At 70.6% G+C, this 88519-nt stretch carries 80 protein-coding genes, 1 tRNA gene and 1 riboswitch; of the genes, 47 read left to right on the top strand and 34 right to left on the bottom strand.

All coding sequences use genetic code 11. The features are described from left to right. Nucleotides 1-57: 57 nt before the first annotated feature. The 7 genes from radC to TSO352_RS23835 all read right to left on the bottom strand — a co-directional run bounded on the left by radC (nucleotide 58) and on the right by TSO352_RS23835 (nucleotide 5978). Nucleotides 58-864: a DNA repair protein RadC gene (gene radC / locus TSO352_RS23805; protein ID WP_247872358.1), complete on the bottom strand. Its 807-nt coding sequence runs from the start codon at nucleotides 862-864 to the stop codon at nucleotides 58-60. A 180-nt stretch (nucleotides 865-1044) separates the two neighbouring features. After that, nucleotides 1045-1611, bottom strand: a complete 567-nt coding sequence (locus tag TSO352_RS23810) for a cytochrome b (RefSeq protein WP_109109643.1) — start codon at nucleotides 1609-1611, stop codon at nucleotides 1045-1047. A gap of 128 nt (nucleotides 1612-1739) precedes the next feature. After that, nucleotides 1740-1961 carry a hypothetical protein gene (locus TSO352_RS23815; protein WP_109109644.1) on the bottom strand — a complete coding sequence of 74 codons (222 nt, stop codon included), beginning with the start codon at nucleotides 1959-1961 and terminating at the stop codon, nucleotides 1740-1742. A gap of 69 nt (nucleotides 1962-2030) precedes the next feature. Beyond that, nucleotides 2031-3461: an ATP-binding protein gene (locus TSO352_RS23820; RefSeq protein ID WP_109109645.1), complete on the bottom strand. Its 1431-nt coding sequence runs from the start codon at nucleotides 3459-3461 to the stop codon at nucleotides 2031-2033. Continuing rightward, entirely contained in the window at nucleotides 3458-4159 is a 702-nt protein-coding gene (locus TSO352_RS23825) for a response regulator transcription factor (protein ID WP_109109646.1), read from the bottom strand. The genes TSO352_RS23820 and TSO352_RS23825 overlap by 4 nt, the downstream gene beginning before the upstream one ends. Before the next feature lie 149 nt (nucleotides 4160-4308). Continuing rightward, a complete protein-coding gene (locus tag TSO352_RS23830; RefSeq protein ID WP_109109647.1) occupies nucleotides 4309-5262 on the bottom strand; it encodes a hydroxyacid dehydrogenase in 954 nt (317 codons plus the stop codon). A gap of 47 nt (nucleotides 5263-5309) precedes the next feature. Then, nucleotides 5310-5978, bottom strand: a complete 669-nt coding sequence (locus TSO352_RS23835) for a 4-carboxy-4-hydroxy-2-oxoadipate aldolase/oxaloacetate decarboxylase (RefSeq protein ID WP_109109648.1) — start codon at nucleotides 5976-5978, stop codon at nucleotides 5310-5312. Between the two features lie 384 nt (nucleotides 5979-6362). On the opposite strand from TSO352_RS23835, the gene TSO352_RS23840 reads away from it, so the two are divergent. Further along, nucleotides 6363-7367 (top strand): tripartite tricarboxylate transporter substrate binding protein, encoded by a 1005-nt coding sequence (locus tag TSO352_RS23840; protein ID WP_348770662.1) that lies wholly within the window; start codon nucleotides 6363-6365, stop codon nucleotides 7365-7367. 141 nt (nucleotides 7368-7508) lie between these two features. Here TSO352_RS23840 and TSO352_RS23845 read toward each other — a convergent pair whose 3' ends face one another. Further along, entirely contained in the window at nucleotides 7509-8426 is a 918-nt protein-coding gene (locus tag TSO352_RS23845; protein ID WP_348770663.1) for a tripartite tricarboxylate transporter substrate binding protein, read from the bottom strand. Nucleotides 8427-9159: 733 nt separating this feature from the next. Between TSO352_RS23845 and ykgO the strand changes: the two genes are divergently transcribed. From ykgO to TSO352_RS23890, 9 genes are all read left to right on the top strand, one after another. After that, on the top strand, nucleotides 9160-9285 hold the full coding sequence (gene ykgO, locus TSO352_RS23850; protein ID WP_012973122.1) for a type B 50S ribosomal protein L36: 126 nt from the start codon (nucleotides 9160-9162) through the stop codon (nucleotides 9283-9285). Between the two features lie 258 nt (nucleotides 9286-9543). Continuing rightward, a complete protein-coding gene (locus TSO352_RS23855) occupies nucleotides 9544-11031 on the top strand; it encodes an FAD-linked oxidase C-terminal domain-containing protein (RefSeq protein WP_109109651.1) in 1488 nt (495 codons plus the stop codon). Between the two features lie 17 nt (nucleotides 11032-11048). Next, on the top strand, nucleotides 11049-12266 hold the full coding sequence (glcE, locus tag TSO352_RS23860) for a glycolate oxidase subunit GlcE (RefSeq protein WP_109109652.1): 1218 nt from the start codon (nucleotides 11049-11051) through the stop codon (nucleotides 12264-12266). 13 nt (nucleotides 12267-12279) lie between these two features. Next, a complete protein-coding gene (gene glcF, locus TSO352_RS23865) occupies nucleotides 12280-13605 on the top strand; it encodes a glycolate oxidase subunit GlcF (RefSeq protein WP_109109653.1) in 1326 nt (441 codons plus the stop codon). A 239-nt stretch (nucleotides 13606-13844) separates the two neighbouring features. Beyond that, nucleotides 13845-14552 (top strand): phosphatidylcholine synthase, encoded by a 708-nt coding sequence (gene pcsA, locus TSO352_RS23870; RefSeq protein WP_109109654.1) that lies wholly within the window; start codon nucleotides 13845-13847, stop codon nucleotides 14550-14552. A 67-nt stretch (nucleotides 14553-14619) separates the two neighbouring features. Further along, nucleotides 14620-15585: a cation diffusion facilitator family transporter gene (locus tag TSO352_RS23875; protein ID WP_109109655.1), complete on the top strand. Its 966-nt coding sequence runs from the start codon at nucleotides 14620-14622 to the stop codon at nucleotides 15583-15585. Nucleotides 15586-15607: 22 nt separating this feature from the next. Continuing rightward, nucleotides 15608-16360, top strand: coding sequence for a DUF72 domain-containing protein (locus tag TSO352_RS23880; protein ID WP_109109656.1), 753 nt, complete (start codon nucleotides 15608-15610; stop codon nucleotides 16358-16360). A gap of 94 nt (nucleotides 16361-16454) precedes the next feature. After that, nucleotides 16455-19298 (top strand): DUF2339 domain-containing protein, encoded by a 2844-nt coding sequence (locus tag TSO352_RS23885; protein ID WP_109109657.1) that lies wholly within the window; start codon nucleotides 16455-16457, stop codon nucleotides 19296-19298. Between the two features lie 90 nt (nucleotides 19299-19388). Further along, on the top strand, nucleotides 19389-20723 hold the full coding sequence (locus TSO352_RS23890; protein WP_109109658.1) for a hydroxyacid-oxoacid transhydrogenase: 1335 nt from the start codon (nucleotides 19389-19391) through the stop codon (nucleotides 20721-20723). Nucleotides 20724-20760: 37 nt separating this feature from the next. On the opposite strand, the gene TSO352_RS23895 is transcribed toward TSO352_RS23890, so the two are convergent. Together TSO352_RS23895 and TSO352_RS23900 are read right to left on the bottom strand one after the other, a co-directional pair. Next, a complete protein-coding gene (locus TSO352_RS23895; protein WP_247872363.1) occupies nucleotides 20761-21252 on the bottom strand; it encodes a GFA family protein in 492 nt (163 codons plus the stop codon). A gap of 377 nt (nucleotides 21253-21629) precedes the next feature. Then, nucleotides 21630-23426 (bottom strand): acyl-CoA dehydrogenase, encoded by a 1797-nt coding sequence (locus TSO352_RS23900; RefSeq protein WP_109109660.1) that lies wholly within the window; start codon nucleotides 23424-23426, stop codon nucleotides 21630-21632. A 209-nt stretch (nucleotides 23427-23635) separates the two neighbouring features. Here TSO352_RS23900 and TSO352_RS23905 point away from each other — a divergent pair, with 209 nt between their 5' ends. Both TSO352_RS23905 and cobT read left to right on the top strand, forming a co-directional pair. Beyond that, entirely contained in the window at nucleotides 23636-24682 is a 1047-nt protein-coding gene (locus TSO352_RS23905) for a transglycosylase SLT domain-containing protein (protein ID WP_109109661.1), read from the top strand. 99 nt (nucleotides 24683-24781) lie between these two features. Then, nucleotides 24782-25807, top strand: coding sequence for a nicotinate-nucleotide--dimethylbenzimidazole phosphoribosyltransferase (gene cobT / locus TSO352_RS23910; RefSeq protein WP_109109662.1), 1026 nt, complete (start codon nucleotides 24782-24784; stop codon nucleotides 25805-25807). 44 nt (nucleotides 25808-25851) lie between these two features. Here cobT and TSO352_RS23915 read toward each other — a convergent pair whose 3' ends face one another. The 4 genes from TSO352_RS23915 to TSO352_RS23930 all read right to left on the bottom strand — a co-directional run bounded on the left by TSO352_RS23915 (nucleotide 25852) and on the right by TSO352_RS23930 (nucleotide 29444). Next, nucleotides 25852-26421: a hypothetical protein gene (locus tag TSO352_RS23915; protein ID WP_109109663.1), complete on the bottom strand. Its 570-nt coding sequence runs from the start codon at nucleotides 26419-26421 to the stop codon at nucleotides 25852-25854. 22 nt (nucleotides 26422-26443) lie between these two features. After that, entirely contained in the window at nucleotides 26444-27592 is a 1149-nt protein-coding gene (dapE, locus tag TSO352_RS23920; protein ID WP_109110841.1) for a succinyl-diaminopimelate desuccinylase, read from the bottom strand. Nucleotides 27593-27740: 148 nt separating this feature from the next. After that, a complete protein-coding gene (gene dapD / locus TSO352_RS23925; RefSeq protein ID WP_109109664.1) occupies nucleotides 27741-28583 on the bottom strand; it encodes a 2,3,4,5-tetrahydropyridine-2,6-dicarboxylate N-succinyltransferase in 843 nt (280 codons plus the stop codon). Between the two features lie 96 nt (nucleotides 28584-28679). Further along, nucleotides 28680-29444: a pyrimidine 5'-nucleotidase gene (locus TSO352_RS23930; protein ID WP_109109665.1), complete on the bottom strand. Its 765-nt coding sequence runs from the start codon at nucleotides 29442-29444 to the stop codon at nucleotides 28680-28682. A gap of 309 nt (nucleotides 29445-29753) precedes the next feature. On the opposite strand from TSO352_RS23930, the gene TSO352_RS23935 reads away from it, so the two are divergent. The 4 genes from TSO352_RS23935 to TSO352_RS23950 all read left to right on the top strand — a co-directional run bounded on the left by TSO352_RS23935 (nucleotide 29754) and on the right by TSO352_RS23950 (nucleotide 34294). Next, the gene (locus TSO352_RS23935) at nucleotides 29754-31526 is read left to right on the top strand and encodes a diguanylate cyclase (RefSeq protein ID WP_247872370.1); all 1773 of its coding nucleotides are present in this window, start codon (nucleotides 29754-29756) and stop codon (nucleotides 31524-31526) included. Beyond that, nucleotides 31523-32851 carry a DUF2336 domain-containing protein gene (locus tag TSO352_RS23940; RefSeq protein WP_109109666.1) on the top strand — a complete coding sequence of 443 codons (1329 nt, stop codon included), beginning with the start codon at nucleotides 31523-31525 and terminating at the stop codon, nucleotides 32849-32851. The genes TSO352_RS23935 and TSO352_RS23940 overlap by 4 nt, the downstream gene beginning before the upstream one ends. Before the next feature lie 26 nt (nucleotides 32852-32877). Next, nucleotides 32878-33507, top strand: a complete 630-nt coding sequence (locus TSO352_RS23945) for a hypothetical protein (RefSeq protein ID WP_109109667.1) — start codon at nucleotides 32878-32880, stop codon at nucleotides 33505-33507. Between the two features lie 103 nt (nucleotides 33508-33610). After that, a complete protein-coding gene (locus TSO352_RS23950; protein WP_109110842.1) occupies nucleotides 33611-34294 on the top strand; it encodes a hypothetical protein in 684 nt (227 codons plus the stop codon). Nucleotides 34295-34309: 15 nt separating this feature from the next. On the opposite strand, the gene TSO352_RS23955 is transcribed toward TSO352_RS23950, so the two are convergent. Continuing rightward, entirely contained in the window at nucleotides 34310-35659 is a 1350-nt protein-coding gene (locus TSO352_RS23955) for a pentapeptide repeat-containing protein (RefSeq protein ID WP_109109668.1), read from the bottom strand. Nucleotides 35660-36006: 347 nt separating this feature from the next. Here TSO352_RS23955 and ffh point away from each other — a divergent pair, with 347 nt between their 5' ends. The 15 genes from ffh (at nucleotide 36007) to thiC (ending at nucleotide 49159) form a co-directional block, all read left to right on the top strand. Then, nucleotides 36007-37392, top strand: coding sequence for a signal recognition particle protein (ffh, locus tag TSO352_RS23960; RefSeq protein WP_109109669.1), 1386 nt, complete (start codon nucleotides 36007-36009; stop codon nucleotides 37390-37392). Nucleotides 37393-37537: 145 nt separating this feature from the next. Then, complete coding sequence (gene rpsP, locus TSO352_RS23965) at nucleotides 37538-37894, top strand: 30S ribosomal protein S16 (RefSeq protein ID WP_109109670.1); 357 nt, start codon at nucleotides 37538-37540, stop codon at nucleotides 37892-37894. Nucleotides 37895-37947: 53 nt separating this feature from the next. Next, complete coding sequence (gene rimM / locus TSO352_RS23970) at nucleotides 37948-38547, top strand: ribosome maturation factor RimM (protein ID WP_109109671.1); 600 nt, start codon at nucleotides 37948-37950, stop codon at nucleotides 38545-38547. After that, nucleotides 38544-39353, top strand: a complete 810-nt coding sequence (gene trmD / locus TSO352_RS23975; RefSeq protein ID WP_109109672.1) for a tRNA (guanosine(37)-N1)-methyltransferase TrmD — start codon at nucleotides 38544-38546, stop codon at nucleotides 39351-39353. The genes rimM and trmD overlap by 4 nt, the downstream gene beginning before the upstream one ends. A gap of 41 nt (nucleotides 39354-39394) precedes the next feature. Further along, nucleotides 39395-39793, top strand: a complete 399-nt coding sequence (gene rplS, locus TSO352_RS23980; protein ID WP_109109673.1) for a 50S ribosomal protein L19 — start codon at nucleotides 39395-39397, stop codon at nucleotides 39791-39793. 104 nt (nucleotides 39794-39897) lie between these two features. After that, nucleotides 39898-40032, top strand: a complete 135-nt coding sequence (gene rpmH / locus TSO352_RS23985; RefSeq protein ID WP_098740538.1) for a 50S ribosomal protein L34 — start codon at nucleotides 39898-39900, stop codon at nucleotides 40030-40032. 7 nt (nucleotides 40033-40039) lie between these two features. Continuing rightward, nucleotides 40040-40423, top strand: a complete 384-nt coding sequence (gene rnpA, locus TSO352_RS23990) for a ribonuclease P protein component (RefSeq protein WP_109109674.1) — start codon at nucleotides 40040-40042, stop codon at nucleotides 40421-40423. A gap of 14 nt (nucleotides 40424-40437) precedes the next feature. Then, nucleotides 40438-40782: a membrane protein insertion efficiency factor YidD gene (gene yidD / locus TSO352_RS23995; protein ID WP_109109675.1), complete on the top strand. Its 345-nt coding sequence runs from the start codon at nucleotides 40438-40440 to the stop codon at nucleotides 40780-40782. Between the two features lie 55 nt (nucleotides 40783-40837). Beyond that, entirely contained in the window at nucleotides 40838-42574 is a 1737-nt protein-coding gene (gene yidC / locus TSO352_RS24000; protein ID WP_109109676.1) for a membrane protein insertase YidC, read from the top strand. A 111-nt stretch (nucleotides 42575-42685) separates the two neighbouring features. Then, entirely contained in the window at nucleotides 42686-43363 is a 678-nt protein-coding gene (gene yihA, locus TSO352_RS24005; protein ID WP_199231705.1) for a ribosome biogenesis GTP-binding protein YihA/YsxC, read from the top strand. A gap of 12 nt (nucleotides 43364-43375) precedes the next feature. Next, nucleotides 43376-44656 carry a cation:proton antiporter gene (locus tag TSO352_RS24010; protein ID WP_109109677.1) on the top strand — a complete coding sequence of 427 codons (1281 nt, stop codon included), beginning with the start codon at nucleotides 43376-43378 and terminating at the stop codon, nucleotides 44654-44656. Nucleotides 44657-44720: 64 nt separating this feature from the next. After that, nucleotides 44721-45620, top strand: a complete 900-nt coding sequence (gene argB / locus TSO352_RS24015) for an acetylglutamate kinase (protein ID WP_109109678.1) — start codon at nucleotides 44721-44723, stop codon at nucleotides 45618-45620. A 44-nt stretch (nucleotides 45621-45664) separates the two neighbouring features. Continuing rightward, nucleotides 45665-45985, top strand: a complete 321-nt coding sequence (locus tag TSO352_RS24020; RefSeq protein ID WP_109109679.1) for a hypothetical protein — start codon at nucleotides 45665-45667, stop codon at nucleotides 45983-45985. A 131-nt stretch (nucleotides 45986-46116) separates the two neighbouring features. After that, nucleotides 46117-47100 (top strand): magnesium transporter CorA family protein, encoded by a 984-nt coding sequence (locus TSO352_RS24025; RefSeq protein ID WP_109109680.1) that lies wholly within the window; start codon nucleotides 46117-46119, stop codon nucleotides 47098-47100. 83 nt (nucleotides 47101-47183) lie between these two features. After that, a riboswitch (TPP riboswitch) is annotated at nucleotides 47184-47302 on the top strand. Between the two features lie 135 nt (nucleotides 47303-47437). Then, nucleotides 47438-49159, top strand: a complete 1722-nt coding sequence (gene thiC, locus TSO352_RS24030) for a phosphomethylpyrimidine synthase ThiC (protein ID WP_109109681.1) — start codon at nucleotides 47438-47440, stop codon at nucleotides 49157-49159. Nucleotides 49160-49358: 199 nt separating this feature from the next. Here thiC and greB read toward each other — a convergent pair whose 3' ends face one another. Together greB and TSO352_RS24040 are read right to left on the bottom strand one after the other, a co-directional pair. After that, the gene (greB, locus tag TSO352_RS24035; protein WP_109109682.1) at nucleotides 49359-49910 is read right to left on the bottom strand and encodes a transcription elongation factor GreB; all 552 of its coding nucleotides are present in this window, start codon (nucleotides 49908-49910) and stop codon (nucleotides 49359-49361) included. Nucleotides 49911-50022: 112 nt separating this feature from the next. Beyond that, complete coding sequence (locus tag TSO352_RS24040; RefSeq protein ID WP_109109683.1) at nucleotides 50023-52908, bottom strand: ribonuclease E/G; 2886 nt, start codon at nucleotides 52906-52908, stop codon at nucleotides 50023-50025. A gap of 678 nt (nucleotides 52909-53586) precedes the next feature. Here TSO352_RS24040 and TSO352_RS24045 point away from each other — a divergent pair. Both TSO352_RS24045 and TSO352_RS24050 read left to right on the top strand, forming a co-directional pair. Beyond that, complete coding sequence (locus TSO352_RS24045; protein WP_109109684.1) at nucleotides 53587-55083, top strand: N-acetylmuramoyl-L-alanine amidase; 1497 nt, start codon at nucleotides 53587-53589, stop codon at nucleotides 55081-55083. A gap of 229 nt (nucleotides 55084-55312) precedes the next feature. After that, nucleotides 55313-57847: a penicillin-binding protein 1A gene (locus TSO352_RS24050; RefSeq protein WP_109109685.1), complete on the top strand. Its 2535-nt coding sequence runs from the start codon at nucleotides 55313-55315 to the stop codon at nucleotides 57845-57847. 133 nt (nucleotides 57848-57980) lie between these two features. On the opposite strand, the gene TSO352_RS24055 is transcribed toward TSO352_RS24050, so the two are convergent. Beyond that, on the bottom strand, nucleotides 57981-58928 hold the full coding sequence (locus tag TSO352_RS24055; RefSeq protein WP_109109686.1) for a hypothetical protein: 948 nt from the start codon (nucleotides 58926-58928) through the stop codon (nucleotides 57981-57983). A gap of 24 nt (nucleotides 58929-58952) precedes the next feature. After that, nucleotides 58953-60401, bottom strand: coding sequence for an MBOAT family O-acyltransferase (locus TSO352_RS24060; RefSeq protein WP_109109687.1), 1449 nt, complete (start codon nucleotides 60399-60401; stop codon nucleotides 58953-58955). A 330-nt stretch (nucleotides 60402-60731) separates the two neighbouring features. Here TSO352_RS24060 and prfB point away from each other — a divergent pair. Together prfB and TSO352_RS24070 are read left to right on the top strand one after the other, a co-directional pair. After that, a protein-coding gene (gene prfB, locus TSO352_RS24065; protein ID WP_109109688.1) for a peptide chain release factor 2 occupies nucleotides 60732-61863 on the top strand; the annotation gives its coding sequence in 2 pieces (ribosomal slippage) (nucleotides 60732-60800 and nucleotides 60802-61863; 1131 coding nt in all). Nucleotides 61864-61993: 130 nt separating this feature from the next. After that, nucleotides 61994-62308 carry a peptidoglycan-binding domain-containing protein gene (locus tag TSO352_RS24070; protein WP_109109689.1) on the top strand — a complete coding sequence of 105 codons (315 nt, stop codon included), beginning with the start codon at nucleotides 61994-61996 and terminating at the stop codon, nucleotides 62306-62308. A gap of 102 nt (nucleotides 62309-62410) precedes the next feature. Here TSO352_RS24070 and TSO352_RS24075 read toward each other — a convergent pair whose 3' ends face one another. From TSO352_RS24075 to TSO352_RS24090, 4 genes are all read right to left on the bottom strand, one after another. Further along, complete coding sequence (locus TSO352_RS24075; RefSeq protein WP_109109690.1) at nucleotides 62411-62647, bottom strand: hypothetical protein; 237 nt, start codon at nucleotides 62645-62647, stop codon at nucleotides 62411-62413. 77 nt (nucleotides 62648-62724) lie between these two features. Further along, complete coding sequence (gene otsB / locus TSO352_RS24080; RefSeq protein WP_109110844.1) at nucleotides 62725-63525, bottom strand: trehalose-phosphatase; 801 nt, start codon at nucleotides 63523-63525, stop codon at nucleotides 62725-62727. Nucleotides 63526-64434: 909 nt separating this feature from the next. After that, nucleotides 64435-64647, bottom strand: a complete 213-nt coding sequence (locus TSO352_RS24085) for a hypothetical protein (RefSeq protein WP_247872371.1) — start codon at nucleotides 64645-64647, stop codon at nucleotides 64435-64437. 171 nt (nucleotides 64648-64818) lie between these two features. After that, entirely contained in the window at nucleotides 64819-65754 is a 936-nt protein-coding gene (locus TSO352_RS24090) for an ROK family protein (RefSeq protein ID WP_109109692.1), read from the bottom strand. 233 nt (nucleotides 65755-65987) lie between these two features. Between TSO352_RS24090 and TSO352_RS24095 the strand changes: the two genes are divergently transcribed. After that, entirely contained in the window at nucleotides 65988-68414 is a 2427-nt protein-coding gene (locus TSO352_RS24095) for an ankyrin repeat domain-containing protein (RefSeq protein WP_109110845.1), read from the top strand. A gap of 103 nt (nucleotides 68415-68517) precedes the next feature. On the opposite strand, the gene TSO352_RS24100 is transcribed toward TSO352_RS24095, so the two are convergent. Continuing rightward, entirely contained in the window at nucleotides 68518-70206 is a 1689-nt protein-coding gene (locus TSO352_RS24100) for a caspase family protein (RefSeq protein ID WP_247872372.1), read from the bottom strand. A 282-nt stretch (nucleotides 70207-70488) separates the two neighbouring features. Between TSO352_RS24100 and TSO352_RS24105 the strand changes: the two genes are divergently transcribed. Next, nucleotides 70489-70752 carry a DUF3126 family protein gene (locus TSO352_RS24105; RefSeq protein WP_109109694.1) on the top strand — a complete coding sequence of 88 codons (264 nt, stop codon included), beginning with the start codon at nucleotides 70489-70491 and terminating at the stop codon, nucleotides 70750-70752. A 75-nt stretch (nucleotides 70753-70827) separates the two neighbouring features. Here the strand turns inward: TSO352_RS24105 and TSO352_RS24110 are convergent, their stop codons facing one another. Then, nucleotides 70828-71460 (bottom strand): hypothetical protein, encoded by a 633-nt coding sequence (locus tag TSO352_RS24110; protein WP_109109695.1) that lies wholly within the window; start codon nucleotides 71458-71460, stop codon nucleotides 70828-70830. Between the two features lie 335 nt (nucleotides 71461-71795). Here TSO352_RS24110 and TSO352_RS24115 point away from each other — a divergent pair, with 335 nt between their 5' ends. The 7 genes from TSO352_RS24115 (at nucleotide 71796) to TSO352_RS24145 (ending at nucleotide 77920) form a co-directional block, all read left to right on the top strand. Further along, nucleotides 71796-72569: an ABC transporter ATP-binding protein gene (locus tag TSO352_RS24115; RefSeq protein WP_109109696.1), complete on the top strand. Its 774-nt coding sequence runs from the start codon at nucleotides 71796-71798 to the stop codon at nucleotides 72567-72569. Continuing rightward, entirely contained in the window at nucleotides 72562-73425 is an 864-nt protein-coding gene (locus TSO352_RS24120) for an ABC transporter permease (RefSeq protein WP_109109697.1), read from the top strand. The genes TSO352_RS24115 and TSO352_RS24120 overlap by 8 nt, the downstream gene beginning before the upstream one ends. Continuing rightward, on the top strand, nucleotides 73422-74597 hold the full coding sequence (locus TSO352_RS24125) for an ABC transporter permease (RefSeq protein ID WP_109109698.1): 1176 nt from the start codon (nucleotides 73422-73424) through the stop codon (nucleotides 74595-74597). Before TSO352_RS24120 ends, TSO352_RS24125 begins: the two co-directional genes overlap by 4 nt. A gap of 68 nt (nucleotides 74598-74665) precedes the next feature. After that, nucleotides 74666-75001 (top strand): hypothetical protein, encoded by a 336-nt coding sequence (locus TSO352_RS24130; RefSeq protein ID WP_109109699.1) that lies wholly within the window; start codon nucleotides 74666-74668, stop codon nucleotides 74999-75001. A gap of 229 nt (nucleotides 75002-75230) precedes the next feature. After that, nucleotides 75231-76004: an ABC transporter ATP-binding protein gene (locus TSO352_RS24135; RefSeq protein WP_109109700.1), complete on the top strand. Its 774-nt coding sequence runs from the start codon at nucleotides 75231-75233 to the stop codon at nucleotides 76002-76004. Continuing rightward, nucleotides 75997-76821 carry an ABC transporter permease gene (locus TSO352_RS24140; RefSeq protein WP_109109701.1) on the top strand — a complete coding sequence of 275 codons (825 nt, stop codon included), beginning with the start codon at nucleotides 75997-75999 and terminating at the stop codon, nucleotides 76819-76821. The genes TSO352_RS24135 and TSO352_RS24140 overlap by 8 nt, the downstream gene beginning before the upstream one ends. A gap of 49 nt (nucleotides 76822-76870) precedes the next feature. Further along, on the top strand, nucleotides 76871-77920 hold the full coding sequence (locus TSO352_RS24145) for an ABC transporter substrate-binding protein (protein ID WP_109109702.1): 1050 nt from the start codon (nucleotides 76871-76873) through the stop codon (nucleotides 77918-77920). Between the two features lie 32 nt (nucleotides 77921-77952). Here the strand turns inward: TSO352_RS24145 and TSO352_RS24150 are convergent, their stop codons facing one another. The 6 genes from TSO352_RS24150 to TSO352_RS33315 form a co-directional block, all read right to left on the bottom strand. Beyond that, nucleotides 77953-78666, bottom strand: coding sequence for an ABC transporter ATP-binding protein (locus TSO352_RS24150; protein ID WP_109109703.1), 714 nt, complete (start codon nucleotides 78664-78666; stop codon nucleotides 77953-77955). Then, complete coding sequence (locus TSO352_RS24155; protein WP_109109704.1) at nucleotides 78663-79406, bottom strand: ABC transporter ATP-binding protein; 744 nt, start codon at nucleotides 79404-79406, stop codon at nucleotides 78663-78665. The genes TSO352_RS24150 and TSO352_RS24155 overlap by 4 nt, the downstream gene beginning before the upstream one ends. Beyond that, nucleotides 79403-81235: an ABC transporter permease gene (locus TSO352_RS24160; RefSeq protein WP_109109705.1), complete on the bottom strand. Its 1833-nt coding sequence runs from the start codon at nucleotides 81233-81235 to the stop codon at nucleotides 79403-79405. Before TSO352_RS24160 ends, TSO352_RS24155 begins: the two co-directional genes overlap by 4 nt. A gap of 24 nt (nucleotides 81236-81259) precedes the next feature. Next, nucleotides 81260-82531, bottom strand: coding sequence for an ABC transporter substrate-binding protein (locus TSO352_RS24165; protein WP_109109706.1), 1272 nt, complete (start codon nucleotides 82529-82531; stop codon nucleotides 81260-81262). Nucleotides 82532-82743: 212 nt separating this feature from the next. Beyond that, a complete protein-coding gene (locus TSO352_RS24170; RefSeq protein ID WP_109109707.1) occupies nucleotides 82744-83184 on the bottom strand; it encodes a MarR family transcriptional regulator in 441 nt (146 codons plus the stop codon). 332 nt (nucleotides 83185-83516) lie between these two features. Continuing rightward, entirely contained in the window at nucleotides 83517-83690 is a 174-nt protein-coding gene (locus TSO352_RS33315) for a hypothetical protein (protein WP_158284622.1), read from the bottom strand. 424 nt (nucleotides 83691-84114) lie between these two features. Between TSO352_RS33315 and TSO352_RS24175 the strand changes: the two genes are divergently transcribed. Then, on the top strand, nucleotides 84115-85383 hold the full coding sequence (locus TSO352_RS24175; RefSeq protein ID WP_109110846.1) for an outer membrane beta-barrel protein: 1269 nt from the start codon (nucleotides 84115-84117) through the stop codon (nucleotides 85381-85383). A gap of 310 nt (nucleotides 85384-85693) precedes the next feature. Then, on the top strand, nucleotides 85694-86275 hold the full coding sequence (locus TSO352_RS24180) for a polysaccharide biosynthesis/export family protein (protein ID WP_109109708.1): 582 nt from the start codon (nucleotides 85694-85696) through the stop codon (nucleotides 86273-86275). Nucleotides 86276-86432: 157 nt separating this feature from the next. Here the strand turns inward: TSO352_RS24180 and TSO352_RS24185 are convergent, their stop codons facing one another. Beyond that, nucleotides 86433-86708 carry a hypothetical protein gene (locus TSO352_RS24185; protein ID WP_109109709.1) on the bottom strand — a complete coding sequence of 92 codons (276 nt, stop codon included), beginning with the start codon at nucleotides 86706-86708 and terminating at the stop codon, nucleotides 86433-86435. Between the two features lie 158 nt (nucleotides 86709-86866). On the opposite strand from TSO352_RS24185, the gene TSO352_RS24190 reads away from it, so the two are divergent. Then, the gene (locus tag TSO352_RS24190) at nucleotides 86867-87223 is read left to right on the top strand and encodes a hypothetical protein (RefSeq protein ID WP_109109710.1); all 357 of its coding nucleotides are present in this window, start codon (nucleotides 86867-86869) and stop codon (nucleotides 87221-87223) included. Between the two features lie 9 nt (nucleotides 87224-87232). Here TSO352_RS24190 and TSO352_RS24195 read toward each other — a convergent pair. Together TSO352_RS24195 and rlmB are read right to left on the bottom strand one after the other, a co-directional pair. Then, nucleotides 87233-87308: transfer RNA gene (locus tag TSO352_RS24195), tRNA-Thr, on the bottom strand. Between the two features lie 111 nt (nucleotides 87309-87419). Further along, nucleotides 87420-88307: a 23S rRNA (guanosine(2251)-2'-O)-methyltransferase RlmB gene (gene rlmB, locus TSO352_RS24200; protein WP_109109711.1), complete on the bottom strand. Its 888-nt coding sequence runs from the start codon at nucleotides 88305-88307 to the stop codon at nucleotides 87420-87422. Nucleotides 88308-88519: the final 212 nt, after the last annotated feature.

Consider the following 88519-nt stretch of genomic DNA (forward strand, 5'->3'; position numbering starts at 1 on the left):
CACGCAAACAGCCCGCCTTACACAAGGCGGGCTGTTTGCGTTTTCGGGCACCGCCGGTCACAGCAGGCGCTGCGCCTTGAAGCTGGTGTGCTTGCCGCCCTTGCCGATCACCAGATGGTCGTGCACGGTCAGCCCGACCGCGTTGCCGGCGCGCACGATCTCCTTGGTCATCTCGATGTCGGCGCGGCTGGGGGTGGGGTCGCCGGACGGGTGGTTGTGGACCAGGATCACCGCACTGGCCGACAGCTCCAGCGCGCGCTTCACCACCTCGCGCGGGTAGACGGGGGTGTGGTCGACGGTGCCGCGCTGCTGCACCTCGTCGGCGATCAGTGTGTTCTTGCGGTCGAGGAACAGCAGGCGGAACTGCTCGGTCGGCTCGTGCGCCATCGCGGCGGCGCAATAGTCGAGCAGCGCCTGCCAGGAGGCCAGCACCGGCCGGTCGATCACCCGCTTCTGCAGGGCGCGCAGGGCGGCGGCGCCGACGATGCGGACGGTGGCGACGGCGTTGTCGGTGCCGAGCGACACCCCCTCCGCCTTCAGGCCGCGCAGCCGTTCGGGGGGAGCGTTGACCACCCCCCACAGGTCGCCGAAGGTCCGGATCAGCAGCTTTGCCAGCGGCTTCACGTCGCGCCGCGGACTGGCGGCGAACAGCACCATCTCCAGCAACTCGTAGTCCTCCAGCGCCTCGGCTCCACGGTCGAGGAAGCGTCGGCGCAGGCGGTCGCGGTGGTCGATGTAGTGCGGGTCGTCATCCGAATCGGAGTCGGTGGCGGCGGGGCCGGGTGCGGCCGGCACCGCGCGGCTGGCCAGAAGCTCCGGAAACGGCATGGGGAGAAGGCCGGTGGCCGCTCCGGCGTCGTCCATCTCCGCACCTCTGGTGCGGGCCCCCCGTCCACGCCCTGTCGTCTTTCGTGCCGCCATCGCTCGTCGCCATACATCTGTGTGCTGGCAACTATAGCGTCCGAACGCGCGAGCGCACAGGGTGGTTGCTCGCGCGTGTCGAGAAAGGTCGCGCCGCCAGCGACTGGCGGCGATTCGCGGCGATCAGTCGGCCAAGCCGGTCTGGCCACGGTCGCTATCGCCGGGCAGCATGCGGGCCAGCACGCCGTCGCGACGGACGAAATGGTGCCACAGCGCCACCACGGCGTGCAGGGCGGCCAGCGCGAGGATGAGATTGGCGGCCAGTTCATGCACCTCCTGCACCGACCGGCCCAGGGTGCGGTCGGTGGCGAAGGGCGCCGGGATGATGAACAGGTCGAAGAAGGACAGCGCGTTGCCGCGCAGCCAAGCCAGCACCACGCCGATCAGCGGGATCGCCAGCAGCAGGCCGTACAGCGCCAGATGCATGAGATGGGCGGCGCCACGTTCCCGCCCGGTCATCGAGGCGGGCAGCGCCGGGGCGCCGCGGGTCAGCCGCAGGACGATGCGCCCCACGACCAGCGCCAGCAGCAGCAGCCCGAAGGAGATGTGCAGCCACCACACCATCGCGCGCATCGGGGTGCCGCGTTCGTAGAAATCCTCGGCGAAGGTGATCAGGTAGACGCCGACGACGAGAAGGGCGATCAGCCAGTGCAGGCTCTTTTGGAGCGGGCTGTAGGAGGTGGGGGTCATGACGAAACTCCGGGAAAAGCCGTCCGGGATGACGGGGCAGGTCGGCCACGGCCAGCCACACCCGGTCCGTTATTGGATATGGGCATCGCTGACCGCGATCGACCTGCGACAAGATTTCGCGCGGCCGTTCAGGCGCTGATGTTCAGCGTGCGGCCGCGGTTGGGATCGGTCGGCAGGCTGAGCGACGGCGCGGACGACTCGCGCGCCTGCATCGCCGCGCTCTCCGTCGCGTCGTTGTCGTTGTCGCCGTCGCGATCGACGCCGGCCGTCGGCCGGCTCTGCGGGGAGGCCAGGGTCTGGAGGCCCGGCGCCTGTAAGCCGGGAGCGGAGGTTGCGGAACCGATGGACATGGCCGTCTTCCTTGCAAGGGCGCGCCCCCGGAGCGGGAGCGGAGTCCCTGCCGATGTACCCGCCCAAGCTTACGCGCGGCTTACAGGCCTGGGGTTGCCACCGGCGGCGGCGTCCGGGCGGGCTGCGGCGAAAAAGCGCAGGGTGAAGGTCGTGCCGCCGCCCGGGGTGTCGTCGACCGACACACCGCCGTCATGGGCCGCCATGCAGCGGGCGACGATCGACAGGCCCAACCCGGCCCCGCCGCGCCCTTCGAACCGTCCTTCGCGGTCACGGTCCCCTTGCCAGAAGCGTTCGAAGACGCGGGGGCGCAGCTCCGGCGGGATGCCGGGGCCGCGGTCGATCACGCGCAGCAGCGGCTCGCCGCTGCCGGACAGCGCCACCTCGATGCTGACGGTGCTGCCGGCGGGGGCGTGCGACAGCGCGTTCTCCACCAGATTGCGCAGGGCGCGGAACAGCGGATCGTGGGCGCCGCGCACCGGCAACGGCGACTCGCGGCCGACCACCTCGATGCCGCGGCGCTGGCGCAGGGCGAGCGGCGCCAGATGACTCGCGACCTCGACCGCCAGCCGCTGCAGGTCGACCGAGTCGCCCGGCCCGATCCGCAGCGCGTCGAGCCGCGCGAGGTCGAGCAGCTGGTCGACCAGCCGCTTCATCCCGGCGACGTCGTCGCGCGCCGCCCGACCGGGCTCGCCGATCAGCGCCAGATGCGCCTCCAGCACCGCCAGCGGCGTGCGCAGCTCGTGGGCGGCGTCGGCGATGAAGCCGCGCTGGGCCTGGTAGCCGGCCTCCAGCCGGCTCAGCGCCAGGTTGACCGCGTGGATCAGCGGCAGCAGCTCGCGCGGCATGCCGTCCTCGGGCAGGCGTTGCGACACGCTGTCCGGTCCGATGGCGGCGGCGTAGGCCGAGGCACGGCGCAACGGCCGCAGGCCGCGATGGATGATCGCCAGGTTGACCAGGAACAGCACGACGGCGAAGGGCAGCCAGATCCAGCCGAAATGCTCGATGAACTCCTCCAGCAGCCATTCGATGTGCAGTTCCTCCTCGCCGGAGGCGACCTGGATCCAGACCGGACGGCCGCCGATGTCGACGCGGCGGCTCAGCCCGTAGAGCGCCGGGGCGCCGTCCTGCGGCGGGATGCGGAACACCATGCTGGGGCGGTGCTGCTCGGCCGGATCGGTGGGCGGGGTGAGCGGGCCGGTCACCCCGTCGGACCCCAGCAGCAGCCCCCCGTCGTCGTCGACCACGGCGAAGGAGGCGGCGCTCACCCGCGCCATGGCGCGCACGCTGTCCGGCAGGGCGGTGGCGAGTCGGCCGTCGGGGCTGAGCACCGCCCGTTCGATGACGCGGGCGACGCCGGACAGCGTGCGCTGCCGCATCCGGTCGTGGGTGTCCTTGAACTCGAGATAGAGCAGCAGCGCCGTGGTCGCCACCGCCAGCAGGGTGACCACCACCAGACCGCGCGCGATGGCGGCGAGCAGCGAGGGCGGACGCGGGCTCACGACTCGCCATCCGCCGCGCTGTCGGGGGCGCTGTCGATCAGGATGTAGCCGATGCCGCGCAGGGTCTGCACCCCGGCGGTGGCGCCCGCCGCCTGCAGCCGCTTGCGCAGCCGGTGGATCAGCACCTCGACCGCGTTGGAGCCGACCTCCTCGCCGAAGCCGTACAGGCCGTTTTCCAGCGCCGTCTTCGACACCACCCGGCCGGCGCGGCGCAGCAGCAGTTCCAGCGCGTCCAGCTCGCGGCGGCTGAGGTCGAGCGGCTGGCCGCCGACGGTCGCCTGCCGGTTCACCGTGTCGAAGACGATGTTGCCCTGGTGCAGCGCGATCCCCAGCGCGGCGCCCGGCCGGCGCAGCAGGGCGCGGATGCGGGCCACCAGCTCCTCCAGCGCGAAGGGCTTCAGCAGATAGTCGTCGGCGCCGAGGTTCAGGCCCTTCACCCGCTCCTCCACCCCGTCGCGGGCGGTCAGGATCAGCACCGGGGTGGTGTCGGCGCGGTCGCGCATCGCCGCCAGCACCGTCAGCCCGTCGGCGTCCGGCAGGCCGAGGTCGAGCAGCACGGCGTCGTAGCCGGCCACCGTCACGGCGGCGGCGGCCTCGTCGGCGGTGTGGACGCAGTCGACGGCGAAGCCGGCCTTGCGCAGCCCTTCGGCGGTCAGCGACGCCAGCCGGCGGTTGTCTTCGATCAGCAGCAGCCGCAAGGTGCGGGGCCTTTCAACCGGGGAAGGACGCGGGTGGAGCGTGGCGACTGTCGGGCATTTGTCCCGCGGCCGCAAGCCGCGGACATGGAAAGGGCCTTCCCCCCGGACGGAGGGAAGGCCCCGGATCCCGGCCCGGCGCTTCGGCGGCGTCAGACGATCGCGGTGGCCGGGATGATGCCGGTCAGCACCGCACGGACGCCGTCGGCGGTCATGTGGCCGGTGCGGGAACGCGCCTCCTCGGTGGTGGCGCCGATGTGCGGGGTCAGGATCAGGTTCGGCACGCCGTGGAACGGGTTGGCGGCGGGCACCGGCTCCGTCGCGTAGACGTCGAGCAGGGCGCCGCCCAGCCGGCCGTCGGTCAGGGCGGCGGCCAGCGCCGCGTCGTCGACGATGCCGCCGCGGGCGACGTTGACCAGGATGGCGCCGGGCTTGAAGCGCGCGATCACCGCGGCGCTGACCAGGTTGCGGGTGTCCGGCGTCAGCGGCAGGTGCAGGGAGATGGCGTCGGCGTTGTCCCAGATGTGGTCGAACGACACCTTCTCCACCCCGGTGCGGGCCCAGACCGGGTCGTCGGCCGGCACATGCGGGTCGGCGGCGACCACCGTCATGTCCAGCCCCCGGGCACGGCGGGCGACGTGGCGGCCGATGCGGCCGAAGCCGACGATGCCCAGAATCTTGCCCGCCACCTCGCGTCCGATCAGCCGGCCGCGCGGCCATTGGCCGGCCACCACCTGCGGCGTGGCGAAATAGGTGGCGCCGCGCACCAGCATCATCAGGCCGGCGATGGTCAGCTCGGCGACCGACACCTCGTTGGCGCCGGTCGCCGGCAGCACCGCGATGCCGCGCTGCCGGCAGCCGGGGACGTCGATGTTGTCCAGCCCGACGCCCAGCCGGCCGACCGCCTTCAGGTTGGGGAAGGCGTCGAAGAAGGCGCCGCGGATCTGGGTTTCGTCACGGATGCAGATGGCGCGGGCGTCGCGGCCCAGCGCGTACAGCGCGTCCAGCCGCTTGTGCAGCGTCTCGTCGTAGAGGACGTCGAAGTCGCGGCGCAGGTCGTCCACCGCGCTGGGCTGCATGAATTCGGAAATGATGATGTCGGGCATGGTCGGGATCCGTCCGGGCGGTCGTCGCGAGGCCGCTCCTCCTGGCGTTACAGCGTGATGCCGGCGGCGTCGAGGTAGGGCTTCAGGTTCAAAAGCTCGATCGTCGTCTCGCCGGCGTTCAGCTTGTGGCGGTACGATTCTTCCGCGGCCTCGCGCGCGGCGGCCTTGTCCAGCGTGTCGGCGGCGAGATCCTGCGGCACCACCACCACGCCGTCGTCGTCGGCCACCACGATGTCGCCGGCCGACACCATGACGCCGCCGCAGACGATGGTGGTGTTGATGTCGCCCTTGGCGTCGGTCTTGTTGGTGCCTTTCATGTTGGTGCCGCGGCAGAACACCGGGAAGCCCATGTCGCGGATGGCGATGGCGTCGCGCACGCAGCCGTCGATCACCAGCCCGGCCAGCCCGCGCGCGATGGCGGAGGCGGTCAGGATGTCGCCCCAGGGGCCGGCGTCGGTCATGCCCTTGAAATCGACGACCAGCACGTCGCCGGGCTTGGCGAGCGCGACGGCGATGTGGATCATCAGATTGTCGGTCGGACCGCAGGACACGGTCACCGCCGGCCCGCACAGCCGCATGCCGGGGAACAGCGGCTTGATCGGGTGGCCCATCGCGCCCTTCCGGCCCATCGCCTCGTGCAGGGTGGCGGGGGACTGGCCGCGCAGCGCCTCGACCAGGGCGGCGTCGGGGCGGGTGACATCCTTGTGAACGGTCATGCCGGGAAAAGCCTTTCACGATTGAGCGGTATCCGGTCGGGATCCGCGCCGGCCGCCGCTTGATGCGGGAAATTCAAGCAACAGGAACAATTATTAGATTGTTTACCCGGTGCTGAAAACATTGAAACGGAGATTGATTGCCGGAAAATCGCCTCTACGATGGACCGGCCGCAAGATGGCGTCCGACGGGCGCGTGTCGATCGGCGCAAGGCAATTGGAAGATGCCGCATCCGCGTCCGGTGGCGGCCCGGTCTGTTCGGCGGGTGTGAACGAAGGAGGCGATGCATGGGTATGAACGCGCGTCCCGCGGGTTGGGATCGGACGGCACCGCAAGCCGGCGTCCGCCGCCCCGCCACTGGCCGCCCCGCCACCGGCTGCCGTGGCTTGATCGCCCGGATCCCGCGGCTGGGGTTGTCCCTGACGGCGGCGCTGAAGACGGTCGCGCTCGTCGGTCTGGCCGTCGCCGCCGGGGCTGCCGCCGGCCCGGCCCGCGCCGCCTATCCGGACAAGCCGATCAGCGTGATCGTCGGCTATGCGCCGGGCGGCGGCTCCGACTTCATCGTCCGCTCGCTGGCGCCCTTCCTTGAAAAGGAGCTGGGCGGCAACACGCGCGTCGTCGTGATGAACAAGCCCGGCGCCGGTGGGGAGATCGGCTTCGCCGCCATCGCCGACGCCCCCCCGGACGGCTACACCATCGGCCTGATCAACTCGCCCAACGTCGTGACCATCCCGATCGAACGGCACGCGCGCTTCTCGCTCGACCGGCTCGACCCGCTGTACAATCTGGTCGACGATCCGGGGTCCTTCGTCGTTCACAAGGAAAGTCCGTTCAAGACGCTGGCCGATGTCGCCGCCTTCGCCAGGGCCAATCCGAACAGCGTCACCGTCGGCACCACCGGCATCGGCTCCGACGACCATCTGGCCATGCTGATCTTCCAGCGGCTGACCAAGACCCAGCTGACCCATGTGCCCTTTCCCGGCAGCGCCGACGCCCACCGCGCGCTGCTGGGGCGGCACATCCAGCTGACCTCGATGAACATCGGCGAATCGGCGCGGGCGCGCGAAGGCGACCCGATCCGCATCCTCGGCGTCATGACCGAGCAGCGGTCGGGCCAGGGGCCGGACGTCCCGACCTTCAAGGAGCAGGGCTTCCCGGTGACGATGTCGTCGCTCCGCGGGCTGGCGGCCCCGGCCGGGCTGCCGGCCGACGTGCGGACCCGGCTGGTCGACGCCATCGCCAAGGCGGTCCAGCATCCGGAGTTCCAGGACATCGCCCGCAAGGCCTACCAGCCCCTGCGCCTGCTGCCGCCCGACCAGTACGCGACGGAGCTGAAGGCCCAGGATGCGACCTTCCGCGCCATGTGGCAGGAAACCCCCTGGCTGAGGTGACGGCGGATCCGGGATCGCCCGCGACGGCGCGAAGCCTGCGCCGCGCATGACGGCGCCCCCGATCGGGCATCGCGCCGACGGGAAAAGGGCGCCGGCGGTCGGCCGGCGCCCTTTCCTTTGGCCCCGGCGGGTTCGGACCGCTTACTTCAGCCAGGGCGCGGTCGCCCACAGCTCGCGCAGTTCCTTGGTCGAGGCGGCCAGTTCGGTCGCGTACTGGTCGGGCGGCAGCAGGCGGGTCGGCTGGAACAGTTCCTTCGCCTTGGCCTGGAAGCCCGGATGGGTGGCCGCCTTGTCCAGCGCGTCGATCAGCTTGGCCCGCACGTCCGGCGGCAGGCCTTTCGGCGCCGCGATGCCGCGCAGCGACGACATCAGCGCGTTGTAGCCCTGCTCCTTGAAGGTGGCGATCTCGGGCGCCTGCTCCACCTTCTTGCCGGCCATCACGCCCAGGAGGGCGATCGGGTCCTTCTGCTTGTACTGCATCGCCTCGCCGATGTTCACCGAGCTCAGCATGATCTTCTTGTTGGCCAGCGCCGCCTCGTTGGCGGCGGAACCCTGGAAGGGCACATGGGTGAAGGTCACGCCGGCCTGGCGCTGGAACACCAGCATGGCCAGATGGTCGTCGGAGCCGATGCCGGTGGTGCCGACGGTGACGCCGTTCGGGTTCGCCTTGGCGTAGGCCACCACGTCGGCCAGCGTCTTGAACGGCCCTTCGGCGTTCACGGCGAAGGCCCCCGGATCGTCGACCAGATTGTACAGCGGGTCGAGTCGGTCGAGCGAGTAGCGCGCCTGCCGTTCGATCGGGATGGCGTTGACGTTGGGCGAGTTGATGGCGCCGATGGTGTAGCCGTCCGGGGCGGCGTCGGCGATGGCGGCGAAGCCGATCTCCCCACCGGCGCCGGGCTTGTTCACCACCTCGATCCGGGCGCCGTCGCCCAGTTGCTTCTCAAGGAAGGGTGCCAACCCGCGAATCAGCAGATCGGTGCCGCCGCCGGCGCCGAACGCCACGATCATCGTGATCGGCTTCTCCGGATAAGCCGCCTGGGCGTTCGGGGCCGTCATGAGCAGCGCGCCCGTCGCTGCCGTCAGTGTCAGAGCTTTCCAGAACCTCATGATCCCCCCCTTCGATGATTGGCCAGGCACGGCTTGGGGCGGGTCGAGGACCGGAACGGCGCTGACCGCCGTCCCCTGGTCGGATTCGACTGTAATCGTGCGAATCCCCGGTCCTGTCGCCGCGAGAAAAATGTATGTGTTCTTACGTAGGCAAGAGATGTACTTAGCTTCCGCAGCATACTATTTTGGTGAGTTGCGTCAATACGCAGGATTGTATTGGAGATTTTCCAGAAAGCATCACGGACGATCCAAATAAATACTCCGTATTAAACGGGGCGTTGCGATCTCTTCCTTGGGGATGCGGCGCTGCCGCAAGTCCAGCGCCGCCGTCGGACAGTCGTTCCCCTGCGGGGCGGCGATGGCAACGGCGGCACGGCAGGTTGCAAATCCTTCGGTTCGGCGTCGGGCTGATCCGCCTGTTTCCCTTTACTCGCGATTATGTGGCGGAACTCTTCTCCTTTCGAGTTGCTGCGACGAAAGCCGCTCGCGTTCCGGTCGATTCCTCCCGCCAGGCCGCTACGGCGGGCGGGGTGGTGGGGCGTCGCCGGGCCAGCGGATCCGGCAAGCGGCGGAGGTGTTTTGCGGCCGCTTTCCGCCGGAAAAGCTATGCGTTGACAGGCAGGGGGCTCGGCACTATGGTGCGCGCCTTCAATCGAGCCGCCGAGCGTTCAGGAACAGCATCATGAAAATCGTCAACTCTCTGAAGTCGATGAAGACGCGCCACAAGGCCTGCCGCGTGATCCGCCGCAAGGGCCGCGTGTACGTCATCAACAAGCAGAACCCCCGTTTCAAGGCCCGTCAGGGCTGATCGGCGGCAGGGCCGGGTAGCCCCTGGCCTCTCCGTCATCGGGTGTTTTCGCAAGAGCCGCGCCTTCGGGTGCGGCTCTTGCGTTTTCAGCGCCGCGTTTTGACGGTGCGTCTTCCCGGGCCTGCCCTTTCAGGGCCTCCCGATCGTTTCACGGCGTCGGGTCTGCCGGAGCTTGTGCGGCGGACGTGGCGGATGGTACGTCTGGCGGACGGGTTCACCGCAAGGTGACCGACCGCACTGTGACGAGGACCGCCCACGATGAAGATGCCGGTGCCGGACGGCGGCGTGATCGCCCGCCGCCGCGAGATCGTCGAGGCGCTGCGCGCCATCGTTCCCGGCGAGGGCGTCATCGTCGACGAGAACGAGCTGCGCGCCTACGAGTGCGACGGCCTGACCGCCTACCGCCAGCTGCCGATGGTCGCCGTGCTGCCCAGCACGGTGGAGCAGGTGTCCCAGGTGCTGAAGACCTGCAAGGCGATGGGGGTGAAGGTGGTGCCGCGCGGCGCCGGCACCTCGCTGTCGGGCGGGGCGCTGCCGCTGGCCGACGGCGTGCTGCTGGGCATGGGCAAGTTCAAGCGCATCCTCGACATCGACTACGCCAACCGCTGCGTCACCGTGCAGCCGGGCGTCACCAACCTCGGCATCTCCGCCGCGGTCGCGCATGAGGGCTTCTATTACGCCCCCGATCCGTCCAGCCAGATCGCCTGCACCATCGGCGGCAACATCGCCGAGAATTCCGGCGGCGTGCACTGCCTGAAATACGGGCTGACCACCAACAACGTGCTGGGGCTGGAGATGGTGCTGATCGACGGCACCATCGTCCGGCTGGGCGGCAAGCATCTCGACGCCGGCGGCTACGACCTGATGGGGATCATCACCGGGTCGGAAGGGCTGCTCGGCGTCGTCACCGAGGTGACGGTGCGCATCCTGAAGAAGCCGGCCACCGCGCGCGCCGTGTTGCTGGGCTTCCCCAGCAGCGAGCAGGGCGGCGACTGCGTGGCCGCCATCATCGCCGCCGGCATCATCCCCGGCGGCATGGAGATGATGGACCGCCCGGCCATCCACGCCGCCGAGGCCTTCGTCCACGCCGGCTATCCGCTGGACGTCGAGGCGCTGCTGATCGTCGAGCTGGACGGCCCGGCGGCCGAGGTCGACCATCTGATCGAGCGGGTCGAGGCGATCGCCCGCGACAACGGCGCCTGCACCGCCCGGGTGTCGCAGAGCGAGGAGGAGCGGCTGGCCTTCTGGGCCGGGCGCAAGGCCGCCTTCCCGGCGGTCGGCCGAATCAGCCCCGATTACTACTGCATGGACGGCACCATCCCGCGCAAGGCGCTGCCGCGGGTGCTGCAACGGATGCAGGAGATGTCGGACCGCTGCGGCCTGCGCGTCGCCAACGTCTTCCACGCCGGCGACGGCAACCTGCACCCGCTGATCCTCTACGACGCCAACAAGCCGGGCGAGCTGGAGGCGGCGGAAGCCTTCGGCAACGACATCCTGCGCCTGTGCGTCGAGGTCGGCGGCGTGCTGACCGGCGAGCATGGCGTCGGGGTGGAAAAGCGCGACCTGATGACCGACCAGTTCGACGAGGCCGACCTCCAGCAGCAGCAGCGGCTGAAATGCGCCTTCGACCCGGACGGCCTGCTGAACCCCGGCAAGGTCTTCCCGACGCTGCACCGCTGCGCCGAGCTGGGGCGGCTGCACGTCCACCAGGGGGAACTGCGCTTCCCCGACATCCCGCGCTTCTAAAAGGGCCGCCTCTCACCATGACCATCACGACCTTGAAGCCGGAGACCGCCGCGCAGGTGGCCGACGCGGTGCGCTGGGCGCTGTCGGCCGGCGAGCCGCTGGAACTGCTGGGCAGCGGCTCCCGCCGCGGGCTGGGCCGCCCGGTGCAGGCCGCCCACGCGCTCGACCTGTCCGCCCTGTCGGGGGTGATCGCCTACGAACCGGAGGAGCTGGTGCTGACCGCGCTGGCCGGCACGCCGATGGACGAGATCCGGGCGCTGCTGGCCGAGCGCGGGCAGCATCTGGCCTTCGAGCCGCCCGCCCCTGTTGTGAAGGGCGGCGGAGCGAAAGGCGGCGGCACGCTGGGCGGGCTGATCGCCTGCGGGCTGGCCGGGCCGCGGCGCATCGCCGCCGGATCGGCCCGCGACCATACGCTGGGCATCGCCGGGGTGAGCGGGCGCGGCGAGGCCTACAAGGGCGGCGGCAAGGTGGTGAAGAACGTCACCGGCTATGACATGCCCAAGCTGATGGCGGGGTCCTTCGGCACGCTGACCGCGCTGACCGAGATCACGGTGAAGGTGCTGCCGGCGCCGGAGGACACCGCGACGCTGCTGCTGTTCGGGCTGGACGACGCCGCCGCGGTGGCGGCGCTCGATCTGGCGCTGCGCAGCCCCTACGAGGTGTCGGGCGCCGCCCATCTGCCGGCCGGGATCGCCGCCCGGTCGGCCGTGGCCGCCGTGGCGGGAGCGGGCGGGGCGGTGACGCTGGTCCGGGTCGAGGGCTTCGGCCCGTCCGTCGCCGCGCGCGTGGCGATGCTGCGCGAGGAGCTGTCGGCCGACGCCGTGCTGGTGCGCGACGACTCGCTGGCCCTCTGGGCCGAGGTGCGGGACGCGGTGTGGTTCGGGGGCAGGGGCACCGGTGGCGACGCTCGCCACCTCTGGAAGCTCTCCGTTCCCCCCTCCGCCGGGCCGGCGACCGTCGACGCCATCCGCCGGACGCTCGATGTCGAGGTCTTCTACGACTGGGGCGGCGGGCTGGTCTGGCTGACCGCACCGCCCGACTCGGCGACCACCATCCGCGGTGCGTTGAGCCACGGCGGTCACGCCACGCTGGTGCGGGCGCCCGAGGCGGTGCGGGCGGCGGTCGAGGTGTTCCAGCCGCTGCCGGAGCCGCTGATGGCGCTGACCCGGCGGGTGAAGGACAGCTTCGACCCCAAGGGCATTCTCAACCCCGGCCGCATGCACGCGGGGCTGTAACGGGACGATCTCGATGCAAACGAATTTCTCGCTGGCCCAACTGGCCGACCCGGCGATCCGCGACGCGGACCAGATCCTGCGGGCCTGCGTGCATTGCGGCTTCTGCACCGCGACCTGCCCGACCTACACCATCCTGGGCGACGAGCTGGACAGCCCGCGCGGCCGCATCTACCAGATCAAGGACATGCTGGAAAAGGGCGGCCCGCCGCCCGACACCACGGTCAAGCACATCGACCGCTGCCTGTCCTGCCTGTCCTGCATGACGACCTGCCCGTCGGGCGTGCATTACATGCATCTGGTCGACCACGCCCGCGCCCACATCGAGGCAACGCACACCCGCCCGCCGGCCGACCGCGCCGTCCGCGACCTGCTGGCCCGCGTGCTGCCGAATCCGCGGCTGTTCCGGCTGGCGCTGCTGGGGGCGTCGCTGGGCCGGCCGTTCCGTGGGCTGCTGCCGAAGCGGCTGGCCGCGATGCTGGCCCTCACCCCCCGCAGCGTACCGGCGCCGAGCCACAGCGACCGGCCGGGCGTCCATCCGGCGCAGGGGCCGCGGCAGGCGCGCGTCGCGCTGCTGATCGGCTGCGCCCAGCAGGTGCTGGCGCCGCAGATCAACGAGGCGACGATCCGCCTGCTGAACCGCCATGGCGTCGAGGTGGTGGTGTCGAAGGGGGCCGACTGCTGCGGCGCCTTGACGCATCACATGGGCAAGGAGGACCTCGCCCGCGCCGCCGCGAAGCGGACCATCGACGCCTGGACGGCGGAGATCGACGACGCCGGGCTGGACGCCATCGTTATCAACGCGTCCGGCTGCGGCACCAGCGTCAAGGATTACGGCCACCTGTTCCGCGAGGATCCGGCCTACGCCGCCAAGGCGGCGCGGGTGGCGGAGCTGGCGAAGGACGTGACCGAGCTGCTCGACCGGATCGGGCTGGCCGCGCCGGTGGCGGAGACGGGGCAGGTGGTCGCCTACCACTCCGCCTGTTCGATGCAGCACGGCCAGCGGATCAAGGAGCCGCCGCGCGCCCTGCTGCGCGCCGCCGGCTTCCTGGTGAAGGAAATCCCCGACGCGCATCTGTGCTGCGGGTCGGCCGGCACCTACAACATGCTGCAGCCCGAGCTGGCCGGGGAACTGCGCGCCCGCAAGGTCGCGGCGATCGAAAGCACGCAGGCGCAGGCGGTGGCGGCCGGCAACCTCGGCTGCATCACCCAGATCGCCTCGGGCACCGGCCTGCCGGTGGTCCACACGGTGGAACTGCTGGACTGGGCGACCGGCGGCCCGCTGCCCGAGGCGCTGGCCGGCCGCGCCGCCTTCCGCCCGGCGGGCATGCGGATGGCGTGAGGCCGCCGGCCCCGCGGCCGGGCCGGCAACGGGCCGGAGGAGTTGCGGCGGGGCAACGGCGGCCGGGCGGCCCGGCGGCGCGGGTCAGCGTGGGCGGAGCCGGGGGTTTCTTACCCCCACAAATCTGTGTTTATCTGCGTCCATCTGTGTCAGAAAATCCGCCCGCCCGAATCCGCCCACCCAAATCCGCCCCCCGGCCCCGTCCGCCACTTGTCCCCGCCACCCACGGAACCGTCCGCATGAGCGCCGTCTACGGAATCACCCATCGCCTGTCGGCCTGGGGCGTCCACATCTTCACGGCGAGCGGTGCCGTGCTGGGGCTGCTCGGCCTTCTCGCGGCGGCGGCGGGCGATGCCAAGCTGTGCCTGGCGTGGCTGGGCGTGGCGCTGGTGGTCGACGGCGTCGACGGCACGCTGGCCCGCCGCGCCTCGGTCAAGCAGGTGCTGCCGGGCATCGACGGGTCGGTGCTCGACCTCGTCATCGACTACCTGACCTACGTCGTGGTGCCGGCGGTGTTCATCCATCGATTCGGCCTGCTGCCCGACGGGCTGGTCAGCATCGCGCTGGCCGCCTGGATCCTGCTGACCGCGCTCTACTGCTTCGCCAACGTGCAGATGAAGAGCGGCGACAATTATTTCGTCGGTTTCCCGGCGATCTGGAACGTGGTGGCGCTGTATCTCTGGCTGCTGCGGCTCGATCCCTGGATCGGCGCCGCCATCGTCGTGGCGCTCGGCCTGCTGACCTTCACGACGGTGAAGTTCCTGCACCCCTTCCGGGTCAAGGCGCTGATGCCGCTGAACATCGCGGTGACCACGGTGTGGCTGCTGTGCTGCGGCGCCCTGGTGGTGCTGTACCCGGACCGGCCGGGCTGGCTGTTCGGCCTGTGGCTGGCGACCTCGGCCTATTACGCCGCGGTGTGCGCCTGGCGGACCCTGCGCGGTCCCTGACGGCGGGAACTGCGGCCCGCGATGGCCGTTGCTGTGGGGCAGACCGCTTCCAGCAAGGATCCCGCCCGTGGCCGAAGGCTCAACCAAGGTGGTGCTCGCCGCGCTCGGCGGCAACCTGATGATCGCCGTCACCAAGTTCGTCGCCAGCGCGATGACCGGCAGCGCCGCCATGTTCAGCGAGGCGATCCATTCGGTGGTCGACAGCGGCAACCAGGTGCTGCTGCTCCACGGCATCCGCCGCGCCCGCCGGCCGCCGACGCCGCAGCACCCGTTCGGCCATGGCCGCGAGGTTTATTTCTGGTCCTTCGTGGTGGCGGTGCTGCTGTTCGGCATTGGCGCCGGCCTGTCCATCTATGACGGCTGGCAGGCGCTGGGCCATCCCGAGCCGGTGGAAAGCCCCTGGGTGAACTTCACCGTGCTGGGCTTCGCGACGCTGTTCGAGGGGCTGTCCTGGCTGGTGGCGCTGCGCGAGTTCCGCCGCAGCCAGGGCGGGCTCGGCATCCTGTCGGCGGTGCACCGGTCGAAGAATCCGTCGGTCTTCGTCGTGCTGTTCGAGGACACCGCGGCGCTGATCGGCCTGCTGCTGGCCGCCGCCGGGCTGATCCTGGGCGAGGTCACCGGCGACCCGGTCTACGACGCCTACGCCTCGATCGCCATCGGCGTGGTGCTGGCGGTGGTGGCGGCGGTGCTGGCCTACGAGTCCAAGGGGCTGCTGATCGGCGAGTCGGCCGACCGCCGCGTCGTCGACGGCATCCGCCGCATCGTCGGCGAGGAACGGCGGGTCAAGCGGCCGCTGGACGTGCTGACCATGCACATGGGCCCCGACGACGTTCTGCTGAACCTGTCGGTCGAGTTCCAGGACAGCCTGAGCGCCCGCGAGGTCGAGGATGCGGTCTGCACCCTGGAAACCCGCATCCGCGGCGAATACCCGATCATCCGCCGCATCTTCGTCGAGGCCGAGTCGCTGCGCGCCCGCCGCAACCGGGCGGAGGGCGATCCAACCGGCGCGGCGCGGGAGGTCCCGGCCGAGTGACGCAGCCAGGGACCGCCCCCCGATGACCGCCCACCCGATCCGGATCGGCACCGCCGGCTGGGGCATCCCCAAGCTGTCGGCCCCGGCCTTCCCGCCCGACGGCCCGCATCTGGCGCGCACCGCCCGCGTGATGCCGATGACCGAGGTCAACAGCAGCTTCTACCGCCCGCACAAGCCGGACACCTGGGCGCGCTGGGCCGCCTCGACCCCGCCCGGTTTCCGCTTCGCGGTGAAGCTGCCCAAGGCGATCAGCCATCAGGCGCGGCTGGCCGACGCCAACGCGGCGCTCGACCGCTTCCTGGCGGAGGCCGGCCATCTCGGCGACCGTTTCGGCCCGCTGCTGGTGCAGCTGCCGCCCAGCCTGCGCCTCGACACCGCCGTCGCCGACGCCTTCTTCACCGCCTTGCGCGCCCGGTTCGCCGGCGACGTGGTGTGCGAGCCGCGCCACGCCTCCTGGTTCGGTGAGGCGGGCGAGGCGCTGCTGACCGCCCATCGCGTCGCCCGCGTCGCCGCCGACCCCGCCCCGGTGCCGGCGGCGGCGGAGCCGGGCGGCTGGGACGGCCTGCGCTATTGGCGGCTGCACGGCTCGCCGGTGATGTACCGCTCGGCCTACGAGCCGGCGGTGCTCGACGCCCTGGCGGAGCGCTTCCGGGCGGAGGCGGCGGCGCGGCCGGTCTGGTGCGTCTTCGACAACACCGCCGACTTCCACGCCGTCGACGACGCGCTGGCGATGCTGGACCGGCTGGGCGACGCTGCCCTCCGCCCATCCGGCTGAGCGCTCAACGTGACCGCGACAGTGCATTGTTGCAAAGCTATGCTGCCCGTCGACGGCCCGGAATCCGGGGCAACGGCGTGCAGGCGGTGCGGTCATGGAGTTCTTCGTCCTACTGCTGATCTTCGGTGTCATCGCCCAGCGGCTCGACCGCCGGCTGAAGGTGCAGCAGCAGGAGATCGCCGCCCTGCGCGTCCGTCTCGACAAGGCGCTGGCCGGCCCGATCGCCGCCACGGCAGCGGGACCAGCGGCGGCACCGGCCGACGTGGCGTTGGAGGCGCCCGCCGAACCGTTTGCCGAACCGCCGCCGGCCGAGCCCGGCTTCGCGGCCGAACCGCCGCCCGCCGAACCGCCGCCCGCCGAACCACCGCCCGCTGAGTCGCCGCCGCTCGCCCCCGAACCGGTCGCCGTGCCGGCCGGCCCGTCGCGCTGGCGGGAGCTGGAGGACAGCCTGGCCTCGCGCTGGCTGATCTGGCTCGGCGGCGCCACCATGGCGCTGGCCGCCGCCTTTTTCATCAAGCTGTCGGTCGACCATGGCTGGCTGGGGCCGGGCGTGCGGGTGACGCTGGGGCTGCTGTTCGGCGTCGGGCTGATGGTCGGCGGCGAGTGGCTGCGGCGCCGGCCCGACCAGCGGCTGATCGCCACGCTGCGCCCCGACTATGTCCCGCCGGCCCTGACCGCCGCCGGCCTGTTCACCGCCTTCGCCAGCGTCTATGGCGGCTTCGCCCTGTTCGACCTGTTCGCACCGCTGGTCGCCTTCGCGCTGCTGGCGGCGCTGTCGCTCGGCGGCATCGGGCTGTCGCTGCTCCAGGGGCCGTTCATCGCCGCGCTCGGGCTGCTGGCCGGCTACGTCACGCCGCTGCTGGTGGCGTCCAACAACCCCGACGCCTGGGGCCTGTTCGCCTATCTGCTGGCGCTGAACGGCGCCGGCATGGCGGTGGTGCTGTACCGCGGCTGGCGCTGGCTCGGCTGGGGGGCGCTGGCCGGCGCGGCGCTGTGGCCCTTGCTGTGGATGATCGACCCGTGGCGGACCGGCGACGCGCTGCCCACCGGGATCTATCTGCTGCTGACCACGGCGCTGTTCCTGATGCCGGCTGTCCTCGGCGTGGTCGACGACACGCTGCCGACGCCGGAGCCGGCCGCGGCCGGCTGGCGCAGCGCGCTGCCCGACTGGATCCGGCGCCAGCGGCGCCACCCGGCCGACCGTCTGGCGATGATGGCGATGCGCCTGTTCGGCCTGCTGGCCGCCGTCATGAGCTGGATCGATTCGCACCGGACGCTGTCGCTGGTCGTGCTGGCGCTGTACGCCGCGCTGGCGCTGGTCGCCGGACGGCGGACGGAGCGCATCGCCGGCGCCGCCTGGACCGCGGCGCTGGCCGTCCTGCTGGCGCTGGCGCCGTGGAGCCTGCCCTATGTCCCCGCCAGCCCGCCGCCGCTGAACGTCGATGGGCAACCGCTGATCATCGCCAGCCCGGAGGGGCTGCCGGCCGAGGTCGCCCGCTTCCTGTGGGTCGGCGCCGGCTTCGCCGCGCTGTTCGGGATCGGCGGCTTCGTCGCGCTGTGGGGGGCGCGGCGGGCGGCGCTGTGGGCCTCGCTGTCGGCGCTGGTGCCGCTCGCCCTGCTGACGCTGGCCTACGCGCTCGTCGAGCCGCCGGAGGCGTCGGTCGGCTGGCCCACCGCGGCGCTGGTGCTGGCGGCGCTGCTGGTCGGCGCCACCACGCCGCTGGCCCGCCACCGCCACCGGCCGGGGGCTTCGCTCGGTCTGGCCGCCTTCGCCGCCGGTGCGGTCGGCGCCATCGCGCTGGGCGCCACCATGACCCTGCAGGAGGCGTGGCTGACCGTGGCGCTGGCGTTGCAGGTGCCGGTGCTGGCGTGGCTGGAGCGCCAGTTGAACCTGCGCGAGCTGCGCGGCATCGCCCTGTTGGTGGCGGTCGCCGTGCTGGTGCGGCTGGCGGTCAACCCCTCGGTGCTCGATTACGAGGGCTATGGCTGGATCGCCTACGGTTACGGCCTGCCGGCGCTGGGCTTCCTGCTGGCGGCGCGCTGGATGCGGACGGCGCCGGGGGAGAAAGGCGACGATCTGGTGGTGATGGTGCTGGAGGCCGGGGCGCTGGTCTTCACCACGCTGATGCTGTCGCTCGCCATCCATCGCTGGATGAGTGGCGATTTGCAGGCGGCGCCGTCGACCCTGGCGGAGGTGGCGCTGCACACCCTGTCCTGGCTGGGGCTGGCGGTGCTGCTGGCCGGCGACCGCCGCTGGAGCGCCCGGCCGGTCGCGCGCTGGGGCCGGCGCCTGCTGGTCGGGCTGGCGGCGCTGACCGCCTTCGCGCTGCATCTGCTGGCCTTGAACCCGCTGTGGACCGACGACCCGGTCGGCAATTGGCCGATCGTCAACCGGCTGCTGCTGGCCTATGGCGCGCCGGCCCTGCTCGGGCTGGTCTATCTGTGGCTCGACCCGCCGCCGTCCAAACCGGTGCGCCAAGCGGCGCCGGTGCTGCCGCTGCTGCTGATCGCCACCAACCTGGCGCTGGAGATCCGCCGCGCCTTCCAGGGGCCGGTGCTGTCCGGCTACGACGTTTCGGATGCGGAATGGTACAGCTATTCCGCCGGGTTCCTGCTGTTCGCCGTGGTGATCCTGGTGTCGGGGATGCGGTTCGGCTGGGGCTGGATGCGCCACGCCGGGCTGGCGCTGGTGCTGGCGGTGGTCGCCAAGGTCTTCCTCAGCGACATGTCCGACCTGGAGGGGATGTACCGCGTCGCCTCCTTCCTCGGGCTCGGGCTCTGCTTGGTCACGATCGGCTATCTCTACCAGCGTCTGCTGCGGCCACCGGGGGCGGCTCAACCACCGGCGGCCCCCGTCGCGCCACCGGACGGGCCGGCGTCCGACCTCCTGGCGGCCGACACTCTGCCAGACACTCTGTTGGACCAACGGACGCATTGACAGGGTGGAGGGTGGCGCGCTCCCATACGGTCAAGGATGGGCCGGGAACCAAACCCGGCCCCGACACCGACCAGCGGAGAGGAGCACCCCATGGATCGCCCCGGACATCGAGACGCGGCGCAGGCCGGCGACGCCTATCCCGTCCTGCCCGATGGCGAGGTCGGCTTCACCGTCGAGGCCGCTCGCATGAAGTTCGGTCCCGGCATGCTGGCCGAACTGGGGGGTGACGCGCTGGCGCTGGGCATGACGCGGGTGGCGCTGTTCACCGACCCGCGCGTCGCCGCCACCGCGCCGTTCGGCATGGCGCTCGACGGGCTGAAGGCGGCGGGGGTCGCGGTGGTGGTCTATGACCGTTGCCGGGTCGAGCCGACCAGTGCCTCCTTCCTCGACGCCGCCGCCTTCGCGCGCGACGGCGGGTTCGACGGCTACATCTCCATCGGCGGCGGCTCGGTGATCGACACCGCCAAGGCGGCCAACCTCTACGCCACCCATCCGGCCGACTTCCTCGCCTACGTCAACAAGCCGCTGGGGGAGGGCATCCCGGTCCCCGGCCCGGTCAAGCCGCACATCGCCTGTCCGACCACCTGCGGCACCGGCAGCGAGACCACCGGCGTCGCCATCTTCGACCACGTCGAAAAGCAGGTGAAGACCGGCATCTCGTCGCGTCACCTGCGGCCGACCCTGGCCGTCGTCGACCCGCGCACCATCGACAGCCTGCCGGCCGGTGCCATCGCCGCCACCGGCTTCGACGTGCTGACCCACGCCATCGAGAGCCACACCGCGCGGCCCTTCCGCTCCCGCCCGCGGCCCGAGACGCCGACGGCGCGGCCACCCTACCAAGGCGCCAACCCGTGGTCGGACATCGGCAGCCTCCAGGCGATCCGGCTGGGCGGGCAATGGCTGGAACGCGCGGTCAACGACCCCGACTGTTTGGAAGCGCGCGACGCGCTGATGTTCGCGGCGACGCTGGCCGGTCTGGCCTTCGGCAACGCCGGGGTGCACATCCCGCACGCCATGTCCTATTCGGTGGCCGGAATGAACCACAGCTTCACCGCCACCGGCTACGAGGCGGTGGACCCGATGGTGCCGCACGGCATTTCCGTGGTGCTGAACGCCCCCGCCGCCTTCCGCTTCACCGGCCCGGCCGCGCCGGCAGCCCACCTGCGCGCCGCCGAGGCGCTGGGGGCGGATGTGAGGGGCGCGTCGCCGGAGGAGGGCGGCGAGCTGCTGGCGACGCGGCTGATATCGATGATGCGGGCGACGGGGTTGCCGAACGGCCTGTCGGATCTCGGCTATGGCGAGGCCGACATTCCGGGCCTGGTGCGCGGCGCGTCCTCGCAGCAACGCCTGCTGACGATCGCGCCGCGCCCGGTGTCGGACGAGGATCTGCGGGGGCTGTACGCCGACGCGATGCGGTATTGGTGAGGGGGTGGCGGGCGGATGCCCGCCGTTCCGGCCCCCGCTATTCCGCCACCGTTTCGCCCGAACCGCCGAACTCGGCCGGGAAGTCCTTCAGCTTCGGCAGGCCGTCCCGCATCGGCAGCACGGTTTCGGCGTAGTTGACGTGGACCGCGGGGGTGAAGGTCAGGGTCGGCAGGGTCGCGGCGAACACGTCCACCAAGCCGAGCGGCGGGTGATTGGTCATCAGATGCCCGCCGCATTTCGCGCAATACTGACGCTGGCTGAGCGGCGTCTTCTGGAACGTCGCGAGGTGTTCGGCGCCCGCGGTCACGCGCACGGCCTCCGGTTTCCACAGGGTGAAAGCGTTGACCGGCCCGCCGGACCACGAGCGGCAGGACCGGCAATGGCAGTAGCCCATGGCCTCCGGCGAGCCGGTGACCTCCACTTCCACCGCACCGCAGAAGCAGCTTCCCGTATACGTCATGGCTTTCGACTTCATCTTTGTTGATGACACGAACAATGCCAAGCTGTCACTGATGACGACGGGCTTCAACGAGCCATTGGGTTCCTACACATTCGAGAGGCGATAACAAGCGTCCCCGAAAGTGCGGGACCTCTTGGCGGGCTGTAGCGGGGCAAGGGTAGGTGATGTTGAAAGTCCCCTCTCCCCAGGGGGGAGAGGGGACTTTCGTCGGGGCGTTGCCCGGGACATGCAGGCGTTATAGGAATGTGGACCTATATTCGCGCGGAGTCCCCATGCCCCCCGATGGCCGGTTTCCCACCCTGTTCACCACTCCGCATCGTCATGGCGCATGCGGTGTTGAACACCTGAACAGACCCCGGAAAACCGTTTCACGGTGTTTCAAACGTTCCATCCACCCCCGCACCCGGCCCCTCTCCCCGCGTGGAAGAGGGGCCCTGGGACGGACCTCAGAACTGCTCCTCGCTCAGCGCCATCACCGTGTTGCGGGCGCTAGCGATGGTCGGCAGCAGGGCGGGGGCGGGCGCCAGCACCTGTTCGGCGTAGAAGCGCGCCACCACCAGCTTGGCCTCCAGGAAGGCGGCGTTGGCTCCCGGCTGGCGCAGTCCGTCCATCGCCTTCATCGCCGAGCGGGCGAGCATCCAGCCGCCGGCGACCGTGCCCCACAGCTTCAGGTACGCCACCGCGCCGGCCGCGGCGCCGCGCAGGTCGCCCTCCGCCTGGGTCGCCACCATCCAGTCGACCGCCTTGTCCAGCGCGTCGAGCCCGGCCGACAGCTCGGTCCGGATCACCGCGAGGTCGTCGCCGGGGGCGGACTCCAGCGCCAGCGCCGTCGCCCGCATGTCGGCGATGAAGGCGCGGGCGGCGGCGCCCTTGTCGCGGCCGGTCTTGCGGAAGGTCAGGTCGTTGGCGTGGATGCCGTTGGTGCCCTCGTAGATCGGGGTGATGCGGGCGTCGCGGTAATGCTGGGCGGCGCCGGTCTCCTCGATGAAGCCCATGCCGCCGTGGATCTGCACGCCGGTGGAGGCGACCTCGCAGCCGATGTCGGTCGACCACGCCTTGACGATCGGGGTCAGCACGTCGACCCGCGCGGTCGCGGCGGCGCGCACCGCCGGGTCCGCGTGGTGGCGAGAGATGTCCAACTGCGTGCCGGCGTAGAGCGCCAGCGCGCGGGCGGCCTCGGTCTTGGCGCGCATGTCCAGCAGCATGCGGCGGACGTCGGGATGCTTGATGATGGCGACGCCGGGACCCTTGGCGTCGGCCAGATCCTTGCTCTGCACGCGCGACTTGGCGTAGTCGCGGGCCTGCTGGTAGGCCCGTTCGGCGATGGCGATGCCCTGGATGCCGACGCCGAGCCGGGCGTTGTTCATCATCGTGAACATGTACTCGATGCCGCGGTTCTCCTCGCCGACGAGGTAGCCGATGGCGCCCTCGTCGTCGCCGTAGGCCATCACCGCGGTCGGGCTGGCCATGATGCCGAGCTTGTGCTCCAGGCTGGCGCAGCGCAGGTCGTTGCGGGCGCCCGGCGTGCCGTCGGCGTTGGGCAGGAACTTCGGCACGATGAACAGGCTGATGCCCTTGATGCCGGCCGGGGCGTCGGGCAGGCGGGCCAGCACCAGATGGACGATGTTCTCCGTCAGGTCATGCTCGCCATAGGTGATGAAGATCTTCTGCCCGGTGATGCGGTAGCTGCCGTCGCCGGCGCGCACCGCCCGCGTCCGCACCGCGGCGAGGTCGCTGCCCGCCTGCGGTTCGGTCAGGTTCATCGTCCCGGTCCATTCGCCGGAGATCATCTTGGCGAGATAGACCGCCTTCTGCTCGGCGCTGGCGTGCTCGGTCAGCAGGTCGACGGCGCCCTGGGTCAGCAGCGGGCACAGGCCGAAGGACAGGTTGGCGGCCTGCCACATCTCGTTCACCGCGAAGGCGACGGTCCAGGGCAGGCCTTGCCCGCCATGGTCCGGCTCGAACGGCAGGCTGTTCCAGCCGGCTTCGGTGAACTGGGCGTAGGCGTCCTTCCAGCCGGTCGGGGTGCGGACGACGCCGTTCTCCAGCGTCGAGCCCTCCTTGTCGCCCACCCGGTTCAGCGGGGCGAGCACGCCGGCGGCGAATTTGCCGGCCTCCTCCAGGATGGCGTCGACCAGATCGGGGGCGGCGCTGTCGCAGTGGGGCAGGGCGGCGATGGCGTCGAGGCCGACCACCTCGTTGAGGACGAAGCGCAGATCGTCGACCGGAGCGGTGTACGTCATGATGGGGCGGACCTCCCGGAAACTTTGTTGGTTTACCTATACGTCAACATACAGCAACGGATGGCGCTTGGCGAGTGGGCGCGATGCCGCGCGCCGGATGGAGGAAGGCTAGGCCCGCCCTGCGGCGGCATCAAGGGGCGCTGCGGTTGGCACGCCGTCTGCATTGACGATGGTGCCTCCCACCGGGGCCTTACCACGGGGATCGACCCATGACCTACGCTTCCGCCCTCGGCAACCTCAGCGACACCGCCGCCCAGCAGGCCCGCGCCACCCGCGGACCGGCCAATGTGGAAGCCGCCGTGCGCAACGCCAGCGCCAAGACAGGGGTCGATTTTTCCTACCTCATGGAAAAAGCTGCCGTGGAGAGCGGCTACCGCACGGACGTAAAGTCCTCCTCCTCGTCGGCGACCGGGCTGTACCAGTTCATCGACAGCACCTGGCTGCAGACGATGAAGGATCATGGCGCCGACCACGGCTACGCCAAATACGCCAACGCGATCCAGGCCCGCGGCGACGGCCGGCCCTACGTCTCCGACCCGGAGATGAAGAAGGAGATCCTGGACCTGCGCAAGGATCCCACCGCGTCGGCCCTGATGGCCGCGGAATACACCCGCGACAACAAGGAGTATCTGGAGGAGACGGTGGACGGCAAGATCGGCTCGACCGAGCTGTATCTGGCGCATTTCCTCGGCGCCGGCGGCGCGTCGAAGTTCCTGAACGCGATGCAGGAGAATCCCGGCCGCACCGCCCGCGACGTCTTCCCCGACGCCGCCGCCGCCAACAAGAACGTCTTCTACGACAAGGACAGCGGCAAGGCGAAGTCGCTGAAGGACATCTACGACCGCTTCGCCGCCAAGTTCTCGGAGAACCCGCTGGCCAACTTCGCCCCCGCCCAGGTCGTCACCGACACGGTGCGCAAGCAGGACATGCAGGACGGCTTCACCACCCAGGTGCCGACGGCGCCGGCCAAGGCGCTGGGCGCCACGCCGCTGTCGATCTATCAGGTGCTGGCGCTGAACGCGCTGGAAACGCCGGACGAGGTCGACAGCGTCAGCGGCCGCCCGACCCGCCTGCGCGACAAGGAGCATCGCCGCATGCGCGACGAGCCGGTGCGCACCGACCAGAGCGCGGACACCGGCATCGCCGTCGGCTTCGGGCTGGGGCTGGGCCGGATCGTCGGCACCGAATCGGCGACGGCGGTCGCCTCGACCACCGTCGCGGCGGCGGGGACGGACGCGGTGAGCAAGGCGGCATAGGGCCGGCTGCGGTCAAAATGTCCTACGCGGGCGCTTTGACTTGACGGCCGGATGGGTGCAAGGTCGCGCCGTTTTTGACGCCCACCCTCAGGACCGATCATGAGCAACCAGCAGCCCGCCGTCACCTTCGAGGAAATCCGCGCGCTCGTGCGCAACCTGCCCGGCCCGGACCTGGAGTCCGGCACGGCGGCGCTGCTGCGCGAACGGCAGCTGACCAAGCCGGCCGGCTCGCTCGGCCGGCTGGAGGAGATCGCGCAGTGGATGGCCACCTGGCAAGGCCAGCACCCGGCGGACCTGCGTCGCCCGCGCGTCGCCGTCTTCGCCGGCAACCACGGCGTGGCCGCCCGCGGCGTGTCGGCGTTCCCGGCCGACGTGACGGTGCAGATGGTCGCCAACTTCCAGAACGGCGGCGCCGCGGTCAACCAGCTCTGCGAGGTGGCCGACGCCGACCTGCGCGTCTACGAGCTGGACCTGGAGAACCCGACCGCCGACTTCACCCAGGGTCCGGCCATGGGTGAGGAGGAGTGCTGCCGCACCATGGCCTACGGCATGATGGCGGTGGAGATGGGCGTGCAACTGCTGGCGCTGGGCGAGATGGGCATCGCCAACTCGACCTCGGCGGCGGCGATCTGCCTCGCGCTGTTCGGCGGCGAGGCGGCCGACTGGACCGGCCGCGGCACCGGCATCGATGACGCCGGGCTGGCCCGCAAGATCGCCGCGGTGGAGGCCGGCGTCGCCGCCAACCCGCAGGCCAAGGACGACCCGTTCGAGGCGCTGCGCTGCCTGGGCGGCTACGAGTTCGCCGCCATCATCGGCGCCATCCTGGCGGCGCGGATGGCGAAGGTTCCGGTGCTGCTCGACGGCTTCGCCTGCACGGCGGCCGCGGCGGTGCTCTACAAGGCCGACCGCCGCGCGCTCGACCATTGCATGGTCGCCCACCGCTCGGTCGAGCCGGGCCACACCCGCCTGATGCAGATCATCGGCAAGGAGCCGCTGCTCGACCTCGGCATGCGGCTGGGCGAGGGCTCCGGCGCGACGCTGGCGATCAACATCGTCAAGTCGGCCGTCGCCTGCCACGCCGGCATGGCGACCTTCGCCGACGCGGGCGTCAGCACGCAGGGGTGACGGGGGCGTAGGGACAGGCTGTCGTAGGGGCGGAGACGCCGCCCCTACAGCATCCCGTCCGCCAGATCGCTGATCGCCGCCGACAGGAACAGGTCGAGCACGACCAGGGCGCCGGCGGCAAGGCCCGGCAGGGACAGCGCCGTGCGCAGCACGAACCACTGGTAGGTCAGCATCGCCATCATCACGCCGAACACCAGCCCCTCGGACACCGGCGGCGGCAGCAGGCCGCTGACCGACAGCAGGATGGTCGGCAGGTAGATCGCCATCTGGATCACCGCCGACCAGTTGTAGGCGGTCAGCGCACCGGGATAGAGCGGCGCCTTGCCCATCAGCGTCGCGACGCGGAACAGCGCCAGCGGGAAGGCGGTCCAGCTGACGACGTAGGCGATGCCCTCCACCGTCAGCAGTTGCAGGATCGGCGTGTCGCCGAGCTGGTCCCACAGCCGGATCGCCAGCAGCAGCGCGTAGGCCGGCAGCACCACCACCGCCGCGTAGAAGGAGTTCAGCGCCCCGTCCGGCGTGCGGTCGAAAAACTCCATGCCCGCCCGGTCGAAACGGGCCAGCCGATAGGCGCCGGTCAGCGCGGACAGGATGGCGGGGGTGGTCAGCGGCATCGACGGGTCCTGTTGCGGCGCCTCATCCGGCCAGCCGTGCGAACACGCCCGTCAGGATCGACTCGTAGATGGCGGTCAGCGCCTGGATGTCGGCGACCGGGCTGTATTCGTCGACCTTGTGCATGGTCTGGCCGACCAGCCCACATTCCACCACCGGACAGACGTTTTTGATGAAGCGGGCGTCCGAGGTGCCGCCGGTGGTGGAGTATTCCGGCCGGCGCCCGGTCACCGCCTGCACCGCGTCGGCCACCAGCTCGGTCAGCGGGCCGGGCGGCGTGACGAAGCTGTCGCCCGAGCAGTAGGTTTCCAGCTCATAGGCGCCGCCGATCGCGTCGAAGGTCCGGCGCAGCCACGCCTCGATCGAGGCGGGGGTGTGGGCGTCGTTGAAGCGGATGTTGAACGTCGCCTTGCCCTGGGCCGGGATCACGTTGGTCGCCGGGTTGTCGACGTCGATGGTGGTCAGCGCCAGGGTGGAGGGCTGGAAATGCGCCGTGCCCTCGTCCATCGGGGCCTCGGTGATGGCGGCCAGCATCCGCACCAGCCGCGGCAGCGGGTTGTCGGCCAGATGCGGGTAGGCGACGTGGCCCTGGGCGCCGAACACGGTGAGGAAACCGGTCAGGCTGCCGCGCCGGCCGATCTTGATCATGTCGCCCATCGCCCGTGGGTTGGTCGGCTCCCCCACCACGCAGGCGTCGATCCGTTCGCCCCGCGCCGCCATCCAGTCCAGCACCTTGCGGGTGCCGTTGATCGCCACGCCTTCCTCGTCGCCGGTGATCAGCAGGCTGATCGAGCCGGCGGGCGGCCCGTCCTGAAGCCGGCGGGAGACGGCGGCGACGAAGGCGGCGATGGCGCCCTTCATGTCGACCGCGCCGCGGCCGAACAGGCGCCCGCCCATCACCGCGCCGGCGAAGGGATCGACCGTCCAGCCCCGGTCGCCCGGCGGCACCACGTCGGTGTGGCCGGCGAAGCAGAAGTTGGGACCCTGGGTGCCGAGCCGGGCGTAGAGGTTCTCCACCGGCTCCGTGCCCTCCTGCTCGAACCGCAGGCGGTGGCAGGTGAAGCCCAGCGGGCTCAGCGCCGCCTCCAGCACGCCCAGCGCGCCGTCGTCGCGCGGCGTGACGCTGGGGCAGCGGATCAGGTCCTGGGCGAGGGCGACGGGGTCGATGGTCATGCTGGTCTTTTCCAACCGGCCCGGCATCCGCCGGTCGTCATCCCCGCGAAGGCGGGGATCCAGGCGTAGGGGCCAAAGTGCTGCGGTGCGGCCGCTGGACCCCCGCCTTCGCGGGGGTGACGGTGGATGGAATGGACGGGCCTTCCGATCAATCGCGCAGCAGGTCGTTGATCGCCGTCTTCGAGCGGGTCTTCTCGTCGACGCGCTTGATGATGACGCAGCAGTACAGGCTGGGGCCGGGGGTGCCGTCGGGCAGCGGCTTGCCGGGCAGCGAGCCGGGGACGACGACCGAATAGGCCGGGACGCGGCCCATGAAGACCTCGCCGGTGTGGCGGTCGATGATCTTGGTCGAGGCGCCGATGTAGCAGCCCATCGACACGACGGCGCCGGTCTCGACGATCACGCCCTCGACGATCTCCGAGCGGGCGCCGATGAAGCAGTTGTCCTCGATGATGACCGGGTCGGCCTGCAGAGGCTCCAGCACGCCGCCGATGCCGACACCGCCCGACAGGTGGACGTTCTTGCCGATCTGGGCGCAGGAGCCGACGGTGACCCAGGTGTCGACCATGGTGCCGCTGTCGACATAGGCGCCGACGTTGACGAAGCTCGGCATCAGGATGACGCCGGGGGCGACGTAGGACGACTTGCGGGCGATGGCGCCGGGCAGGGCGCGGAAGCCGGCGTTCTGGAACTGACCCTCGGTCCAGCCCTCGAACTTCGGCGGGACCTTGTCGTACCAGGACGAGCCGCCGGGGCCGCCGGGGATCATCTCGTTGGCGTTGAGGCGGAAGGACAGCAGCACCGCCTTCTTCAGCCACTGGTTGACCTTCCAGCCGTCCGCGGTCTTTTCCGCGACGCGGAGGTCGCCCGCGTCCAGGGCGTCGAGCGCCGCGTTCACGGCGTCGCGGACCGGGCCGGTGGTGGCGGTGTTGAGGCCGTCGCGGTTGTCCCAGGCGGCATCGATGGTGGCTTGGAGGCTGGCGTGGCTCATGGCGCGGTCGTTCGGCTGTCGAAAATGTCAGGGGACCGCACCATGGAGCCGCCCCGTTCCCCTGTCAACCGGCCCAAAACCCTTTGGCGGGAAGCGCTATTCCGCGGCCTTCTCCGCCCTGCCGTCTTCCGTCATGTCGACCGCCGCGTCCGCCACCGCGGCGAGCCAGCTCGGCAGGTCGTCGACGGTGTGGTCGATGTGGACCCCGGCGCCGACGCCGGCCCGCTCATAGTCCTGCTCGCCGCGGACCCAGACCGTGGTCATGCCCAGCGCGTGGGCGGGGGCGAGGTTGCGGGCGATGTCCTCCACCATGCAGGCGCGGGTGGGGTCGACGCCGTGGCGCTCGACCAGCGTGGAATAGGGGCGGGGGTCGGGCTTCGGCACGAAACCGGCGGCGGCGATGTCGAACACCGCGTCGAAGCGGTCGAGGATGCCCAGCCGGCCGGCGACGTTCTCCGCATGGCGGACCGAGCCGTTGGTGTAGATGATCTTGCGCCCGGGCAACCGGTCGAGCGCGCCGGTCAGCACCGCCGACGGCTGCACCCCGGCGACGTCGATGTCGTGGACATAGTCCATGTAGGCGGTGGGGTCGACGTCGTGTTCCACCATCAGGCCGCGCAGCGTGGTGCCGTAATCGCGGAAGAACCGCTTCTGGCGGACCCGGGCCTCGTCCATGCCGATGCCGAAATGCTCGGCGATGAATTCGTTGATCCGGCGGTCGACCTGGGCGAACAGGTTGCAGGACGCCGGGTAGAGCGTGTTGTCGAGGTCGAAGATCCAGACGGCGCGGTCGCGCAGCGCGGCGGCTGCGGCGGCGGGAATGGACGCGGGGGAGGGGGCGGGGGGGATCGGAGCGGTCATGTCCCACAGAATGGGGCCGCCGCGTGGCCGCCGCAAGCCGCTTCACAGGGGCGCAGTCGGGGTGGCGGCCCGGCCGCGGCGGCCTTGTGTTGCGTGCTTTCTCCATCGCCGGCAAGGATCGGACCGACGTGGGGTTGAATTGTTTCGCGCCTTAGGTTGATTGAAGAGTGGTCCCCAAAAGGGTAGCATGGACCGGCCCGTCCACTGGTTCCCAGCCGCCCTTTTGCCGGTGGCTGGCTCCTTGCCGGACATGGTCGCCCGCAACGGCATCATTCCCGCGATCGCTTCACGATCACCCCTGAGATCATTGTGGACCTGCCCCTGACCACCGGCTCCTCCTCCGTTTCCGACAACGCCCCTGCCGATCCGGCCGGCCTTCATCCGGCCGACCTTCACCCGGCGGGTCCATCGACGCTGGTCGCGCTCTATCCCGGCCCGGCCCTGCGGCTGGACATGGCGCTGGGCGTCGTCGAGGCGAACGCCGAGGCGGAGGACATGATGGACAGCGACCCGCGCTGGCTGCCCGACCTGCGGAGCTGGCTGACGGCGTCCAGCGTGGCGCCGGGGCTGCGCTCGGTCCCGGTGGAATCGCTGCGCGGCATCATGATCGTGGAATGGGCCGGGGTGCCGCTGCCGGACGGCGGTTTCCTGCTGCTCGGCCGCGACGACACGCTGGAGCGGCAGTTGCGCCACACGCTGACCGAGTCGCGGCGGCGCTACAAGGATCTGGTGGAGGTCTCGTCCGACTTCGCCTGGGAAACCGGGGCCGACGGCACCTTCGTCTTCGTCAGCCACAAAGGCGCGCTGGGCTACCCGGCCGACGCGCTGATCGGCCGCGACCCCCGCAGCCTGGCGCTGGACGAATGGGGCGATCTGCCGCTGCCCTTCGACTGCCAGCGCCCGGTCGACCAGAGCGAGCTGTGGCTGAAGGGGGCCGACGGCACGCCGGCCTGCGTCGTCGCCTCGGCCCTGCCGCTGTTCGGGCCGCAGGGCGACTGGATCGGCGCCCGCGGCGTCTGCCGCGACGTCACCGACCAGGTGCTGCGCTCCAACGAACTGGCACGCATCCGGAACCGCGAACGGCTGCTCGGCCACATCGTCCACACCCTGCGCGACCGGCTGGACGCGGCGGAGGCGCTGACCGTCGCCGCGGCGGAGACGGCGCGGGCGCTCAGCGCCGACGGCTGCCGCATCTACCGCGCCGAGGACGGCGCCGGCTGCCTGTCGCTGGTGGCGGAGTTCGGGGCGGAACTGCCCGACATGGGCGACGCCCAGGCGCTGCTGCTCGACCGCATCGCCAGCGGCGACGACCGGCGCCGCGAGGGCGTGGTGGTGGAGCGGCTGGACGACCTCCAGCTGATCGGCGAGCGCACCGAATACCGGCAGGCGGTCAACGGCGCGCTGCTGGTCTGGCGCGCCGGCGATTCGGAGCCGTGGGACGACGACGACCGCCACCTGATGTCGGGCGTCGCCGACCACATCGGCATCGCCCACGCCCATCTCGCCTACCAGGAGCGGCTGCGCCGCCTGTCCGAACGCGACGGGCTGACCGGCCTGTTCAACCGCCGCACCTTCTTCGAGCGGCTGGAGGAGTCGATTTCCCGGCCCGACAGCGGCCCGTCGGCGCTGCTCTACGTCGACCTCGACAATTTCAAGGCGGTCAACGACCTGCACGGCCACCAGCAGGGCGACGCGGTGCTGAAGGCGATCGGCACGCTGCTGACCACCGGCGTCCGCCCGGGCGACCTGCCGGGCCGGCTGGGCGGCGACGAGTTCGTGCTGTGGCTGGGCCGCACCGACGAGGCGAAGGCGCGCATCGTCGCCGACCGGCTGCTGGCCGGGATGAAGGAACTGGCGCACCTGTCGGCCAGCCCGGAAAAGCCGCTGGGCCTGTCGATCGGCATCGCCGTCCATGTCCCCGGGCGCGGCGAGACGGTGCGGGAGTTGACCGACCGGTCGGACGCCGCCATGTACGACGCCAAGAAGAGCGGCAAGGGCCACTACGCCCTGGCGCGGGAGCACCGGCCGGCCTTCCTCTCCGACCCCGTCTCCTCAGCCCCTGTTGCGGAGCCCGCGCCGTGAGCACGCGTCCCGACACGCTCGATCCCGCCGACTATGAATCGGCCAAGCGAATGGTGCAAAGCGAGGATCCGGCGGTCCGCCGGAAGGTCGCCGAGCATCCCAAGACCCGGCCGGAGCTGCTCTACTTCCTCGCCGCCGACGCCGCGGCGGAGGTCCGGCGCGCCATCGCCACCAACGCCGGCACCCCGCGCCAGGCCGACCTGCTGCTCGCCAAGGACCGCGAGGTCATGGTGCGCCGGGCGGTCGCCCGGAAGATCGCCCGCCTGTTGCCGGAACTGTCGGCCGACCAGGCGGTGCAGATCGAACGGCTGACGATCGAATGCCTGGAGACGCTGGCCCGCGACCAGGCGTCGGAGGTGCGCGGCATCCTGGCCGAGGCGCTGAAGGACCTGCCGAACGCCCCGCACGGCGTCATCAACCGGCTGGCCCGCGACGTCGAGCTGTCGGTCTGCGCCCCGGTGCTGCAGCATTCGCCGATCCTCACCGAGGAGGATCTGACCGACATCATCATGAAGGGGCCGGTGCGGGGCGCGATGACCGCCATCGCCAGCCGGAAGAACGTCTCGGCCTCCGTCGCCGACGCCATCGCCCGGTCGGACGACGAGGCGGCGGTGACGGCGCTGCTCGGCAACGCCTCGGCCCAGGTCCGGGAAGAGACGCTGGACCGCATCCTCGATCAGGCGCCGCAGCACGAGCCCTGGCATTCCCCCCTGGTGCGGCGGCCGCGGCTGCCCGCCCGCGCGGTGGCGCGGCTGGCCAGCTTCGTCGCCAACGGCCTGCTGAAGGTCCTGCAGGACCGCGACGACCTCGACCCCGAAGCGGCGCGCGGCTTGGCCGAGGCGGTCCGCCAGCGCGTCGGGCAGGCGGCCGGTGCCGCCGCCGGCGCCGCCGCCGGGCTGGGGCTGGGGCCGGTCGACTTCGACGAGAGCGCGGTCGCCGCCGCCCCGGCCGGACCGGAAAAGGTGGTGGAGCGGCCGAGCGACCGCGCCGCCCGGCTGAACAAGGAAGGCAAGCTGACCGAGGCGCTGCTGGAAGGCTCGATGACCGAAGGCGACCGCGCCTTCGTGATGGCCGGGCTGGGCGAACTGGCGCAGATCCCGCTGCCGGTGGTCGACCGCATCATCGCCACCCACGCCCCGCGCGCGGTGACGGCGCTGGTGTGGCGCGCCGGGCTGACCATGCGCTTCGCCCGGCAGATCCAATTGCGCCTCGCCCAGATTCCGCCAAAAACAGCGCTTAATGCTCGCGATGGCACGCACTACCCGATGACCGACGACGAGATGCGCTGGCAGCTCGAATTCTTCGGCATCGAGGAAAAAGCGTGACGCTCCGTATCGGTTCGGGTTTGAAAATGCGTGTCGCCTTCCTGGCTTTCTTCATCGTCCTGCTCGCTGCCGCCACCAGCTTCGCCGCTCCCCCGCGGGAGACGCCGGACGAGCGGGCGGTCGCCGCCACCTTCGACGCCGCGCGCGCCGCGTTGTCGGAACAACGCGGATCGGCGGTGGTCCCGCTGCTGACCCGCGGATCGGTCAAGACGCTCGAATCGGTGCGCGACGCCGCCCGCCAGCCGGGCGACGCGCCGCTGGAACGGCTGGAGCCGGCCGAGCGCTTCGCCGCCATGGGCCTGCGCCGCTACCTCGGCGCGGCGGACCTGCGCCGCATGTCGGTCGGCGACATCGCCAACCACGCGCTGAAGGCCGGCTGGCTCGGCCCCAACATCATCGCCCGCAGCGCGCTGGGTCCGGTGCGGGTGAAGGGCGACCGCGCGTCGGGCCTGCTGATGGTCGACAACCGGCCGGCGCTGGTCCCCGCCGACTTCGTGCGCGAGGGCGGGTCCTGGCGCATCGACATCGCCAGCGTCTTCACCTTCGGCAGCCAGATGCTGAAGGGCTTCGCCGCCATGTCGGGCAAGGACGAGACCGCCTACATCGCCGACCTGCTCGACAAGCTCCCGGCGAAACCCGGCATGGCGGCGCGCTAGTGGTGGCGGGATGATCCGTCCGGCCGCGTCCATCCGCGCGATTGCGGCGACTCCACCGATTGCGTAGACTCGCGCCCGCTTCCACCAAGTGTTGGCGCCGACGATGACCGCAGCGGACGATGCCACGCCTTCGACAGCCCCCGGCCGGGGTCCCGACCAAGCCCTCGGCCGGGTCGTGCCCTGCGGCGCCCGGTTCCGCGATGCCGTGCTGGATCTGGCCGCCGCGCGCGGGGCTGGTGTGCCGGCCCTGACGACCGCCGCCTTGCTGCTGGCGCCGGAGGGAGCCCCCGACCCCGGCATCCGTGATGCCGGTGGCGAGGCGCTGCTGGAGGTGGGGAGCTGTGCCGCGTTCGGCACCGCATCCGACGTGGCGGTTCGCAAGGCGCTGGCCGCCGCGCTGGCGCTCGCCGATCCCGGTGCCCGCATCCTGCCGGCCGAGGATGTCCGCCGGCTGGAGGCGGCGGTGGAAACGCTGGGCTACCGCAACAAGACACTGGCGCACGCGCTGCAACGCCTGTCGTTCCAGCCGCTGGACGGCCGGATCACCGAGGTGCGCGACGCCGCGCAGCTGTTCGGCTTCGTCAACGAATGGTGCTTCGACGAGGAGCAGGTGCGGCGCCGCTTCCGCGAACTGGCGCCGGTCTATCATCCCGACACCGGCATCGTCGCCTGCCGCGAACGGATGGGGCAGTTGCTCGACGCCCGCAACCTGCTGGTCCGTCACGTCCGCACCGTCTACAGCTCGGGCGACTGGGTGGCGCGGCGCGGCGGCGGGCCGTCGGCGTAAGGGAAGAAGGCCCGGTCAGGCCAGCCCGATCGCCTCTTCGGTGATCGCCTGGTCCAGGGTGGCGCCGGTCAGGATGGCGCCGCTGAGGTCGGCCCCGGTCAGGTCGGCCTCGCCGAGGTCGGCGCCGGACAGGTCGGCGCCCGCCAGATTGGCGCCGGACAGGTTGGCCTTGCGCAGGTCGGCCTTGCACAGCAGCGCCATGCCCAGCCGGGCGCGCTGCAGGTTTGCGCGCCAGACATGGCCGCTCATCGTCTGGATGTGGACCGGGCCGAGCTGGGCGCCGGTCAGGTTGGCCCCGGTCAGGGTGGCGCGCTCGAAATTCACCCCGCGCAGATCGGCGTTCGACAGGTCGGCCTTGCGCAGATCGGCCAGCGACAGGTCGGCGATCGCCATCGACACCCCGGTCAGCGTGGCGTCGCGCAGCGTGATGCATTGCAGGATGGCCGCCGACAGGTTGATGCCGTCCAGCTTGCGCCCGGACAGGTCCAGCGCCGACAGGTCGGCGCGCTTGCCGGCCTTGCCGCCGCTGTCGATCCAGGACAGGTGCTCCACCAGCAGGTCGCGCAGGTCGTCGTCCGGGTTGTCCAGCGTCTTGGCCAGCACCGCCGCCTGGACGTTGGGCGAGCGCAGTTGGGCGGCGTCGAGGATCGCGCCGATCAGGGTGGCGCCGCTGAAGTTGGTGCGGTTGATGGCGCAGCCGGTCATCATCGCGCCCGACAGCTTGGCGCCCGACAGGTTCGCCTCCGTCAGGTCGGCGTCGGTCAGGTCGCAGCCGGTCAGGTTGGACCCGGTCAGGTTGGCGCGCATGAACTTGGTGCCGCGCAGGATGGCGTCGGTCAGGTCGGTCTGCATGACGAAGGCGTTGGCGATCTTGGCCCGCGACAGGTCGGCGCCACGGATGGTCGCCGCCGTCAGTTCCGACGTCAGCACCGAGTCCTCGTACTGATGGGCGAACATCTCGCCGCTGGAGTCGTAATGCAGCAGTGTGCCGTCGCGCAGGTCGACCTCGACCAGCGTCGCCTCGCTCAGCACGGCGCCGCGCAGGCAGGCGCCGCGCAGGTCGGCGCGGCGCAGATCGGCCTTCTCCAGGTTGGCCAGCCGCAGGTCGGCGGCGTAGAGGTTGGCGTTGGACAGGTTGGCGGCGGTCAGCCGGGCGCTGAACAGCTTGGCACCCGACAGGTCGGCGTCCGACAGGTCGATGCCCGACAGGTCGAGATGCGACAGGTCGCGCATCTTCAGGTTGGCGCGCACGCCGCCGGGCTGGCTTTTGCGGAAGGCCTGGTGCCGCAACAGGATCGCGTTGAGCTGACTTTGGGTCAGCTTGGTGCGCGGGCTGTTGGACCCGAAGCCCTGGGCGGACGACATCGCCGGTGAACCTTCTTGATGTGGTTGCTCATCATCGACGCAAGTCGCCAAAGAATCGTTAAGCATCGATTCCCTTGTAATAAATCTCGGACCGATAACCGCGGGCGGACAAGAACGACCTTCGGCCGAAGCCGGGCGGCCGACGGGGAGGTTGACAGGCCCCGGCGGTTTCCCTATGGTCCGCCGACCTGTCTTCCGCCAAGCCGATAGACCGGGTACCCCGGCCCCGCGCCGGGTATCTCCGCCAGTCCGCGAGAATCGCGCACTGGCGCTTTCGTGCTTGTGCGGGTGGCGGACCTGAATCCCCGGACCTGGTGCCGGACCCGAAACCAAGGATCGACGATCGCATGTTCGAAGGCCTGACCGGACGCCTGGGCGACATCTTCGACAAGCTGCGCCGCCGTGGCGCGCTGAGCGAAGAGGACGTCTCCGCCGCCTTGCGCGAAGTGCGCATCGCGCTGCTGGAGGCCGACGTCGCCCTGCCGGTGGTCAAGCAGTTCGTCACCCAGGTGAAGGAACGCGCCGTCGGGCAGGAGGTGCTGAAGTCGGTCACCCCCGGCCAGCAGGTCATCAAGATCGTCCACGACAACCTCGTGGAGATGCTGGGCGAAGGGTCCGACATCAACCTGAACGCCGCCGCCCCGGTGCCGATCCTGATGGTCGGCCTGCAGGGCTCGGGCAAGACCACCAGCACCGCCAAGATCGCGCTGCGGCTGAAGACGCGGGACCGCAAGAAGGTCCTGATGGCCTCGCTGGACGTCCGCCGTCCGGCCGCGCAGGAACAGCTGAAGGTGCTGGGCGAGCAGACCGGCGTCGCCACGCTGCCGATCGTCCCGGGCCAGGACCCGGTCGCCATCGCCCGCCGTGCCATGGAGACCGGCCGTCTCGAAGGCTACGACGTGGTGATGCTCGACACCGCCGGCCGCCTCGCCATCGACGAGGAGCTGATGGCGGAGGTCGCGGCGGTCCGCGACGCGACCCGGCCGGCGGAAACGCTGCTGGTCGCCGACGCGATGACCGGTCAGGACGCCGTCACCGTCGCCACCAACTTCAACGACAAGGTCGGCATCACCGGCATCGTGCTGACCCGCGTCGACGGCGATGCCCGTGGCGGCGCCGCCCTGTCGATGCGCCAGATCACCGGCAAGCCGATCAAGCTGCTGGGCGTCGGCGAGAAGATCGACGCGCTGGAGCCGTTCCACCCCGACCGCATCGCCGGCCGCATCCTCGGCATGGGCGACGTGGTGTCGCTGGTGGAAAAGGCCGTCGAGACCATCGACAAGGACGAGGCTGAAAAGCTCGCCCGCAAGATGGAGAAGGGCCAGGGCTTCGACCTTGACGACATGGCGATGCAGCTGAAGCAGCTCCGCAAGATGGGCGGCATGTCCGGCCTGATGGGGATGCTGCCGGGCATCGGCAAGATCAAGGACCAGATGAAGGACGCCAACATCGACGACGGAATGATCAAGCGCCAGGAGGCGATCATCTCCTCGATGACCAAGGCGGAGCGCAAGAACCCCGACATCATCAAGGCATCGCGCCGCAAGCGCATCGCCGCCGGCTCCGGCACCTCGGTGCAGGAGGTCAACAAGCTGCTGAAGCAGTTCGAGACGATGCGCGGCATGATGAAGCAGGTGCAGAAGCTGGGGAAGAAGGGGATGCTGCGCGGCGGCCTCGGCAACCTGCTGCCCAAGGGCTTGGGCGGCTTTGGCGGCAAGGGGCCCTTCGGATGACCGTCCCCCGGCATTCCCACGCCAACACCCATTCCGGACTTGCCGCCGACCCGGGCTGAACACCGGGTCGGGGCGGTCCAGCCTCTCCCGCCTGAACGGCGGATCACCTCCAATCGTTTGACTTAAGCAGAGAAAGTTTCGACCAATGGCTCTCAAGATTCGTCTGGCTCGCGGTGGTGCGAAGAAGCGTCCGTTCTACTCGATCGTCGTCGCGGATGCCCGCAGCCCGCGTGACGGCCGCTTCATCGAGAAGATCGGCACCTACAACCCGATGCTGCCGCGCGAGCACGAGCAGCGCATCATCCTCGACGCCGAGCGCGCCAAGCATTGGCTGTCGGTCGGCGCCCAGCCGACGGACCGCGTCGTGCTGTTCCTGGCGAACGCCGGCCTGGTCGAGAAGCCGGCCTACCGCGAGACGCCGAAGCAGTCGGCTCCGAAGGCCAAGGCGCAGGAGCGTCTGAAGGCCGAGGCCGCCGCTGCCGCCGCCGCGGCCGAAGGCTGAGCCTGACGGCTCGAACGGACGGGGCTTGAAACGACGTGCCGGGTAATCCTCCGATGACCGCCAAGGTTGGTTCAGGCCCGATCCGCTCGGGCAGGGTCTGCGTCGGCCAGTTCGTCGGATCGCACGGCGTTCGCGGGTTGGTGAAGCTGCGCAGCTTCACCGCCGAACCCGCCGATGTCGCGGCCTACGGTCCACTGTCGGACGACAGCGGCGCCCGCCGCTTCACGGTCGCTCTCCAGGGCATGGTCAAGGACAACTTCCTGGCCAAGGTCGAGGGGATCACGACCCGTGAACAGGCGCAGGCGCTGGCCGGTGTCCTGCTCCACGTCGACCGCGCCGCCCTGCCGGAGAACGAGGACGAGGACGAGTTCTACCACGCCGACCTGATCGGCCTGCGTGCGGAACTCGCCGACGGAACCCTCTACGGCACGGTGAAGGCGGTCTACGACTTCGGGGCCGGCGACGTGCTGGAGATCCGCATCGGGACGGGCGCGCTGGAGATGCTTCCCTTCTCCAAGGCCTGCGTGCCGGTGGTGGATGTCCGGGGCGGGCGGGTCGTCGTCGACCTGCCGGCGGTGATCGAAGCCCGCGAGGGCCAGCCGGACGCCGATGGCGACGGGGATGAGGACGACGGTGGGGAGGTGGGGCCGTGAATCACGGCGCCGACGGCCCCCGTGTCTGGACGGTCAAGGTTCTGACGCTGTTCCCGGAAATGTTTCCGGGGCCGCTTGGCCAGTCGCTGGCCGGCAAGGCGTTGGAAAATGGAGTCTGGGCGCTGGAATCGGTGGACATTCGCTCGTTTGCGCGCGATAAACACCGCTCCGTCGACGACACCCCCTTCGGCGGAGGGGCCGGCATGGTCATGCGCCCCGATGTGCTGGACGCGGCTTTGACCGCGACGGCGGGACCTGTGGGGGCACCGGAACGCGGCCGGGCGATTTATCTGTCGCCTCGCGGACGGGTGCTGAACCAGGAACTGGTCAAGGAGCTGGCCGCCACCCCGGTGGTGACGCTGCTCTGCGGCCGGTACGAAGGGGTGGACCAGCGGGTCCTCGATGCGCACGGCCTTGAAGAGGTCAGCCTCGGGGATTTCGTGCTGTCCGGCGGGGAACCCGCCGCTCTGTGCCTGATCGATGCCGTGGTGCGCTTGCTCCCCGGTGTCATGGGCAACACGGAGACGGCGGGCGAAGAGAGTTTCGAACGGGGGTTGCTCGAATACCCCCACTACACCCGGCCGGCGGTCTGGACCGACGGGCAGGGTGTGGAACGCGCGGTGCCGGAGGTTCTGCTGTCCGGTCACCACGGAAAGGTCAAAGCCTGGCGGCTGGCCGAGGCGGAGACGATCACGGCGGCCCGACGGCCGGACCTGTGGTCGCTCTACCAGGCAAGTCGTCCGGCAGCCACTGTTACGAACAAGGGTCGGCGGCAGGCTCGCCGGCGCGACCCGAAACCGGAGTGACGGTCCGCCGCGAGGCGCACCGATTGAAAAGGGGTAGTGCTATGAACCTGTTGCAGCAGCTCGAGCAGGAGCAGATCGAGAAGGCCCTCGGTGGCAAGACGATCCCGGAATTCTCGCCGGGCGACACGGTCCGCGTGAACGTGAAGGTCGTCGAAGGCACGCGCGAGCGCGTCCAGGCCTATGAGGGCGTCGTGATCGCCCGCAAGAACGCCGCCGTGAACTCGTCTTTCACGGTCCGCAAGATCAGCTACGGCGAGGGCGTGGAGCGCGTGTTCCCGCTGTACTCCCCGCGCATCGACTCGATCGAGTTGGTCCGCCGCGGCGATGTCCGTCGCGCCAAGCTGTACTATCTGCGCGATCTGCGCGGCAAGGCGGCTCGCATTTCCGAGCGCACCACCGGCCGCGGCATGGTCAACGGCCGCGTCAAGGCCGCCGAGTAAGCCGCACTCCGGCTTCGGTTTCCAGGTTCGTAGATTCGACGCCCGGCCGTCAGGCTGGGCGTCTTCGTCCCGCAACACTCAGCAAAGCGTAAGGAGTAGGCGCCATGAAGCGCACGTTCCAACCCAGCAAAATCGTGCGTAAGCGTCGCCACGGCTTCCGCCACCGCATGTCGACCGTCGGCGGCCGCAAGGTCATCGCCCGTCGCCGCGCCCGCGGCCGCAAGGTCCTGAGCGCCTGATCCCGCGATGGCGCCGGGCCACACGGTCGGGCGCCTGATGCGGCGGCCGGAATTTCTGGCCGTGGCCGGAACGCGCCGCAAGCATGTGGCGCCCGGCCTGATCCTCCAGGTGCGCCGGCACGACGACAAGCAGCGGCCTGCCGATGGCGGGCCGCCGATCCGTCTTGGTTTGACGGCGAGCCGCAAGGTCGGCAACGCGGTGGTGCGCAATCGCGCCCGCCGCCGTTTGCGTGAGGCCGCGCGGCAGATTCTTCCCATCCACGCCGCACCCGGCCATGATTTCGTGCTGGTCGCCCGCGGCGACACGGCCGAGAGGCCGTGGTCCGACCTGATCGGCGATCTGACCGCCGCGCTGAAACGTCTCGGCCTTTGGCGCGAGACGGAGGGGTAGGGGGCCGCGACGCCATGTTCCGCATCGACGGACTCCGCATCGCCGGCCTCAGCCCGCTCGCGCATCTGCTCCGCGCGCTCGTCTATCTCTATCGCTGGACCTTGTCGCCCTTCGTGGGCTGGCACTGCCGGTTCCAGCCGACCTGCTCCCGCTACGCCATCGAATCGCTGGAAAAGCACGGGGCCATCCGGGGGGGATGGCTGACGCTGCGCCGGCTCGGGCGTTGCCATCCCTGGGGCGGGTCCGGCTGGGATCCGGTGCCCGATCCGGCCGGCCGGCAGGGGGCGCATCCGCCCCATGACGGTGGCGCGCCGCAAAAAGGGCAGGCCGGTGTTGCCCAGCCCCACGAAAACCCGTAACAAGGCCGCGCACACGCCGCCCTTCTTCCAAAGGCCCCACGGCAACCGGGACGCCATGACCGACCAACGCAACCTCATCATCGCGATTGCCCTGTCGATCGCCATCCTGCTCGGCTTCCAGTATTTCTACGAGAAGCCGCGGGTGGACCAGCAGAAGCAGATCGCCGCCCAGCAGGCCGCGCGGACCGAACAGACGGTTCCGGTTCCCGCCGCCGGCCTGCCCGGCGTGCCCGGCGCGCCGCCCTCGGCCTCGGCCGAGGTTGCCAAGGACCGCGCCGTCCTGGTCGCCGAGCAAATCGCCGCCGGGTCGCGCGTGAAGATCGACACGCCGTCGCTGCATGGTTCGGTGAACCTCGTCGGCGGCCGCATCGACGACCTGACGCTCGCCACCTACCACGAGACGCCGGACCCCAAGAGCCCGGAGATCGTGCTGCTGTCCCCGGCCGGCACGCCGGCGGCCTACTACGCCGAATTCGGCTGGCTGCCGCAGGGCGCCGGCGTCGCCGCGCCGACCGCGACCACCCAGTGGAAGGCGGACAGCGACGTGCTGACCCCGGCCAAGCCGCTGACGCTGACCTGGGACAACGGCCAGGGGCTGGTGTTCGAACGCAAGATCGCGCTCGACCCCGACTTCATGTTCACCGTGACCCAGTCGGTGCGCAACACCGGTGCCGCCCCGGTCAGCCTGCTGCCCTACAGCCTGGTGTCGCGCAGCGGCACGCCGCAGACCTCGGGCTACTACATCCTGCATGAAGGCCCGCTCGGCGTCTTCAACGGCTCGCTGACCGAAGAGAAGTACGACGACGTCCGCAAGGCCGGCACCATCTCGAAGGAGACCACCGGCGGCTGGATCGGCATCACCGACAAGTACTGGCTGGTCTCGCTGGTCCCCGACCCGAACGAGAAGGTCACCGCCCGCTTCGTCCACAGCGAGGTCGCCAACACCTCGCGCTACCAGACCGACACCATGGGTGCCCCGGTCGAGGTGGCGCCGGGCGCCACGGTGGAGAACACCGCCCGCCTGTTCGCCGGCGCCAAGCAGGTGAAGCTGCTCGACAGCTACTCCGAGAAGCTCAACATCAAGAATTTCGATCTGGCGATCGATTTCGGCTGGTTCTACTTCCTGACCAAGCCCTTCTTCTACGCCCTGGATTTCCTGGGCCGCGTCATCGGCAACTTCGGCATCGCCATCCTGGTTCTGACGGTCTGCGTGAAGGCGATCTTCTTCCCGCTCGCCAACAAGTCCTATCAGGCGATGAGCAAGATGAAGGCGCTGCAGCCCAAGATGCAGGAGCTGCGCGAGAAGTTCGCCGACGACCAGCCGCGGATGAACCAGGAGCTGATGGCGCTGTACAAGCGCGAGAAGGTGTCCCCGGTGTCGGGCTGCCTGCCGATCGTCATCCAGATCCCGGTGTTCTTCTCGCTCTACAAGGTGCTGTTCGTGACCATCGAGATGCGGCACGCGCCGTTCTTCGGCTGGATCCACGATTTGTCCTCGCCCGACCCGACCAACCTGTTCACCCTGTTCGGCCTGATCCCGTGGTCGCCGCCGACCATGCTGCATCTCGGCCTGTGGCCGCTGATCATGGGCGTCACCATGTGGGCGCAGCAGAAGATGAACCCGGCGCCGCCGGACCCGGTCCAGCAGAAGGTGTTCCAGTTCCTGCCCATCGTCTTCACCTTCATGCTCGCCGGCTTCCCGGCCGGTCTGGTGATCTACTGGGCCTGGAACAACTCGCTGTCGGTCCTGCAGCAGTGGACCATCATGAAGCGGATGGGCGTGAAGGCCTGATCCTTCTCCCCGCGCTCTGACACCGCCTTCCGACACTGCCGCCGGCAAAGACCCTTGACGGGCCTTTGCCGGCGGTATGTTTTTCTAAGCCGCCACGACGAAAGCAACGCCATGACCACCTCGGACAAGCCCAGCCCCGGCAAACCCAGCATCGTCTCCGGGTTCGACGAGGCCGCCTTGGAGGCGGGACGGCTGCTGTTCGCCAAGGAGTGCGACTTCGTCTGGGGCGCCGACGCGCTGAGCCAGCTGCCGGAGGCCGACCTGCCGGAGGTCGCCTTCGCCGGCCGTTCCAACGTCGGCAAGTCGAGCCTGGTCAACGCCCTGACCGGGCGGAAGACGCTGGCCCGCACCTCCAACACGCCGGGGCGCACGCAGCAGCTCAACTTCTTCAACCTCGGCAACCGGCTGAAGCTGGTCGACATGCCCGGCTACGGCTACGCCAAGGAATCGAAGGAGAAGGTGGAGGCGTGGAACGACATGGTCCGCCGCTTCCTGCGCGGCCGGGTCACGCTGCGCCGGGCGCTGGTGCTGGTCGACGCCCGCCATGGGCTGAAGCCCAACGACGACGAGATCATGGAGATGCTCGACCGCACCGCCGTCCCCTACGTCCTCGTGCTGACCAAGGCCGACAAGGTCAAGGCGGCGGAGCTGGACGCGGTGCGCCGCGCCACCGAGGCGGCGCTGAAGAAGCACCCGGCCGCCTTCCCGGACCTCCACATCACCAGCTCCGAAAAGGGCCTGGGCATTGCCGAGCTGCGGGCCAGCCTCGCGGCGCTCGCCGCCGAATAATCCGCCGCGGCGATGGGCCTGTCTCCCGCGCTGTTGTTCCTGCTCCAGGCCCTGCTGCTGATCGCCGGGCCGTTCCTGCTGTGGCGGCTCGGCGGCGGCCGTCACGTCGCCCCGATGGTGGTGATCCAGATCCTGGTGGGGGTGGCGCTTGGCCCATCGCTGCTCGGGCGGCTGGCGCCGAACCTGTGGGGGACGCTGTTCGCCCCAACCGCCCTGGCGCCGTTGTCCGGGCTGGCGCTGCTCGCCGTCGTTTTCTTCGCCTTCCTGACCGGCCTGCACCTCGACCCGGCGGAGTTCCGCGGCCGGGGCAGCGCCTTTGCCGGTGTGGCGCTGTCCAGCATGCTGGTGCCGACGCTGCTGGGCGGCGGCCTCGGCTGGTGGCTGGCCGGCGCCTTCCCGGCGATGACCGGCCCGCACGCCACCCCCGGCCTGTTCGCCGCCGGCTTCGGCATCTGCGTCGGTGTCACCGCCCTGCCGGTGCTGGGCGCCATCCTGCGTGAGATGGGCTTGCTGGAACAGCGGGTCGGCCGGCTCGCCCTCGGCTACGCCGCGGTGAACGACGCGCTGCTGTGGCTGCTGATCACCGGCGTGCTGGCCTGGGCCACGACCGATGGCGCGGGAGGCGGCTTGACGGTCGGCTGGGTGGCGCTGCTCGGCTTCGCCTATGTCGGCGCGACGGCGCTGGTGGTCCGGCCGCTGCTCGACCGGCTGATGGCGCGGGTGGCGCCGGACGGCCGGATTGGCGACACCGCGGTGGTCGTCACCTGCGCGGCGCTGCTCGCCTCGGCCGCGGTGACCGAGCTGATCGGGCTGCACTACATCCTGGGCGCCTTCGTCGCCGGCACCGCGATGCCACGTCGGCTGGCCGCCGCGATCCTGGACCGGCTGGAGCATTTCTCCACCCTGATCCTGCTGCCCTTCTTCTTCACCCTGACCGGGCTGAAGGTCGACCTGACGCTGGATGACCCGGCGCAATGGGCGGTCTTCGCCCTGGCCGGCGCCGCCACCCTGGCCGGCAAGATGGCCGGCACCGCGATTCCCGCCCGCCTGGGCGGAGAAGCGTGGCCGGAGGCCCTGCTGCTCGGCGCGCTGATGCCGTGCAAGGGGCTGATGGAGGTCATCGTGCTGACCATCCTGCTGGAGGCCGGCGTGCTGTCCGGCGCCTGTTTCTCGGCGATGGTGCTGATGGCGGTGGCGGTCACCGCGCTGACCCGGCCGATGGCCGGGCTGGTCGGGCGCTGGGCGCCGGCCGCGGCGGCACCGGCGGGGGGCGACCGGAAAATTGTCCCCTAGGCAACGGCCGGGGCTTTCCGTTAAAGAGAGCCCAACCGTCCACCCCGACAAAGGGCATCCTCCCGTGCAGAACACGACCCGTGACGAGTGGCTTGCCAAGGCCCGCACCCTGTCCGAAGCGCTGCCCTACATGCGGCGCTACGCCGGGAGCACCTTCGTCATCAAGTACGGCGGCCACGCCATGGGCGACGCCGGGCTGGCGGAGCTGTTCGCCCGCGACATCGTGCTGCTGAAGCAGGTCGGCATCAACCCGGTGGTGGTGCATGGCGGCGGGCCGCAGATCGGCCAGATGCTGGAGCGGCTGAAGATCAAGTCCAGCTTCATCGACGGCCTGCGCGTCACCGACAAGGAGACGGTCGAGGTGGTCGAGATGGTGCTGGCCGGCTCCATCAACAAGCAGATCGTCGCCGCCATCAACAGCGCCGGCGGCCGCGCGGTCGGCCTGTCGGGCAAGGACAGCAACCTGATCACCGCCCGCCGGCTGGAGCGCGTGCAGCGCGACCCCGACAGCAACATCGAGCGGGTGCTCGACCTCGGCTTCGTCGGCGAGCCGTACAAGGTGAACCCGGAGATCCTGCACGCCCTGGCCCAATCCGACATCATCCCGGTGATCGCCCCGGTCGGTTTCGACGTCAACGGCGACACCTACAACATCAACGCCGACACGGCGGCCGGCGCCGTCGCGGCGGCGGTGAAGGCGGCGCGCTTCTTCCTGCTGACCGACGTCGCCGGCGTGCTCGACAAGAACAAGACCCTGATCGAGAAGATGTCGCTGGAGGCCGCCCGCGCCGCCATCGCCGACGGCACCGCGTCGGGCGGCATGATCCCGAAGATCGAGACCTGCATCGGCGCGGTGGAGCAGGGCGTCGACGCCGCGGTGATCCTGGACGGCCGGGTGCCGCACGCCCTGCTGCTGGAGATCTTCACCGAGGGCGGCGCCGGAACCCTGATCGGCAAGGCCTGAGGCCCCATATCAGGTCAAGCGGCCGCAAACCCTGGGGGAACCCGATGACCGAGCGTCCCGATCCGCGCAAGGAACTGCTCCGGCAGATGAAGGCCATCCGTGACCGGATGAACCCCAAGCTGGTGGAGCGCGCCAAGCTGGCGGTGTTCGGCAAGGTCCCCTACGACAGCGACGCCGCCAAGGAGGCGGTCGGCCATTTCCTCGACGCCCGGGACGATGGTGGCGCCTTCCGCCGCAAGCTGGAGCGGGCGTTGAAGGAGGAGGGCGCGACGCTGGACCTCGAGCCCGAGGTTCCGGCGGCCAAGGGCACTGCGGCGGCGGCCCCGGTGCCGCCGAAGCCGCGGCGGGGCGGCCGGGTGACCTAGCAACAACGGCTCTTGATGGCGACCTATCGAAAGCCGTTTCCTCAGTCACCGTTGCGGCCCTCCGGCGGTACCGGTCCATGACCGGTGCCGCTGGCAAAGCTCCACATTTCCACTTCGCAAGGAGCGCGCCCTTGCTGCATGTCTTCGTCAATGAGGGCGGCCGGTTGTGCTGGGCCAAGGAGCCCGGCGACGACACCGCACCGCTGCCCGAGGCCGCGGTGTGGCTCGACCTGCTCAATCCGACGGCGGCGGAGCTGGCGCGGGCCGAGGGGCTGATCGGCGTCGCGCTGCCGACCCGCGAGCAGATGGCCGAGATCGAGGAGTCGAGCCGCCTGCGCGTCGCCAACGGGGCGCTGACCATGACAGTCACCGCCCTGGTCTGGGCCGACACCGACGAACCGCGCATCGCCACCGTCAGCTTCGTGCTGATCGGGCGGCGGCTGGTCACCATCCACGACATCGACCCGCAGGCCCTGCTTGCCTTCCGCCGCCGCGCCACCCATGGGCAGGTCGGCGCCGCCCGTGGCGAGGCGGTGCTGGCGGCGCTGGTCGACGGCATGGTCGACCGCACCTCCGCCGTGCTGCGCCGAACCGGGGTGGAGTTGGACGTGCTGAACCGCCGCTTTTTCCGTGGGCGCAAGCTGCGCTCGCGCGGCGAGACGCTGGACGACGCCCAGACGCTGAAGCGCATCGGCCACGCCGGCCATTTGATCGGCAAGGCGCGGGTCAGCCTGGCCAGCCTGACCCGCATGACCGACTTCCTGGCCCGCAACGACGGCTGGAACGCTGGCAAGGCGACGCGGCGCTGGGCCAGGACCACCCTGCAGGACCTGACCGGGCTGGACCAGTACGCGCGTTTCCTGTCGGGCAAGGTGGCGCTGCTGCTGGACACCGCGCTGGGCCAGATCAACGTCGAGCAGAACGAGATCGTCAAGATCGTCTCGGTGCTGACCGTGCTGCTGTTCCCGCCGATCCTCGTCACCAGCATCGGCGGCATGAACTTCAGCGACATGCCGGGGGCCGACTCGCCGCTCGGCTACCCGACGCTGCTGCTGGTGATGCTGCTGTCGGCGCTGCTGCCGATGGTCTATGTGCGGATCAAGCGCTGGATGTAGCGGGTCTTCCGCAATGCGGGTGGCGGATCGTCCGGCGGTCTTTCCTTTTGACAGGCGTCTTGCGGCCCGGCAGGATGGGCGCATTCCAGGGGGGTCCCGACAGGGGGCTGAGATACCAACGGCCGGACGGCGCGACAAGGCGCCCCAAGGCAGCGTGGTGACCCTTTGAACCTGATCCGGGTCATACCGGCGAAGGGAGGGACCGCGTGACGGGCCGCATCAGGCCCCGTCGGCCGCCGGATGGACGCCAGATCGCCATTTTTCCGGGCCACACGCAGACTCCACACCTCCGTCCGCAGTCCCGGGTTTGTCCGCCCAACTCCGACGGAGAAACCCAATGTCCAAGGACTTCAACGACACCGCCATCCGCCTGTCGACCGGCCCGTTGCCGTCGTCGCGGAAAATCCACGCGCCCGGCAGCCACTTTCCCGACCTGCGCGTCGCCCTGCGCGAGATCACGCTGAGCGGCGGCGAGCCGCCGCTGACCGTCTACGACGCCTCCGGCCCCTACACCGACGACGCGGTGGCGATCGATGTGCGCGCCGGGCTGGCCACGCACCGCCGCGACTGGATCCTGGCGCGCGGCGACGTGGAGACGACCGCCGGCGCCCTGCGCGCCAAGGGCGGTGCGGCGGTCACGCAGATGGCCTACGCCCGCGCCGGCATCGTCACCGCGGAGATGGAGTACATCGCCGTCCGTGAGAATTTGGGCCGTGCCGCCGCCCCGGACACCGCGCGCGACGGCGAGGATTTCGGCGCCGACATCCCCGATCTGATCACGCCGGAGTTCGTGCGTGACGAGGTGGCGCGCGGCCGGGCGATCATCCCGTCCAACGTCAACCACCCCGAGTCGGAGCCGATGATCATCGGCCGCAACTTCCTGACCAAGATCAACGCCAACATCGGCAACTCGGCCGTGACCTCGTCGATCGAGGAGGAGGTGGAGAAGATGGTGTGGGCGATCCGCTGGGGCGCCGACACGGTGATGGATTTGTCGACCGGCGCCGACATCCACCAGACCCGCGAATGGATCCTGCGCAACGCCCCGGTGCCGATCGGCACCGTGCCGATCTATCAGGCGCTGGAGAAGGTCAAGGGCAAGGCCGAGGACCTGACCTGGGAGCTGTTCCGCGACACGCTGATCGAGCAGGCGGAGCAGGGCGTCGATTACTTCACCATCCACGCCGGGCTGCGGCTGGCCCACATCCCACTGACGGCGAAGCGGGTCACCGGCATCGTCTCGCGCGGCGGCTCGATCATCGCCAAATGGTGCCTGGCGCACCACCGCGAGAACTTCCTGTACGACCATTTCGCCGACATCGTCGAGATCTGCCGCGCCTATGACGTGGCGTTGTCGATGGGCGACGGCTTGCGGCCGGGCAGCCAGGCCGACGCCAACGACGCCGCCCAGTTCGCCGAGTTGGAAACGCTGGGCGAACTGACCAAGCTCGCCTGGGCCCGCGACGTCCAGGTGATGATCGAGGGGCCGGGCCATGTGCCGATGCACAAGATCAAGCACAACGTCGAGAAGCAACTGGCGCTGTGCGGCGAGGCGCCCTTCTACACGCTGGGACCGTTGGTGACCGACATCGCGCCCGGCTACGACCACATCACCAGCGCCATCGGCGCCGCGATGATCGGCTGGTTCGGCACGGCGATGTTGTGCTACGTCACCCCGAAGGAGCATCTGGGGCTGCCCGACCGCGACGACGTGAAGGCCGGCGTCATCGCCTACAAGATCGCCGCCCACGCCGCCGATCTGGCCAAGGGGCACCCGGCGGCCCGGCGGCGCGACGACGCCATGTCGCGCGCCCGCTTCTCGTTCCGCTGGCGCGACCAGTTCGCCCTGGCGCTCGACCCCGAAACGGCGATGGCCTACCACGACGAGACGCTGCCGGCGGAAGGCGCCAAGACCGCGCATTTCTGTTCGATGTGCGGGCCGAAATTCTGCTCGATGAAGATCACCCAGGAAATCCGCGACGCCGCGGAATCCGGCATGGCCGAGATGTCGCAGAAGTTCCGCGAGGCCGGCAGCGAGATCTACCAGCCGGCGGAGTGAGTGGGGTTCGGGGAGGGAAGCGGTCCGCCCCCTCCCTAACCCTCCCCCGCCTTCGGCGGTGGAGGGGACTGCCACCGTCTTTTGCTTTACTTCAGCAAGCGTCCTGCCCCCTCTCCCGCGATCGGACGGACCTTCGGTCCGCCGAGAGCGGGGGAGGGATGGGGAGGGGGCAGACCGCGACCACGCTCCCACCGCTCCCTCACCCCGCGTACCGGATCTCCAGCACCTCGATCGACTCCACCCCCGCCGGGGTCCGCACATCGACCACGTCGCCCTCGCGGGCCTTCAGCAGGGCGCGGGCGATCGGCGAGATCCAGCTGACGTGGCCACGGTCGGGATCGACCTCGTCGGCGCCGACGATGGTGATGGTGTTCTCGGCGCCATCCTCCCGCGCGTAGGTCACGGTGGCGCCGAAGAAGACCTGCTCGCGGTTCTTCTGGTCCTGCGGGTTGACCACCACCGCCGATTCCAGGTGCTTGTTCAGGAAGCGGATGCGGCGGTCGATCTCGCGCAGGCGCTTCTTGCCATAGAGATAGTCGCCGTTCTCCGAGCGGTCGCCGTTGCCGGCGGCCCAGGACACCACCTCCACCACCTTGGGCCGCTCCACCCGCAGCAGGTGGCGCAGCTCCTCCTGCAGGCGCTGGAAGCCGGGCGGGGTCATGTAGTTCTTGAACCCTTGCGGAAGCGGTGCCGGTTCGTCGAATTCCTCGTCGTCGGGCGTGTCGTTCTCGCGGGTGAAGGCCTTGCTCATGGTCCGACCTTGGGGAATGGGCACGGGGGAATGGTGCAACAACGCTCCGGAAAAGGAAAAGGCGCCTTTCGGCGCCTTTTCCAGTCCTGGGGCCGTGGTTCGGCCGTTCGGCTTACCGCTTCCACCAGCCCCGGCGGGGCTTGGCGGAGCTGTCGTCCGACGCGTCGACCGTCGCCGGCTCGGCCGCGGGGGCCTCGACGGCGGGCGGCGTGGCAGGGGCGGTCGCCGCGGCCGGGGCCGCTTCGGCCGGAGCCTCCGCGGCAGCCTTGCGCTTGCGGCCCTTCACCGCGGGAGCCTTCTTCGCCGGAGCGGCGTCGGTGGCGGTCTCCGCCGGGGCTTCCGCCGCGGCGGCGGCCTTGCGCTTGCGGCCCTTCGGCGCGGGCGCCTCGGCAACCGGAGCGGGGGCCGGAGCGGCTTCGGCCGGAGCCTCGGCGGCGGCCTTGCGCTTGCGGCTCTTCTTCGCCGGAGCAGCGGCGACCGGAGTCACCACCGGCGGCTCGGTCGCCGGGACCGGAACGGCCGGGGCTTCCTCGACCGGAGCGGTTTCGCCCGCCAGGATCCAGTCCAGGTCGGACGCCTCCACCGGAGTCGGGACCGGAGCCGGGGCGACGGCAGCCGGCTCGGACGGTTCGGCAGCGGCGGCGATCTCGTCGCCCGCTTCCAGACCTTCCGCACCCTCGCGGCGCGACCGGCGGCGACCACCGCGCTTGCCGCGGCGACGCTTCTTGCGGCCTTCGCCGTTGCGGTCGCCGGCATCGGCGCTCGCATCCTCATCGCCCTCGTCGTCGCCTTCGGCATCACCGTCATCGCTGTCGGACTCGTCCGATTCGGCGTCGGCAACCTCGGAGACGGCGGTTTCGGCGACGGCTTCCGCAGCGACGGGCAGGGCGGTCTCCTCGACCTCCTCGCCGTTGTCCTCGCCTTCGCCCTCGCCGCGGCCGTCCTCGCGCTCGCCACGGCCACGGCCACGACGGCGGCGACGGCGGCGGCGACGCTCGTCGCCGCTGAGGTCGCCGTTGGCCTCGGCGCGCTCGCCGGCCTCGTCGCCCTGGGCTTCGTCCTGGACGGCTTCGGCCTCGGTTTCCGGCTCCTCGGCGCGCTCCACCGGAGCGGCGGCGAGCGCGCGGTCGGTTTCCGCCATCACGCGGTCGGCGCTGACCAGCGGGCCGTCCTCGTCGGCAAGACGGGCCTTGTTGCGCTCCAGACGGTGATCCGGCGCGATCAGGGTGTCGTCGGCCTGGACCATGACGTGGAAGCTGTGACGCTCCTCGATCTTGGCCAGCTCACCGCGCTTCTGGTTCAGGATGTAGAGCGCGATCGAGGTCGGGACGTAGATGGTGATCTCGGCCGACCGCTTGCGGATGCCCTCTTCCTCGATGGCGCGCAGGACGTGCAGCGAGGCCGATTCGACCGAGCGGATGACGCCGGTGCCCGAGCAGTGCGGGCAGCGCTCGAAGTTGGTTTCCAGCAGCGACGGACGCAGACGCTGACGCGACAGCTCCAGCAGGCCGAAGGCGGAGATGCGGCCGAGCTGGATACGCGCCCGGTCGTTCTTCATCGCCTCCTTCATGCGGCGCTCGACGGCGGCGTTGTTCCGCGGCTCCTCCATGTCGATGAAGTCGATGACGATCAGGCCGGCCAGATCGCGCAGACGCAGCTGGCGCGCCACCTCGTCGGCGGCCTCCAGGTTGGTCTTGTAGGCGGTTTCCTCGATGTTGCGCTCGCGGGTCGACTTGCCGGAGTTGACGTCGATGGAAACCAGCGCCTCGGTCGGGTTGATGACGATGTAGCCGCCGGAGCGCAGCTGCACCACCGGGCTGTGGATGGCGTCGATCTGCGTTTCCACCTGATAGCGGTGGAACAGCGGGATCATGCCGTCGCGGTAGAGCTGGACGCGCTGGGAATGGCCCGGCATCAGCATGTCCATGAACTCGCGCGCCGTGCGGAAGCCGGCCTCGCCCTCGACCCAGATCTCGTCGATGTCGTTGGCGTAGAGATCGCGGATCGACCGCTTGATCAGGTTCGCCTCTTCATAGATCAGGCAGGGCGCCGACGACTTCAGCGTCTGTTCGCGGATGTCGTCCCACAGGCGCAGCAGATATTCCAGGTCGCGCTTGATCTCGGGCTTGGAACGCTCCAGCCCGGCGGTGCGCAGGATGACCGCCATGCCGTCCGGAATGTCCAGATCCGACAGGATCTCCTTCAGGCGCTTGCGGTCGGCCGGGTTGGTGATCTTGCGGGAAATCCCGCCGCCGCGCCCGGTGTTGGGCATCAGCACGCAGTAGCGGCCGGGGAGCGACAGGTAGGTGGTCAGCGCCGCGCCCTTGTTGCCGCGCTCTTCCTTCGTCACCTGGACCAGCAGGACCTGCCGGCGCTTCACCACTTCCTGGATCTTGTAGGAGCGCAGCGGACGCGAGCGGCGGCGCTGGACCTCGACCTCCTCCTCCTCGTCGCCGCCGACCATGTCGGGGGCCTCGGCGGAGGTGGCCGGCTCGGCGGCGCCTTCGGACTGGGGCGCGGACTCGTCGCCGTTCCCGCCCTCGTCGCCGTCATCCTCGTTCCCATCCTCGCCGTCGTCCTCGTCGGACGCTTCCGGCGTGATGGGGGAGGGCATCGGCGACCATTCCTCGACCACCTGCTCGGGGCGGATCGGTTCGCCCATCACGGCGCCATCGGCGGCCGCTTCGGCCCGCGCCTCGGCCTGTTCTTCCAGGCGGCGCTCTTCGGCCATCAGCGCCTCGCGGTCGGCGACCGGGATGCGGTAATAGTCGGGGTGGATTTCGGAGAAGGCGAGGAAGCCGTGGCGGTTGCCGCCATACTCCACGAACGCCGCCTGAAGCGAGGGCTCGACCCGCGTCACCTTCGCGAGATAGATGTTGCCCTTCAGCTGCTTACGGCTGGCGATCTCGAAGTCGAGTTCTTCCAGCCGGTTGCCATTGACCACGGCGACCCGGGTTTCCTCCGGGTGCGTGGCGTCCACCAGCATGCGCTTGGCCATACATGTTCCTCAACGGCGCGACCCAGGGAACCCGCGCGACCGGTCGGGCCGCCTGGGACGCAGCGTCAGTTGTGGGCGAAGCGTGCGGCGCGACGGACCGGAACCGCCGAACGGCGCTGACGAGAGCAGCCAGGACGGGCCGGTCGACACGCGCCGGGCTGCCGCCTTGCGGCCACAGCCAGCTTCGAGGTTTCGTCCTCTGAACCGGCAATCCGAACGCGCCACCCCGCGACATCCCTCCGGCGCGAGCGGCCGGACAGGCGGAGTCGGGGCGACGCCGCAGCCCCTTGGAGGACCCCCGTGACCGGCGATCGGCTGATCGGGATCAGCGGATCGGCGCTCCTGAGGGAATCCGGCCCGAATCTGGCGAATTGCGGTCTGTCGCAACGATACCATAGACAAGCGTTCCCGCTTGCACAACGCGGAAATGCGCCGATTCGCGCAACAAGTTCGCCGCAGGGGCGTGGCCGGCCGGCGGTTGCCGCCCAGCTTCCGCCGCCGCGGGCGGCAGCGCCACTGTTGCAGGAACGGCACCCCCGCCGGGATTTGACGCAGCGTCTGATGATCCGCGTTGAGAGCGTTGAATTGGCTGGGCTATAGGTGACCATCCGCCGCGGAGTCCCCGCCGGCGTTTTTGCCGCCTCCGTCCGCTGCCCCATCCGCTGCCGAGGAAAACCCATGCCGCGGCCGCCCGGCCTGCCACCGTTCCGCTCCAGCCGTCCGTCCGCTGCGCCGCCGCGCCGTCGGGCCGCGCTGCTGCGCGCCCTGGCGATGGTGCTGCCGGTCCTGCTGGCGCTGGCCGCGATGACCGGGGTCGGCGGGCTGGCCATGGCGCAGACCACCGCGGCGCTGCCGGCACCGGCACCGCGGCCGGCGGTGGTCGACGCCCGGCTCGGGCTGCACCCGGACATGACGCGCTTCGTGCTGGAGCTGAGCGACGCGGTGCCCTTCACCGTGTCGCTGGCCGCCAACCCCTACCGCATCGTCGTCGACCTGCCGGACCTGGTGTGGCCCGGCGGCTCGCTGCCGGTGGAGGGCAAGGGGGTGGTCGCGCGCTACCACCACGCGCCGGACGGCGGGCACGGGATGCGCCTGACCTTCGACACCGTTGGCCCGGCCAAGCTGCGCGGCGCCTATATGATCCCGGCGCGCGACGGCCACCAGCCGCGCCTCGTCCTCGACATGGAGCGGACGTCGCCGGCGGAGTTCCAGAAGATCGCCGCGGCCACGCCGCCGGCGACTTCCCGTTCCGGCCGGCAGGAGCGGACGATGGCCTCGGTCATCGCCTCGACGATGGTGCCGCCGGCCCGCGACGTGGCGGGCGAGACCGGCGGCTCCAGCGCCACGACCTCGAACGCCCTGGCCGCGCCGCCGCCCTTCGTGCCGCTGCCGCCGATCCCGCCCGCCCAGCTGATCCCCGCCGCGCTGCCCGCCGCCCCGCCGGAGCCGGAGCCGAACCGGCCGCCGACGGTGGCGGAGAAGCCGCTGATCGTGCTGGACCCCGGCCATGGCGGGCAGGATCCCGGCGCCATCGGCGTCGGCGGCCTCTATGAGAAGGACATCACGCTGGCCACCGCCAAGGAGGTCAAGCACCAGCTGGAGGCGACCGGCCGCTACCGCGTGCGGCTGACCCGCGACAGCGACGTCTTCATCCGGCTGCGCGACCGCGTCGCCATCGGGCGCGAGGCCGGGGCCGACCTGTTCCTGTCGCTGCACGCCGACAGCATCGGCAGCGGCGACGTGCGCGGCCTGTCGATCTACACCCTGTCCGACAAGGCGTCCGACCGCGAGGCCGAGATGCTGGCCGCCAAGGAGAACCGCTCCGACGCGCTGGCCGGGCTCGACCTGTCGGGTGAGAACCAGCTGGTCGCCAGCATCCTGATCGACCTCGCCCAGCGCGACACCATGAACCATTCCAAGCGCTTCGCCACGCTGGCGCTGGCGCATCTCGGGCGCGACATCACGCTGATCCCGAGCAAACCGCACCGGCAGGCCGGCTTCGCCGTGCTGACCGCGCCCGATGTGCCGTCGGCGCTGATCGAGATGGGTTATCTGTCCAGCCCGAAGGACGTCAGCCTGCTGGTGTCCTCCGCCCACCGGGAGAAGCTGGGCAAGGGGCTGGCGCGGACGATCGACGCCTATTTCCGCTGGCTGCACGGGTCGTCGCGCGACTGACGGACGCCCGCGGCCGGCGTGGTCGGCCGCGGGTGGGTACCCCGTCTGCGCGCGCTCCTTCTTGCCGGCGCCCTCTGCGTGTCACATTTTCCTGACATGTCTGGAACGGGGGCGGCACTTCGCACCATCGCGGTGTAGGATGCGCCGCTCTGTCCGGCGTGCCGCCGGTTCCGCGACGTCATGGTCGGGGACTGCGGCGCGCCACCTGTCGTTTCTTGCGGGATCGGTCATGCGCCTTCTTCTGTCCCTGTTGATGGCCTTCGTGATGCTGGCGCTGGTCGGCGCCGGCGGGCTGGTCTACCTGTTCGAGCATTACGACCGCGATCTGCCCGACTACACGAAGCTGGCGAACTACCAGCCGCCGGTGACCACGCGCATCTACGCCGGCGACGGCCGGCTGATGGCCGAATTCGCGTCCGAACGGCGCGTCTTCGTGCCGATCGACGCCATGCCGAAGCGGGTGATCAACGCGTTCATGGCGGCCGAGGACAAGAATTTCTACGACCACCAGGGCGTCGACCCGATCGGCATCGCCCGCGCCATCCTGGTCAACATCGAGAATTTCGGCCGCGACCGCCGTCCGGTCGGCGCCAGCACGATCACGCAGCAGGTCGCCAAGAACATGCTGCTGACCAACGAGGTGTCCTTCGCCCGCAAGATCAAGGAGGCGATCCTGGCGGTCCGCATCGAGCGGGCCTTCAGCAAGGACCGCATCATGGAGCTGTACCTCAACGAGATCTTCCTGGGGAACCGTTCCTACGGCGTGGCCGCCGCGGCGATGAACTACTTCAACAAGGCGCTGGACGAGCTGAGCGTGGAGGAGGTCGCCTTCCTGGCGGCCCTGCCCAAGGCGCCGTCCAACTACAACCCCGACCGTCAGCACGACGCCGCCGTCGCCCGCCGCAACTGGGTGATCGGCCGCATGGCCGAGGACGGCTACGTCACGCCGGACGAGGCGCGCGCCGCCCAGGCCCGCCCGCTCGCCACCCGCAAGCGCGACGAGCAGGAGACGGTGACGGCGGAGTATTTCTCCGAAGAGGTCCGGCGCGAGCTGGTGAAGCTCTACGGCGAGCAGGCGCTGTACGAGGGCGGGCTGTCGGTCCGCGCCTCGATGGACCCGCAGCTCCAGGTCGCGGCGACCAAGTCGCTGCGCGACGGGCTGATCGCCTACGACCGCCGCCACGGCTGGCGCGGCCCGGTCGGCCGCATGGAGAATTTCGACGGCTGGCCCAAGAAGCTGGCGGCCATCCCGCACCCGGCGGGGGCGGAGGGCTGGAAGCTGGCGGTGGTGCTGAAGGACGACCAGGCCGACGGGCTCGACATCGGGCTGACCGACGGCACGCGCGGCCGCATCCCGATGTCGGAACTGCGCTGGGCGCGCGCCTGGAAGGAGAACGAGAATCTCGGCCCGGCGGTGCGCAAGCCGTCGGACGTCGCCAAGCTGGGCGACCTCCTGCTGGTCGAGCCGGTGAGCGGCCCGCCGAGCAAGGACGAGGACGAGAAGCCGGCGAAGAAGAACGACAAGTCCGCCGCCAAGGAACTGCCGCCGGGCAGCTACGGCCTGCGCCAGATCCCGGCGGTGCAGGGCGGTCTGGTCGCGCTCGACCCGCACACCGGCCGCGTGCTGGCGATGGTCGGCGGCTTCTCGCCGCAGATGAGCGTGTTCAACCGCGCCACCCAGGCGATGCGCCAGCCCGGCTCGTCGTTCAAGCCCTTCGTCTATCTGACGGCGCTGAACCAGGGCTTCACCCCGTCGTCGCTGGTGATGGACGCGCCGTTCGAATACAACCCGGGCGGCGGCCAGCCGGTCTGGCGGCCGGAGAACTACAGCCACGAGTTCTACGGCCCGACCCCGCTGCGCGTCGGCATCGAGAAGTCGCGCAACGTCATGACCGTCCGCCTCGCCCAGCAGATCGGCATGGACAAGGTCAAGGCGCTGGTCGAGAAGTTCGGCATCATGGACAATCTGCAGCCCTACCTGCCGATGGCGCTGGGCGCCGGCGAGACGACGGTGCTGCGGATGGCCACCGCCTACGCCATGCTGGACAACGGCGGCAAGCGGGTGGTGCCGACCTTCATCGACCGGGTGCAGGACCGCAACGGCAAGACCGTCTTCCGCCACGACACCCGCACCTGCGACAACTGCACCAGCGTGGCGTGGAAGGACGGGATGACGGTGCCGGCGGTGCCCGACACCCGCGAGCAGGTCAACGACCCGCGCACCACCTACCAGATCGTCTCGATCCTGGAGGGCGTCGTCCAGCGCGGCACCGCCGCGGCGCTGAAGTCGCTCGGCAAGCCGCTGGCCGGCAAGACCGGCACCACCAACGACAGCCACGACGCGTGGTTCATGGGCTTCTCGCCCGACCTCGTCGTCGGCACCTACATCGGCTTCGACCAGCCGCGCTCGCTGGGCGGGCATGAGACCGGCGGCTCCGCCGCGGTGCCGGTGTTCAAGGAGGTCATGCAGGTGGCGCTGAAGGACAAGCCGGCGACGCCGTTCCGCGTGCCGCCCGGCTTGCGTCTGGTCCGCGTCAACCCGGCGAACGGCCAGCTGGCCCAGCCCGGCGACAGCCGGGCGATCTGGGAAGCCTTCCTGCCGGGCACCGAACCAAACCCGGACCAGCCGCAGGTCGTGCTGGACGGCTCGTCGCAGAGCAGCGGGACGCTGGGTGACCCGAACGCCGCCCTGGGCTTTGGCGGCCCGGCCGAGGCGAACGCACCGCCCGCGGCGGCGACGCTGGGGACCGGCGGGCTGTATTGAGCCCTTGGTGCGGGTGCACCCTCCCTCCCTCCCCCGCTTTCAGCGAGAGAGGGTGAGTCGGCAAGGCGGCGGCCGTTCCCTCTCCCGCTGAAAGTGGGGGAGGGTTAGGGAGGGGGCCGTGGCGCCACCCCGCTCAGTGCGTCGTCTCTCCCGCCGCCGACAGCGAGGCGATGGCGTCCACCGGGCAGGTGCCGAGCGGGCGCAGGTCCGGTTCCAGCGCGGCGAACATCGCGCGGACGCCGGCGTCGTTGACGTGCAGCGCGTCCATGAACAGCTCCTCGCGGTCCACGGCGCGGCGGGCGTCGATCACGGTGACGCCGGCGGGCAGGCGGGTCTTCAGCTCGGCGAAGAAGGCGTCGAAGTTGGTCAGCTTGCCGATGTAGGTCGGGAAGTAGGGGGTGATGACCACCGCCACGCGGGTGCCGTGGGCCTGGGCGCTGCGGATGATGCGGTCCAGCGCCTCCCAGTTGGGTGCCGCGGCGGTCATCAGCTCCGCCGGCGCGGCGGCGAGCTGGGCCTTCAGCGGTTCCGGGATGACGCCGTCCAGCGTGCGCTCGCCGGCCGGCTTCAGCAGCCCGGCCGCCAGCCGCATGGTCTGGTTGTTGTTGAAGGTCATCAGGTGGAAGGCGTGGTTGGCCATCCACAGCGACCGGTCGGTGTCGCGGACGAAGGCGTCGATGCGCGGCGAGTAGTAGGCCAGCATCGGCAGGTCGGCGAGGTCGCGCGGGTTGTCGACCACGCCGGTCGGCTCCAGGATCAGCAGGCGCGGGGCGCCGTGACGCTCGACGTAATCCTCCCACAGCAGCGACGACAGCACGGTCGGGGCGCCGCCCATGCCGAGGTTCAGCGCCTCGCCGCAGGTCGCCGCCTTCACGGCGGACACCGGGAAGTGGTTGTCCGCCCGCGAGTTGCCGAGCACCACCACATCCGCGGGCTGCCCGCCCGCTGCCGGCGGACGGTAGATCGCCATGAAGCGGTCGCTGGAGCGCAGCAGCAGGTCGCCCAGGCCCGAGGCCAGGACCCGGTCCATCGCCGTGACGGTGGCGACGATCAGCGCGATGCAAGCCAGAAGGCGGATCATGGGGAAGTCTCCGTCAACAGGACGTCAGAACTGGAAGTAGATGAAGGCGTGGTTGGCGAAGCTGCCGAACAGCAGCATCACCAGGATCAGGGCGGAGCAGGCCAGCGACCGCGCCACCACGTTGACCCCGGCGTAGCGGCGGCCGGCGCCGCGTTCGATCAGGGCGTCGACCGTCAGCACGATCAGGCCGGTGATGGCGACGCGAACGAGCGAACTGGCCTGCTGGTTGCCATGCGACAGGCCGAGATCGCCGTGGGCGATGCCCTGCCCGATGATCGACAGGATGGTCCACACCGTGTGGAGGTTGTCGGCGCGGAAGGGCAGCCAGGCGAGCGTGACGACGGCGAAGACCAGCCCGACCATCACCAGCCGCCCGGCCGCCAGCGCCATGCCGGTCGGCCGCAGCGGGCTGTGGCGGGCGAGCCAGCGCACCCCGTCCTCCGCCAGCATCAGGGCGCCGTGCAGCGCGCCCCACAGCAGGAAGGTCCAGTTGGCGCCGTGCCACAGGCCGGAGACCAGCATGGTGATGACGACGTTGCGGATGCGCAGCCAGCGCGTCCGGCTGCCGCCCATCGGCACATAGAGATAGTCGCGGAACCAGGTGGACAGCGAGATGTGCCAGCGCCGCCAGAAGTCGCGCATGCCGGTGGCGAAATAGGGGCGGGCGAAGTTGTCGCACATGTGGTAGCCGAAGATCTGCGCCAGCCCGATGGCGATCAACGAATAGCCGGCAAAGTCGCCGTAGATCTGCAGCGAGAAGCAGACCAGCCCGATGACGTGCTGCACGGCGTTGAAGAACTCCGGCTGGTGGAAGCGGGCGTCGACCACCACGGCGGCGTTGTCGGCCAGCCCGATCTTCAGGAAATAGCCCCAGATCACCTTCTCCAGCCCGGCGAACCGCTCGTGGAACGGGACGTCGCGCGGCCGCTGCTGGATTTGCGGCAGCAGGTCGCGCGCCCGCACGATCGGGCCGGCCACCAGCTGGGGGAAGAAGGCGACGAAGGAGGCGTAGCGGACCAGCGACCGTTCCGGCGCCTTCAGCTCGCCGGTGTAGAGGTCGATGCCGTAGCTGAGATTCTGGAAGGTGTAGAAGGAGATGCCGACCGGCAGCAGGATGTCGAGCGTCCGTCGTCCGACCTCTACCCCCAGCGTGGCCAGCGCGACCTCGGCGCTGTCGGCGAAGAAATTGTAGTATTTGAAGAAGAACAGCATGCCCAGGTTGGCGCCCAGGCTGATGAACAGGAACAGCTTCTTGGTCCGGCGGTCGGACGCGTCGGCGATCTTCAGACCGCAGTAGAAATCAATGAAGGTGCTGAGCGCCAGCAGCCCGCAGAACCGGTAGTCCCAATAACCGTAGAAGATGTAGCTGGCGACCAGCAGGAACGGCGTGAAGGCGCGCGTGCGGGCAAGCGCCAGGAAACCGGCGCTGAACAGGGTGATGAACAGCAGGAAGCTCAGGCTGGTGAAGCTCATCGGGCACCCGGAAGGCTCGGTTGGAACGGTCGGTGCGCAGGTACGGCCAAGCGTTGGCGCGACCATAACCCCGAATTCGGCGATTTCCCGTTGCCGCGGTAGGGTTGTGGCGCTGGATTTGGGGCGTACTCTGAAAAGAAGCGGGCGGATGATTCGAACCGGATAGGACCGCCACGCCGGGGTTGCGGCGGCCCCGAAGGGGGCAAGGCCGGTCCGTTTGCGCCCACCTCCGCGCCGTTCATGACCAATAAGAGGGTGCAAGCGGGGGACCGAGCGGCTACATATGCAGCCGACGAACCTTTCAACTCTGGCTGACGAGGAGGCACCGCCATGCGGGCCGAGATCGAAGCGGCCGCCGGCGAGATCAGAGAATCGCTGGCGCTGCTGAGGAGGCATCTTTGACTGGGACAACGCACTGCGACGTCTCGACGAACTGAACAACCTCGCCGAGGATCCCAAGCTGTGGGACGATCCGACGCGCGCCCAGACCATCATGCGCGAGCGCACGCAGCTCGACACCGCGGTGGCCGGCTATCGCGCGCTGGAGCGTGACCTGTCCGACAGCCTGGAGCTGATCGAGATGGGCGAGGCGGAGGGGGACGCGACCGTCGTCGCCGACGCCGAGGCCCAGCTCGACGGCCTGCGCAAGCGGGCCAACCAGCTCCAGCTGGAAAGCCTGCTGTCGGGCGAGGCCGACGCCAACGACTGCTTCGTCGAGGTGAACGCCGGTGCCGGCGGCACGGAGGCCCAGGACTGGGCGCTGATGCTGATGCGCATGTACACCCGCTGGGCGGAGCAGCACGGCTACAAGGCCGAATGGCTGGACGAGACGCCGGGCGAAGAGGCCGGCATCAAGTCGGCCACCGTGCAGATCAAGGGCCACAACGCCTATGGCTGGCTGAAGACCGAGGCCGGCGTGCACCGTCTGGTGCGCATCAGCCCGTTCGACAGCCAGGCGCGGCGCCAGACCAGCTTCGCCGCCGTCTCGGTGTCGCCGGTGATCGACGACAAGATCGACATCGAGATCAACGAGAAGGACTGCCGCATCGACACCTACCGGGCGTCGGGCGCCGGTGGGCAGCACATCAACAAGACCGACTCGGCGGTGCGCATCACGCACATCCCGACGAACATCGTGGTGAGCTGCCAGCAGGAGCGTTCGCAGCACAAGAACCGCGCCAAGGCGTGGGACATGCTGCGCGCCCGCCTGTACGAGCGGGAGCTGAAGATCCGCGAGGACGCCGCCGCCGCGCTGGAGGCGACCAAGACCGACATCGGCTGGGGCCACCAGATCCGCTCCTACGTCCTGCACCCCTACCAGATGGTGAAGGACCTGCGGACCGACGTGGAGACCTCGCAGAGCCAGGCGGTGCTGGACGGTGCGCTCGACCCCTTCCTGGAGGCGGCGCTGGCGTCGCGCATCAAGGGGCAGAGCGACGACGCCCACGCTGCGGGCGGCTGATCGGCGGGACGATGGGGAAGGGCGGTCGCTTGCGGCCGCCCTTTTCGATTCGTGGCAATGCTGGTGGAATGACAGCGCGACCGCCGCTGTTTACCGGAGCGCGGTCCCAACCAACCGGAGCGTTTCAGCCATGACCCGTTTCCTTCTTCCGGCCCTGTGCGCCGCCACCCTGATGGCCGCTGCGCCGGCCTTCGCCGCCTGCGACTCGGACAATCTGCCGGACAGCATGCGTCAGGCCTTCGTCAGCGGCACCCAGGAGGCGCTGAACGAGCATGGCTTCAAGGCCGGCTCGGTCGACGGCCGGATGGGCGCGCGCACCCGCTCGGCGATCCGCGCCTACCAGCGCGCGGCCAAGCTGCCGGTCGACGGCTGCGTCAGCCAGCAGTTGCTCGACCACCTGAACTTCACCCAGCCGAAAATCTACGCGCCGGGCCGTCGGGGCTGACGCCATATGCGCGGTCCGAAACGATCGGACCGCTGCGTTCATCCGCCACGCAGGCGTCGCGCCTTCCGGCGCCCGCCGTCGCGGGCGATACCGGTTCCGGTATCACGCCAGCATGTCGATCAGGTGCCGGCTGTTGTCCTGGCTCGCCTGAAGCACCGTGGCGTTCGCGGCGAAATCGACCTGCGCCGACGACAGGTCCAGCACCACGGCCGGGTCGAGGTTGCCCGAGGCGATCTGCGCCGAGGCGTCGGCGACCCGCGCCTGCGCGTCCTGCATCCCGCCAAGCGCGCTCGCCTGCGGCTGGGCCAGCGGGGTGGCGGCGACCGATCCGATGTCCATGGCGTGATATCCGGCTGGTGAGGCGGTCAGGATAGCGGCGGTGGGTGAAGGGTTGGTGAATACGGCCGCCCGCCGCCTTACCCCGCCGCCAGCCAGCCGGCCAGCCGGCCGAGGAACGCCACCGCTTCGTCCGGGTCGTGCAGGCTCCAGGTCGCGGCGGTGGGGGCGGGGGTCTCCATCACGCGGATGCCGATGCCACCGCCGGCTCCGCGGTCCGCCAGCGCGCGGAAGGCGTCCTCGTCGGTCTCGTCGTCGCCGATGTAGACCGGCACCGTCCCGGCCTCCTCCAGACCCAATTCCTCCAGCAGGGCCAGGACGGCGCGGCCCTTGTCCCAGGGTAGGTTGGGGCGCAGCTCGTACAGCTCCTTGCCACCGGTCATGCGCAGGCGGGGTTGGGCCTTGGCCACCGCGCGGACGGTGTCGGCCACCGCGGGCTTGTGCGCCGGATCGGCTTGGCGGGTGTGGATGGCGATGGCGAAGCGCTTGCGCTCCAGCAGCACGCCGGTGAGGCCGGCCAGCCGGTCGCGCAGCAGCCGTTCGGCGCCGTCGAGGTCGGCAAGATAGTCGACGCCGATCTGCCGTTGCAGGTTGGGGCCGCGCAGGTCGAAGCCGTGGCTGCCGGCATAGACCAGCCCGTCCACCGCCACCATCGCCGTCAGGTCGTCGAGGTCACGGCCGCTGACGAAGGCGACCGGGCATAGCGCCGCCAGCCGGCGCACCACCGCGCGCGCGCCGTCGGGCATCACCGCCAGCTCCGGCCGCGGCGCGATGGCGGCCAGCGTGCCGTCGTAATCGAGGAACAGGGCGGGGTGGCGGCCGGCCAGGGCCGCGGCGAAAGCGTCGAACTCCGCGTAAGCGGACGGCGTGGGCTGGGTCAACAGGAACATCCTCGCGCGGTTGCCGATGATGCGGCGACCGGGAAGCCCGTCGCCGTGCGGAACCGGAAGGACGTGGTTATCCTGTGGCTGAACCGCAACAGACCCCTTCGAAAAGTTTCGGCCCCGGAAAGGGGCCGTCCTTTGGGGGTTGCAGGTCCCCCGGGTTCTGTTACTGTTGCAGTGCAGCAAGCGATTGCTGCTTCGCCCTTCTTGGGCGTTTCCTCCCTAAACTCAAGGCCGCTGTGTTCAGCGGCCTTTTTTCTGCCAGAAAGCCACCGGGGATGGCAACCCCTGACAAAGGTCATAGCGCTGCGATGCGCGCGTGATTTGGCGGCTTGGCGCGTGGTTGCTTGTCTGACGGGTCGGGTGCCGACGGTGCGGGATGCCGCGTCGGCCGGGGTCGGCGGATCGCTTCACCCGACGGTCAAATCATTGGAACACAGAGTATTTTTCCGAATGGTGCGACGCCGGGTCTGTGGTGCGGCGTGCGTGTCACGCTGGCATGCGGTCTGACGACCCGGCGTCGGCAGGCCCGCGACATCCGAATCGGAGCGGGCAAAAAAATTTCGCTTCCGACCGGCGCCAAGGCTCCGGCAAGGCGCTCGGCGGGTGAAAAACGCCGCAGGTGAACGGAACCACTGCCCTGCGCGCGCGAACTGTCGTATAGAACCCCCATACAAAACCAAGCGATGGGCCCAGGCGACAGGCTGGCCGGTCGCATCCACGAGGAGCCGTTCCCATGGACATCGCCATCATGGTCATCGCCGTCGCGTTCTTCTTCTGGCAGACCATCACCGACTGAACTGGCACCGACTGAGTTGGCGCCAGCCACACGGTGAATGAAAAAGGGCGGTCCGGGTCGGGCCGCCTTTTTCGCATCGGGAGTCCACCGAACGGACTGGGATGCCGTCAGTCGGCGCCGATCGGCGGCTCCAGCCGGGCGTGGGCCGACGCGATCAACTGCAGCGTCTCCATGATGGAGCCGATGGCCTCATGCAGGTCGGCCTGCTCGTCGCCGTGCAATTGCGCCAGCACCGTTTCCAGCTCCACCGCCGCGTCCTGCAGGCGGGCGCAGGCGTGTTCAAGGTGACGGCCGGTGCCGGGGTCATTTGCAAAATGCAAATGCGACGCCGCTTTTCCGCCCCGCCTTGCGTTCCGGTTTGCAAAATGCAAATGGACGCCCGAGCCGGTGGCCCGCATCCCCAATTTCTTCCGCATCATGGGCGTACCCCCCGTTCGGTCCGACCGGGGAATGCGCAAGTCCTGTGCCAGTTCGCCACAGTTGGTTGCGGGTCAAGCCGGGGCGTGCGGTGGGGCCGTCCACAGGCGGGCGGCGCCGCGCATGCCGCTTTCGCCGCCGTGGCGGGCGACGACCAGCCGGTTGCGCGGGGCTGCGGCCAGCGTCCAGGCGCCCCAGCGGCGGGTGACCGCCGCGCACAGGCCGGGCAGGGCGGACAGGCCGCCGCCGATCACCACCACCTGCGGGTCGAGCAGGTTCAGCACCGGGGCCAGCGCCCGCGCCAGCGCGTCGGCGTGGTGGTCGAGCGTTCCCGCAGCATCCGGATCGCCGGCCGTGGCGCGGGCGGCGATCTCCGGCGGGGCGAGCGTCTCGCCGGTGCGGTGATGGTGCAGGCGCGTCAGGCCGGCGCCGCACAGCATGGTTTCCAGACAGCCGGTCTTGCCGCAGCCGCAGGCGGCCGGCGGCCCGTCCGCGTCCGTCCGCCAGGGCAGCGGGGCGTGGCCCCATTCGCCGGCCAGCGCGTTGGCGCCGGGCAGGATGCGCCCGTCGACGACGATCCCGCCGCCGACGCCGGTGCCCAGGATGACGCCGAACACCACCGGCGCGCCGACCGCGGCGCCGTCGGTCGCCTCCGACAGGGTGAAGCAATGGGCGTCGTTGGCGATCCGCACCGGCCGGCCGAGTGCCCGCGCCACGTCCTCGGCGAAGGGGCGGCCGTCGAGCCAGGGCAGGTTGACCGCGCGCACCCGGCCGGCGGCGCCGTCGACCACGCCGGGCAGGCTGATGCCGACACCACCCACGCCCGTGCCCACGCCCGTGCCCATGCCCGCGCCGGCCGGATCAAGCGCCGCGACCGTCTCCGCCAACGCCGCCAGCGTCGCATCATAGTCGCGCGGGGTGGGGCGGCGGTGGCGGGCGTGTTCGGTGCCGTCCGCGTCGAGGGCGACGGCGGCGATCTTGCTGCCGCCGAGGTCAATTCCGAGTCGCATGGCCTGTCGCCGTCCGGGTGGAAAAGAGCGATCCGGCGGTCCGGTGCCGGATCTTCGGGGGCAACCCTATACCGCTCCCCCGTCCGGTGGACCAGCGCGCGTTGGCGCCATTGGGGTCAGCCCTGCCTCCCCGGAAGAGAGGGGGGTAATGCCCTTTGCGCCGTCGGGGCTTGGGGGGCGCATCACTAGAGTCTCATCAGCGACCTTTTCACTGATCGGCGTGTGCGATGTCCATGGACCGTTCTGCCCCGAAACACCTCCAGCGCGCCCGGCGCGCCGCTCCGGGCCACCACGATCCCGCCTGCACCGGTGCGGCCACCGGTGGGGCCTCTGCCGCCGAGATCCGCGATGGGCTCGTCCTTGCCTTCCTGGCGCGCAAGCGGCTGCTGGTGCTGCTGGGCGACGCCGGGTCGGGCCGGCCCGCCCTGTTCCGGCAATTGGTCGAGCATGTCGAGGCCGACGGCGCCATGGCGCTGCCGGTCACTGCCTCGGTCGGCGTGCAGGTCGAGGACCTGATCACGGCGGCCGGCACCGGCGCGCTGCCCGATCTGGCGACCGAGGGGGAGGGCGGCGAGCCCGAGTTCGACGCCCTGATCGGCGCGCTGGAGGACCGTCTGGAACTGGCCGGCGCCGGCCTGCTGGCGGTGGACAACGCCACCGTCCTGGCCCCGCCGGTGCTGGCCGATCTGGTCGAGCTGACCCGGGCCGAGACGCCCGCCGGGCGCTTCCTCCAGGTGTTGCTGTGCGGCACGCCGGAGCTGGAGGGGACGCTGGCCCGCGCCGGGCTGGCCGATGTGCTGCGCGACACCGGGGTGATCTACCGCCTGGGTCCCGACGCGTCCATCGCTGCAGAGCCGTTCGCCGAAGGGCCGGCCTCCGATCCTTTCACCATTCCGATCCCCGCTCCGGCCGCCATCCTGGCCGCGCCGCAGCCGGCGCCCGAACCGATGCCGGACCCGTCCCCGGCGGGCCGGACCGGCCGCCGCGAGTCGACCCAGCCGGCCAACGACTGGGCGGCCAGCTTCGACTGGAGCGACCGCGGTCCCGACGGACTGGCGGGTGGAACGCCGGGCGGCCTGGAGCATGCCGGCGGCCCGGGTCCTGGCGACCCGATGCTGGCCGGGACCGCAAGGGCGCCGCGGCGGACGGCGCTGTACGCCGGGGCGGCGCTGACGACGCTGGTCCTGCTGGGGGCCGCCGGCGCGGCGATCGCCACGGCGGTGCCGGGTGCCACGCCGGACAAGGCGCTGGCGATGATCGGGGAGGGTTGGAGCCGCACCCGCGACGCGGTCGAACGCACCGTGCAGGGGCTGGTCGGCGACACCCACAGGGACGCGCCGGAGGGCGACGCGCTGGCGCTCGGCCGCAAGGCCGCCGCCGACACGCCGCCGCCCGCCGCCCAACCCACCACGACCCAGAGCGCCGCTCTGACGGCCACTCCGCCCGCCACTCCGCCCGCGGCGCCGGTGCAGACGGCTCCGGTGCAGACGGCTGCGCTGCCGCCGGCCACGACGCCACCCGCCGCGACGCCGGCGCCGGCCGATCCCGCCCCGACCGCCTCGGTGAAAAGCCCGGCGGCCAGCGGAAGCGCGTCGGGGACGGCGGAGGCGGCGCCGGGCAGCGCCTCGCTGCCGCCGCTGGAGGAGCCGTCGGCGACCCCGGCGATCCCCGCGGTCCCGCAGACGGCGACGCCCGCCGCCGACACGGCGCAACGCGTGCGCGCCCTGGCCGATCAGGCCCGGCGCCAGATCGCCGGCAAGCGCCTGACCACCCCGCCGGGCGACAACGCCTACGAGACGGTGCAGCGCCTGCGCCAGATCGCCCCCACCGCTCCGGAAGCGGGCGAGTTGCTGGCCACCATGACGGACACCTACCGCCGTTGGGGCATGCTGGCCGAGCGCGACGGCGACTGGTCGGAGGCCAAGCGCTTCTACGAGCGGGCGCAGATGGTGTCCCCCGGCAGCCCCGATCTGGCCGAGCGCATCCGGGCGGCGACCGAACAGCGCGCCTACACCGGCCCGGCCGGCCCCGCCCCCGCCGGCGGAACGCCGCCGGGCGTGGCCCCGGCGGCTCCGGCCGACGCGGCGCCCGGCCTCCAGAACCGCGAATCGGTGCTGGCGCTGCTGCGCAACCCGGCGGAGCTGGCGCGCACGCTGCAGGGCGGGACCAGCCCGGACACCCGGCTCGACAGCGGCAAGACGCTGCTGATGATCGCGGCGGAGCAGGGGCTGACCGACGCGGTCCGCGTGCTGCTCGACCGCCACGCCCGCACCGACCTGCGCACCGCCGACGGGGCGACCGCGGTGATGTACGCCGCCTGGGGTGGTCATGACGGGGTGGTGAAGGCGCTGGCCGACGGCGGCGCCGACCTCGACGCCACCAACAGCGACGGCAAGACCGCGCTGATGGCGGCGGCGGCGCGCGGTCACGAGGATGTGGCGCGCACGCTGATCCAGCGCGGCGTGGCGGTGGACCGGGCGACCGCCTATGGCTGGTCGGCCCTGATGTACGCCGCCAACAACGGCCACGAGGCGGTGGCCAAGCTGCTGGTCGACCGCGGCGCCAACCCCTACCGCATGGACACCAACGGCAACTCCGCCCTGACGCTGGGCGCCCTGCAGGGGCATGTCCAGGTCGTCGAGGCGCTGAAGCCGCGCTGAGCGGCCGCGCGGGCGGATGCCCGCGAAGCCAAGGCCCGTGCCTGTGGGCCGCCCGGCGCCCGAGGGAAAGTTCCGACCGCAGGTCGGCACTTTCTAAAACAGGTCACTGATCCAGGCGGACGGAGCCGCGCCATTGCCCGGCGCTCTGTCCGCCGTTGGCGTAGTGGAACACGCCGGGTCCGTCCGGCTGGCCGTCGCGGAAACGGCCGACGAAGCGGCTGCCGTCGGTGAAGGTCATGACGCCGTGCCCCGACATCAGGTCGCCGGCCCATTCCCCTTCATAGGTCTGGCCATTGGCGAAATGATAGACGCCGGCGCCCTGCCGGATCGGCCGCCCCAGGCTGGACCCCGACGACGAGGACGGCTGTGCCCACGCCCCTTCATAGCGGTCGCCGCCGCCGAAGCCATAGACCCAGTAGCGGCTGTCGGGATGGCTGCGCGCCCGCTCCGCCGCGGTGCGGGCGTCACCCAGCGCGCGCATCGCCTGCTGCTCCGCCGTGACCGGCGCGGTGTCGGCACTGGGGACCGGCGGGTTGGGGAAGCTCTGCCCGCCCTGGCGCTGAGCCCCCGGTCGCTGATCGCCGTTCGCGGGATCCGACGCGCCGGTGGCCGGCGGCTCGGCGGCGTTGTAGGACGGGTCGGCGGACGGGCCGGCCTCCACCGTGCCGCGCGGCTGGGCGGCCTGGGGGGTCGGGTCGGTCCAGCGGGCGGCCAGATTGGCGGCGGTGACGAAGCCCATCCGCCCGGCGGAATCGCGCACGCGCAGCCAGCTTCCCTGCGGCACCGTCTCCACCACCGTCACCATGCTTCCGGCGGTCAGCGGCGCCAGCCCCTGCGCTCCGAAGGCCGGGCGGTCGAACAGCACGCCGCTCCTCGTCACCTCATACTCGCCCGGCGGCAGGCTGGGGGTCGACACCACCGGCGGTTCCTTCGGCTTGTCGGGCGCGGGCTTGTCCGGCTGCGGCTGGTCGGCGGGGGGGCCGGCCGGCGGCTTCGGCGCCGCGGCGACGGCCGGCACCAGGATCAGGTCGCCGGCCAGCCGGTCCTGCAACCAGGGCAACTGGCGGCCGTCGCTGCGCTGGGCGACGGCGCGGGCGACCTCGGCCAGCGAATCGCGCAGCGCCACGCCGGGCTTGACCATCTCGCGGGCCAGCGCGGCGGTGAACGGATCGGGGCCCTTGCCCGATCCCGGCGGCACCGGCGCCACGCCGGGGCGGTGGGCGTAGACCACGAACAGCCCGTCGGCGTCCATCGGCGGCCCCAGCGCCCCGCCGCCGACCCGCTGGGCCAGGGCGTCGGCGGTGGCCGGGTCGATCACCACCACCGTCTTGCGCCCGGCGTCCTTCAGGTCCGTCAGCAACGCGTCGAGATCCAGCGCCGTGCGCGCCAGCTCGTCGGCGTTGGCGGGGGCGGCGTCGGTCGGCAGCAGGAACTCGCGCTCCCCCACCCCGACGGCGAGGCCGGAGTAATAGATGAAGCCGAGGTCGGCGCCCGACAGCGCCTCGCGGAAGCGCTCCAGCGCCGATTCCATGGCGACCCGGCCGAGATTGTCGGCCCGCGTCACCGAAAAGCCGGCCCGGCGCAACGCCGTCGCCATCGCCGCCCCGTTGGCGGCGGCGTTTGGCGCGGCCTTGGCCGACGGGTTGTCCAGGGCGGCGTACCGGCCGTTGTCGACCACCAGCGCGACGCGCCGGCCGGACTCCGCCGCCGCTGCGGTGGCCGGGGCCGCGGTGGCCACCGCCGTACCGGCGGACAGCAGGGCCAGCCCGGCGAGCATCGTTCTCAACAACACGGCGTTTCGTCCTCCGTCTTCGCTGCGGACAGCCCAGTGGTCGCCCACTGTGGTTGCCCTCCGCGGCCGCCCCTTGTTGCGTACCGCTGGCGGGAGCATAGCCTTTTCCGCCCTTGCGCAGCGCCGCTCTTTCGGGGCGCCCGGCCGACACGGCGTTACCCCGCGCGGACGGGCAGGGGCGGGGCGGCGTGGCCGTCGCGTGCGCGGATGGAGCGAGGTAGCGCTTTCCCTTCGCGGCGAAGCCGCCTATATGACGCTCCTTCGCAGACAACGAGGTTCGCCATGCCGCCCGCCAAGCCGTCCGCCGTCCGGATGTCCGACACCGAAATCGCCCGCGTGCAGATGTACCTGCGCAAGACGCTGGGCAACCCCAAGATCGTGATCGAGCCGCCGGCCAAGGCCGGCCAGTCGGCCGAGGTGACGGTGGATGGCGAGTTCTTCGGCACGCTGAACCGCGACGAGGACGAGGGCGAGGTGTCCTATGCGCTGAGCGTCGTCATCCTGGAGGAAGACCTGCCGGAGCCGCCGGCCGTTCCGCGCCGCTGACGTCCGGTCTGTCGACGTCCGGTCTGTCCACGCCCGGCCTGCCGGACTCCACCCCCCGTCGGTCCGGGACACGCCCTAGCGGCTGTGAGCGCGAAGCTCCGCCGCCAGGGCCGCCAGCAGCGTCTGGCCGCCCGACAGCGACAGGCCGCGCACCAGCACGATGCCGGTGTGCCCGCCGCGCCGGTGCATGACCAGCCGCACGTTGCGGCTGCCGGCGGCCTTCAGTTCCGCCTTGACCTTGTCGTTCGGCGCCACGTCGCCGCCGACCAGCTTCATTTCCGCCATGTGGCCGTAATCGTGCGCCGGGTCGATCCAGGCGACGAACAGCGGCTTGCCGCCGACCATCGGGTACAGCGCCAGATCGCGGATGGTTTCGTGCGGGTGGATGCGGGACCCGTCGACCGTCAGCCCGCGCGGCGTCACCCCCAGCCGCACCGCCCGCCGCTGCACCGTCTCCGTCAGCATCACCACCCACAACAGCAGCACCGGCACCGCGCAGAACACCGCCAGCCATTGCAGCATGCCGGCGATGCCGTCGGGCGCCAGCCCGGCCCCGGCTATGAAGCCGGTCGCCAGCAGCCCGGCGACCAGCAGGTAGCGCGTCCGGATCATCGGCGTCAGCGCCGGCGTCGCCAGGAAGACGGCACCGTTCGCGCCGTCCTCGCGCGTGATCTCGATGGTGGGCGGGTGCGGCTTGGCGGCGGTCATGAGCTGGGGCCATGCGTGGGACGATCGGGCGGGGCGGCGCACAAGGGTTGGGCGGCAGGCGGCACGGCGGAGGCGTGATCCTGTCCGGATGGTTGCGGGCCGTCCAGTTCTTTCGCGGCCTGATCGGGCCGCCGGGCGGTCCGGTGGCCGGTCTGGCGCGGCGGACGCGGCGATGATAGCGTGCCCATCGTTCCGCACGCTTATCCGCCCGTAACCGCATCGCGCCCGAAGGACCGCCGCCCGTGACCTCCCCGACCTCGCCGGATGCCACATCGCCGGACAGCAGACCGTTCGACTCACAGGGGGCGGCGCCCCGGCCGGCTCCGGCCCCGACCGTGGTGGAGGCGCGCAAGCTCTCGCTGGTCTACCCGACCGCCGACCGGCCGGTGACGGCGTTGAGCGAGGTCGACCTGACCATCGCCCGCGGCGATTTCGTCTCGCTGATCGGCCCCAGCGGCTGCGGCAAGACCACGCTGCTGCGCGTCATCGCCGACCTGGAGCGGCCGACCTCCGGCGCCGTCGCCATCGAAGGGATGACGCCGGAGCAGGCGCGGCTGAAGCGGCTGTACGGCTACGTCTTCCAGGCGCCGGCGCTCTACCCGTGGCGGACGGTGGAGCGCAACGTCATGCTGCCGCTGGAGATCATGGGGCTGGCCAAGGCCGAGCGCCACGCCCGCGCCCGCGAACAGCTGGAGCGCGTCGGCCTGTCGGGCTTCGAGCGCAAGTTTCCCTGGCAACTCTCCGGCGGCATGCAGCAGCGCGTGTCGATCGCCCGCGCGCTGGCGCTGCAGCCCGACCTGCTGCTGATGGACGAACCGTTCGGCGCGCTGGACGAGATCACCCGCGACCATCTGAACCTGCATCTGACCCAGCTGTGGCGGGCGACCGGCAAGACCTGCGTCTTCGTCACCCACTCGATCGCCGAGGCGGTGTTCCTGTCGACCCGCATCGTGGTGATGAGCCCGCGCCCCGGCCGGATCCTCGACGTCATCGATTGCGACGCCCTGCCGCGCGAGCGCACGCTGGACATCCGCGAGACCCCGGAATTCGCCGCCATCGCCCACCGCGTGCGCGAGGGGCTGAAGGAGGGGCACAGCTACGATGATTAAGCGCGCCCTTCCCGTCACCACCATGACGCTGCTGCTGATCGCGGCGTGGTACATCGGTGCCGCCTGGCTGAACTGGCCGCAGGCGGAGGAGGCGCTCGTTCGCGCCGGCCACCCGACCGGCTTCGGCGACGTGCTGGGGCAGGCCTACGCGATGAAGCGGCCGATCCTGCCGACCCCGGTCCAGGTGCTGGACGAGCTGTGGGGGTCCCTGACCGGCTACGCGCCGAGCAGCCCGCGCAACCTGCTGTTCCACGCCTGGGTGACGGCGGAGGCGGCGCTGACCGGGCTGGCGATGGGGCTGGTCCTGGGGACGTTGCTGGCCGTCGGCATCGTCTACACCCGCACGCTGGAGGCCAGCCTGCTGCCCTGGGTCATCGCGTCCCAGACCATCCCGATCCTGGCCATCGCGCCGATGATCGTCGTCATCCTGGGCAACATCGGGCTGACCGGGCTGCTGCCGAAGGCGGTGATCTGCATGTATCTCTGCTTCTTCCCGATCACCGTCGGCATGGTGAAGGGGCTGCGCTCCGCCGATCCGCTGTGGCTCGACCTGATGCGCACCTATTCGGCCGGCCGCCTGCGCGCCTTCTGGTCGCTGCGGCTGCCGGCGTCGATGCCGTTCCTGTTCACCAGCCTCAAGGTGTCGGTCGCCATCAGCGTCGTCGGCGCCATCGTCGGCGAGCTGCCGACCGGCGGGCAGGCCGGGCTGGGCGCGCGGTTGCTGTCCGGCTCCTATTATGGGCAGACGGTGCAGATCTGGGCGGCGCTGATCATGGCGTCGCTGCTGTCGGTGCTGCTGATCGCCGCGGTGCGCGGCCTGGAACTGGTCCTGCTGGGCCGGGCGGGTGCGCGATGAGCGGCCATCCGGCAACCGTCGACCCCTACCGCACCACGTTGCGCACCGCCGCCGACTGGGGGCTGGTCGCGCTCGCCCTGTTGGCGCTGGCGGCGCTGATGCTGCCGCTGGGCACGAGGGACGGCGCCGTCGTCGGCTGGTTCGGCGGCGCTTCCGGCGCGGCGCCGCTGTTCCTGATCGGCGTGGTGCTGGCGGTCATCGCCGGGCGCAGCGCGCCGCGGCGGCTGGCCGCTATCCAGTATCCGGGCGCCTGGGTCGAGCTGGCCGGCGTCGCGCTGGCCTTGCTGCTGCCGCTGCACCTGATGAACGAGGGGGTGGACCTGTCGGCCGGCTGGGGGCTGTGGCTGTTCCTGGTCGTCGCGACGCTGCTGCTGTGGCGGGTGATGGGCACGCTGGCCGGCGTGCCGGGCTGGACCCGCTCCGTCCTTGTGCCGGGCCTGTTCGGCCTGGGCCTGCTGGCGGGGTGGGAGGTGCTGGTGCGCGGCTTCGGCGTGCCGGCCATCCTGCTGCCGGCGCCCAGCCGCATCGCCGCGGCGCTGGCCGCCAACGCGCCGGTGCTGTGGGACGATTTCCGCCAGACCGTGCTGGTGTCGGTGCTGCGCGGCTATGTCATGGGCTGCGGCGCCGGCTTCGCCGTGGCGATCCTGGCCGACCGCGTGCCGTTCCTGGCGCGCGGGCTGCTGCCGCTCGGCAACCTCGCCAGCGCCATCCCGGTGGTCGGCATCGCGCCGATCATGGTGATGTGGTTCGGCTTCGACTGGCAGTCCAAGGCGGCGGTCATCGTCGTCATGACCTTCTTCCCGATGCTGGTGAACACGCTGGCCGGGCTGGGCAATTCGGAGCGCATCCAGTTGGACCTGATGCGGTCCTACGGCGCCGGCTATGGCCGCACGCTGGTCAAGCTGCGGCTGCCCAACGCGCTGCCCTTCCTGTTCAACGGCTTGAAGATCAACTCCACCCTGGCGCTGATCGGCGCCATCGTCGCGGAGTTCTTCGGCACCCCGGTCGTCGGCATGGGCTTTCGCATCTCCACCGAGGTGGCGCGGATGAACCTGGACATCGTGTGGGCGACCATCGCGGTGGCGGCGCTGACCGGCTCCGGCTTCTACGGCGGGCTGGCGTTGCTGGAGCGGCTGACGACGGCGTGGCACCCGTCGATGCGGGGACGCTGAGCGGAGTCCACTCTCGGCGTCTGGCACGCCGGTTGCTTTTTCCGCGGTAGCAGCAGCGGAGGATGGGCATGGCCGAGGTCGTCGTTCTCAAGCATGTCCGCCTGACGCGGGCGCTCTCGGCCATCGAGCAGGCCGCCGTCTCGCTGGACGGCGAGCTGTGCGCGCTCCGCGCCGCCGCCGGGCGGGCCGGGCTGCTGGGCGACCATGTCGAGGAAGCCACCCTGCTGCGGGCCTATGTCCGCACCCTGCGCGTCCTGTTGCAGGCGATGACTCCCGACGAGATCGACGAGGCCGGGCTGAGCGACCGTCACGCGGTGGCGGAGGCGGTGGTCGGCCGTTGTGCCGCGGCCCTGCGGGCGCTCGACGCGCCGGCCCGCGGCGGGGCGTTCAGCGGCATCGGCTGACGTCGCGGCCGGTGTCGCAAAAGCGACGCGGCCGGCGGTCGCACCGCCACCCGGACTGTCGCATTCCCGCCGCGCCGACCCGTGCCCATACCGGCGTATGGCTGAGATGCAGGTGCCCTTTCCACTCTCCCCCGTTCGATCGCCGCGCTATAGTGGCAGGCCCAACGAACAGTCCGCTTCGATCGGCCGGAGCGGGTGCGGCAGGGCGCCGCGGGCGAAAAAGGGCGCGATGAGGCTTCTTGTATCCGATCTGACCCACCGTTACGACGATCTGACCGTTCTGGACGGCATCGATCTAGCTCTGGCGGAGGGTGAAATCCTGGCGGTGATCGGCCCCAGCGGCTGTGGGAAGTCGACGCTGCTCGGCATTGCCGGCGGCATCGTGGCGCCCACCGCCGGCTCGATCCGGGTGGAGGGGGAGGTGCCCGACGGCTGCCTCAACCCGATCACCTTCATCTTCCAGGACTTCGCCCTGCTGCCCTGGCGCACGGTGGAGGACAACGTCGCCCTGGTGCTGGAACACCACCCGCTGCCCGCCGCCGAGCGGCGCGAGCGGATCGAGGCCGGCCTGCGCGGCATGGGCCTGTGGGAATTCCGCAAGGCGCTGCCCAAGCAGTTGTCCGGCGGCATGCGCCAGCGGGTCGGCATCGCCCGCGCGCTGGCGGTGCGCCCGGCGATGCTGCTGCTGGACGAGCCGCTGTCGGCGCTGGACGCCCAGACCCGCGAGCTGCTGATGGATGATTTCCTGGAGCTGTGGCGGCGCGAGAAGACCACCGCGCTCTACGTCACCCACAATCTGGACGAGGCGCTGCGGTTGGCCGACCGCGTCTGCGTGCTGAGCCGCCGCCCTGGCCGCATTCGCGAGATGGTCACCATCGAGGAACCGCGCGAGCGCCGGCAGGAGCCGTCGGCCCAGGCCCATCTGGCCGCGGTGCGCGAACGGCTGTGGCACCTGATGAAGGCCGAAGCCCAGATGGCCGACCGGGAGATCGCCCGTGCCTGACAGCCTGCCCGTCAATCCGCTGGTGAACGGCGTGTCCGCCCAGCCGGTGCGCTTCCGCGGCGGCGGCTTCACCGTGAAGCGCCATCCCTGGGCGGCGCTGGCCGCCTTCGCCGCCCTGCTGGCGGTGTGGGAGGGGGCGAGCCGCCTCGGCCTCGCCAGCCCGCTGTTCCTGCCGCCGCCGAGCGCGGTCGGCCGCGCGCTGGCCGGCATGGTCACCGACGGCTCGCTGTGGCTGAACCTGAAGGCGTCGCTGGGGCGCATCGCCGTCGGCTGGGTGCTGGGCACGCTGGGGGGCATGCTGGTCGGCTTCGCCATGGGCATCTTCTCCACCGCCCGCGCGGTCGGCGTGCCGCTGGTGTCGGCCTTCTTCCCGATCCCGAAGATCGCGCTCCTGCCGCTGTTCATCCTGTGGTTCGGCATCGGCGAGCCGTCGAAATTCGCCACCATCGGCTTCGGCGTCTTCTTCCCCACCGTCATCGCCACCTGCAGCGCCATCGATTCGGTGCCGCGCAACCTGATCCGCATGGCGCAGAGCTTCGGCCTGCCCTGGCGGTCGATCCTGCGCTCCATCGTGCTGCCCGGCGCCCTGCCGGGCATCCTGGCCGGCTTCCGCATCACCGCGTCGATCGCGCTGATCCTGGTGGTCGCCGCCGAGATGATCGGCGCCGAATACGGCATCGGCGCCTTCGTGCTGATGGCCGGCAACCTGATGCAGACCGACACGCTGCTGGCCGGCGTGCTGGTGCTGTCGCTGATGGGGCTCGCCATCGGCACCGTGCTGTCGCTGCTGGAGCGCCGGCTGCTGAACTGGCGCTGACGATCTTTTCCAAGAAACTCGAACCACCGACCCGGGAGGATTTCCGTCCATGACCCTCGCCCGCCTCACCCGGCGCGTCCTGATCGCCACCGCCGGCACCGCGCTGGCCGCCGGCACCCTGATGTCCGTGGGGATGTCGGCCGCCCAGGCCCAGGCGCCGGCCCAGCCGCTGGAGAAGGCGACGGTCGGCGTGCTGGCGCTGTCCTCCTCCGGTCCGATCTTCATTGCCAAGGCCAAGGGCTATTTCGAGAAGGAAGGGCTGGACGTCGACCTGAAGATGTTCACCTCGGCCCAGCAGGTGCCGGTCGCGGTGACCTCGGGCGACGCCGATTTCGGCGTGACCGGGCTGACCGCCGGCTTCTACAACCTCGCCTCCAAGGGCGCCGTCACCATCATCGCCGCGCAGAGCCGCGACGAGCCGGGCTTCCCCTTGAGCGGCTACGTCGCCACCAAGGCCGCGTACGAGGCCGGGCTGACCAAGCCGGCCGACCTGAAGGGCAAGCGCATCGCCATCACCACGGTCGGCTCGACCTTCCACTACATGATCGGCATCCTCGGCCAGAAATACGGCTTCACGGTCAAGGACGTGACCATGGTGCCGCTGCAGGACGTGCCGAAGATGGTCGCCGCCTTCAAGGGCGGGCAGGTCGACGCGATCCTGGCGCCGTCGACCGTGTCGCGGCAGCTGGCGGCCGACGGCGCCGGCACCATCATCGGCTGGGCCGGCGACGAGACGCCGTGGCAGCTCGGCGCCCTGTTCACCGCGCCCAAGACGATCAAGGACCGCCGCCCGCTGGTCGAGAAGTTCATCCGCGCCTACAAGACGGCGCTGGCCGAATACCACGCCGCCTTCAACGGCAAGGACGCCTCGGGCGCCCTGGTGAAGGGCCCCGGCTATGACGAGCTGCTGACCATCATCGCCGACGCCACCAAGCAGAAGCCGGAGATCGTCGCCGGCGGCCTGCCCTACGTCGACCCGCAGGCCCGCCTGCTGGTGGACGACGTGGTGAACCAGGTGAAGTTCTGGCAGTCGGAAGGGCAGGTCGACAAGACGCTGGACCCGAAGTCGGTGATGGATTTGAGCTTCATCGGGCAGTGAGGGGCTCCCTCTCCCGTCCCGGGAGAGGGCTTTTACACCGCCAGATACGCCGTCCTCACCGCCTCGTCGGCCATCAAATCGGCCATGCTGCCGGTCCAGCGCAGGCGGCCGGTTTCGATGACGCAGGCGCGGTCGGCAACCGCGGCGGCGAAGGACAGGTTCTGCTCGGACACCAGCACCGACAACCCCTCCGCCTTCAGCCGCCGCACCGCTTCGGCCATCTGCTTCACGATCAGCGGCGCCAGCCCCTCCGACGGCTCGTCGAGCAGCAGCAGCGACGGGTTGCCCATCAGCGTGCGGGCCAGCGTCAGCATCTGCTGCTCGCCGCCGCTCATCCGCGTGCCGCGGCGGCCGCGCATCTCGGCGAGGTTGGGGAACAGGGCGTAGAGCGTGTCCGGCGTCCAGGCGGGCGCGCCGGGGCGGGGCGGCTGGCGGCCGACCTCCAGGTTTTCCTCCACCGTCAGGTCGGCGAAGATGCGGCGGTCCTCCGGCACATAGCCGACGCCGAGCCGGGCGATGCGGTGGGCGGGCAGGGCGGCGAGGTCGCGGCCGTCGAAGCGCAATGTGGCGCCGCGCCGCTCGACCAGCCCCATGATCGCCTTCAGCGTGGTGGTCTTGCCGGCGCCGTTGCGGCCGATCAGCGCCACCACCTCGCCCCGGCCGACCGTCAGCGCGACGCCGTCCAGGATGTGGGCGCGGCCGTACCACGCCTGGAGGCCCTCCACGGTGAGCAGCGGTTCCGTCACGACTCGTCTCCCAGATAGACCGCCTGGACGCGCGGATCGGCGCGCACCTGCGCCGGCGTGCCCTCGGCGATCAGACGGCCGCGGTCGAGCACCAGGACGCGGGTGGCGTGGCCGAAGACGACGTCCATGTCATGCTCGGTGAACAGCACGGCGAGGCCGCGCTCGCGCACCAGCGCCGCGGTCAGCGCCATCAGGGCGAGGCGTTCGGCGGGGGCCATGCCGGCGGTCGGCTCGTCCATCAGCAGCACCGACGGCTCGCTGGCCAGCGCCATCGCCAGCTCGACCCGCTTCAGGTCGCCATAGGCCAGCACGCCGCAAGGCCGGTCCGCTTGACCCGCCATGCCGACGCGGTCCAGCAGGGCCAGCGCCGGTTCGCGGAACTGCGCCGCCGCCGGGCGCCACAGGCCGAACAGCCGGCGGGCGCGCGACAGCAGCACCATCTGCACATTCTCCGCCACCGTCATCGAGGCGAAGGTCGCGGTGATCTGGAAGGTCCGCCCGACGCCCAGCGCCCAGATGCGGCGCGGCGGCAGCCCGACCAACTCTGTCCCGTCCAGCCGGACCGAGCCGGCATCGGGGCGCAACTGGCCGTTCAGCAGGTTGAAGCAGGTGCTTTTCCCGGCGCCGTTCGGCCCGATCAGCGCCAGCAGGTCGCCCGAGCGCAGGGTGAAGGACACGCCGTCGACCGCCTGCACCCCGCCGAAGGAGCGTTGCAGGTCGCGCACCACCAATTCGCTCATGCCCGCCCCCGCAAGCCGGCGAGGAAGCCGACGATCCCCTTGGGGAAGACCAGCACCAGCGCGACGATGACGAGGCCGAGGATCAGCCGCCACCAGTCGGTGGCGCTCATCACCTCCGACCACAGCAGGTGGAAGACCGCGGCGCCGGCCAGCGGGCCGGTCACGGTCTGGATGCCTCCCATCAGCACCATCACCAGCGCGTCGACCGACAGCGGCACCGCCAGCAGGGTGGGGAAGACGCTGCCCTTGGCGAAGGCGTAGAGCCCGCCGGCCAGCCCCGCCGCCGTCCCGGCCAGCACGAAGGCCATCCACTGGACGCGCCGGACGTCGATCCCCACCGACTCGGCGCGCAGGCTCGAATCGCGGCCGGCGCGCAGCGCGTAGCCGAAGGGGGCGAAGGCGGCCCGGCGCAGCAGCCACAGGGCGCCGCCGCACAGGCCGAGCGTCAGCCAGTAATAGGCCGCCTTGCCGGCCGCCCAGGCCGAAGGCCAGACGCCAAGGATGCCGTTGTCGCCGCCGGTGACCGCGGACCATTGGAAGGCGACCGACCAGGCGATCTGGGCGAAGGCCAGCGTCAGCATGGCGAAATACAGCCCCGACCGCCGCACGCAGAACCAGCCCGCCAGCAGCGCGCCCGCCCCGGCCAGCAGCGGCGCGCCGGCCAGCGCCAGCGGCATCGGCGCCGCCGCGTGCTTGACCAGCAGCGCCGCGCCATAGGCGCCCAGCCCGAAATAGGCGGCGTGGCCGAAGGACACCAGTCCGCCCAGCCCGATCAGCAGATGCAGGCTGGCGGCGAACAGGGCGAGAATCACCACCTCGGTCAGCAGGATCACCGCATAGTCGCCGGCGGCGAGCGGCACCAGCGCCAGCGCGGCCAGCAACGCCAGCGCCCACCAGTGCGCGGCGGTCCCGGCCGACAGCGGCACGGTCAGCGCGGCGGGCGCCGTCGGCGGCACCTCCTCGGCCCGGCCGAGCAGGCCGTGCGGGCGCAGCACCAGCACCACCGCCATGAACAGGAAGACCAGCACCAGCGTGATCTGCGGGAAGACCAGGATGCCGAAGGCCTGCAACTGGCCGATCAGCAGCGAGGCGAGGAAGGCGCCGGGCAGGCTGCCCATGCCGCCGACCACGACGACGACGAAGGCCTCGACGACGATCGCCATGTCCATGTGCAGGGTCACCGCCTCGCGCGGGACCTGCAGGGCGCCGCCCAGCCCGGCCAGCGCGCAGCCCAGGAACAGCACCCCGGTGAACAGCCGCGCCGGATCGACGCCGAGCGCGCTCGCCATCTCGCGGTCCTGCGTCGCGGCGCGGACCAGCGTGCCCCAGCGGGTGCGGTTGAACAGCAGCCACAACAGCCCGAGCACCAGCGGCCCCAGCCCGATCAGCACTAGGTCATAGAGCGGGAAGGGCTGGTCGAGGATGTCGACCGACCCCTTCAGCCCGGCGGCCCGGCGGCCCAGCAGATCCTCCGGCCCCCAGAACCAGGCGGCGGCGTCCTGCACCACCAGCACGACGCCGAAGGTGCCGAGCAGCTGGAACAGCTCCGGCGAGCGGTAGAGCCGGCGCAACAGGCCGATTTCCATGGCGGCGCCCAGCAGCCCCATCGCCAGCGCCGCCGCGGCGACGCTGCCCCAGAAGCCGGCGGGGGTGGTGCCGAACCGCTCGATCAGCGACCAGCCGACATAGGCACCGACCATGTAGAAGGAGCCGTGCGCGAAATTCACGATCCGCGTCACGCCGAACACGATGGTCAGCCCCGACGACACCAGGAACAGCGTCGCCGCGGTCGCAAGGCCGCTGAGGGCTTGGACGAGGAGGAAGGACATGGGAGCACTCGAAGCTTGCGGCGCTTACTCCGCCGGCCGCAGCTTGCGCGCCGCCTCGTCGGGCGGCAGGTAGTTGGCGCCGTCGGCGTAGTGCCAGTCCTTCATGGTGCCGCGGCCGTCCTTGACGGTGGTGGTGCCGACATAGGCGCCCATCGTTGCCTGATGGTCGGACGCGCGGAAGGTCACCGGGCCGAAGGGGCTGTCGATGGTCAGGCCGGCCAGCGCGTCGACGATCGGTTCCGCGTTGGACGATCTGGCCTTGGTGATCGCGGCGGCGACCGCCTTCATCGTGGTGTAGCCGACGACCGAGCCCTGCTTCGGCGACTCCTTGAAGCGGGCGGTGTAGGCGGCGACGAAGGCCTTGTGCGCCGGCGTGTCGATCTGGTCCCAGGGATAGCCGGTGACGATCCAGCCTTCCGGCGCCTCGTCCTTCATCGGCTCCAGATATTCCGGCTCGCCGGTCAGCAGGCTGACGATTTTGCGGTTGCGGAACAGGCCGCGCCCTTCACCCTCGCGGACGAACTTGGCGAGATCGGCGCCGAAGGTCACGTTGAAGATCGCCTCGGGGTTGGCGGCGGCCAGCGCCTGCACCGTCGGGCCGGCCTCCAGCTTGCCCTGGGCCGGCCATTGCTCGGCGACGAACTCGACGTCCGGGCGCTTTTCCTTCAGCAACTGCTTGAACCACGTCACCGCCGACTGGCCGTATTCGTAGTTCGGCGCGACGGTGGCCCAGCGCTTGGCCGGCAGCTTCGCCGCCTCCTCGACCAGCATGGCCGCCTGCATGTAGGTGCTGGGGCGCAGGCGGAAGGTGTAGCGGTTGCCCTTGGACCAAGTGATGGCGTCGGTCAGCGGCTCCGCCGCGACGAAGGGCACCTTGTTGCGCGCGGCGAAGTCGGCGACCGCCAGCCCGATGTGCGAGAAATAGGTGCCGGCCAGCACGTCCACCGCCTCGTTGGTCACCAATTCCTGCGCGACGCGCACCGCGTCGTCCGGCTTGCCGGCGTCGTCGCGCGAGACGACCTGCAACTCGCAGCAGCCGATCACGCCGCCCTGGGCGTTGATCTCCTCCAGCGCCAGTTGCCAGCCCTGGCGGTAGGGGATGGTGAAGGCGGGCAGGCCGGTGTAGCTGTTGATCTCGCCCACCCGCACCGGCGCGCCGGAAAAGCCCGCCTTCTGGGCGGCGGCCGGCCCGGCCGTCAGCGTGGTGGCGGCGACGGCGGCGGACAGCGCGGCAAGGAGTGCGCCCGGGAGAAGGCGGTTGGCCGGCGGCGCGGCGATCGGACGGCGGTGCATCATCCTGCGGGGACCCCGGTTCATGTGGGACGCGTGGCCTGTCCGGGTCGGAACGCGGACAAGGGGGGCGGTCGGGGCGCCTTCGCGCGACGCAACCCCCTCGCGTTCATAGCAAACCCGGCGCAAAAGTCACCGCTTCAAAGGCCGCCGCCCCGATTCGGCGTCGTGATTCCGGTGTTGCGGCGGACGCTGGCCCGCCGGCGGCCGGTCCGCCGTCACATCAGCCGGGCCAGCAGCGCCATGAACTGCACACGCTCCTCGTCGGTCAGGGGTTCCAGCGTGCGTTCGTGCGCGGCGGCGGCGTTGGCCATCAGGTCGGCGACCAGCGCCTGCCCGACCCGGGTCAGCTTGACGCTGGTGCGGCGGCGGTCCTGCGGATCGGGGTTGCGTTCGACCAGGTTGCGCTCGACCAGCCGCAGGATGACCCCCTGCGTCGTCGCCGGATCCATGTAGGTCAGCCGGCCCAGTTGGTTCTGCGAGAGCGCGCCCTCGCTGTGCAGGGTGGCCAGCGCCGACCATTGCGTGGGCGTCAGCAACTGGTCGCCGATCAGGTCGATGAAGATGGCCGACGCGCGCTGGTGCGCCCGTCGCAGGCGGTGGTGAACCTGGCCGGCCAACTGGTAGTCGTCGGGAGGCAGTCGTCCGAAGTCGTCCATGGCATGGGCCCGTGGTTCGCGCCCGCCTTCGGTCCGGGACGAAGGCTGGGGCGGGCACGGACCGCCGCTCCCGGCTGCGTGGGCATGGGGTGGTGCGGCGTTGATCGCGCGTCGCCACCCAGTGCGTCCATTATGCGTTCCTCATGGAAAAGGGTAGAAAGGCAACGCCCATGGGGCAACCTTCGCGGATGCGGCATAGGGCCACAGTCTTGCACCGCCGTCGTTCCCAGCCCGAAAGAAGAAACCCGGCGGCGGCCCGGTGATGCGCTTGGCGACGTCGGACGCCCGCACCCGCTGCCATTGGGTGGCGATTGGATGGAGATCGAACCTTGTCAGGGTTTCGTCTTCGGAGGGTAGCTGTTGGGCGGTGCGGTCTTTTCGTCGGGGCTGGCGGGGCCTTCGCCCCGCGGCGCCGGCACCCCGCCCGGCGTGTAGGGCGGCATCGCGTCGTCCGGCGGCCGTTTCGGCGAGCGGGGCGGGGGCGGCGTGTCGAGTCGGCGTGTCATGGGAATCCTTTCGGGATCAGGGAAACGCCATGAACAACCGGATGCCGCCGGGCCGGTTCCAAACAGGCGTGGGCGGGTCCCGGCAATGCAGCCGCCGCGGTCTATCACTTTCATCTTAGGCCCGTTGTGAAAGCCGGCCGGAATCAACCGGATGGCGCGGGCCGATCATCTTGCCGGGCCACGAGCTTTTGTTGCGGCGACACCACAGGCCGGCGCAAAAGCGGGCGGCGCGCGGCTTCACTGTTGCGCCGGGAGCACGCCTTGTTGTGTCTTTGCCGAGGATGCGTCCACCGCCGGTCGCGGCGGCCGGGCCTGTCCCAACCACGGTGCATGCCCCCTGCGCGCGAGCGAGTGGACGTGCCGCCAAGGAAAACGGCCATCCGGGCCGTCGAGCCGACCGAACCCAGCCATGCGCGGTGACTCCATGAAGACCAGCACTCTGACCCTTCTCGCCCTTGCTTTCGCGTCGACCGGGCTGACGTCGCTTCCCGCCGCCGCCCAGGACGACCTTCAGCGTGGCGAAACCGTGCTGGAGCGCCGCCGGCCGGAGGTGGAGCAGCTCGGCGTCCGCGCCGGCTCCTTCCTGTTCCTGCCGCGGCTGGAGACGGGCGCGACCTACGACAGCAACGTCTACGCCACGCGCGACAACCACCAGGACGACGTCATCTGGACGGTGCGGCCGCGGCTCGACATCAAGTCCGACTTCTCGGCCCACGCGCTGGGCTTCTCCGCCTCGGCCGACGCCGGCCGCTACCGCGAGAATTCGGGCGAGAACTACACCGACTATGCGCTGCAGGCGACCGGCCGCTACGACGTCAACAAGAGCGGCGCGCTCGACGGGCAGCTGTTCCACCGCCGCAACCACGAAGGCCGCGGCGACATCAACAGCTCCGCCGGCTATTCGGAGCCGGTGACCTACCGCACCAGCGGCGGCGAGGCCGGCTACACCCAGCGCTTCAACCGCCTGCGCGCCCGCCTGTCGGGTTCGGCGCAGTACACCGAATATGACGACGTCGGCCTAATCGGCGGCGGCGTCGCCCGCCAGGGCGACCGCGACCGCTGGGAGTACGCCACCGTCGGCCGCGTCGGCTACGAATTCATCGACGGCTACGAGACCTTCATCCAGGGCACCTATTCCTGGACCCGCCACAAGGACAACCGCGACTTCGCCGGCGTCGACCGCGACTCGGACGGCTATGAGGTGGTGGCCGGTCTGGCGACCGACCTGACCGGGCTGATCACCGGCGAGGTCTTCGCCGGCTACCTCGTCCGCAACTACAAGGACTCGCGGCTGGAAGACTTCGGCGGCCTGTCCTTCGGCGGCCGGTTGAACTGGTCGGTGACGCAGCTGACCACCGTCACCGCCACGGTCAGCCGCCAGGTGCGCGAGACCAGCAGCAGCCTGGGCCTGGGCACCGCGTCCAGCTACACCCGCAGCCTGTTCGCCCTGGGCGTCGACCACGAGCTGCTGCGCACGCTGGTGCTGAACGGCCGCCTGCAGTACCGCCGCGACGACTTCAACGGCAACAGCCGCAACGACGACGTCTACACCGCCAGCCTCGGCGGCACCTACCAGATGAACCGCTACCTGTTCCTGACCGGCGGCTACACCTACGAGAAGCGGAACTCGAGCCTCAACAGCGCCGACTATTCCGACAACCTGATCTATCTGCGCCTCGGCGCCCAGATGTAGTCTGGTCATAGGACAGGGTGGCCGGGAAAAGAACCGGCCAAAGGTCCTACAAGGTCCCGCCGAGCAGAGCAGGGCGCCCGTCCTATGACGGGCGCCCTTTTCTTATGCCGGCACTTTGGACTCGGGAGGCGTCGACTGGAGGGATCCGAAGGCGGTAATTCCTCTCCACTTTTTCCCAAGCGCTTGCGAGTTGCTAGGCTCCACCCGAATTGAGGTGCGTGACCAATGGACGCCACCGCCAGCCGACCGGCTCAACCGGCCGGTCCGGGCGCCGCGGCAGGCTTCCGACAGCCAGGGAAGGGGTTTTGGGATGAATCGACGTCATGTGATCCGCGCGCTGGGCCAGAGTATCGGGCTGGCCGCGCTCGCCGTTGCCATGACCGGATGCGCCGGCAACGACGCTCCGCTGGAGACCGCCGACGTCGGCCAGATCAGCGAGTACAATCTGGGCCCCGGCGACGCCCTGCGCGTCATCGTGTTCGGCGAAGAGCAGTTGTCCGGCGAGTTCCGGGTCGACGGCACCGGCAAGGTGGCGATGCCGCTGATCGGCGAGGTGACGGCCAAGAACCGCAGCACCCGCGATTTGGAAAAGGAAATCTCGACCCGGCTGGCCCAGGGCTACGTCAAGGATCCGAAGGTCAGCGTCGAGGTGCTGAACCACCGGCCCTTCTTCATCCTGGGCGAGGTGCGCAACCCCGGCCAGTACCAGTACGTCAACGGCATGACCGCCCTGTCGGCGGTGGCGATGGCCGGCGGCTACACCTATCGCGCCAAGGAGGACTATGTCCTCATCACCCGCGGCAACGATCCCAAGAAGCAGATCCGCAAGGCGCCGATCACCACCGCGGTGATGCCCGACGACGTCGTCCGCATTCCGGAACGCTATTTCTGATCGTCGGCCCCTCCGGGCGACTCGGGGCAAGCCGCTCCGGCACCTCGGCCATCCGACGCGCACAAAAACCCGACCGGGGCGACCCGGCCGGGTTTTTTGCGTATCGGACGCCGGACGCAGCGAATCCAGATCCCCGGGGGATCCGCGGTGCGGTGGATCAGGTGTCGAGCGTGCTGCCGCCCTTTTTCTGGCCGGGCGGGATGCGCTGGTCCGGCGGAACGGCGTGGCCGCGGCCATCGCCAAGCGGCGGTGCGGTGCCGGCGGCTTCGTCGTCGGTGCCGAGCGGTGCGGCGGCCGGATCGGTCGCCGGCACCTTGTCGCCGGTCAGGCCGCGGTCGATGTCGGCGCGCAGCCGGTTGGCCCCGGCGCTGGTGGCCGCGCTGGGAGAGGTCGGCGTGTCGCGGCCCGACTCGGGACGCTGGGGCTTGTTCATGGTCGGCCTTTCGCACAGGCTGGCGGGGGATGGCAGGCGGAACGGGAGGGCCGGGCGGCGTGCGCACCGGCATGCCCGTCCGTCGTGCCTGCCCATGGTCCAACCACCGCCGTCATCCGGAGGTTCCCGTCCGGACCCCGCGAAGCCAGGAGCCGCCGATGTCGGAGATGGGAGCGACGACCCTCGTCGCGGCGCTGTCGGCCGCCGTCCTGACGCTCCTCGCCACCGCGTTGGTGCTGGCCGTCCGCGGCCGCGGTTTCGCTCGTGTCTATTGGCTTGGTTGCGCTGTACTGATCGTGGGTGGCGCTGCGCTGGCCGCCGGCACCTTGTACTGGCCGCCGGAGGAATTCGATGACGCGGGCAACCTGATCGGCGAGATGCCGCCGGCATTCGCCGCAGCGTTGATGCTGTTCCAGAGCGGCGTGGCCGCCATGCTGGTAGGTCTGCCGGTCCGCTGGATGACGAGAGCGTTTGGCCGCCGCAAACCGACCGGGTCGAAGGGAGGGACGCGGTGATGAGGGAAATGGTGCCGGATACAGGAATCGAACCCGTGACCTTCTGATTACAAATCAGCTGCTCTACCAGCTGAGCTAATCCGGCACACCCGCGGCGGGCGGGACGCCCACATTAGCGTCCCTTTTCCGTGCAAACAAGCACTTGGCCCAGCGGTCGTGGAATCGGGCCGTCGGATGGCGCGGCCGGGCAGGACGGCTATTCCCGCAGCCGCGCCACTTCGTAGAGCGCCACGGCGGCGGCGTTGGAGACGTTCAGGCTGCCGACCGGGCCGCCGGTGGGCAGGCGGGCGACGGCGTCGCAGCGCTCCATCGTCAGGCGGCGCAGGCCGCTGCCCTCCGCCCCCATCACCAGCACCGTCTTTCCGGTCAGGTTCACCTGGGCGAGCGTGCTTGTTCCCGATTCGGCCAGACCCACCGACCAGAAGCCGTGCTGCTGCAACTCGGTCAGCGCGCGGGCCAGATTGGTCACCCGCACCAGTGGGACCGCCTCCAGCGCGCCGGACGCGCTCTTGGCCAGCACGCCGGTGGTCTCCGGGGCATGGCGTTCGGTCACCACCACGGCGCGGGCGCCGAAGGCCGCGGCGGAGCGCAGGATGGCCCCGACATTGTGAGGATCGGTCACTTGGTCGAGCGCGACGATCACCGCCGACGTCGCGCCGGCCAGTTCGTTGCAGATGTCCTCGATCCCGACATCGGGCAGGGGGGAGGTGTCGACCGCCACCCCCTGGTGTACGGCGCCCGGCGGCAGCAGGCGGTCCAGTTCGGTGCGGTCGACCGGAGTCGCCTCCGGTCGCGCCAGCCCGCGGGCGCGCGCCGCGGCGATGGCGGGCTCCAGCGCGGCGCGGCCGGAGTCGGTGACCAGCAGGCGGTGGATGCGCCGCTCCGGGTTGGTCCAGGCGGCGGACACCGGATGCAGCCCATAAAGCAGGACGCCGCGCGCCGCCGGAGGCTTGCCCTTTCCGGCGCCGCGGGGCGGGCGGGCGGCCTCGGCGTCCGGCTGCGGCTGGTGCTGCGGCTTGCCCTTCGACCGCTCCTGGTGGGGGGCCGGGTGAGAGCTGGGGGCGGGATGTCTGGAGCGCGTCATGATACCCACGAAGAGGAGGGAGGGGCCGCCGGAACGTGCCGCCGAATTTTTTCTGGTGTGAACCGCTTAACCCGTGTTGACAAGGCCCGAAAAATTCGCATATTGCCGAACTCCGCGGCGGGCACTGCCAGGCCGCGGACTGGAAGGGTGGCCGAGTGGTTAAAGGCAGCAGACTGTAAATCTGCCCGCGATAGCGTACGCTGGTTCGAATC

The organism is Azospirillum sp. TSO35-2 (assembly GCF_003116095.1).
GTDB lineage: Bacteria > Pseudomonadota > Alphaproteobacteria > Azospirillales > Azospirillaceae > Azospirillum.

Bases quoted from the DNA above. Each gene is read 5' to 3' on its own strand.
- radC (WP_247872358.1), bottom strand. From the start codon at position 864: ATGGACGACGCCGGAGCGGCCACCGGCCTTCTCCCCATGCCGTTTCCG.
- TSO352_RS23810 (WP_109109643.1), bottom strand. From the start codon at position 1,611: ATGACCCCCACCTCCTACAGCCCGCTCCAAAAGAGCCTGCACTGGCTG.
- TSO352_RS23815 (WP_109109644.1), bottom strand. From the start codon at position 1,961: ATGTCCATCGGTTCCGCAACCTCCGCTCCCGGCTTACAGGCGCCGGGC.
- TSO352_RS23830 (WP_109109647.1), bottom strand. From the start codon at position 5,262: ATGCCCGACATCATCATTTCCGAATTCATGCAGCCCAGCGCGGTGGAC.
- TSO352_RS23835 (WP_109109648.1), bottom strand. From the start codon at position 5,978: ATGACCGTTCACAAGGATGTCACCCGCCCCGACGCCGCCCTGGTCGAG.
- TSO352_RS23845 (WP_348770663.1), bottom strand. From the start codon at position 8,426: ATGACGGCCCCGAACGCCCAGGCGGCTTATCCGGAGAAGCCGATCACG.
- ykgO (WP_012973122.1), top strand. From the start codon at position 9,160: ATGAAAATCGTCAACTCTCTGAAGTCGATGAAGACGCGCCACAAGGCC.
- TSO352_RS23855 (WP_109109651.1), top strand. From the start codon at position 9,544: ATGAAGATGCCGGTGCCGGACGGCGGCGTGATCGCCCGCCGCCGCGAG.
- glcE (WP_109109652.1), top strand. From the start codon at position 11,049: ATGACCATCACGACCTTGAAGCCGGAGACCGCCGCGCAGGTGGCCGAC.
- glcF (WP_109109653.1), top strand. From the start codon at position 12,280: ATGCAAACGAATTTCTCGCTGGCCCAACTGGCCGACCCGGCGATCCGC.
- pcsA (WP_109109654.1), top strand. From the start codon at position 13,845: ATGAGCGCCGTCTACGGAATCACCCATCGCCTGTCGGCCTGGGGCGTC.
- TSO352_RS23880 (WP_109109656.1), top strand. From the start codon at position 15,608: ATGACCGCCCACCCGATCCGGATCGGCACCGCCGGCTGGGGCATCCCC.
- TSO352_RS23885 (WP_109109657.1), top strand. From the start codon at position 16,455: ATGGAGTTCTTCGTCCTACTGCTGATCTTCGGTGTCATCGCCCAGCGG.
- TSO352_RS23890 (WP_109109658.1), top strand. From the start codon at position 19,389: ATGGATCGCCCCGGACATCGAGACGCGGCGCAGGCCGGCGACGCCTAT.
- TSO352_RS23900 (WP_109109660.1), bottom strand. From the start codon at position 23,426: ATGACGTACACCGCTCCGGTCGACGATCTGCGCTTCGTCCTCAACGAG.
- TSO352_RS23905 (WP_109109661.1), top strand. From the start codon at position 23,636: ATGACCTACGCTTCCGCCCTCGGCAACCTCAGCGACACCGCCGCCCAG.
- cobT (WP_109109662.1), top strand. From the start codon at position 24,782: ATGAGCAACCAGCAGCCCGCCGTCACCTTCGAGGAAATCCGCGCGCTC.
- TSO352_RS23915 (WP_109109663.1), bottom strand. From the start codon at position 26,421: ATGCCGCTGACCACCCCCGCCATCCTGTCCGCGCTGACCGGCGCCTAT.
- dapE (WP_109110841.1), bottom strand. From the start codon at position 27,592: ATGACCATCGACCCCGTCGCCCTCGCCCAGGACCTGATCCGCTGCCCC.
- dapD (WP_109109664.1), bottom strand. From the start codon at position 28,583: ATGAGCCACGCCAGCCTCCAAGCCACCATCGATGCCGCCTGGGACAAC.
- TSO352_RS23930 (WP_109109665.1), bottom strand. From the start codon at position 29,444: ATGACCGCTCCGATCCCCCCCGCCCCCTCCCCCGCGTCCATTCCCGCC.
- TSO352_RS23945 (WP_109109667.1), top strand. From the start codon at position 32,878: ATGCGTGTCGCCTTCCTGGCTTTCTTCATCGTCCTGCTCGCTGCCGCC.
- TSO352_RS23950 (WP_109110842.1), top strand. From the start codon at position 33,611: ATGACCGCAGCGGACGATGCCACGCCTTCGACAGCCCCCGGCCGGGGT.
- TSO352_RS23955 (WP_109109668.1), bottom strand. From the start codon at position 35,659: ATGTCGTCCGCCCAGGGCTTCGGGTCCAACAGCCCGCGCACCAAGCTG.
- ffh (WP_109109669.1), top strand. From the start codon at position 36,007: ATGTTCGAAGGCCTGACCGGACGCCTGGGCGACATCTTCGACAAGCTG.
- rpsP (WP_109109670.1), top strand. From the start codon at position 37,538: ATGGCTCTCAAGATTCGTCTGGCTCGCGGTGGTGCGAAGAAGCGTCCG.
- rimM (WP_109109671.1), top strand. From the start codon at position 37,948: ATGACCGCCAAGGTTGGTTCAGGCCCGATCCGCTCGGGCAGGGTCTGC.
- rplS (WP_109109673.1), top strand. From the start codon at position 39,395: ATGAACCTGTTGCAGCAGCTCGAGCAGGAGCAGATCGAGAAGGCCCTC.
- rpmH (WP_098740538.1), top strand. From the start codon at position 39,898: ATGAAGCGCACGTTCCAACCCAGCAAAATCGTGCGTAAGCGTCGCCAC.
- rnpA (WP_109109674.1), top strand. From the start codon at position 40,040: ATGGCGCCGGGCCACACGGTCGGGCGCCTGATGCGGCGGCCGGAATTT.
- yidD (WP_109109675.1), top strand. From the start codon at position 40,438: ATGTTCCGCATCGACGGACTCCGCATCGCCGGCCTCAGCCCGCTCGCG.
- yidC (WP_109109676.1), top strand. From the start codon at position 40,838: ATGACCGACCAACGCAACCTCATCATCGCGATTGCCCTGTCGATCGCC.
- yihA (WP_199231705.1), top strand. From the start codon at position 42,686: ATGACCACCTCGGACAAGCCCAGCCCCGGCAAACCCAGCATCGTCTCC.
- TSO352_RS24010 (WP_109109677.1), top strand. From the start codon at position 43,376: ATGGGCCTGTCTCCCGCGCTGTTGTTCCTGCTCCAGGCCCTGCTGCTG.
- TSO352_RS24020 (WP_109109679.1), top strand. From the start codon at position 45,665: ATGACCGAGCGTCCCGATCCGCGCAAGGAACTGCTCCGGCAGATGAAG.
- thiC (WP_109109681.1), top strand. From the start codon at position 47,438: ATGTCCAAGGACTTCAACGACACCGCCATCCGCCTGTCGACCGGCCCG.
- greB (WP_109109682.1), bottom strand. From the start codon at position 49,910: ATGAGCAAGGCCTTCACCCGCGAGAACGACACGCCCGACGACGAGGAA.
- TSO352_RS24040 (WP_109109683.1), bottom strand. From the start codon at position 52,908: ATGGCCAAGCGCATGCTGGTGGACGCCACGCACCCGGAGGAAACCCGG.
- TSO352_RS24045 (WP_109109684.1), top strand. From the start codon at position 53,587: ATGCCGCGGCCGCCCGGCCTGCCACCGTTCCGCTCCAGCCGTCCGTCC.
- TSO352_RS24050 (WP_109109685.1), top strand. From the start codon at position 55,313: ATGCGCCTTCTTCTGTCCCTGTTGATGGCCTTCGTGATGCTGGCGCTG.
- TSO352_RS24055 (WP_109109686.1), bottom strand. From the start codon at position 58,928: ATGATCCGCCTTCTGGCTTGCATCGCGCTGATCGTCGCCACCGTCACG.
- TSO352_RS24060 (WP_109109687.1), bottom strand. From the start codon at position 60,401: ATGAGCTTCACCAGCCTGAGCTTCCTGCTGTTCATCACCCTGTTCAGC.
- TSO352_RS24070 (WP_109109689.1), top strand. From the start codon at position 61,994: ATGACCCGTTTCCTTCTTCCGGCCCTGTGCGCCGCCACCCTGATGGCC.
- TSO352_RS24075 (WP_109109690.1), bottom strand. From the start codon at position 62,647: ATGGACATCGGATCGGTCGCCGCCACCCCGCTGGCCCAGCCGCAGGCG.
- TSO352_RS24090 (WP_109109692.1), bottom strand. From the start codon at position 65,754: ATGCGACTCGGAATTGACCTCGGCGGCAGCAAGATCGCCGCCGTCGCC.
- TSO352_RS24095 (WP_109110845.1), top strand. From the start codon at position 65,988: ATGGACCGTTCTGCCCCGAAACACCTCCAGCGCGCCCGGCGCGCCGCT.
- TSO352_RS24105 (WP_109109694.1), top strand. From the start codon at position 70,489: ATGCCGCCCGCCAAGCCGTCCGCCGTCCGGATGTCCGACACCGAAATC.
- TSO352_RS24110 (WP_109109695.1), bottom strand. From the start codon at position 71,460: ATGACCGCCGCCAAGCCGCACCCGCCCACCATCGAGATCACGCGCGAG.
- TSO352_RS24120 (WP_109109697.1), top strand. From the start codon at position 72,562: ATGATTAAGCGCGCCCTTCCCGTCACCACCATGACGCTGCTGCTGATC.
- TSO352_RS24125 (WP_109109698.1), top strand. From the start codon at position 73,422: ATGAGCGGCCATCCGGCAACCGTCGACCCCTACCGCACCACGTTGCGC.
- TSO352_RS24130 (WP_109109699.1), top strand. From the start codon at position 74,666: ATGGCCGAGGTCGTCGTTCTCAAGCATGTCCGCCTGACGCGGGCGCTC.
- TSO352_RS24135 (WP_109109700.1), top strand. From the start codon at position 75,231: ATGAGGCTTCTTGTATCCGATCTGACCCACCGTTACGACGATCTGACC.
- TSO352_RS24145 (WP_109109702.1), top strand. From the start codon at position 76,871: ATGACCCTCGCCCGCCTCACCCGGCGCGTCCTGATCGCCACCGCCGGC.
- TSO352_RS24155 (WP_109109704.1), bottom strand. From the start codon at position 79,406: ATGAGCGAATTGGTGGTGCGCGACCTGCAACGCTCCTTCGGCGGGGTG.
- TSO352_RS24160 (WP_109109705.1), bottom strand. From the start codon at position 81,235: ATGTCCTTCCTCCTCGTCCAAGCCCTCAGCGGCCTTGCGACCGCGGCG.
- TSO352_RS24165 (WP_109109706.1), bottom strand. From the start codon at position 82,531: ATGATGCACCGCCGTCCGATCGCCGCGCCGCCGGCCAACCGCCTTCTC.
- TSO352_RS24170 (WP_109109707.1), bottom strand. From the start codon at position 83,184: ATGGACGACTTCGGACGACTGCCTCCCGACGACTACCAGTTGGCCGGC.
- TSO352_RS33315 (WP_158284622.1), bottom strand. From the start codon at position 83,690: ATGACACGCCGACTCGACACGCCGCCCCCGCCCCGCTCGCCGAAACGG.
- TSO352_RS24175 (WP_109110846.1), top strand. From the start codon at position 84,115: ATGAAGACCAGCACTCTGACCCTTCTCGCCCTTGCTTTCGCGTCGACC.
- TSO352_RS24180 (WP_109109708.1), top strand. From the start codon at position 85,694: ATGAATCGACGTCATGTGATCCGCGCGCTGGGCCAGAGTATCGGGCTG.
- TSO352_RS24185 (WP_109109709.1), bottom strand. From the start codon at position 86,708: ATGAACAAGCCCCAGCGTCCCGAGTCGGGCCGCGACACGCCGACCTCT.
- TSO352_RS24190 (WP_109109710.1), top strand. From the start codon at position 86,867: ATGTCGGAGATGGGAGCGACGACCCTCGTCGCGGCGCTGTCGGCCGCC.
- rlmB (WP_109109711.1), bottom strand. From the start codon at position 88,307: ATGACGCGCTCCAGACATCCCGCCCCCAGCTCTCACCCGGCCCCCCAC.